The 115,343-nt window shown below is 58.4% G+C and carries 97 protein-coding genes (2 of these 97 running past the window's edge); 38 read left to right on the plus strand and 59 right to left on the minus strand.

The features are described 5' to 3' along the window. Positions 1-1,127 carry the 3' end of a DNA topoisomerase 3 gene (locus ACOBR2_RS12820; protein WP_420236504.1) on the plus strand. Its footprint begins 1,504 nt before the window's first position, so the window shows 1,127 of its 2,631 coding nt (coding positions 1,505-2,631); its start codon lies off the left edge, out of view; its stop codon occupies positions 1,125-1,127. A gap of 268 nt (positions 1,128-1,395) precedes the next feature. Here the strand turns inward: ACOBR2_RS12820 and ACOBR2_RS12825 are convergent, their stop codons facing one another. Next, entirely contained in the window at positions 1,396-2,643 is a 1,248-nt protein-coding gene (locus ACOBR2_RS12825) for a tetratricopeptide repeat protein (RefSeq protein ID WP_420236505.1), read from the minus strand. A 206-nt stretch (positions 2,644-2,849) separates the two neighbouring features. Here ACOBR2_RS12825 and pyrF point away from each other — a divergent pair, with 206 nt between their 5' ends. Then, the gene (gene pyrF, locus ACOBR2_RS12830; RefSeq protein WP_420236506.1) at positions 2,850-3,644 is read left to right on the plus strand and encodes an orotidine-5'-phosphate decarboxylase; all 795 of its coding nucleotides are present in this window, start codon (positions 2,850-2,852) and stop codon (positions 3,642-3,644) included. A 122-nt stretch (positions 3,645-3,766) separates the two neighbouring features. Here the strand turns inward: pyrF and ACOBR2_RS12835 are convergent, their stop codons facing one another. Together ACOBR2_RS12835 and ACOBR2_RS12840 are read right to left on the minus strand one after the other, a co-directional pair. After that, the gene (locus tag ACOBR2_RS12835) at positions 3,767-3,946 is read right to left on the minus strand and encodes a hypothetical protein (RefSeq protein WP_420236507.1); all 180 of its coding nucleotides are present in this window, start codon (positions 3,944-3,946) and stop codon (positions 3,767-3,769) included. A 219-nt stretch (positions 3,947-4,165) separates the two neighbouring features. Further along, positions 4,166-5,152 carry a phosphoesterase gene (locus tag ACOBR2_RS12840; RefSeq protein WP_420236508.1) on the minus strand — a complete coding sequence of 329 codons (987 nt, stop codon included), beginning with the start codon at positions 5,150-5,152 and terminating at the stop codon, positions 4,166-4,168. A 219-nt stretch (positions 5,153-5,371) separates the two neighbouring features. On the opposite strand from ACOBR2_RS12840, the gene ACOBR2_RS12845 reads away from it, so the two are divergent. The 8 genes from ACOBR2_RS12845 to ACOBR2_RS12880 all read left to right on the plus strand — a co-directional run bounded on the left by ACOBR2_RS12845 (position 5,372) and on the right by ACOBR2_RS12880 (position 14,218). Further along, positions 5,372-5,620, plus strand: coding sequence for a CopG family ribbon-helix-helix protein (locus tag ACOBR2_RS12845; protein WP_420236509.1), 249 nt, complete (start codon positions 5,372-5,374; stop codon positions 5,618-5,620). After that, positions 5,617-5,901, plus strand: coding sequence for a type II toxin-antitoxin system RelE/ParE family toxin (locus tag ACOBR2_RS12850; protein ID WP_420236510.1), 285 nt, complete (start codon positions 5,617-5,619; stop codon positions 5,899-5,901). The genes ACOBR2_RS12845 and ACOBR2_RS12850 overlap by 4 nt, the downstream gene beginning before the upstream one ends. A 108-nt stretch (positions 5,902-6,009) precedes the next feature. Further along, positions 6,010-7,248 (plus strand): CPBP family intramembrane glutamic endopeptidase, encoded by a 1,239-nt coding sequence (locus ACOBR2_RS12855; protein ID WP_420236511.1) that lies wholly within the window; start codon positions 6,010-6,012, stop codon positions 7,246-7,248. 74 nt (positions 7,249-7,322) lie between these two features. Next, positions 7,323-7,841 (plus strand): YybH family protein, encoded by a 519-nt coding sequence (locus tag ACOBR2_RS12860; RefSeq protein ID WP_420236512.1) that lies wholly within the window; start codon positions 7,323-7,325, stop codon positions 7,839-7,841. Between the two features lie 167 nt (positions 7,842-8,008). Then, on the plus strand, positions 8,009-9,637 hold the full coding sequence (locus ACOBR2_RS12865) for an ATP-binding protein (RefSeq protein ID WP_420236513.1): 1,629 nt from the start codon (positions 8,009-8,011) through the stop codon (positions 9,635-9,637). A 98-nt stretch (positions 9,638-9,735) separates the two neighbouring features. After that, complete coding sequence (locus ACOBR2_RS12870; RefSeq protein WP_420236514.1) at positions 9,736-11,547, plus strand: carboxypeptidase-like regulatory domain-containing protein; 1,812 nt, start codon at positions 9,736-9,738, stop codon at positions 11,545-11,547. A 323-nt stretch (positions 11,548-11,870) separates the two neighbouring features. After that, positions 11,871-13,472, plus strand: a complete 1,602-nt coding sequence (locus tag ACOBR2_RS12875; RefSeq protein WP_420236515.1) for a carboxypeptidase regulatory-like domain-containing protein — start codon at positions 11,871-11,873, stop codon at positions 13,470-13,472. 134 nt (positions 13,473-13,606) lie between these two features. Beyond that, positions 13,607-14,218, plus strand: coding sequence for a hypothetical protein (locus tag ACOBR2_RS12880; RefSeq protein ID WP_420236516.1), 612 nt, complete (start codon positions 13,607-13,609; stop codon positions 14,216-14,218). 91 nt (positions 14,219-14,309) lie between these two features. Here ACOBR2_RS12880 and acs read toward each other — a convergent pair whose 3' ends face one another. Beyond that, a complete protein-coding gene (acs, locus tag ACOBR2_RS12885) occupies positions 14,310-16,292 on the minus strand; it encodes an acetate--CoA ligase (protein ID WP_420236517.1) in 1,983 nt (660 codons plus the stop codon). A 398-nt stretch (positions 16,293-16,690) separates the two neighbouring features. Here acs and ACOBR2_RS12890 point away from each other — a divergent pair, with 398 nt between their 5' ends. Both ACOBR2_RS12890 and ACOBR2_RS12895 read left to right on the plus strand, forming a co-directional pair. Further along, the gene (locus tag ACOBR2_RS12890; RefSeq protein ID WP_420236518.1) at positions 16,691-17,743 is read left to right on the plus strand and encodes a glycoside hydrolase family 88 protein; all 1,053 of its coding nucleotides are present in this window, start codon (positions 16,691-16,693) and stop codon (positions 17,741-17,743) included. A gap of 104 nt (positions 17,744-17,847) precedes the next feature. Next, positions 17,848-18,066, plus strand: coding sequence for a hypothetical protein (locus ACOBR2_RS12895; protein WP_420236519.1), 219 nt, complete (start codon positions 17,848-17,850; stop codon positions 18,064-18,066). Between the two features lie 221 nt (positions 18,067-18,287). On the opposite strand, the gene atpC is transcribed toward ACOBR2_RS12895, so the two are convergent. From atpC to ACOBR2_RS12935, 8 genes are all read right to left on the minus strand, one after another. After that, positions 18,288-18,707 carry an ATP synthase F1 subunit epsilon gene (gene atpC, locus ACOBR2_RS12900; protein WP_420236520.1) on the minus strand — a complete coding sequence of 140 codons (420 nt, stop codon included), beginning with the start codon at positions 18,705-18,707 and terminating at the stop codon, positions 18,288-18,290. Positions 18,708-18,798: 91 nt separating this feature from the next. Further along, the gene (gene atpD, locus ACOBR2_RS12905; RefSeq protein ID WP_420236521.1) at positions 18,799-20,241 is read right to left on the minus strand and encodes a F0F1 ATP synthase subunit beta; all 1,443 of its coding nucleotides are present in this window, start codon (positions 20,239-20,241) and stop codon (positions 18,799-18,801) included. A 133-nt stretch (positions 20,242-20,374) separates the two neighbouring features. Beyond that, a complete protein-coding gene (locus ACOBR2_RS12910; RefSeq protein ID WP_420236522.1) occupies positions 20,375-21,445 on the minus strand; it encodes a F0F1 ATP synthase subunit gamma in 1,071 nt (356 codons plus the stop codon). A gap of 87 nt (positions 21,446-21,532) precedes the next feature. Beyond that, positions 21,533-23,065, minus strand: a complete 1,533-nt coding sequence (gene atpA / locus ACOBR2_RS12915) for a F0F1 ATP synthase subunit alpha (RefSeq protein WP_420236523.1) — start codon at positions 23,063-23,065, stop codon at positions 21,533-21,535. A 140-nt stretch (positions 23,066-23,205) separates the two neighbouring features. Continuing rightward, a complete protein-coding gene (gene atpH, locus ACOBR2_RS12920; RefSeq protein WP_420236524.1) occupies positions 23,206-23,745 on the minus strand; it encodes an ATP synthase F1 subunit delta in 540 nt (179 codons plus the stop codon). Beyond that, positions 23,745-24,437, minus strand: coding sequence for an ATPase (locus ACOBR2_RS12925; protein WP_420236525.1), 693 nt, complete (start codon positions 24,435-24,437; stop codon positions 23,745-23,747). The genes atpH and ACOBR2_RS12925 overlap by 1 nt, the downstream gene beginning before the upstream one ends. Before the next feature lie 8 nt (positions 24,438-24,445). Then, entirely contained in the window at positions 24,446-24,901 is a 456-nt protein-coding gene (locus ACOBR2_RS12930; protein WP_420236526.1) for an ATP synthase F0 subunit B, read from the minus strand. A gap of 436 nt (positions 24,902-25,337) precedes the next feature. Next, complete coding sequence (locus ACOBR2_RS12935) at positions 25,338-26,288, minus strand: alpha/beta hydrolase (RefSeq protein WP_420236527.1); 951 nt, start codon at positions 26,286-26,288, stop codon at positions 25,338-25,340. Between the two features lie 306 nt (positions 26,289-26,594). Between ACOBR2_RS12935 and ACOBR2_RS12940 the strand changes: the two genes are divergently transcribed. Further along, positions 26,595-26,960, plus strand: coding sequence for a CZB domain-containing protein (locus ACOBR2_RS12940; protein ID WP_420236528.1), 366 nt, complete (start codon positions 26,595-26,597; stop codon positions 26,958-26,960). 59 nt (positions 26,961-27,019) lie between these two features. Here the strand turns inward: ACOBR2_RS12940 and bshC are convergent, their stop codons facing one another. Together bshC and ACOBR2_RS12950 are read right to left on the minus strand one after the other, a co-directional pair. After that, on the minus strand, positions 27,020-28,642 hold the full coding sequence (gene bshC / locus ACOBR2_RS12945; RefSeq protein WP_420236529.1) for a bacillithiol biosynthesis cysteine-adding enzyme BshC: 1,623 nt from the start codon (positions 28,640-28,642) through the stop codon (positions 27,020-27,022). Positions 28,643-28,892: 250 nt separating this feature from the next. Next, positions 28,893-31,550 carry a glycosyl hydrolase 2 galactose-binding domain-containing protein gene (locus tag ACOBR2_RS12950; protein WP_420236530.1) on the minus strand — a complete coding sequence of 886 codons (2,658 nt, stop codon included), beginning with the start codon at positions 31,548-31,550 and terminating at the stop codon, positions 28,893-28,895. A gap of 301 nt (positions 31,551-31,851) precedes the next feature. On the opposite strand from ACOBR2_RS12950, the gene malQ reads away from it, so the two are divergent. Together malQ and ACOBR2_RS12960 are read left to right on the plus strand one after the other, a co-directional pair. Beyond that, positions 31,852-33,375: a 4-alpha-glucanotransferase gene (gene malQ, locus ACOBR2_RS12955; RefSeq protein WP_420236531.1), complete on the plus strand. Its 1,524-nt coding sequence runs from the start codon at positions 31,852-31,854 to the stop codon at positions 33,373-33,375. 94 nt (positions 33,376-33,469) lie between these two features. Beyond that, a complete protein-coding gene (locus ACOBR2_RS12960; RefSeq protein ID WP_420236532.1) occupies positions 33,470-34,108 on the plus strand; it encodes an NUDIX domain-containing protein in 639 nt (212 codons plus the stop codon). 7 nt (positions 34,109-34,115) lie between these two features. Here ACOBR2_RS12960 and ACOBR2_RS12965 read toward each other — a convergent pair whose 3' ends face one another. The 3 genes from ACOBR2_RS12965 to ACOBR2_RS12975 all read right to left on the minus strand — a co-directional run bounded on the left by ACOBR2_RS12965 (position 34,116) and on the right by ACOBR2_RS12975 (position 36,105). Beyond that, a complete protein-coding gene (locus ACOBR2_RS12965) occupies positions 34,116-34,565 on the minus strand; it encodes a hypothetical protein (protein WP_420236533.1) in 450 nt (149 codons plus the stop codon). Between the two features lie 169 nt (positions 34,566-34,734). After that, positions 34,735-34,935: a hypothetical protein gene (locus ACOBR2_RS12970; protein WP_420236534.1), complete on the minus strand. Its 201-nt coding sequence runs from the start codon at positions 34,933-34,935 to the stop codon at positions 34,735-34,737. Between the two features lie 45 nt (positions 34,936-34,980). After that, positions 34,981-36,105, minus strand: a complete 1,125-nt coding sequence (locus ACOBR2_RS12975; RefSeq protein ID WP_420236535.1) for a citrate synthase — start codon at positions 36,103-36,105, stop codon at positions 34,981-34,983. Between the two features lie 619 nt (positions 36,106-36,724). Here ACOBR2_RS12975 and ACOBR2_RS12980 point away from each other — a divergent pair. After that, positions 36,725-37,543, plus strand: a complete 819-nt coding sequence (locus ACOBR2_RS12980; RefSeq protein WP_420236536.1) for a hypothetical protein — start codon at positions 36,725-36,727, stop codon at positions 37,541-37,543. A gap of 82 nt (positions 37,544-37,625) precedes the next feature. Here ACOBR2_RS12980 and ACOBR2_RS12985 read toward each other — a convergent pair whose 3' ends face one another. The 6 genes from ACOBR2_RS12985 to ACOBR2_RS13010 form a co-directional block, all read right to left on the minus strand. Continuing rightward, positions 37,626-38,249: a hypothetical protein gene (locus ACOBR2_RS12985; protein WP_420236537.1), complete on the minus strand. Its 624-nt coding sequence runs from the start codon at positions 38,247-38,249 to the stop codon at positions 37,626-37,628. A 306-nt stretch (positions 38,250-38,555) separates the two neighbouring features. Next, complete coding sequence (locus ACOBR2_RS12990; protein WP_420236538.1) at positions 38,556-38,786, minus strand: cold shock domain-containing protein; 231 nt, start codon at positions 38,784-38,786, stop codon at positions 38,556-38,558. A 411-nt stretch (positions 38,787-39,197) separates the two neighbouring features. Then, positions 39,198-39,911: an NUDIX hydrolase gene (locus ACOBR2_RS12995; RefSeq protein WP_420236539.1), complete on the minus strand. Its 714-nt coding sequence runs from the start codon at positions 39,909-39,911 to the stop codon at positions 39,198-39,200. A 219-nt stretch (positions 39,912-40,130) separates the two neighbouring features. Further along, complete coding sequence (locus ACOBR2_RS13000; RefSeq protein WP_420236540.1) at positions 40,131-42,104, minus strand: peptidylprolyl isomerase; 1,974 nt, start codon at positions 42,102-42,104, stop codon at positions 40,131-40,133. 232 nt (positions 42,105-42,336) lie between these two features. Next, positions 42,337-43,587, minus strand: a complete 1,251-nt coding sequence (locus ACOBR2_RS13005; protein ID WP_420236541.1) for a BON domain-containing protein — start codon at positions 43,585-43,587, stop codon at positions 42,337-42,339. Between the two features lie 213 nt (positions 43,588-43,800). Next, on the minus strand, positions 43,801-44,643 hold the full coding sequence (locus tag ACOBR2_RS13010; RefSeq protein WP_420236542.1) for a rhomboid family intramembrane serine protease: 843 nt from the start codon (positions 44,641-44,643) through the stop codon (positions 43,801-43,803). Positions 44,644-44,879: 236 nt separating this feature from the next. Between ACOBR2_RS13010 and purH the strand changes: the two genes are divergently transcribed. The 4 genes from purH (at position 44,880) to ACOBR2_RS13030 (ending at position 52,610) form a co-directional block, all read left to right on the plus strand. Then, positions 44,880-46,466 carry a bifunctional phosphoribosylaminoimidazolecarboxamide formyltransferase/IMP cyclohydrolase gene (purH, locus tag ACOBR2_RS13015; protein ID WP_420236543.1) on the plus strand — a complete coding sequence of 529 codons (1,587 nt, stop codon included), beginning with the start codon at positions 44,880-44,882 and terminating at the stop codon, positions 46,464-46,466. A 392-nt stretch (positions 46,467-46,858) separates the two neighbouring features. Next, on the plus strand, positions 46,859-49,090 hold the full coding sequence (locus tag ACOBR2_RS13020) for an FUSC family protein (protein ID WP_420236544.1): 2,232 nt from the start codon (positions 46,859-46,861) through the stop codon (positions 49,088-49,090). A 187-nt stretch (positions 49,091-49,277) separates the two neighbouring features. Next, positions 49,278-51,341, plus strand: a complete 2,064-nt coding sequence (locus ACOBR2_RS13025) for a tetratricopeptide repeat protein (RefSeq protein WP_420236545.1) — start codon at positions 49,278-49,280, stop codon at positions 51,339-51,341. 117 nt (positions 51,342-51,458) lie between these two features. Further along, complete coding sequence (locus ACOBR2_RS13030) at positions 51,459-52,610, plus strand: deoxyguanosinetriphosphate triphosphohydrolase family protein (protein WP_420236546.1); 1,152 nt, start codon at positions 51,459-51,461, stop codon at positions 52,608-52,610. A 234-nt stretch (positions 52,611-52,844) separates the two neighbouring features. Here the strand turns inward: ACOBR2_RS13030 and ACOBR2_RS13035 are convergent, their stop codons facing one another. The 12 genes from ACOBR2_RS13035 to ACOBR2_RS13090 form a co-directional block, all read right to left on the minus strand. Next, positions 52,845-53,255 (minus strand): PIN domain-containing protein, encoded by a 411-nt coding sequence (locus ACOBR2_RS13035; RefSeq protein ID WP_420236547.1) that lies wholly within the window; start codon positions 53,253-53,255, stop codon positions 52,845-52,847. Between the two features lie 3 nt (positions 53,256-53,258). Continuing rightward, complete coding sequence (locus tag ACOBR2_RS13040) at positions 53,259-53,522, minus strand: AbrB/MazE/SpoVT family DNA-binding domain-containing protein (protein WP_420236548.1); 264 nt, start codon at positions 53,520-53,522, stop codon at positions 53,259-53,261. Positions 53,523-53,650: 128 nt separating this feature from the next. Then, the gene (locus ACOBR2_RS13045; RefSeq protein WP_420236549.1) at positions 53,651-54,673 is read right to left on the minus strand and encodes an Asd/ArgC dimerization domain-containing protein; all 1,023 of its coding nucleotides are present in this window, start codon (positions 54,671-54,673) and stop codon (positions 53,651-53,653) included. Between the two features lie 108 nt (positions 54,674-54,781). Beyond that, a complete protein-coding gene (locus ACOBR2_RS13050) occupies positions 54,782-55,696 on the minus strand; it encodes a CDP-alcohol phosphatidyltransferase family protein (RefSeq protein WP_420236550.1) in 915 nt (304 codons plus the stop codon). Then, positions 55,693-56,322: a phosphatidylserine decarboxylase family protein gene (locus ACOBR2_RS13055; protein WP_420236551.1), complete on the minus strand. Its 630-nt coding sequence runs from the start codon at positions 56,320-56,322 to the stop codon at positions 55,693-55,695. Before ACOBR2_RS13055 ends, ACOBR2_RS13050 begins: the two co-directional genes overlap by 4 nt. A 231-nt stretch (positions 56,323-56,553) precedes the next feature. After that, the gene (locus ACOBR2_RS13060; protein WP_420236552.1) at positions 56,554-56,763 is read right to left on the minus strand and encodes a hypothetical protein; all 210 of its coding nucleotides are present in this window, start codon (positions 56,761-56,763) and stop codon (positions 56,554-56,556) included. A gap of 142 nt (positions 56,764-56,905) precedes the next feature. Then, entirely contained in the window at positions 56,906-57,442 is a 537-nt protein-coding gene (locus tag ACOBR2_RS13065; RefSeq protein WP_420236553.1) for a GNAT family N-acetyltransferase, read from the minus strand. After that, positions 57,417-58,097: a tRNA (adenosine(37)-N6)-threonylcarbamoyltransferase complex dimerization subunit type 1 TsaB gene (gene tsaB, locus ACOBR2_RS13070; RefSeq protein ID WP_420236554.1), complete on the minus strand. Its 681-nt coding sequence runs from the start codon at positions 58,095-58,097 to the stop codon at positions 57,417-57,419. The genes ACOBR2_RS13065 and tsaB overlap by 26 nt, the downstream gene beginning before the upstream one ends. Before the next feature lie 51 nt (positions 58,098-58,148). After that, positions 58,149-58,517 carry a DUF2442 domain-containing protein gene (locus ACOBR2_RS13075; RefSeq protein WP_420236555.1) on the minus strand — a complete coding sequence of 123 codons (369 nt, stop codon included), beginning with the start codon at positions 58,515-58,517 and terminating at the stop codon, positions 58,149-58,151. Continuing rightward, a complete protein-coding gene (locus ACOBR2_RS13080) occupies positions 58,510-58,770 on the minus strand; it encodes a hypothetical protein (protein WP_420236556.1) in 261 nt (86 codons plus the stop codon). The genes ACOBR2_RS13075 and ACOBR2_RS13080 overlap by 8 nt, the downstream gene beginning before the upstream one ends. Before the next feature lie 42 nt (positions 58,771-58,812). Then, the gene (locus ACOBR2_RS13085; protein WP_420236557.1) at positions 58,813-59,961 is read right to left on the minus strand and encodes a trans-sulfuration enzyme family protein; all 1,149 of its coding nucleotides are present in this window, start codon (positions 59,959-59,961) and stop codon (positions 58,813-58,815) included. 149 nt (positions 59,962-60,110) lie between these two features. Next, positions 60,111-61,748 (minus strand): alpha-isopropylmalate synthase regulatory domain-containing protein, encoded by a 1,638-nt coding sequence (locus tag ACOBR2_RS13090; protein ID WP_420236558.1) that lies wholly within the window; start codon positions 61,746-61,748, stop codon positions 60,111-60,113. A 460-nt stretch (positions 61,749-62,208) separates the two neighbouring features. On the opposite strand from ACOBR2_RS13090, the gene ACOBR2_RS13095 reads away from it, so the two are divergent. The 4 genes from ACOBR2_RS13095 (at position 62,209) to ACOBR2_RS13110 (ending at position 69,817) form a co-directional block, all read left to right on the plus strand. Beyond that, a complete protein-coding gene (locus ACOBR2_RS13095) occupies positions 62,209-63,399 on the plus strand; it encodes a TIGR03435 family protein (protein ID WP_420236559.1) in 1,191 nt (396 codons plus the stop codon). Between the two features lie 289 nt (positions 63,400-63,688). Beyond that, the gene (locus tag ACOBR2_RS13100; RefSeq protein ID WP_420236560.1) at positions 63,689-64,582 is read left to right on the plus strand and encodes a TIGR03435 family protein; all 894 of its coding nucleotides are present in this window, start codon (positions 63,689-63,691) and stop codon (positions 64,580-64,582) included. Positions 64,583-64,649: 67 nt separating this feature from the next. Next, positions 64,650-67,661, plus strand: a complete 3,012-nt coding sequence (locus ACOBR2_RS13105; protein ID WP_420236561.1) for a carboxypeptidase regulatory-like domain-containing protein — start codon at positions 64,650-64,652, stop codon at positions 67,659-67,661. A gap of 2 nt (positions 67,662-67,663) precedes the next feature. After that, a complete protein-coding gene (locus ACOBR2_RS13110) occupies positions 67,664-69,817 on the plus strand; it encodes a VWA domain-containing protein (protein WP_420236562.1) in 2,154 nt (717 codons plus the stop codon). Between the two features lie 6 nt (positions 69,818-69,823). On the opposite strand, the gene ACOBR2_RS13115 is transcribed toward ACOBR2_RS13110, so the two are convergent. From ACOBR2_RS13115 to ACOBR2_RS13145, 7 genes are all read right to left on the minus strand, one after another. Next, positions 69,824-71,206, minus strand: coding sequence for a sensor histidine kinase (locus ACOBR2_RS13115; protein WP_420236563.1), 1,383 nt, complete (start codon positions 71,204-71,206; stop codon positions 69,824-69,826). Beyond that, positions 71,196-72,602 carry a sigma-54-dependent transcriptional regulator gene (locus ACOBR2_RS13120; protein WP_420236564.1) on the minus strand — a complete coding sequence of 469 codons (1,407 nt, stop codon included), beginning with the start codon at positions 72,600-72,602 and terminating at the stop codon, positions 71,196-71,198. The genes ACOBR2_RS13115 and ACOBR2_RS13120 overlap by 11 nt, the downstream gene beginning before the upstream one ends. Beyond that, on the minus strand, positions 72,556-74,505 hold the full coding sequence (locus tag ACOBR2_RS13125; protein WP_420236565.1) for a TolC family protein: 1,950 nt from the start codon (positions 74,503-74,505) through the stop codon (positions 72,556-72,558). The genes ACOBR2_RS13120 and ACOBR2_RS13125 overlap by 47 nt, the downstream gene beginning before the upstream one ends. Further along, the gene (locus ACOBR2_RS13130; RefSeq protein WP_420236566.1) at positions 74,502-75,206 is read right to left on the minus strand and encodes an ABC transporter ATP-binding protein; all 705 of its coding nucleotides are present in this window, start codon (positions 75,204-75,206) and stop codon (positions 74,502-74,504) included. The genes ACOBR2_RS13125 and ACOBR2_RS13130 overlap by 4 nt, the downstream gene beginning before the upstream one ends. A gap of 6 nt (positions 75,207-75,212) precedes the next feature. Beyond that, positions 75,213-77,645, minus strand: a complete 2,433-nt coding sequence (locus ACOBR2_RS13135) for an ABC transporter permease (RefSeq protein ID WP_420236567.1) — start codon at positions 77,643-77,645, stop codon at positions 75,213-75,215. Beyond that, a complete protein-coding gene (locus ACOBR2_RS13140) occupies positions 77,646-78,368 on the minus strand; it encodes an ABC transporter ATP-binding protein (protein ID WP_420236568.1) in 723 nt (240 codons plus the stop codon). A 63-nt stretch (positions 78,369-78,431) separates the two neighbouring features. Further along, positions 78,432-79,700, minus strand: coding sequence for an efflux RND transporter periplasmic adaptor subunit (locus tag ACOBR2_RS13145; RefSeq protein ID WP_420236569.1), 1,269 nt, complete (start codon positions 79,698-79,700; stop codon positions 78,432-78,434). Positions 79,701-79,900: 200 nt separating this feature from the next. Between ACOBR2_RS13145 and nikR the strand changes: the two genes are divergently transcribed. Next, entirely contained in the window at positions 79,901-80,359 is a 459-nt protein-coding gene (nikR, locus tag ACOBR2_RS13150) for a nickel-responsive transcriptional regulator NikR (protein WP_420236570.1), read from the plus strand. Between the two features lie 214 nt (positions 80,360-80,573). Here the strand turns inward: nikR and ACOBR2_RS13155 are convergent, their stop codons facing one another. Together ACOBR2_RS13155 and ACOBR2_RS13160 are read right to left on the minus strand one after the other, a co-directional pair. Beyond that, positions 80,574-81,632, minus strand: a complete 1,059-nt coding sequence (locus ACOBR2_RS13155) for a HoxN/HupN/NixA family nickel/cobalt transporter (protein ID WP_420236571.1) — start codon at positions 81,630-81,632, stop codon at positions 80,574-80,576. After that, positions 81,607-81,801 (minus strand): hypothetical protein, encoded by a 195-nt coding sequence (locus ACOBR2_RS13160; RefSeq protein ID WP_420236572.1) that lies wholly within the window; start codon positions 81,799-81,801, stop codon positions 81,607-81,609. The genes ACOBR2_RS13155 and ACOBR2_RS13160 overlap by 26 nt, the downstream gene beginning before the upstream one ends. Before the next feature lie 209 nt (positions 81,802-82,010). Here ACOBR2_RS13160 and ACOBR2_RS13165 point away from each other — a divergent pair, with 209 nt between their 5' ends. Beyond that, positions 82,011-82,559: a glutathione peroxidase gene (locus tag ACOBR2_RS13165; RefSeq protein WP_420236573.1), complete on the plus strand. Its 549-nt coding sequence runs from the start codon at positions 82,011-82,013 to the stop codon at positions 82,557-82,559. Positions 82,560-82,862: 303 nt separating this feature from the next. On the opposite strand, the gene ACOBR2_RS13170 is transcribed toward ACOBR2_RS13165, so the two are convergent. From ACOBR2_RS13170 to ACOBR2_RS13185, 4 genes are all read right to left on the minus strand, one after another. After that, positions 82,863-84,572, minus strand: coding sequence for a bifunctional transaldolase/phosoglucose isomerase (locus ACOBR2_RS13170; RefSeq protein WP_420236574.1), 1,710 nt, complete (start codon positions 84,570-84,572; stop codon positions 82,863-82,865). 198 nt (positions 84,573-84,770) lie between these two features. Continuing rightward, complete coding sequence (locus ACOBR2_RS13175) at positions 84,771-85,358, minus strand: outer membrane beta-barrel protein (RefSeq protein ID WP_420236575.1); 588 nt, start codon at positions 85,356-85,358, stop codon at positions 84,771-84,773. A 148-nt stretch (positions 85,359-85,506) separates the two neighbouring features. Next, on the minus strand, positions 85,507-86,115 hold the full coding sequence (locus ACOBR2_RS13180; protein ID WP_420236576.1) for an HD domain-containing protein: 609 nt from the start codon (positions 86,113-86,115) through the stop codon (positions 85,507-85,509). 11 nt (positions 86,116-86,126) lie between these two features. Next, the gene (locus ACOBR2_RS13185; RefSeq protein WP_420236577.1) at positions 86,127-87,113 is read right to left on the minus strand and encodes a type I phosphomannose isomerase catalytic subunit; all 987 of its coding nucleotides are present in this window, start codon (positions 87,111-87,113) and stop codon (positions 86,127-86,129) included. 226 nt (positions 87,114-87,339) lie between these two features. Between ACOBR2_RS13185 and ACOBR2_RS13190 the strand changes: the two genes are divergently transcribed. Further along, positions 87,340-87,927: a DUF421 domain-containing protein gene (locus tag ACOBR2_RS13190; RefSeq protein WP_420236578.1), complete on the plus strand. Its 588-nt coding sequence runs from the start codon at positions 87,340-87,342 to the stop codon at positions 87,925-87,927. A gap of 68 nt (positions 87,928-87,995) precedes the next feature. Here ACOBR2_RS13190 and ACOBR2_RS13195 read toward each other — a convergent pair whose 3' ends face one another. Both ACOBR2_RS13195 and ACOBR2_RS13200 read right to left on the minus strand, forming a co-directional pair. Further along, the gene (locus ACOBR2_RS13195) at positions 87,996-91,427 is read right to left on the minus strand and encodes a DUF4450 domain-containing protein (protein WP_420236579.1); all 3,432 of its coding nucleotides are present in this window, start codon (positions 91,425-91,427) and stop codon (positions 87,996-87,998) included. A gap of 124 nt (positions 91,428-91,551) precedes the next feature. Continuing rightward, positions 91,552-92,580, minus strand: a complete 1,029-nt coding sequence (locus tag ACOBR2_RS13200) for a LacI family DNA-binding transcriptional regulator (RefSeq protein WP_420236580.1) — start codon at positions 92,578-92,580, stop codon at positions 91,552-91,554. 415 nt (positions 92,581-92,995) lie between these two features. On the opposite strand from ACOBR2_RS13200, the gene ACOBR2_RS13205 reads away from it, so the two are divergent. Together ACOBR2_RS13205 and ACOBR2_RS13210 are read left to right on the plus strand one after the other, a co-directional pair. Then, a complete protein-coding gene (locus tag ACOBR2_RS13205; RefSeq protein WP_420236255.1) occupies positions 92,996-94,165 on the plus strand; it encodes an IS4 family transposase in 1,170 nt (389 codons plus the stop codon). A 469-nt stretch (positions 94,166-94,634) separates the two neighbouring features. Further along, positions 94,635-94,982 carry a hypothetical protein gene (locus ACOBR2_RS13210; protein ID WP_420236581.1) on the plus strand — a complete coding sequence of 116 codons (348 nt, stop codon included), beginning with the start codon at positions 94,635-94,637 and terminating at the stop codon, positions 94,980-94,982. A gap of 346 nt (positions 94,983-95,328) precedes the next feature. Here ACOBR2_RS13210 and ACOBR2_RS13215 read toward each other — a convergent pair whose 3' ends face one another. Further along, on the minus strand, positions 95,329-96,633 hold the full coding sequence (locus tag ACOBR2_RS13215; RefSeq protein WP_420236582.1) for an alkaline phosphatase family protein: 1,305 nt from the start codon (positions 96,631-96,633) through the stop codon (positions 95,329-95,331). A gap of 158 nt (positions 96,634-96,791) precedes the next feature. Further along, on the minus strand, positions 96,792-100,220 hold the full coding sequence (locus ACOBR2_RS13220) for a carboxypeptidase regulatory-like domain-containing protein (RefSeq protein ID WP_420236583.1): 3,429 nt from the start codon (positions 100,218-100,220) through the stop codon (positions 96,792-96,794). 284 nt (positions 100,221-100,504) lie between these two features. Between ACOBR2_RS13220 and ACOBR2_RS13225 the strand changes: the two genes are divergently transcribed. Both ACOBR2_RS13225 and ACOBR2_RS13230 read left to right on the plus strand, forming a co-directional pair. Further along, positions 100,505-102,046 (plus strand): hypothetical protein, encoded by a 1,542-nt coding sequence (locus tag ACOBR2_RS13225; RefSeq protein ID WP_420236584.1) that lies wholly within the window; start codon positions 100,505-100,507, stop codon positions 102,044-102,046. A 202-nt stretch (positions 102,047-102,248) separates the two neighbouring features. Next, positions 102,249-102,554: a hypothetical protein gene (locus ACOBR2_RS13230; RefSeq protein WP_420236585.1), complete on the plus strand. Its 306-nt coding sequence runs from the start codon at positions 102,249-102,251 to the stop codon at positions 102,552-102,554. Position 102,555: 1 nt separating this feature from the next. Here the strand turns inward: ACOBR2_RS13230 and ACOBR2_RS13235 are convergent, their stop codons facing one another. Beyond that, positions 102,556-102,975, minus strand: a complete 420-nt coding sequence (locus ACOBR2_RS13235) for a tautomerase family protein (RefSeq protein ID WP_420236586.1) — start codon at positions 102,973-102,975, stop codon at positions 102,556-102,558. A 3-nt stretch (positions 102,976-102,978) separates the two neighbouring features. Beyond that, complete coding sequence (locus ACOBR2_RS13240; RefSeq protein WP_420236587.1) at positions 102,979-103,983, minus strand: LLM class flavin-dependent oxidoreductase; 1,005 nt, start codon at positions 103,981-103,983, stop codon at positions 102,979-102,981. A 243-nt stretch (positions 103,984-104,226) separates the two neighbouring features. Here ACOBR2_RS13240 and ACOBR2_RS13245 point away from each other — a divergent pair, with 243 nt between their 5' ends. After that, a complete protein-coding gene (locus ACOBR2_RS13245; protein WP_420236588.1) occupies positions 104,227-104,631 on the plus strand; it encodes a flavin reductase in 405 nt (134 codons plus the stop codon). Positions 104,632-104,816: 185 nt separating this feature from the next. On the opposite strand, the gene ACOBR2_RS13250 is transcribed toward ACOBR2_RS13245, so the two are convergent. Then, on the minus strand, positions 104,817-105,569 hold the full coding sequence (locus ACOBR2_RS13250) for an SDR family oxidoreductase (RefSeq protein ID WP_420236589.1): 753 nt from the start codon (positions 105,567-105,569) through the stop codon (positions 104,817-104,819). A 173-nt stretch (positions 105,570-105,742) separates the two neighbouring features. Here ACOBR2_RS13250 and ACOBR2_RS13255 point away from each other — a divergent pair, with 173 nt between their 5' ends. Continuing rightward, entirely contained in the window at positions 105,743-106,078 is a 336-nt protein-coding gene (locus tag ACOBR2_RS13255; RefSeq protein ID WP_420236590.1) for an ArsR/SmtB family transcription factor, read from the plus strand. Positions 106,079-106,323: 245 nt separating this feature from the next. Here the strand turns inward: ACOBR2_RS13255 and ACOBR2_RS13260 are convergent, their stop codons facing one another. Both ACOBR2_RS13260 and ACOBR2_RS13265 read right to left on the minus strand, forming a co-directional pair. Continuing rightward, entirely contained in the window at positions 106,324-107,247 is a 924-nt protein-coding gene (locus ACOBR2_RS13260) for an alpha/beta hydrolase (protein ID WP_420236591.1), read from the minus strand. A gap of 898 nt (positions 107,248-108,145) precedes the next feature. Next, a complete protein-coding gene (locus tag ACOBR2_RS13265; RefSeq protein ID WP_420236592.1) occupies positions 108,146-109,432 on the minus strand; it encodes a glycoside hydrolase family 28 protein in 1,287 nt (428 codons plus the stop codon). Between the two features lie 522 nt (positions 109,433-109,954). Here ACOBR2_RS13265 and ACOBR2_RS13270 point away from each other — a divergent pair. From ACOBR2_RS13270 to ACOBR2_RS13285, 4 genes are all read left to right on the plus strand, one after another. Continuing rightward, positions 109,955-110,089, plus strand: coding sequence for a hypothetical protein (locus ACOBR2_RS13270; protein WP_420236593.1), 135 nt, complete (start codon positions 109,955-109,957; stop codon positions 110,087-110,089). Positions 110,090-110,102: 13 nt separating this feature from the next. Then, complete coding sequence (locus ACOBR2_RS13275) at positions 110,103-110,858, plus strand: hypothetical protein (protein ID WP_420236594.1); 756 nt, start codon at positions 110,103-110,105, stop codon at positions 110,856-110,858. Between the two features lie 505 nt (positions 110,859-111,363). Then, positions 111,364-111,810, plus strand: coding sequence for a hypothetical protein (locus tag ACOBR2_RS13280; protein ID WP_420236595.1), 447 nt, complete (start codon positions 111,364-111,366; stop codon positions 111,808-111,810). 91 nt (positions 111,811-111,901) lie between these two features. Continuing rightward, on the plus strand, positions 111,902-112,111 hold the full coding sequence (locus tag ACOBR2_RS13285; RefSeq protein ID WP_420236596.1) for a helix-turn-helix domain-containing protein: 210 nt from the start codon (positions 111,902-111,904) through the stop codon (positions 112,109-112,111). 148 nt (positions 112,112-112,259) lie between these two features. On the opposite strand, the gene ACOBR2_RS13290 is transcribed toward ACOBR2_RS13285, so the two are convergent. Beyond that, positions 112,260-113,657 (minus strand): IS1182 family transposase, encoded by a 1,398-nt coding sequence (locus ACOBR2_RS13290; protein WP_420236173.1) that lies wholly within the window; start codon positions 113,655-113,657, stop codon positions 112,260-112,262. A gap of 142 nt (positions 113,658-113,799) precedes the next feature. Here ACOBR2_RS13290 and ACOBR2_RS13295 point away from each other — a divergent pair, with 142 nt between their 5' ends. Further along, complete coding sequence (locus tag ACOBR2_RS13295; protein ID WP_420236597.1) at positions 113,800-114,321, plus strand: hypothetical protein; 522 nt, start codon at positions 113,800-113,802, stop codon at positions 114,319-114,321. 77 nt (positions 114,322-114,398) lie between these two features. Here ACOBR2_RS13295 and ACOBR2_RS13300 read toward each other — a convergent pair whose 3' ends face one another. Further along, positions 114,399-115,343 carry the 3' portion of a carbohydrate kinase family protein gene (locus ACOBR2_RS13300; RefSeq protein ID WP_420236598.1) on the minus strand. The gene runs 3 nt beyond the window's last position, so the window shows 945 of its 948 coding nt (coding positions 4-948); its start codon lies off the right edge, out of view; the stop codon is at positions 114,399-114,401.

The following is a 115,343-nucleotide window of genomic DNA, read 5'->3' on the forward strand; positions in this document are numbered from 1 at the left end:
GCGTAGCCCACATTGAAGCTAAAAAGAAGAAGACCAAGCCTCCCAAGCGCTTTACCGAAGGCACGCTGCTCACCGCCATGCAGACCGCCGGACAGATGCTCGATGAGAAGGAACTCTCCGACGCCATGAAGGAGACTGGCCTGGGCACACCCGCCACCCGCGCCGGCATCATCGAAACCCTGTTGAAGCGTGCCTACATTGTGCGCGGCGGCAAAACGCTGGAAGCCACCGATAAGGGCATTCACCTCATTGAGGTAGTGCATCCCGAGGCCAGAACCCCGGCCATGACCGGCCAGTGGGAGTCCTACCTGAAGAAGATCCACCACGGCGAGGCCCAACTGAAGCCCTTCCTCGAAGGCATCAACAGCTACGTCAGCGAAGTGGTGGGCAAAGTCAGCCAGATGCCGCGCAAAGCCTGGACGCCGCGCCCCGACGCACCGGGCAGCGAAGCCCGCAAGCAGGACTCTGGAGCCGATGCCCAAGCGACGCGCAAAAGCCCGCGCACAGCCGGGCAAGCGGACGAAAAAAAAACCGAAAGAAAGCCCGCCAAAGGTGCGCTGCTTCTCCAGCTTCTGCAAGAGCGTTTTGGCCATGAAAAATTCCGCACCGGGCAAAAGTCCGTGGCCCTGGCCGCGGCCTCCGGCAAGGATGCTCTCTGGGCACAGACCGATGGCGCTGGCAAAACCATCTGCTGGCAGCTGGCCGGCTTGGCACTGGCCACTTCCACGCTGGTCTTCAGCGACAATGCAGCTTGGCTCGATGAGCAGGTAGCCCTGCTGCGGCAGAAAGGCGCTACCGCAGACAGCATTCACGCCGAACGCGACCGCGACGCCCTGCGTGCGGCCTGCGTGGAGTACCTGAACGGACGGCTGCAGTTTCTGCTGGTGGCTCCGGAACGGCTCTCGGTGGCCGGCTTCCCGCAGATGCTAGCCAAGCGCAAACCCGCGCTGGTAGCCGTGGAAGAGGCGCATCGCGTGCTCGCCAGCCATCGCGAACACAGCGCGGAATATGACCTGCTCTGCGATCAGGTGACAACCCTGCGTCCCGCCTCCGTGCTGGCCCTCACCTACAAGGTGACCGACGGCCAGCAGAAGGAAATTGCCACGCGGCTAGGTTTGCAGCTGTAGGCAAAAAACAGCTCTCAGCTTTCAGATCTCAGCTGGGTTTCCCAGGTCCCGCTTTTGGGACCTGGGAAACCACGAACCCAGGACAGGAATCTACAACCTGAACACCGGACAGCGCAGCAGCAGGAACAAGCTATAGCATTTTCGGAATTACTATAGACCGGAAGTAGGATGCTAAGTGCCTTTTTCCTCAAGAAAAAGGCACCTTGCAAGCCCCTTAAAAAGTCTACGTGCATTCCGAAAATGCTCTAATAGCTGAAAGCTGCTTTTACTAATTCCCCTTGTAGGGCGAGCGCAGCCGTTTGCGGGCCGTATCGCCACGGCTGGTATTGGGGCCTGCATCCACCGACATCTGGTAGTCGCGCACGGCCAACTGCCGTTCGCCGTTCAGGTCGCGGCACTCACCCGCCGCCAGCAGCGAACGGATCTTCAACTCGCTCCCCACGCCCGGCATCAAAGCCGTGTGCTCATAAGCCTCGGCAGCCTCCCGATAGTGGCGCTGACCACGCAAAGCCTCCGCCATACCGAAATACGCCAGCTCCATGCGGGTTTCGCCAAAGAATCCCGGCTTGCTGTCGGCGGCGACAATCTCTCTGTACGCCTCCACACCGGCCATGCCCTCGCCCGCGTCCTTGCGCAGGTTAGCCTCTTCCAGCCAGAACAGGAAGTTGTGCGGGTACTGGCGCTTCATGCCGCGCACATACTCGATGGCCTCGCGGTAATGCGCTTCCCGGCGCAAAAAAAGCGCAATTGCGGTCCGCGCCTCCACACTCACAATCGGCGAACGGGCACCCGCGTCATTCAGCATGGCCAACCCCGTTGACTTGCTGCCGGTAATTCCGGCAAAACCAATCACGATCTTGAAGGGCAGCGGCAAAGCGCCCACCACGTACTGATAAACGCCGGTAATCAGCTCCGCGTCGGCGCAATTGGGCTCCAGTTGCAGGGCACGCTGGGCGTCTTCACGAGCCTTGTTGGCCAGCTTGAAGCCCGCTCCAAAGGCCCGCTCCACCATCGCCACATAGGTGCAGCGCAGTGCCCGCGTCCAGGCGCGCGCAAAGTAGGCGTCCGCATCGTTCGGGTTCTTCTGGATGCGCCAATCAGCCTCGCGCACGGCCTCGTCGCTGAGCGCAAAAATCCGGTCGCGCACCTTGGGGTCTTCGTCCGTAGCATGGCGGCCGGTCAAAAATCCGTCATTCGAATAGAAAGTCGTATCCAGCAGATCCTTGCGAAAGATCTCCTGAAAAACCAGCGCGTTCAGCAGCAGCGCACTGGCCTGCGGATCGCCAGAATGCATCTGGTGGAAGCGCTCCAAGCGTTCGACCGCGCCGCTGTAATCCAGCATGTAGTAGTGCTGATAGGCCTCACGCACCAGCGGATCGTTGTTCAGCGGGTTGGTATGCACGGGCCCTGTGTTGCGCGCCGGAGCCGACCAGGCCAGCGCCGCCATACAACCGCTCACTATCCACAAAATCACCCAACGACGCCAGCCCATCACCTGCATGCAGCCAAAATGCAATCTTCAACCTCCCATGGGCCGCCTCGCCCATGCATTTTCAACATCTTGTACTTACAACTTGCCCTTTCAGCTTATCTGATCCAGCTTTGGCATTTTGTGATTCTCCCGGTAATTCCCCGTTACATTCCCGGAACCTCTTTCTTTTGTCACAGCCGCCCGTGACAGAACCGCTTGGGCCGAAAGCCGGGCTCGGGTACCATGGATGTATGCCTATTCCCGACCGGCTGAATCCGATGTTTGCGGCCATGATGACCGCACCGGCTCCAGCCACATACGATCCTCTCGAAGAAGCACGCCGTCGGCTGATCGTCGCGCTCGATGTCCCCACCGCCAAGGCCGCCATTGACCTGGTCAATCAGCTGGAAACACACTGCCACTGGTTCAAGGTGGGCCTGGAACTGTTCGTAGCCGCCGGCCCCAGCGTTATCGAACCGATTGTGGCGCGCGGCCACTCGGTTTTTCTGGACCTGAAGCTGCACGACATTCCCAACACCGTGGCCGGAGCCGTGCGCTCTGCCGCCCAGATGGGTGCCAGCCTGCTCACCCTGCACGGCGCGGGCGGGCCAGCCATGCTTTCGGCGGCCAAACAAGCACTGGAAGGCATTGACAATCCGCCCCAACTGCTGGCCGTTACCGTGCTCACCAGCATGGACCAGAGCCAACTGAAGGCCATCGGCGTCAACCGCACGCCCGCCGAACAGGTGGAGCTGCTCGCCAAGATGGGCATTCAGGCCGGACTCAACGGCTTTGTCTGCTCACCTGAGGAAGTAGCCCGGCTGCGCAAGCTGACCGGCCCTGAAGGCGTACTGGTGATTCCCGGCATTCGTCCGGCAGGTGCGGCCGTCGGCGACCAGAAACGGATCGCCACACCCGCCCAAGCCCTGCGCCTGGGTGCAAGCCACTTGGTAGTGGGCCGCCCCATCACCCAGGCAGCTGACCCGGTAGAAGCCGCCGAGGCCATCCTCAAGGAAATGGCCGAAGAGCTCACGCCAACCGAGTAGTTTTCGACAAAAAAACATCAAAAATCGCGTCAAAACGTGTCAAAAACGTGTCAAAAATGAATCAAAAGCGCAAAAAATCCCGGCCAAAGCCGGGATTTTTTGTTTGAACTTGCCGCGAAAAACTAGAGCTTTTCGTAGAAGTCGCAGGCCGAGCAGGAAATATAAACGCCGCCCGGTACGTTGCGCTCACGATCCTTGACGCGCTTGACGATACGGGTAGGCTTGCCACACCTGGGGCAGTCAGTGGACTTCGTGGTGTCCATTACCTTTGCACGGTTTGCAATCTTTGCAATCTTTGCCATTTGTCGGAGTTTCTCCTCTTGAAATTGTCTCTGCACACACAAAACAAATCGTTTGCGGCTTCAACGGCGCGGTCGCAGGCCGCCTGCTTCCGCTGGAAGACAAGGCAAAAAAGCGCTGAACTCGCTTCTACCAGTCTACATGAACTTCGATTCCAGATCGAAGGACAGAAGAGAAAAGGCCGGGAGATTTCCCGGCCTTTCCGTACAGCTTGAGGTTGTTTAAAGCAATGGCTTTTCGCGCAATCCAGCCACAATTTTGACCGCTGCCTTGCGGGCCTCGTCTTCGCGGTCGGGCGGAAAGCTGATAGCTCCCACACGGGCGTGCCCGCCACCGCCGTAGCTCTCGCAGATCTCCGCCAAATTGATCATCCGCTCCGGGTCCACCGTGGTCCACGGGTTGGAACCCACGGCCACTTTAGTGCGGAAGCTCGATTTCGACAGGCCGATCGAGTAGATCGCCTTCGGGAACAAGTAGTACGGAATGAACTTGTTAAAGCCTTCGAGCGGATGGTCCGTAATGTCGAAGAAGATGGTGCCGTCGCGCTCCTCAGCCCGGCTGCGGATCAGCTCGATGGCCTTCTGATGGCGTTCCATGAGCGGCGGCAACAGCGGCGCAACAAAGTCCTGCTCCAAAATTTCGGCCAGCGGCATGGAGGTCAGCAGCGGAATCAGGCGCGGAATAAACGCTGGATCCTGCGTGGATTCAATGATCAGCGTCAGCTTCATGGCCGGGGCCGGCATCTCCACGGCCACATCGGCATTCTCGTACTTGGCGCCATCCACAATGTTGGCCCAGTAGATCATGTCGTCAATAGGCTCGGTATTGAAGCCGAACTGGGTTCTGCCAATGTGGGCCAGAAAAGCCGTGCAGGAAGTGTACTTTGGATCGAAGAACTTGCGCTTCGAAACCACCGGATCCTGCTGGCCGGCCAGAAAGTGCTGGCGGTCAGCATCGTCCAGAAAGGCCGACTGATGATGATCGAACCACCAGGTGATACGCGGCGAGGCCGAGTACTTGAAATCGACGATGGCATTCTCATCGCCAAGGAACTCACTCTCGTCGAACAGGGCCCCGGCCCGATGCACCAGACCGTGATAGTCGTAGCCCTCGGCCGTACCGATGCATTCCCGGTGAAAGCGCGTAAACAACGAGGCCGAACAGGCCCCATCAAAGCATTTGTCGTGATAAAAGACGCGAAGCCGCAAACTTACCCCTTACCGAAAAACAATTGGTTCTTGAAAAGAGCCGGAACTGTTAAGCATCAAGGGAAAGGGGAAATCTGTCAAGGGGGAGAAGCAGGTTCTAGGTTTTAGGTTCTAGGTTTTAGGTTTTAGAGGCTAGGAGCTAGAGGCTGGGATCTGGAGGCTGATGGCTGCATTTCACACTCCTGTATTACGATGTAATATGCCATAATACGTCGTATTATGGCAGAACCCCGCACCATCAGCTTTCGCATCGATGCCAACAAGGTGGAAGCCCTCGACAAGCTGGCTCAGGCCATGGATCGCGACCGCAGCTACCTGCTGAACCGCGCCGTGGAAGGCTATCTGGCAGAACAGCAGCGCTTTGCCGCCATGGTCGAGGAAGGAATCGACGACCTGAAGGCTGGTCGATTCATCCCACATGAGGAAGTTGGCGCACTGCTCGCAGGCTGGGAAAAGGCTGGTCAGTGAAGGTCCTCTGGTCAGCGTCGGCCATCCGGCACTTACATCAGGTGGTGGAATACATCGCAGACGATACTCCTCGAGGAGCGCATGCCCTCCGACGCAAAATTTTCGACACTGTTGAACGCGTTGGCACCATGCCCTTCTCTGGCCGTGAAGGGCGAGTTACCGAAACACGGGAAGCAGTGGTTCCCGGAACCGCCAACATTGTCGTTTACCGCGTCCAGGAGCAGCAGGTAGAAGTCATTGGCATCTGGCACGCTGCCCGCGAATGGCCAGGGACCTTCTGACTCCGGCTACAAAATCTGTACGGAACCCGGGTAAATATCTTTTCGTAGAAACAGTGCAGACCTTTACAATCTCAATCGCCCCCCTTGAGAAGATCGCCAGGAGACAGAATGCAGTCTGAAGAGCAATCCGCGCTTTTAGCCGGGAATTCCGCCGCGCCCTCCCTCACGCCTGAGCCCGAGTCCCCAGCATCCCCTGAATCTTTTGCTGCAGGCCAACAGCTGGAAGAGAGCCCTGCCGCTCTACCTCCTCAGCCCGCACCGCTTTCCACGCCGGTTGAGCCGGGCAAAATCGAAAAGCTGGCCGCTGCAGTGTTCGTGGGCGAAGACGGCCTGCGCAGCGGCTGGTCGATTCTGTTGTTCACCGTGTTGATGGGCATTGTCTCCGGCGTACTGGGCGCGTTTTTTGTCGGTCTGCACCTGCTGAATCTCAAACAGCCCCCCGGACTGCGCTCCATGTTCTTTGGGGAGTTACTCCAGGTGCTGGGCATTGCGGCAGCGGCGGCGGCCGTGGCCCTGATCGAGCGCCGCAAGGGTAATTTACTGGCCTACAACCTGATCGGCCCCCGGCGCACGAAGCGCTTTTTCGCCGGCCTGGGCTGGGGGTTTGTGGCACTCTCCGTGCTGGTGGGCGCGCTCAAGGCCGGCGGCTGGATCGCACTGACTGGCTCCGGACTGGCTGCGCCGCAAATTCTGCAGTACGCCGCGCTCTGGGGCCTGACCTTCCTGCTGGTGGGCTGTGTGGAAGAAGGGATGGTGCGGTGCTTTCTGCTCTCCACACTCACTCGCGGCCTCAACCTCTGGTGGGCACTGGGCCTGCAAGCAGCAATGTGCGCTTTTCTGGCCTTTTGCGTGAAGGGCGGCAGCGTCTGGGGCGTGTACGCCATCGCTCTGCTTGGCCTTGCGCCTTGCATCTGGCTGCACCTAAAAAAAGCTGAGTCGGCTGGCTTCTGGCAGGCGGCATGGGTCACCAGCACCCTCTTCGGACTGATGCACACCGGCAATGGCGGCGAGAACTGGATTGGAATCTTTCAGGCGGCCGCCGTCGGCTTTATTTTTTGCGTCAGTGTTCGCCTCACCGGTTCGGCCTGGTGGGCCATCGGCTTCCACGCCGCATGGGATTGGACGGAAACCTTCTTCTACGGAACAGCCGACAGCGGCATACCGGCGCATGGCTCCTTTCTGGTGGCCAAACCCTTTGGCAACGCATTCTGGAGCGGCGGCGCCGACGGCCCTGAGGGCAGCCCGCTCTGCATGATCCCGATTCTGCTGGCGTTGGTGGTTCTGGTGGCGTTCGACAGAGGACAGAGAGCAGAGTTCAGAGAACTGAAAGCTGCTTCTCCGTTGTAGGATGGGGCTCGGAAGATTTTTTCGTTTTCGGAGGAAGCGTGGCGGCAAAAGCAAGAATTGTTTTTCTGGTCCTGATGATTTTGGCAACTGTGGGCTCCTGCAGGACGCAGGCACAACTAGCTCTGCCAAGTGCGCAAGCCGCCGAGGCCGCACCGAACCCTCTGGCCGACACCACGGTCAATCCCGGCAAGATGCTGCTCTTCGATCTGGAAGCGCGCTTTGCCAGAGACGTGCGTGCGAAGGGCGGCGCGGGCTTTGCTGAATGGTTTGCCGACGACGGCGTGGCGCTCGGCAACGGTGCGGCTCCGCTGATCGGCAAAGTGGCCATTGCCAAGTCCGCCAACTGGTCGCCCCAGGTCTATCTGCTCACCTGGACGCCCACCGAGGCGCTCATGGGGCCCTCCGGCGACATGGGCTACACCTGGGGCCACTTTGAGGGCCACAGCAAGGACGCAAGCGGCAACGACGTCACCACCAGCGGTCGCTACATCACCATGTGGCGGCGGCAAAAGGACGGCGCCTGGAAAGTGGTAATGGACGCCGGAGCCAATGAACCTCCCGGTGCCGGCGACTGCTGCAAGCTGCCGAACTAGAGCATCCAACGCCCCTCGATCCGTCGAGGGGCGTTTTGCATTGCAGCCCGACGGAAACGCGTCTACAACTTTTAGTCCATGCCCTGCTGCAAAAGCAGGATGGAACTGCCCCCGCCCACCAGAGTCAAATTCTATGCAAAAGAGACTGCAAACGGACGAGTGCAGCCATGCGCACCAGGCAAAGCCCACAATACGAAGCAACACCGGCTGCGGATCAGCACCAGGACGCTGGCTTCCCCGGCAGCGGCCCCGATCCTGCTCTGGACGAGCTGACGGAGCTGGTGGCGGTGCTTTGCAACGCTGATTCTGTGTACATCAGCCGGGCGGAGGCAGACCTTCTTTTGTTCCAGTCACACTTCGGCTTTCGTGGTGCCAGCCAGCCGCTCACCGCCTCGGCCTGCCAATGGGTGATCGAGAGCGGAGAGCCGCTGCTGATTGCAGACGCCGCACGGAATCCGCATTTTTCTCCCACGGGAATTCCACTCCCCGGCGCATCTGCCTGCCGCTCCTACGTAGGCGTGCCACTGCTCTCCGACGACCGCAAGACCATCGGCACGCTGGCCATGCTCAACACAACGCCAGATCAGTTCCGCCCCGACCACCTGCCTCTGCTGGAGATCATGGCCCATCAGGTGGAGACGCGCTTTGAACTTTACCGCAGCCTCCACAGTCAGGAGCAGGCACTGCGGGCACACCTGCGCACCGAGCGCGCGCTGGCCATCGAACGCTGCTTTGTTTCAGCCACGCTCGATTCGATTCCCGCGCTGGTGGCCGTGCTGGATACCGCCGGCCGTCTGGTACGCATGAACGAGGCCTGCGCCCAACTGACTGGCCTGGAAAGAAACTCCACCGTTGGACGGCTGTTCGTGGAAGAGATTCTTGACGCCGAGGACCGTGCCAGGGTTACGGAAAAACTGCGCGAAGCAGCCTGCGGACAAGACTCCGATCCTCAGGAAACATCATGGCGCACCATGAATGGATCCGACCAAAAATGCCGCGTGCGCTGGACGCTGCGTCCGCTCTCCGGCCCCGACGGTGAGGTGCAGTACCTGATTCTTAGTGGGCAGGATGTGAGCGAACGCATTCACATGGAGCAAATGAAGGACGAGTTCATCTCAACCATAAGCCACGAGCTGAAAACTCCGCTGGCCTCCCTGCGCGGCTCACTCGGACTGATCCAGTCGGGCCAGCTCGACAAGCGGCCGGAAAAACAGACGCAGATGATCGAGCTAGCCATTGCCAACTGCGATCGGCTGACCCGGCTGGTCAATGACATTCTGGACTTTGACAAAGTGGACCATGGCAGGCTGCAGTTGCATCGGGAGGCCGTGGATGCCGCTAACCTGCTGCGCCGCGCCGCTGACGTGGCCCATCCAACCGCCACCCGCGCCGGCATCCACATTCGCGTGGACGCAAACGAAGCCATGGTCTTTGCCGACCAGGAACGCATCCTGCGGGTGCTCAACGAGCTGATCGCCAACGCGCTGAAGTTTTCAGCGGCTGAAACAACTCTCCGTATGATCGTCCGCACCCATGCAAAACCGGCTCCGGACACGGAACCCGGCGAGGTGCTCTTCGTAGTGGCCGATCAGGGCCGCGGCATTGCACCGGAAAACCTGGAGCGCATCTTTGAGCGCTTCCAGCAGGGCGATGCAAGCGACGCACGCAGCCTGGGCGGCACCGGCATTGGACTGGCTCTGTGCCGCGCCATTATCGAGCAGCACGGCGGCCACATCTGGGCCGAAAGCGAGCCCGGCAAGGGCAGCAGGCTGCTGTTCACCCTGCCCGAAGCATAGACCCGCCATTGATCCGGAAAATCTAGACCCGTTCTGTTCGAGCGGTCCCGCATCTTTTGCGCTGAAGCACAGCCAGCGGCGAAAATAGTCTGCATAGAATGAAAACCTCGACACAGTTCGACGTTCTGCTTCCCTGGCGCGGCATTGCATGGACCGGACTTACCGCCCTGCTGCTGCTGTGTGCTGCGGTCGGCGCATGCGCGCAGGAAGAAGAATCGCAGCAGCAGACCCCGGACGCTGCTGAGGGTATACCGCAACCAGAGGCCGCCGCGCCCCAGCCAGCCGCAGCTCCTGCGCCGTCTGCCGACACCAAGCGGCTGACGGTGCGTGGCATGGTGCGCAGCCTGAGCAGCGGGCAAGGCGTGGCGCGCGCGCTGGTGCGCATTGAGGGTGATGCCACTACTGGCGCACTCACCGACGGCGATGGCCGCTTCGAGATTCCTGGCGTACCTGCCGGGCCGCAGATCTTCACCGTGCTCAAACCCGGCTTTCTGGATCTGCCCTTCGGCGGTGCAAACGCAAGCGGACAGGAAGGCTCTGCCAGCCACAATGTGCAGGTGGCCGCCGGAATGCCGGAGCTGGTCTTCAGCCTTGCGCCCACGGCCGCCCTGCACGGCTCCGTACGCGGCGATGATGGCGAGCCTCTGGCCGGAATCCGCGTCACGCTGGTGCAGCGCATCGTACAAGCTGGACGAACCGTGTGGCGCGTGCACGGCAGCAGCGTAAAAACCCACGCCGATGGCTCCTTCCGCTTTGGCAGCCTCACGGCGGGCGACTACAGCCTGTTCACCGATCCTCAGTTGGAAAAAGAACGCGTGGACGAGGCCGATGCAAACAGCAGTGGCCAGAAACCAACGGCGCAGATGGGCTACCCGGCCATCTACGCTCCCGGCACGCGCACACCCGACGGCACAACCCACATCACGCTAGCCGCGGGCGAGGATCAGGAAACCACACTGGTTGTGCCCCGCGAACTCTTTCAACCGGTGGAAGTAGCCGTCCTGTCCGGCAACGCAGCCGACAGCTTTGCCGCCAACGTGCTCGACCCGGAGCGGCATCCACTGCCCTACTTCGCCAAGTACTCCCCGCAAACCCACACGGTGCAGACGTTGCTGCCGGACGGATCCTACATTCTGCTCATCTACTCGAAGCAGACCAACGAAAGCAAGCAAAACAAGGGTCGTGGAGGGGTGGCGCTGGGAGAAGTGGAAGTGAGGGTAGCGGCCAAGCCACCGGCTGTGCTCACTCTGAAGCCTCTGCCCCAACAGATGCCGCCGGTGGAAGTCGGCCTTCAGCATGGCGCAACGCTGCCGCTGGGGGGCGTGGGCGGCAATCTGCTGATGCTGGCCAGCCCCGCCACGGGATGGATCGACGATGAGCAGATGAATGCCTTCGCCCAGGGCAACTACAGCGGCCCGCTGGCCACCAGCGACACACCGCCCGGCCTTTACTGGATGCACACCAGCATTGGCGCGCGCGGGGTCTGCGAATCCTCGTTAACCGCAGGCGGCGTCAGCATGGCAAGCGAGCCACTACATGTGCAGCCGGGCAGCAGCACTCCAACACTGAACCTGACCTTGCGCGACGACTGCGCCCGCCTGACCTTGCAGCTGCCCGGACTGCCCGCCACCACACAGGGTGGCGAAGAACCCTGGTACACGGCCTACATTGTGCCCGACTTCGCCTTCAGCGCTGACCTGCTGCCGGTGACGCTACGCCCCTCGAACGACGGCGCGGCCACCCTTGACCGCCTCACTCCGGGCAGCTATCGGGTCTACGTCTTTCCCGGGCCCTACCCGCTGGAATACCACAACCCCGATGCTCTGGCAGCACTCTCCGTCAAGCCGCAGTTCATCACCCTCGGCCCTGGCGAGGAACAACAGCTTGTGGTGGAGGTGCCGGAGCCATGAAGACAGAGGACAGAGAACTGAGGACAGAGGACAGAGAGCAGAGGAGTGAGAGCGCGGAGGCTTCACAGGTTGCAGAAAAGCTCTTTCTGGAGGGGTCTTGTAACAGGGCCCAACTTCAGTCGGGCCGCAATGCTACGCAAAAAAAGAGGGCTTTAACCACTGCTTTCGATGCGCCGCTCCGAAAAACTTCCAGGGCTGAAGCCCTCGCTCATTGTGCGGATTTTTTGCAGGGGTTGAAACCCCAGCCTCCCTCCGCTACGAATTTTTCCGCAGCCTGTAAAGCACCTGCGCATCTCTCTGTGCACGACATCAAGATGGGGCACGTGAAAACGGCTTTCACTCTGCTCTGGATGCTGTTTTTGGCCGCACTGCCCTTCGCACAGGCACAACGTCCCACCTACAAATCGCCCAACTTCACTATCGGCGGAACGGTGGTGAATGCGCTCAATGGCGACCCGGTGCGGGCGGCGCACTGCACACTCACGCTGCAGGCCAACGGTAGCCAGATTGCCACCACCGAGAGCGACGAGAACGGCCACTTCGCGTTTTCCGTAGCCACGGCGGCCAAGTACCAGTTGCGGGCCAGCCACGCTGGTTACACTGCCTCCTTTTACGAGCAGCATGGCGACTTCAGCTCCGCCATCGTTGCCGGCCCTGAGCAGCACAGTGAGGATCTGACCTTCCGCCTGCCCCCCATGGCCATGCTGCGCGGCACCATCACCGGCGAGGGCGGCGATGCGGTGGAAGACGCGATCGTGCTGCTCTACCGCGTCAATACCGACCGCCTGAGCCCGGAGCGGCTGCAACACACCGCAACTGCCACCACCGACGACTTGGGCAGCTACACATTCGATGATCTGGAGCCGGGCGAGTACCGCGTGGCCGTCAAGGCCCAGCCATGGTACGCCATGCACCAACCCACTCCGCGCCCCGGCTTCAATGCGGCGCTCGACGTGGCCTACCCGGTCACGTACTACGACGCCACCAACAACGAACCCGACGCCCAGCCCATCCGGCTTGAACCAGGCAGCCGCGAACAAGCCAACGTCGCGCTGCACGCCGTTCCCGCGCTGCGTCTTTCGGTGGAAAATAGCCAGGGCAGCCACGCCACACTCACGCAAACCATCTTTGGCCACCCCGCCCCCACGCCCTATCCCGGCCGCACCAACGACGAAACTGCGGACGAGACGGGTTTTTACGGCATTGCCTCTGGCCACTACCAGTTGACGACCAGCGATCCTGAGCGGCTGATCGAGTTGGACGCCACCACCAGCGGTCCGGTGGACCCGCAGAACGGCGTGCCTGCCGCCAGCGTCAGCGGCAAGGTGGAAACCGCTCCCGGCGTGGCGCTCAGCGACTTGGCCCTGCTGACGATGGAACCGGCCCAGAACGGCAGCGGCAACCATCCACTCTCCGTCGTGGTGCAGGACGGCGCATTCAGCCTGGACAATGTGCCTGCCGGAGTGTGGAGCGTGCATTTGCGCAACGGCTACGGCTACGAGGTGCCTCTGACCGGCCTCACCCAGACCGGAACCCCTCGCCCCGGTCTGCAGTTCGTCCTGCGGGGCAGCAACGTCGATCTGCTGGTGCGGGCCAAACCGTCCAGCCTCAAGCTTGCAGGCTTCGTCCGCCGGGGCACGCAGGGCGTTCCCGGCGCAATGGTGCTGCTTGTGCCCGCTGGCCTGAAGGGCTTTCCCGGGCTTGCCCGGCGCGATCAGTCCGACTCCGACGGCAGCTTTGAGTTGCAGGGCGTACTACCCGGCAGCTATACGGTGATCGCGCTCGAAAATGCCTGGAATCTGGATTGGACCGACGCCGAGACGATTCGCCGCTTTCTTCCGGCCGGTACAAGCGTCACACTGACAGACAGTCAACGCGATACCGTGCGGCTCACCAGCCCGGTTCAGCCGCAAACCAAGGAATAACTCCTTTTCCTGCCTGCAGGACTTCTTCGAAGTAGGGGGAAAAGGATAGTCTATTGATTGGAAGTTTCCGCCGACTGCTCCAGACCCGCAGTCTGGCGGCGGCAAGCATGCCTTCACCGGGCATGGAGGAGAGATTGAAGTTGAAGAGCAAGTTTCTGCTTTTGCTTGTGGCCGCAGTTCCGGCCGCACTTATGCCCCTGACCGCGGCCGGTCAGGTCGCCCCGGAACACCATCGGACCACTGAGCGGGGCGCAATCACCTACAAGTACCAGGCATTTGCCGGATTGGGCTATACCGGTCTGAATCAGGTTGGTCAGTCGCGCCACGGCTTGTATGGCGGCACACTTGCCGTCACCCGCGATGTGACCCGCCACTTTGGCGTCACGGCCAACGGAGACTACTACAAGCCCAGCCTGAGCAGCGGCAACCCGGGCAATCCCTCGGTACTCTCGGTAACCGTCGGCCCTGAGGTCAAAATGGCGCTCTTCGGCAACATGGAAGGCTTTGCCCACATTCTGCTCGGCGTGGAACACACGGGCGGTGAAAACATGACTCCGACGGCCTCGTTCTCGTCTGGCTTTGGCGCCGGCGTGATCTACAACCTGAGCCCGCACTGGGCGACGCGCCTGAGCGGCGACCGCCAGTCGGACTCCTTCTCCTTCCGCAATAATTCCACGGAACTGGGCAACTCACCGCATACCCACTACAACGCCCGCATGGCGGTGGGTGTGGTTTACCGCTTCTAGCTCCATACTGTAAAGCACAAAGGCCGAGTGAAATTTCACCCGGCCTTTGTGCTTGTATCCTGCTTGGCGCAACGGCTGCGGAAGATCGCACTCACCCCTCTTCGGCTTCCCGCAGTTTGGCAATCACGGTAAAGTCTTCGAGGGTGGTGGTATCGCCCTTGATTTCGCCATGCGTAGCCAGCTCCCGCAGCAGGCGGCGCATGATCTTGCCGGAACGCGTCTTGGGCAGCGCCTCGGTAAAGCGAATGTCGTCGGGCCGGGCCAGAGAGCCAATCTCCTTGGAGACCCACTTCTTCAGCTCGCCTTTCAGCTCCTCGGTGGGTGGGTAACCCGCTTCCAGCGTGACAAAAGCGGAAATCGCCTGCCCCTTCAGGTCGTCGGGGCGACCGACCACGGCAGCCTCCGCCACCTTGGGATGCGCCACCAGCGCCGACTCCACCTCCATGGTGCCCAACCGGTGGCCGCTCACGTTGATCACGTCGTCCACCCGGCCCATCAGCCAGAAGTAGCCATCGGCGTCCTGCCGCGCGCCGTCGCCGGTAAAGTAGCAGCCCGGAACATCGCTCCAATAAGTCCTCTCGTACCGCTCAGGATCGCCATAAACAGTACGAGCCATTGAAGGCCAGGGATGGCGCACCACCAGCAGGCCGCCACTGCCGGCTGGAACCGGCTCGCCCTCTTTGGTGACCACCTGCGGCTCAATGCCGAAGAAGGGCCGCGTGGCCGAACCCGGCTTAGTGGCCACCGCCCCGGGCACCGGAGCAATCAGAATTGCGCCCGTCTCGGTCTGCCACCATGTATCAACGATCGGACAGCGGTTGTGCCCAATCTTCTCGCGATACCACATCCACGCTTCCGGGTTGATTGGCTCGCCCACCGTTCCCAGCAAACGCAATGTGGCCAGAGAGTGCTTCACCACATGCTCGTCGCCCCACTTGATAAAGGCGCGGATGGCAGTGGGCGCAGTGTAGAAGATGCTCACTTTGTGGTCGTCAATGATCTTCCAGAAGCGCGAAAAATCCGGCCAGTTGGGTGCGCCCTCATACATCAGCACCGTGGCACCGTTTTGCAGCGGGCCGTAAACCACGTACGAGTGGCCGGTCACCCAGCCAATATCGGCCGTACACCAGTAGACATCCTCCTCATGCAGATCGAAGATGTACTTGCTGGTCAGGTAGGTCTGCACGGCATAGCCGCCGGTGGTGTGCACCAGTCCCTTGGGCTTGCCGGTGGTGCCGCTGGTGTACAGAATGTAGAGCGGATCCTCGCTATCCATGGGTTCAGCCGGGCAGACGGGCGCGGCCTTGGCCACCAGATCATGCCACCAGTGGTCGCGCCCCTCCACCATGTTCACGGGCGTTCCACTACGCCGGAAAACCACTACATGCTTGACCGTCGGGCAGGCAGGCAGCGCCTCATCCACCGTGCGCTTGAGCGGAATCTCGCCTCCGCGCCGGTAGCTTGTGTCCTGGGTCAGGATGGCCACGCAGCCAGCGTCCACCACGCGGTCAGCGATGGCATTCGCGGCAAATCCGCCAAAGATCACCGAGTGAATTGCCCCGATGCGCGCGCAGGCCAGCAGCGCAATAGCCAGTTCCGGCGTCATGCCCATGTAAATGGCCACGCGGTCGCCTTTTTGAATGCCCAGTTCCTTGAGCGCGCTGGCAAAGCGCTGCACTTCGGCGTGCAGCTCGGCATAGGTCAGCCGACGCACCTCGCCCGGCTCACCCTCCCAGATCAGCGCCGTCTTCTGGGCCCGCCCGTTGAGCGCATGGCGGTCCACGCAGTTGTAGCTGAGGTTGATTTTGCCGCCCACAAACCACTTTGCCCAGGGCTGGTTCCATTCGAGCACCTTGGTCCACGGCTCGAACCAGTGCAGCTCGGTGGCGATCCCGGCCCAGAACTTCTCAGGATCGGCAATCGATGCGCGGTAGAGCGTCTCGTACTCCTCAAGGCTATGGATGTAGGCCTTTTGGCTGAACTCGGCGGGAGGGACAAAAACACGATTTTCGCGAAGGGTGGAATCAATATCCTGTGTGGCTGCGGGGACGGGCGGAACGTGCGGGGAAGACATGCGTGCTCCTTTACGGAAGAAGTCTTCACATCAGAGCGAGGCGGCGGGTAGACCAGCAACGGCGGAGAGGCTCAACAACCGGTCCAGAGAATTTCGCCCTTTGCGAGACACTGTAGCCGGGCACATGCACATTCGGCAAGTGTTTCCGGACAGGATCGCATGCGATGGCTTCCCTTTCCGGTCAACAGTGGCTTCCGTCACATAGGATGCGGCGGGCAGTCGGCTGGATTTGATCTTGCACAGGTTCGAAAGAAACCTTCGCAACAGAAAACGTTCCATCGCGGGCACAAAACCGCCTGCAAGGCGGGGCCCTTGGACCGTCAAGATCGTCTAACACACTGGTGACACAGGTGGTACTCTACCACTGAGATATTTCCGGGCCATTCATGAGGAGTGCGATGAGTATGTTTGCGCGCAGCTGTGCGCTGATCTTTCTTTCTTCTGGTTTGATGGCCCTGGCCCAGACGCCGACCTCCGCCGACGTTCAACCGGCCAATCTTGCGCCGGCCATCAACTCCAAGGTCATTCACAACGTGATGCGCTACGTGGCGGATCGCGAAGTGTTGCGGCTCGCCCCCGACCGCTCGCTGGACTTCGGCATGCTGGCCGCCAGCCTGGTGGCCACCTCGCATGCGGTGGGCGACAGCCGTTACGCGCGCCCCGTAGAGGCTGCGCTCGACCAGTTCCAGTGGCGGCTGGAGCACACCACCGACCCAACCCACGATTACGCAATCGCCCAGGCCATTCTGCTGGATACGCACGATGAACAGGATCTGGCCGCACTGCGTCGCCGTCTGGACCTGGACATTGAAGAGGCCGCCCAAAGCGGCGAACCCGCCTTCCCTGACGCTCTGCGCCTCTACCTGATGGGCAGCGCGGCGGCCGAGATGAGCGCCGTCAATTCCGACCCCTCCTACGCCGCCTTCGAGCAGCGCCAGTGGATCAAAACCCAGCGCCTGCTCTACGATCCTGCGGCACATCTGTATGCGCTCGACCAAAACCGGGAAAAAACCGCCCTCAGCGACGGTCTGGCCATGGCCGCGCTGGCCCGCATCATCAGCGCCCTGCCCGGCGACGATCCGATCCGCCCCGGCTACGTGCAGATGCAGCGCGACATGACGCAGACCATCGTCTCGCTACAGGGCCCCGACGGCCTTTGGCACACGCGCATGGCCGATAAAACCAGTCCCTCCGACGCCACCGGTTCCGCGCTGATCCTTTTCGCTCTGGCCTCGGCCATCAACCATCGCCACATTGACGCCATTACCTATCTGCCGGTCTGTGAGCGGGCCTGGCGGGCACTGGTGGCAGAAATCCGCACGGATGGCCGCATCGGCCCAGCCCAGCCCGTCCGCGGCACGCAAAGTGGTGACAGCAATAGCTTTGCCCAGGGCGCATTCCTGCTGGCAGCCAGCGAAGTGGACCAGATTGCACAGCACAAACACTGGTAAACAGCAGTTCCAGAATGGACCCACTGGCGTGTTTTTTCCGCGTGGAAGCAGATCACATTTGGACCTCCTGGCGATAATTCAGGCAAGCACCTGGAGGTTCAACTATGGTTTCAGCTATTCAGTCCAACACGGCAGCCGCACAGGTTCCCAATTCTACTCCTGCCAAACACACACAGAAACCCGGCTCGTCTAGCTCCACTCCCACCCCAGCCCATACCTCCACCCCCACCCCAGCCCCCGTTCACCTCAAGTCCGATACGGTCTCCATCAGCCCGCAGGGCCGCCAACAGGCAGAAGTTGCCATGGATCAGGACGGCGAATAAACCCCGAGCAAAGCCAGCGTCTTTGTCTCGAAGTTTGAGTGCATTTTCGGAATACATGTGGACTTTTCAAGCTGTTCAGAATGCATTTTTTGATGAAACAAGCACGAAAAAGCATTCTTCCTCTCTTCCGCAATTCCTGGAAAATGCGTCAACGCAAAAAAACAAAATCCCTGCTCTTCTGAGCAGGGATTTGTTTTTGCGTTCTGGCCTGGATTGGTAAATTACTGTTTAGAGGAAGCGATTTTTGATTCTGCCTCGGCAATCACGCGCAGAGCATCGTCGTACGCATCCACGCTTTCGCCGGCTTCCTTCCACATCTTCAAGCCCTCGTCGAGCTGCTGTTCAGCCTGCCCCAGGTTGATCTCCCCGGGCTTCTGGGCATTGTTTGCCAGAATGGTCACCCGATCCGGAAGCACCTCGGCAAAGCCCCAGCTGACGTTGAAGCGCGCCGGACCATCCTGCGATGCTCCATGCACAATCACGTCGCCCGCGCCCAGCTCAGCCACCAGCGGAGCATGACCGTAAAGAACCTCGAAGTAGCCGGTCTTCGACGGCAGCTCCACGGCCTCGGCCGTCTGCTCAAAGAGCGTACGCTCGGGCGTTACCAAACGCACACGGATCTGATTCGTTTCGTCTGCCATATTCAACCTTCAATCACGAGCTTCCAGCTTCCAGCCACTAGCCTCCAGCCATTCTTGCTGGAAGCTAGCAGCTAGGAGCTAGCAGCTGTTCTTAGGCATTCGCCTTGAGCTGCTCGGCCTTGGCCAGCACATCCTCGATGCCGCCCTGCATGTAGAAGGCCTGCTCCGGAATGTCGTCGTACTTGCCGGCGATCAGTTCCTTGAAGCTGCGCACCGTATCGGCAATCTTGACGTACTTGCCAGCAATGCCGGTGAACTGCTCGGCCACATGGAAGGGCTGCGAAAGGAACTTCTGCACCTTGCGGGCGCGCGCCACGGTCAGCTTGTCTTCTTCCGACAGTTCGTCGATACCGAGAATGGCGATGATGTCCTGCAGATCCTTGTAGCGTTGCAGAATGCGCTTCACGCCCTGGGCCACTTCGTAATGCTCGTCACCGACGATGCGGGCGGAGAGAATACGCGAGGTGGAGGCCAGAGGATCGACGGCCGGATAGATGCCCAGCTCAGAGAGCGGACGGCTAAGCACGGTGGTCGCATCCAGGTGAGCAAAGGTGGTGGCCGGCGCGGGATCGGTCAAATCGTCGGCGGGCACATAGACGGCCTGCACCGAAGTGACGGACCCCTTGCTGGTCGAAGTGATGCGCTCCTGCAGTTCGCCCATTTCCGTGGCCAAGTTGGGCTGGTAACCCACGGCGGAAGGCATACGGCCGAGCAGCGTGGAAACCTCGGAACCGGCCTGCGTGAAGCGGAAGATGTTGTCGACGAACAACAGCGTGTCGGCGCCTTCTTCATCGCGGAAGTGCTCAGCGACCGTCAGACCGGTCAGAGCAACGCGCAGACGGGCTCCAGGAGGCTCGGTCATCTGGCCATAGACCAGTGCGCACTTGGACTCCTCGAACTTGCCCGGCTTAATGACGCCCGACTCGCTCATTTCCAGCCAAAGATCGTTGCCCTCGCGGGTACGTTCACCCACACCGGCAAAAACCGAGTAGCCGCCGTGGTTCTTGGCCACGTTGTTGATGAGTTCCATGATGACGACGGTCTTGCCGACGCCAGCACCACCGAAGAGGCCAATCTTGCCACCCTTCAAGAAGGGCTGGATCAGATCGATGACCTTGATGCCGGTCTCGAACATCTCCTCGTGGGTCGACTGCTCATCGAAGAGCGGCGCGGGGCGATGAATGGGCATGCGCTTGGTTTCGCCGATGGGACCAAGCAGATCGACCGGCTCACCAACGACGTTGATCACGCGCCCCAGAGTCTGCTTGCCCACCGGAACGCTGATCTGACCGCCAAGGTCGATGGCCTTCATGCCACGGACCATGCCGTCGGTGGCCTGCATGGCAACCGTACGGACGCGGCCTTCGCCGAGGTGCTGCTGCACTTCGAGAATGACCGAAATGGGCTCGGGCGTAACAAAGCCCTCGCTGGTGACGCGCAGCGCCTGATAGATGGGCGGCATCGTCGCTTCTTCAAACTGCACGTCTACGGCCGGGCCGGAGACCTGAATTACTTTGCCGATGTTCTCTGCCATTGTTAAAAGCTCCTAGCTTCTAGCTGCTAGCTTCTAGCTCGATTCATCGCTGCCTCTGTCTCCTGGTACTTTTCCGGCCGATTGCCCGGCGTAAAAAGCTAGAGGCTAGAAGCTAGTAGCTAGAAGCTGTTTTTTAAAGTGCGGCTGCGCCCGAAACGATTTCGATGATCTCCTTGGTGATGGCCGCCTGACGCACGCGATTCATGTGCAGCGTGAGCGAGTCGATCATATCCGAGGCGTTGTTGGTTGCCGAATCCATCGCCGTCATGCGGGCCGCGTGTTCTGCGGCTACCGATTCCGTCATGGCGTGGTACAGCACGGAAAAGACAAACTGCGGCAACAGACCGGCGAACAACTCCTCGGCCGGCTGCTCGTAGATGTAATCCACGTTCGTAGTGCCAAACTTCTTGGCTTCCTCGTCGGCTTCAGCCGAGTCGGCAGCTTCCAGTTCAATGCCTGCCGTCATAGCAGCCTCGGCAACGCGTTCGCGCTCCTCGGCAGTCTGCTCGGTGGCACTGGTGATCTGCTGGCTTTTGAAGTCGATCAACGGCAGCAGGCGTTCCACCACCAGGCGCTGCGAGATCACCGACTTGAATTCGTTGTAGACGACGTAGACCGCATCGATTTCTTCCGCCACATAACGGGAGACGATGCTCTCGGCCAGCTTGTGTACGCGCTCGGCCTCCAGCTTGAGCAACATGCCGGGGTGGTCGCCCACAACCTCGACCTGCTCCTTACGCTGACGAACTTGCTTCACAACACCGAATTCATCGGTCTGCTCGGCATATTCGGCAATCGCATAGCGACGACGCATCAGGTCGCGCGCCTTGCGGCCCACCGCCTCCACGTCGATCTGCTTGTCGGGGTTGCCACCGATGAACTGGAAGGCCGTCTTCAGGATGTTCGCGTTGAATGCACCGGCAAAACCCTTGTCGCCGCTGACTACAACCAGAAGGACACGCTTTTCGGGCCGGGTGAGGAAGAGCGGATGGCGCAGATTGCCGGTCTGCTCGTCGAACAGTTCCACGCGGCCGGTAAGCGACGTGAGCACGCTGGCAATCATCTTGGCGTAGGGCCGCGCCGAAAGCGCGCGTTCCTGCGCACGGCGCAGCTTGGCCGCCGAAACCATCTTCATGGCCTTGGTGATCTGCCGCGTGTTTTTGACGCTACGGATGCGGCGTCGTAAATCGAGTACGTTAGCCATTCAGCTGCTAGCTCCTAGCTTCTAGCTTTTTTGCGTGCTCCCAGCCGCCAGCCAGAAGCTGGAGGCCAGGAGCTAAAAGCTAAGTGGTTACTTAGTAACCGCTTCTTTTTCCGCCTTGAAGTTGGCCGAGTATTCCTTGAGAGCCGCGTGCAGCTTGCCACGCACCTCATCATCGAGCTGCTTCTTGGTGGTCAGTTCTTCCACCAGCGCGGTCTGTGCGGTGGTGAAGAACTTCAGCAAGCCTTCTTCGTAGGCCTTGATCTCGGTGATCTTCAGATCATCCAGATAGCCCTGCGTGCCGGCGAACAAAACCACAGTCTGCTGCTGCCAGGTGAGCGGATGGAACTGCGGCTGCTTGAGCAGTTCGGTCAGGCGCTGGCCACGATTCAGCTGCTTCTGGGTCAGCGGATCCAGATCGGAGCCGAACTGCGCAAAGGCAGCCAGTTCACGATACTGCGCCAAATCCAGCTTCAGCGTGGAACCAACCTGCTTGACGGCCTTGATGGCTGCCGAGAAGCCCACACGCGAAACCGAAAGACCTACGTTCACGGCCGGACGTACGCCGGAGTTGAACAGATCCGTTTCCAGGAAGATCTGACCGTCGGTGATCGAAATAACGTTGGTCGGAATGTAGGCCGAAACGTCACCCGCCTGGGTTTCAATCACAGGCAGAGCCGTCAGCGAACCACCGCCCTTTTCCTTGCTCATCTTCGAGCTGCGCTCAAGCAAACGCGAGTGCAAATAGAAGACGTCGCCAGGATAGGCTTCGCGACCCGGCGGACGGCGCAGGAGCAGCGAAATTTCGCGGTAGGCCGTGGCGTGCTTGGAAAGATCGTCGTACATCACCAGAGCATGCTTGCCGTTGTCGCGGAAGTACTCGCCGATGGCCGTGGCCGCATAGGGGGCCAGGTACAGCATGGGAGCCGGTTCCGAGGCCGAGGCGGCCACGATGATGGTATGACCCATGGCGCCGGCTTCGGTCAGCGTCTGCACAACCTGGGCAATCGACGAACGCTTCTGGCCGATGGCGCAATAGATGCAGATCAGATCGTTCTTGGCGCTGTTGATGATCGTATCCAGCAGAACGGCGGTCTTGCCGGTCTGACGGTCGCCGATGATCAGCTCACGCTGACCGCGGCCAATCGGAATCATGGAGTCGATGGCCTTGAGACCGGTAGCCATCGGCTCACGCACCGGCTGACGATCGATGATGCCGGGAGCCAGGCGCTCAACGGGCAGCGTCTGGGTGGTGGCGATAGGTCCCTTACCGTCGATCGGAATACCGAGCGCGTTCACCACGCGGCCGATCATGGCGTCGCCCACCGGCACACTCAGAATCTTGCCTGTACGCTTGACCTCGTCGCCTTCCTTGATCTCGGTGTAATCACCAAGAATGACAGCGCCGACCTGATCTTCTTCGAGCGACATGGCCAGACCGGCCACACCGTGCGGGAAGCTGAGCAGCTCGCCGGCCATGACCTTGTCGAGGCCATGCAGGCGGGCAATGCCGTCACCCAGCGAGGTAATGGTCCCGACCTCGTCGACCTGGACCTTCGAGTCGTAATTCGCGATCTGATCGCGAAGGAGTTGCGTAATCTCGTCTGCCTTGATCTGAGCCATTTGCCAGTCCTTTGTTAGCTCTAAGCTGTCAGCTTTTAGCTGTCAGCCGTGACTGCGTTCTTGTTCCATATTCCAACCCATGCTTCAGGCTCCAAACTTCCGGAGCGCCACGGCACGAGCTAAAAGCTGATAGCTGAAAGCTAAGAGCCCACAAGCGCATCCTTCAACCGCTCCAGACGACCGCGTAGCGAACCATCGTAAACAGTTGAACCAATGCGCACCACCGCTCCGCCCAGCACCGAAGCATCTTCGCGGAAGCTTGCGTCCACCTTGGACCCGGCCAGCTTGGCCACTTCAGCCGTCAGCTTGGCCCGCTCCACTTCATTCAGCAGACGAGCCGTCACGATCTCCGCCTGGCGGATACCGGACTGCTCCTGCTGCAGCTTGCGATAGGCCGCTGCCACTTCTTCCACGCCACTGATGCGGTTGTGCGTAATCAGCACCGCGATCAGGTTACGCAGCTCCTTGATGAGGCCCAGTTTCTGGTTCAGCTTATCCAGCACGGCCACTTTTTCAAGCGCTGCAATCGAGGGATTCACAAAGAAGGTCTGCAGCTCGCTGCTTCCCTTCCATGTGGCGAGAAAATCGTCCAGCTGTGCGTCGATGGCTGTCGTATCCAGCTTGGCGGAGCGAACCACATCGGCAAAGGCGGCGGCGTAACGGCTGACAAAGGCTGCCATTAGTTCTTTCCTCCCTCAACCGCGCCAGAGATGAACTCGGCGATCAGCGCGCTGTCAATCTCAGCCGAAGGCTTGATCTGGGCAGCGGCCTTTTCGATGGCCAACTCGGCGGCAAAGTTGCGCAGCGTGCGGGTAGCCTGCGCGGTTGCCACATTCAGCTCCTGCTCGGTCGAGGCTACGATGCGAAGCTTTTCCTCTTCGATGGAAGCCTTGATGCGCTGCTCGTCGGTCTTGCTCTCTTCTTCGATCTGAATGCGGAATTTGGCAATCTCGGCATCCAGACCCGCCAGCTTGGCCTCCACAGCGCTCAAACGCTGGTTAGCCTCGTCGGTTGCCGTGCGAGCGTCGGCCAAACTCTTCGAGAGCGTCAGACTGCGCTGGCGCATGATCTTGGGCACCGCCTTGGAGAGCGGAATGCCAACGCCAAAGACCAGAATGCCGAAGTTCAGAAACAGGAAAACATTGGCCGTGGTCTCGGGCGACCAGCCAGTGGTCTTGGAAGCCCACTTGACGATCGGTCCGTTGACCAGGAAACCGTGCTCCTGCTCTTCCTGACTTGGTTTGGCCTGCTCGGTGGACTTGTCTCCAGCGGCCTGCGCAAAGACGCGGCAACTGCCCGCCGTCAGTGCAAGGGCAGCCACAGCCACCAGCGCGAAAGCGGGAATGCGAAAAGTGAAACGTTTGTGCGACATGAAGTCTCTCAACGTGCGCCCCCGGTTGCGGGCAGAACTGCCCGGACGACCTGGGCAGCCAGATCGGCAGCCGAAGCCTCAATAGCCTGACGGGCAACGGTCGCCTCGCTGGCGATCTCGACCTTGGCCTTGACCAGCTTCTCGGTAGCGGCCTTGCGGGCGGCGTCCAGCGCAACATCGCGCTCCGACGACCACTGCTTGACCCTCTGCTCACGAACTTTGAATGCCTCGGCGCGGGCCAGCCGCAGCTTTTCGGCATATTCCGAGGTGCGGGCCTCAGCCCGGGCAATTGCCTTCTGCGCCTCTTCCATTGCGCCTTCGGTCAGCTCATGGCGCTTCTTGAGCGTAGCCGTCAGAGGTGTATGCACCAGGAACTGATACGCCAAAACCAGAACGATGAACAGGATCATCGTTGGTATGGCACCCAGCAGTAGAGCCTCGATTTGTTGGATGATCAAAGACATTTTTCTTCCGGATCACTTCTGCTTACAGAAGTTGTTTTCTTCTGATCAAAAATGAAGTTGCTACCGTGGAACATCTTTTTTGTAACAGGCTCAACCGGTCAAGTCAACGGAACCAGAACCAATGAACACATGTACTGTGACTGCTGTCACTCAAATTGGAAAGCATTAAAAAAATAGTGCTTGCATACGAAGCAAACAGGCCTAAACTCGTTTTATCACCTAGACCCGATCCAGGGTCCAGCGGGCAGACGGCTTCGGGAATACATTCCACTCCCCTCCCAGTCTGCCCGCCTTCTATTTTTTGGGGGACTAGGGGATAGGGACCAGGACTTAGGTGCCGACGCTGGTTTCCTTACCTATACCAGGACCTGTGCTCACCTTGAATATCCCTGCCTTGCTCACTGGCCCTTCCCTAATCCCTGCTCTTTCGTCTCCCTTACTTCCCCCCAACCGCTCCCTTGTCCACCGTCAGCAGCCCTTGCCCGCGCAGCCAGTTCTCCAGCAGATTGGGCCACTGGTCCAGAGCCGCATCGCCTTTGCCCAGCCCGGAACCGTGTCCGCCATTCGCAAAGATGTGCATTTCCGCCGAAACGCCGTTTTTTAACAATGCGCTGTAAAAACGCACCGCCTGCTCCACCGGAACCGTCTGGTCCGCAGTGGTGTGATACAGGAAGGTGGGCGGAGTGTTCTTGGTTACAAACAGATCCGGCGAATAGGCCGCATGCAGGGCAGGGCACTGGTCCATCAGCTTGAAGATCTTGCAGTAGTTCAGCGCGGTCGGGTTCAGATCAAGCGCGCCCAGCCAGGCATAGCCCAGAATCATGAAGTCCGGACGGCTGGAAACGTGCTCGACCGGATCGGCCGCATCCGCCTTGCCGTCCACGAACTCGGTTCCTGCCAGCGCCGCCAGATGCCCACCTGCCGAAAAGCCCACAATGCCGATGCGGTTCGGGTTCAGGTGGTACTCTGCCGCATGGGCCCGCACCAGTTGCACAGCACGGCGGGCGTCGTAGAGTGGCACGGGCAGCACGTAGCCATCGCTGGTAAGCCGGTAGCTAAGCACAAAGGCCCGTACGCCACGCGAGGCAAACCAGTCGGCCACCTCACGGCCCTCCAGATCGCCTGCCAGGTGCACATATGCCCCACCGGGCAGCACGATCACCGCCGATCCATTCTCCGTGCCATGGCGCGGATTCAGAATGGACAGAGTCGGAACGTCCTTGCATTCCTTACCTTTGGCTTCTGGCGCATCGCCCGGCCACAGCCGGATGGTCTGGATATTCAGAAAGCTGTTGTCGGTGCCCGTAGTGGCACAGTTGGAAGGAGCCTGTCCAAAAGCAACAGAGGCCAGCAGGCCGGCCACAAGAACTGCAAAGATTCGCTTCATCCATTTCCCCTTGTTGAACTTCGGGAAAATTGTAGAACAGAGGACAGAGAGCAGAGAACTATGGACAAAGGGCAGTGATCCCAGGGAAGCAAGCGAGACAACCCTATGCAAGCAGACGAATAGTTTAGAAATGCGTACATATGCTTTCCCGTTCCTCGGGAGCAATTCATTTCGGATTTTCCAAGCCAAAGTTTCCTTATGCGCCACGTTCTTTTCTTTGCCGTCTCCTTCATACTCACATCGAAATACCGCAATTTACACCCTGTTTTGCGGAATTGTGAACCAGACCGAGCGGAGGATTGGACCGTGGATCTTAACAGCGCCATCCAGAAACACGCCGAATGGAAGTTCAAGTTCAGAAGCGCACTGCATGACCATCAAACGATGGACTCAACGGCAATCTCCAAAGACAGCAACTGTGAGTTGGGAAAATGGCTGCACTGCGAAGCCGCCACGCTCTTTGGAAAGTACTCTTCCCATGCACGCTGCCTGAGTGCCCACGCGATCTTTCATGTCGAAGCCGGCAAAGTCGCCGTTCATGTTGCGGAAGGAAACCAGGAAAAAGTAGAGCAGATGATTGCCAACGGATCGCCGTTCTCCGAAGCCTCGAAAAAAGTTTCCATAGCCATTATTATGGAGCTGAAAGGCGAAATTGGCTCAAAGGCAAAATAGCGCAAAACGCACGTTTGCCCTTCTACCAAGCTGGATTCTTCCCCCTGCAGGCGCTGGCCTTATAGCCACAACACTCTGTGCGCCGGGGCGGCACCGGCGGCCAACTGACAAATCGTCTCATTCAGCTCAAAGCCATAGCGGGCATAGCTGCTGGCCGCGCCGTGCACACGCTCCTGCAACGTACCCTCCGGAAAGAGCGCGATCATAAGCTGCCGGGCGTGGCGGCCAAGCGCTTCTTCGCGCTGCAACTGGAAGTTGGCGGCCAAGCGGCGCAGACGGCCCATCTGGTAGCGCATTTTGCTGGCGGCGCGCTCGCCAGAGTGGCTCAACCCTTCGTCGAGGGAGTGCATCCAGCCAAGCAGCGGCTCCAGCTCAGCCTCCAGCGCCTGCCCTGCCGCCGCCAGATGTCCCCTGCCCTCTGCGGGCAAGGCTACCGTGGCAAACTGCTGCTGCAGGCTGTCGGCGGTCTGGTGGTAGAGGTCAGCAGGCTTAAGCCCGTGCTGCGTGAGCAGTTTGGCCACTGCCGGTTCAACCAGTGCTCCGGTAAAACGCCCGGCAGGCTGGCTTTGCCAACCCAGAATCCGCTCGTAGAGAACGGCCGACTGCGCAAAGTAAGCCACTTCCGCTGGTCCACCCACGATCATCGAGGTGTTAAAAAGGTAATCCTGGAAGATGGGCCGCAGCAGAGCCGAGGGCGAGATGCGCTCGGGCTCAGCGGCCAGAACCGCCAGCAAATCCTCGGTCGAATGGTAGGCCTTGCCCGCCAGCCACAGGCCCTTGGGCTCGGCAGCGGTGGGCGCAACACGCTTGAGGGCCTGCCGCACGCCCGTTTTCGCATCGATCAGGAAAAGCAGGCTGGATTGCTGCCCGACGGCCACCTGCGCATGATAGCCCGCGGCTGCCAGCGCACGATTGCGCTCAAGCAATGCCTCGTGGAACTCATCGGCCCGCTCAATTCCGGCAGAGAGCACAGGAGCGCCCAGGCGGTGGAAGTCGCGACCTGCAGCATCGACAATCAGCAGTCCCTGCGCGGCAAAGGCGCGTGCATAAAAATCGGCAAAAGCCTCGGGAAAGCTGCGCCCAGGTTTATAAGCTTCCGACAGCGCATCCATGGCCTCGCTGTCGCCCAGCAGATTCCAGGCCTCGTCAAGCAGCGCTCCAATCGATTCGTCGATGCGCACCGCGCCCACCGGCCTGCCCGCAACCAGCGGCGTGTTGGGCCGGTACTTCAGCTTGACCAGCTCGCGCCCGGCGGGCAGCAACACGTGGTCAATCTCGTCAAAGTCATGATCCTCGCTGGCGATCCAGAAAACGCCCACATGGGGACTGCCATTTGCCGTGGCCGTACGTGCCCGCGCCACCGCCGTGGCCGCCTTGAAGGGAACCATCAGCTGGCCGCCGAAGAGGCCCGCCTGCTGGCCCGTGAGCACCGTACCTGCCCCTTGTGCAAGCGCCGCCAGAGCTGCCGCCGCATCAGGCCGCGAATTCTGCGCGGCAAGCAGCCGCACCAACTCGGCCCGGTGCGCCGGAACCGCCTTCGTCTGCTGCCACGCTGCGCCACGGGGCGCGGCGGAATAAAACGCATGCGCCTGATCGACGCCCGAGCAGTAGTCCAGGAAGAACCGGCTGAAGCCGGGAACGACAGAAAGCGGAGAGGTCTCGATGTGGGACAAGGGATTCACTTTCGTAGGGAAAATTCGCCCGGCTTGCGGCTCAACTTGTGAACAGGGCCCGGTCTTCAGAATACGACCTTGCGGGCCGGAATGCGACACACCCGTCCCCGAGCCACACACTTCCCTTTCAAGATGCGCGAAGCAGCGGCTTCGATGCAGGATCCGTCTTACAGATTCCACAATCCGCGTTTTCGTCCTCCCGGCAAACGCCCCCCACGCTCCCGGCGCAAGGGGTTCTTTGCATTGGCTTTCCTGCAATTTATGGACGTAGGTCCCGGGTCTGAAAGGGTAGGCCCGTGGGCGGCTGCAGCGTGGGGTCGGCCTCCTGATTGGGCGCGACGAAAACACCTTCCAACTCAGCCGCCGCTACCGTCGTATTCCAGCCGTCGAAGACCAGAAGCGCCTCTTCCCCATTGAAGTCGCTCACTGCCGCTTCAATCGTCAACGTGCGCTCTTCCCCGGGAGCCAGCGTCACGTAGTTGGCGCTGTAGAAGACCGGCAGCACGCGTTCACCCGAGGCGCTGCGCAGTTGCAGGTGGGTCATCAAGGCCACATGGCTGCTGGGGTTGGCCAGCGTCACGGTAATCGTGCGCCGTCCTCCCGCATCCTTCGCTGCAGCTTTCACCTCTAGCGGCACGCGCTCCATGGTTTCGAGCGCGGTCAGATCGTCGGGTTTGTCCGCCGTTCCCTGCCAGTAGAAGTTGCGTGAAAGCTCCTTGCCCACCGCATCCTGCAGCATGAGTTCCACAAAATGCACCGGCGAAACCGAGGTCGGCAACTGAAGCGGCGCAAGGTTCGTGACCGCACTGGCCGGGGCCGCAACCTTTTCCTCGTTCTCATAGACCAGCGCCCCATTCAGGTTGTAAACCCGAATGCGCGCCGTGGCGTCTTCCAGCGCTTCTGGCTGATTGTTGACGACCTGCACCAGCCCGTCGGCCTCGTTCAGCTGAATGTGCCGCATCTCGCCCGCGCTCTGCACGGCAAACAGGCTGGCATTCGGTTCCAGATCGTAGTGGTAGAGCTGCCAGGTAAAGCTGGGCTGCGCCGGGTTGCTCATCCAAGTAATGACGGCTGTGTCGGGGTGGAAGAGTCCGGAGTTGCGGCCCTCGTACATGGCGCGATAGGCCTCAAAGTTCATCATCTGCGCCTTGCGCACGAAGTCAGCCAGGTTAGCCACCTTGCCGTAGCGCGTGGCCAGTTCCTGCGGGTAGCTGTCGCCATGCTGCGCACCCCGGGCAAAGTCGTGCTCCGCCCAATCGTCGTTGATGGTGTTCCAGTCTTTCTCCGGCATCATGCCGTGAATCGACTCCAGCGTGGGCACCGACATGGAGCCCGTCTCGGTCTTGAAAAAGTCGTCGGTCACGGTGTAATACTTGCGCGGCTCGCGCCAGTTGTAGGGGCCATGCGAGCGCACACCTGGGCCATCGGTCGAACTGGGCTGATAGCGCCGCACCGGCTCAACCTCGGCCATCAACTTGCGCAACGCGGCATCGATCTGCGGCGGAGGAAAGCCCTCATTGCGCGCGCACCACAGCAGGATCGACGGATGGTTGCGATAGCGCAGAATCTTCGCCCGCACGTTGGCCACGTAAGTCTTCAGATCGGTCGGATTCGGCCCATCGCTGGGGTTCGGCTGAAAGAACTCATCCCAGACCAGAATGCCGTACTTGTCACAGAGCGAGTAGAACTCCTCGCTGGTGCTCTGCCCCACCCAGTTGCGGATCAGGTTCAGGTTGGCAAGCTTGTGCATGCGGATCTGCGCGTCCATGCGCACCGGGTCCAGACGCTTCATCGCCTCATCCATGCCCCAGTTGCCGCCACGAATGAAGACCGGCACACCGTTCACCGAGATCGTCAGCGTATCCGCACCCGGCAGGCTGTACTCGATTTTGCGCACCCCAAAGCTCACCTGCTGCGCATCGGACTCCACCGCGCCGTTCCGGAAGCTCAGATGAAGCTGGTAGAGGTTCGCCGCGCCGTAGCCATTCGGCCACCACAAGCGCGGATGCTCCATATGCAGGACAGGCGTGTCTTTGACGGTAAAGCGCACCCGTTTGCGGCTGTGCGCGGCCAACTCGACCGTCCGTGCAAAGCGGATATTTTCGATGGAGCCCGCCAGCACGCCCCGCACCGGCTGAGCGCTCACATTCTCGACCGTGGCCTCCACCGTCAGGTCGCTGGAATCGGTGCGCGGCAGCGGCAGGTCGGTGGTCACCAGAGGGTTCTTCACCCGCACCGGGCCCGTCGCCGAGAGAAAAACCTTCTGCCAGATGCCCGTATCGCGATCGCGGATGGCGGGAATCCAGTCCCAGCCGATGGTAGCCAGAAACGTGGGCCCATCGGTGGCCGTCACGCCACCATTCAACCCCATGCCGCTTTTGAGCGTGTGCTCATGGGGCACACCGGGCGTGGGCTCGGGCGCAACCAGCACAGTCACCACGGCCTTCTGCCCAGGCGTTGCATGGGCCGTTACGTCAAAAACGCCGCGACGAAACGCCCCCTGCATTGCGCCCACTTCGGCCCCATTCACCCACACCCGGGCCGCATAGTTGACGCCCTCAAAGTTCAGCCACACCCTCCGCCCCTTGTAGCTGGCCGGCACCTCCACCACAGCCCGGTACCACCACGCCGTGTGGCCAAGACTCTCGGGAATATGCTCGGGGCGGTTGTTTTCGCCGTAGAGGGGCTCGGGATAGACGTGGTTGTTGACGAGGGTGGTCAGCACGGTGCCCGGCACAGTCGCCGCGTACCAGCCACTGGCGTCAAAACCAGCCGCAGAAATCGCCGCGCCACTCTGAGCAACCTTGGCGGAATCCTGCAACCGCCAGCCAGAATCGATCGTCTGCGGCAAAGGCAGAGCTTGCATAGCACAAGCCATAGTGGAGGACGTTGCGGCGGCGATCGCTACCAAAATCACACCAAAAACTCCAAAACTCTGACGGCGCAAAGAGCTTCTCCCTTTCGATTCCTCTTCCGCCAGTCTTCCGGCGGTTCAGGGTCTGTTCACAGCAAGCGAGAGGATAAAGCACGGGAGGGCACGAGAGGATACTACAACCCTATTTTGATGTACCTCATCAAGTTACCGGTCCAACGTGAGCCCCGGCACAGCCCTGTGTTCAAAGGACCATCCTTCCCGCCGATTGGCAATTTGGGAACCTTCCCCACGACTGCTCCGTACCAGCCGCCCATTCCCATGCAGTTCCGTTGATAATGTGCACATGAACTTCCAGCGTTCTTCCGGCGTTTTGCTGCATATTACCAGCCTGCCCTCGACGGGCGGCATTGGCGACCTCGGTCCGGCGGCCCATGAATTTGTGGCATTTCTGGCGGCCGCAGGTCAACACATCTGGCAGGTTTTGCCGCTCTCGCCCACCGGCTACGGCAATTCGCCCTACGCGGCCTCGTCGGCCTTTGCCGGTAATCCGCTGCTGCTTAGTCTGGAAACCCTGGAGCATTGGGGCTGGTCGGTTGTGGGCATGGAAGTTCACCGTCTGGAACCCACCGACAAAGTCGACTTTGACGCAGTGGAGCGCACCAAGCTGCCCGCGCTCTATGCGGCGGCGGACTTCTTTTTGACCCACGCACCCCAGGAAGGCCGCTTCAACGCCCAGTGGGAAGCCTATCAGGCCTTCTGCCAGGCGGAGGCCGCATGGCTTGACGACTACGCGCTCTACGCCGTGCTGCGCCGCGTGCAGAACACCGGCGCATGGACCGCGTGGCCCGAGCCACTCAAGCGCCGTGAGCCCCAGGCGCTGGCCGCGGCCCGCCATGAACACTGCCGTGAGCTGGAACGCGAAAAAGCCCTTCAGTTCGCCTTCTCGCTGCAGTGGAATGCCTTGCGTGAGGCTGCCGCCCAGCACTCCATCCGCATCCTCGGCGACGTGGCCATCTTCGTCAACATGGATTCGGCCGACGTCTGGACCCATCCCGAACTCTTTGAACTGGACGAGAATCTGGAACAAATCCGGGTTGCTGGCGTTCCGCCCGACTACTTTTCGCCGACCGGCCAGCGCTGGGGCAATCCGCTCTACCGCTGGGATATGCTGGCTGAGGACGGCTACCAATGGTGGGTTGAGCGCATGCGCCGCGCCCACGCCCTCTATGACATTGTGCGGCTCGACCACTTCCGCGGCTTCGAGGCTTACTGGGCGATTCCCGTTGAAGAAGCAACCGCCGTCAAAGGCGAGTGGATCAAGGGCCCCGGCGCAGATCTCTTCCATGCACTTGAGGCTGCGCTCGGCCCGCTGCCGCTGGTGGCTGAAGATCTGGGCCTGATCACCCCCGAAGTGGATGCGCTGCGCACGGGCCTCGGCTTGCCCGGTATGCGGGTGCTGCAGTTCGGCTTTAGCGACAAGGGAGCACACATCCACCTGCCGCCGCGCCATACGCCCGACACCGTCGCCTACACCGGAACCCATGACAACGACACCACGCAGGGCTGGTGGAGGCAAACCAGTCTGGCCGAACATGACTCCGTCGAAGATCTGGTGGGCGCGGTCAGTGGCAGGCCGGTCTGGGCGCTCATCCGTGTGGTCAGCGCCAGCGTAGCGCAACTGGCCATCTTCCCCGCACAGGATCTGCTCGAACTCGGCTCGGAGGCCCGCATGAACACCCCGGCCGTGCCCTCGGGCAACTGGAGTTGGCGGGCTCACGCCGGCCAGTGGGGTGCGGAACTGGCCGCGCAGCTTCGTTCGCTAGCCGCCGTCACTGACCGCGACAATGACCCTCTGCCGCTGAAATAGCGGCTTGGTCTGCTGCAGATCTGTTGACTGAAATTTAAAATCGGTGCGTACAGGATTTCATCCTGCGTTCTTGCATAAAGAACATACTTGAGTGTTGGGCAGGAGTTCTGCCGCAGGCCCAACACGGCTTGGCGTGAACCTTTTGCGCAAGCGGGAACGGAGCACCGTGTTGATTGAAGAAAAACAGCAGGCCACCATCGCTACCCTGAGCAGCCGCGAGGTCTATCGCAACCACTGGATGCGCGTCCACGAAGACCAGATCCTGCGCTCCAATGGCAAGCCCGGCATCTACGGCGTGGTTGAGAAGGACGAGAGCGCCATCATCCTGCCCATCGATGGCGACCGCATCTGGCTGGTGGAGCAGTACCGCTACGCCATCAAGCAGCGCGCGCTTGAGCTTCCCCAGGGCGGCTGGGAGATGGAAATCTCTGACCCGGAAGAGCTGGCCCGTGGCGAATTAAAAGAAGAACTTGGCCTGCAGGCAGAGACGATGACCTACCTGGGCGCGCTCTGGATCGCCTACGGCTTTTGCCGACAGAAGCAGCATGTATTTCTGGCCACGCAACTGAGCGAAACCGCCAAGGATCCCGACCCAGAGGAGCATGACCTGGAAGTGTGCTCGATGAGCATCGCCGAGTTTGAAGACAAGATCCTGGACGGCACCATCATGGACCAATGCACCGTCTCGGCCTGGGGCCTGTACCTGCTCTGGAAGCGGCGGCAGGAGCAGTAAGCAGAAATCAATGAAACTCTGGCCGGGCAATATAACAAAGACTCTTGAATGCGCGTGCTTCAAAAAGAGATTTGGCACCCGCATCCAGCAACACGTTTTTGCTCTGGCGCGAAACTCGCCGATAGGCCTTCATCATCTCGGGGACGGTGGGTTGATTGCCCGGCCGTTCAAAAGCATTATTCAACTCGCGCAACACACCTTCCACCCGGCCATCGTGAATGTGCGGATCGGTTCCATTCAGATCGTTCAGCGACTTTTCGAGCCTGTGTGCCTCGGATTCAAAGACAAAAATGCTGTGCTTGTGAGGATGAAACTTGTGCCACATTACCGCAAGTCCCAACTCGAAGGGCATATTGAAACGCGGAGTAACGAACGGTGGGTGGCGGTCCAGCTCAACCCGCGAAAGATCGTGGATGGAATAACGACAACGGACAATCTCTTCAAGAATCTTGTCCAAACGCCGTACGCCACCAGAAATCTGAATGGTCAGCCTCGGCACTAGGCCAAGTTGGACAAGACCTACGATATAGGCCAGATAAAGCCTTTGAAATTTCAGATCGTATGGGATATTGAGAAAGACTGCTTCCTGCTGTATCTCAAAAGAAGCTGTTTTCAGCCCTCGCGCATCAGGCAGCAGTGGTCCTGCCGGTGCGGCGGCGGTATTCGACCGTGCTGGAGCTTTTGCGGGCATTCTTGCTAGCCCGTTCATTCTCACTGCCCTTGACGATCAACGCAAGTGATTTCTGACGCTTCTTGCTCAAACCAAGCATCTTCCCAAACTCTTCAAGAGTGGGCATGGGCGTCGTGATGCGAACGGTGCGGACCATTGTGCTCACAGTTTACCGCAACCTACATGGATTCCTGCGCGATTTTTATCCCCGCTGCTCAATTGGAATGTAGGGCGCGGGATAGGCCGGGCCGACGTACTCGGCACGTGGGCGGATCAGGCGATTGTCGTCCAACTGCTCAATGACGTGCGCCGCCCAGCCGGCAATGCGACTGACGGCAAAGATCGGCGTATAGATGTCGATATCGATGCCCAGCGTGGCGTAGGTGGAGGCGGAGTAGAAGTCGACGTTGGCGTTCAGCTTCTTGTCGGCGTTGATGTAGAGCTCAATGGCGCGCGACATTTCGTACCATTTGGGCTCGCCTGCATCGTAGCCGAGCTGCTTGCTCATCTCGCGCAGGTGAGTGGCACGCGGATCTTCCGTCTTGTAGACGCGATGGCCAAAGCCGGAGATCTTCTGCTTGGCGGCCAGCATGTTCTTCACGTACTCCACGGGATCAATGCCCGCCTTGTCGATCATCAGCAGCAGACGCATCACGCCCTCGTTGGCGCCGCCGTGCAGCGGCCCCTTGAGCGCGCCAATGGCCCCTGTAATCGCCGAGTGCACGTCGCTGAGCGTGGCGGCAATCACGCGGGCGGCAAAGGTGGAAGCATTCAGTTCGTGGTCGGCATGCAGCACCAGCGCCATGTCCATCGTCTTGACCGCGGTCTCGCTGGGCTTTTCGCCGGTCAGCATCCACAGAAAGTTGGCCGCATGGGAGAGCGAACGGTCGGGCTGCACCAGATCCAGCCCTTTGCGCAGGCGATCGTAAATGGCCACGATCATGGCAATCTGGGCCGTCAGGTTGAAGCTTTTGCGCACGTTAGCATCGTGCGTATTATCTTTTTCGTCGGCGTCGTACAGGCTGAGGGCGCTGACGGCCGTACGCAGCACTTCCATGGGCGTGGCTTCCCGCGGGAAGTTGGCAATCATGCCAATGATGCGCTGATCAAGCCGCCGCGACAGGGCCAGATGGGTGGAAAATTCACGCAGTGCCAGCTCGTTCGGCAGATAACCGTTCCAGAGCAGAAAGGTGGTCTCTTCAAAGGTCGAGACCTCGGCCAGATCGTGAATATCGATTCCGCGATACGACAGGACTCCAGCTTCACCGTCAATCCAACAGATGCCGGAGTTTGCAGCGACGATGCCTTCCAAGCCTTTTCCAGCCATATCGTACGATTCCCCTTTTGTCCTGGTTCTCGAGTAGATTCCTGATGCATGTGCCGACCCGCGCAGGTGCCGACATGGAGTCCATAGATGCTCCCCGCGCACGCTCTGCCGTTGTAGAAACAGCCTGGAACGCCGGGAGCCGGGAGTAGAGCAAAATCCGGGAAGGTAGCCCAGAAAATTCCTTCAAGGTTGCCATTCCCTGTGGTCACGGCAACTGTGTATCTGTGATTTCAGGGTACAGCATCCCGACTTCTGCTCCAGGGCGAACGGCCCAATGAAAATCGAATCGTTAGAAATCTTTATAACGGAAGGGTTCCCCTCTTGTCACGAACGGAAAACAAAACCTGCGCCCCAGAAGCCGTGAAATACCAAAATCAGAGCCCTTCAGGGAAAAACAGGTCGGCAAGGCATGGCGATCTTCGATATTCTGGTCTTTCCTCACCGGGAAGGTGGCCCGGCTTGTTGCAGCTTCCGTCCAGCTTAGGAGGCGGTGGCCACACAATCCGGTAGAGGAAGTGCGACCGCGGGGTAGCCCCCCGCACAGGACGCCGGTGCAATCGCTGGTGTCCCCCACTCCCAGAGCGGCAGAGCAGAAGACGCCGGGAGAAGAAAGGCAAAAATGAGCGAGTTCGATCAAAAACCCAGTACACATTCCGGTGCATTGCTTGGCGGCCTTGGCGTGGCGCTTGTCGCCGCCCTCGGCGGACTGTTCTGGAGCTATTCTCTGAGCAGCAAGCTTTCCACCCAGCAGGTTGAGTTGGCCGACGCCAAGCAGGCCAACGTCAAGCAGGCGGCCGAATTGCGCGAAACCGACGCTCGTTTGCGCGTGGCCATGGACGAATTGGGCAAGTCACTGGGCCTGTCGCAACAGCAAATGGATGCACGCGCCGACCAGATTGTACGCCGCGAAGAAGCCTCGGAAGCCAACACCCAGAAGCTTGAAGTTGCGCAGAAGCAGACCGCTCAGCAGGTTAACAGCGTCAGCAGCGAAGTTTCCAACGTCAAGACGGATGTGGGCGGCGTTAAAACCGACCTGACCAAGACCAAGAGCGACTTGGCCAGCACCATCGCCCAGCTGACATCGATGAAGGGCGACATGAGCGACCATGCCAGCCTGATTGCCCGCAACCATGACGAGTTGGAACTCCTCAAGCACAAGGGCGACCGCAATTACTACGAGTTCACCCTGGTCAAGGGTCAGAAAAAGGCCATTGGCACCATCAGCCTGGAGCTGAAGAAGACCGACCAGAAGAAGAGCAAGTTCACCCTTGAGGTGTACGCCGACGATAAGAAGTATGACAAGAAGGACCGCAACGTGAATGAACCGCTGCAGTTCTACAGTGGCAAAACACCGGGGCTCTACGAGATCGTGATCAACAACATCGACTCGAAGAATCAGGTGACCGGCTACTTGGCCACCCCCAAGAACGCCCAGTAAGTCCGCGGCAAAGCCCAAGGGCCGGAAGTGGCCACGCACCCTGCGTGGCGGCTTCCGGCTCTGTTGTTTTTTACCGATCTTTCTACTGCACCTGCTCGGGAAGATGCGGCGTCAGCACCAGCCTTGGCTGGTATTGCAACATCACGCTGAAGCTCAGATCCTTGTGCGCATCCCACTGCTGCCGGTTCATCAGGAAGGCTGAAACAAAGCTACCCTCCACAGTCTGCCCCGGCTGCAGTGTGGTTTCGTTGGTAGGCAAGGCCGTGCCATGGGGCACCGGCATCTGCGGATACACCTGAAAGAGATGCTCGTATTCGAGCGGCGAGGCGGCATAGCAGGAGTGCACGCCGTCGGGCATGGTAACGTCCGCCAACACACTCAGCAACATCAGGGGATGGGCGCTCTGGTTACGCAGCCTTATCCGCGCAAAAACCATCACCTGGTCGTAACTCTGCTTGGGCACTGGATCGCCGTTGGCGTCCATCCCAGAGGTTTCGGTATGCTGCGGATGCACCCAGACGTCCAGCACCTCGCCGGTGGCCACAGGCGGCTTCTGCCCGAAGAAGAGGTATGCGGCAATGGCGATGGAAACCAGCACCGCCGCGAGGATGGCCGCGATCAAAACGTGGCTCGTGCCCTTGGTCAGCTCTTCGCCCCGCGCGGCATCGTCTGCCGCCTCGACCGATTCCTGATGAAGCAAGCTCATGCGCACCCCGGAAAAGTATCCCCCAGGCAAGCTGCGCCCGCAGGGCATCTATCCCGGCATTATGCGCTAGCAAAGAGACATTGCGGAACGATTATTTCCTACGGAAAGAGTACGAAAAGGATGGCGCAGAAAGAAGCGGTTCAGAATCGGCCTTGCCGGGCAACATGGCTGAACCAGCTGCCCAAGCAGGATGGAATCTTCTCTGCGCAGTGTTGGCACAGAGAAGATGTGACCGGCAAAGGCTGCATGTGCGCAGCTTTCCTCACCGCACAAGCGGTGAAGAATCAACGCCAGTATGGGTACGATTCAGACCAGTTGTTGCGGCGTAGGGCGGAAGCGAATCACCGCATCGGCCTGAGGTCCTTTTTGACCTTCAATAATGTCAAACTCGACCTCATCGCCTTCCTTGAGGGTTTTGTACCCATCCAGCTGAATCGCGGAATAATGCACGAAAACATCGGGCCCATCTTCGCGTCCGATGAATCCGTACCCCTTGGCGTTGTTAAACCACTTGACCTTCCCTTTGTATTGAGCCACGGGCTCTTGCCTTCCTTTTCCGTGCGATCTATCGGCGCAGGAGGGGAATTCCGCACCGATACCAGATAGGACGCTCGACCGGCGGAAAAGGTTTTTTATTTTCAACGGAGGGAAGCAGGAGGCATCTTCCGGACGAAAGTCGACTGCTTCAACCTTCTTCCAGAAACAATGGATTGAGCAAGATAGTCAGGCAGAAGCCGTTTTATTGTGTTTGAAATATTTTTACTGACCCAGTATCCCGAGTCCAACGCTCGTGGAGGCAGAGGCAAAAAGCAACCGCAGATCCTTCGACTCCCTGCGGTCGCTCAGGAGGACAGGCTGGAGTTTGCGAAAGCTTCTGTCCTATCAGGGAAAAAGCCTTCCCGCCTCCGCCGCACCGAGCGATGCGGCGGAAGAGGAAGATGGAATGATTTACGACTTCAGTTTGCGCGCATAGAGCATCACGCTGGTCAGCGTCTTGCCGTCCAGGATCATGCCCTTTTCGATCATCTTCAGCACGTCCTTCAGATGCACCAGACGCAGCTCAATCTTCTCGTCCTCTTCCGGATGCGCTTCGCCGGCGATCAGACCTTCGGCCAGATAGACCTTCATCGACTCGCCCAGAAAGCCCGGGCTGGCGTAGTACTCCACGAGCGGCTTCCATTTTCTGGCGGCATAGCCAGTCTCTTCGGAGAGCTCACGCTTGGCACCGTCGAGCGGCTCCTCGCCGGCGTCCAGCTTGCCCGCCGGCAGTTCCCACAGGAACTGGTTGGCGGCATGCCGGTACTGGCGCTCCATCACGATGTAGGGGTTCTTCTTGCTGCGGCTTGCATCCACGGCCAGAATCACCACGCTGCCGTTGTGGCGAATCACGTCGCGCTCGCCCTCAACGCCTCCCGGTTCCACCAGCTTGTCGTGCATCACGCGGAAGAGCGGCCCCTGGTAGACACACTCCGAACTGATCAGCTGTGCCTTCTCCGCCACGGCGGGCACGGCAGCCTTCTTGGTCTTGGTGGCCTTGGCCGTCTTGGCCCTGGGCTTGGCCACCGGCTTCTTCACACGCTTTTTTACGCTCTTTTTTCCGGCATTCTTGTCGGCCTTCACGACCGCCTTTTTGGCGGACTTAATTTTTTCAGCTTTAGGCATTGTTTCCTCACTTTTCCGCATCCGACCGCAAGGCCGGATTGAGCACAGACGCATCGGCCAGCGCAAACACGTTCCAAAACGAGTATACGCAGGCCCCTGTGAAAGATGCGACAAGAGACTCAGAGAGAACAACAATCATGCCTGGCAGGCCTTGCCTGAGCCAACGCAAAGGGCCCGCGACCGGTTGGTCGCGGGCCCTCAAAAAAGCGCTGAAAGAGCTTACATGCCCTGTTCCGGAGCGCCCTTCTTTTCTGCGTTGATACGGATGCGGTTGTGCTTCTTGTAGTCGGCAAGGACGCCGCTCATGAAGGTGCTGAAGGCATCGTTGCGGCGCTGGTCAAGCAGCTGCTCACGGGTCTGATCGAAGTTCTTGGCGATCTCGTCCGCGCTGGGCTCCTGCTTGTCCACGATCTTGGCCACCACGCCGGTGCGCTGGGCGTTGATCGGACCGCTGATGTTGCCCACGTTCATGGAGAGCAACTGGGGGGCAACCTGTGCTACCTGACCTAGGTCAGGAACCTGGCCGGTGGGGCTGACCAGATCGCTCTGCTTGACGGTTGCGCCCACTTCCTTGGCAGCCTTGGCAAGGTCGTTGTAGTTGTGCGCCTTGGTGGCCAGCTCGGTGGTCTTCTGGGCCAGCAGGCCGGGCAGCTGGTCATCGCGGTAGTCGTCGGCAATATGCGACTTCCAGTCGGCAAAGGACGGAGCATGGGCACCGGCAATTGCGGAAACCTGGAAGATGGCGTAGCCTTCGCCGGTGGCAGCGTACTGCGCCGGGTCGCTCTGCTTCGAGTCAAATGCCTTGCTGATCAGCGCCGTGCTGTCGGGCAGGGCAGCAATCACGCCCTGCTTGGTAACGGGCTGGCTGGTGGCCAGTTCCAGATGATGCGCGGCGGCGGTCTTGGCCAAGCCGTTCTTCACGGCCTCGGCGGCCAGAGCCTTGGCAAAGTTCTCCTGCGAGGCAGCCGACTTCTGGCGGATCAGGGTGGCCTGAATGGTGGGCAGAACCTCACTCAGCTGCTGGGCGTGCGCGGTCTGGCGCTCTTCCACCTGCACAACGTGATAGCCGAACTGCGTCTTGATGACGGCTACGTCGCCAACCTTGTTGCCGAAGATGGCCTTATCGAACTCAGGAACCATGCGGCCCTTGGGCGAGAAGCCCAGTTCGCCGCCCGAATCCTTGCTGCCCGGGTCATCGGAGTTCTTCTTGGCCAGATCGGTCCAGTTGCCGCCGGACTGCAACTGCTTCTGGATGCCTTCGGCCTTGGCCTTGGCGGCAGCGTCGGTCTTGGGGTCGGCGTTGGGAGCCACCTTGACGAGGATGTGGCGGGCACGAGCCTGATCCTGCACCTGGTACTCAGCCTGATGGGCCTGATAGTACTGCTGGACCTCCTGCTGGCTGGGCTGCTGCACGCCACCCGGAACCTGGTCCGGTGTGAACGAGAAGTAGCTGATCAGACGCTGCTCGGGCACAGCCGAAGCGTAGCGCTGAAGATTCTTCTTGAAGAAACCCTGCAGGTCGCTGTCGCTCGGATTGATGCTCTTGCGCAGGTCGTCGGAAGAAAGCACCGCGTAGTCGAACTTGATCTTCAGGTTCTGCTTGCGATAGGTATCGCGCACTTCCTGGTCGCCGACGCTTACGCCAGCCGTCACCAGTGCCTGCAGACGGTGAATGATGATGTCCTTCTTGATGCCGTCCTCAAAGTCCTTCACGCTCATGTTCAGCCGTTCGCTGATCAGACGGGCGTAGACTTCCTGGCCGATGAAGTTGCCGTTCGGAAACAGCACCTGACCGGTGGGGCCGGTGTGCAGATAGTTGCGCACGTCGGCATCGGTGGCTGTAACGCCGAGCTTGTCGGCCTCATCAAGCAGCACCTGCTGCTGGACGAGCTGCTGGCCCACCTGCTGCTCAACAAACTGCAGGATCATCGGGTTATCGGCATAGGCGGGATTGCGCTGCATCAGCTGGCGGCGAGCTTCCTGCTCGACGCGCTGCTGACTGATCGTGTCGCCCGAGGCAAAGAAGCGGTTGTACCAGTGCGGAAGGATCGTAGCGAACGTACCGGGCGCGGTGGCACCGCCTCCGGCCAGGCCGGGGATCAGGTACACCACCATGGAGATCGAGGCCGCGCCAATAATGACGACCAGCAGGGCCTTGGTCAGGCGATTGTCAGTTTGCAGGAAACGGATCATGGATGGACTTGAACCTTTAACTCTCTCAGGTTGCGCGGGCGGGGCAGAGCTGAGCGGCCAGGAGCCTTTTCGGGCTTGCCGCACAAGCGCAGTTCTCGCTCGATGCGATTCTCAGCAATTATAGACGAGAGATGTCCCCTCGGGCGCATCCCTACTCTCCTGTTTCAGGTGGAAAAAAGAAGAAGCGGCCCGGAAACCGGGCCGCCCCTAGAAATGCATAGGATTTATGGCTCTAACGCCAGGTGTAGTAGCCACCTTCAACCACATAAGGGTGATAGTAGTAGACCGGCGCACCGTAGGGCGGCGGATAGGGACGGCCATAAAGCACCGGTCCGCCCGGATACATTCCCTGGGCCAGCCGCGAGGCTTCCTGCGCGCTGACCGGATTGACCGTGACTGGAGCCAGCAGATGGAAGTCCACCCGCGCCTCAGCCGGAACCCAGACGCCGGGGCCCATGGTGGCTGCGCCCGCAGCCGTGCCCGCGCCAGCACCAACGCCCGCGCCAATGGCCGCACCAGCACCACCGCCTGCCGCGCCACCAATAATGGCACCCAGCAATGCACCGCCAAAGGCGCTGCCGACGGTATGACCGGCCTTATTTGGCCCCTTCACCTTGAACTCATCCGACTGCAGTGGATAGCTTTGCCCGCCCAGCTCAAGAGCCGTCAGACGAATGGAAAGCGTGGGGGTTCCGGCCAGTTGGCCACGTCCCACCTTGCTGACCTCGGTGATCACGCCATGCACCGTGGCTCCACGGGGAATGGCGAGAAAACCAGCGGAATTCTGGTCCGTCAGAACAGTGAATTCGACCGGCTGGCCTTCCTTGGCATGCTTGCTGTCCAGCGTTTCATTCACGCGCAGGGCCAGCAGCGTGCCCTGAGGGACGGTCAGCGGCGTGGTTGCCACGCGATAGACCGGAGCCGGAGGCTGCACATAAGCGTAACCGGCCGGCGGAGGCGGCTGCTGCGGGTATTGCGACTGCGGATAAGGCTGCTGTTGGGCATACTGTGGCTGCTGAGCAGGATACTCCGGCTGCTGGGCGGCACTGCCCTGGTCCGCATACTGCTGCTGCGGCTGAGCATTCTGCCCATTGGACTGATCCTGCTGCGTCTCTGCCTGGCTGTCTCCCGCCGCCTGCATGGGCTGGGTCAGGTTCTGGTCGGCGGCGGCCTGCTGTGGATCGCCCACCTTCAGATTGTTCTGCACCTTGCTGACGCCATTGATCTTGGCCACAATCTGTTCGGCCAGTTTGCGGGAGCTATCGCTGGCCACGGTTCCGCTCAGCGTCACCTCGCCCTGAATGGTGGCAGCCGTAATCAGGTCATTCTTCAGCACATCGGCAGCATCAAGGGCGTGCACCACGTCCATCTCGATCTGCCCGTCGGAGCGCTGGTTCGACGCTGCATCCTGAGCCATGGCCACGGCCACGCTGAACACAACCACCGCACCCCAGGCCAGAATCCGGGAAAAATTCCTTTTCATAGCCCCATTCCTCATCTTCATACTCACCTCTGCCACATCGGCATACATCGGGTTGGATGCCGTTTCCGCCTTCCAGGAAGCCGGAAATCTTACTCCACCGCAGCACACTCGCTTAGACGAGTCTGCAACTATGCCGTTACGAGGGAAAACCCGGAACACGAAAAAAAGTTCCGGGATGCCCTCGAACGGAAAGAAAGGAAGAACGGCAGAAGTTTAGAACTGTGCCAGATAAAAACCAAAGAGGGTCTCGAAAATCACCATCATGCCGATGGCGATGCGCCGCCGCAGCAGGAACTGCGGACGCGGAGCACCGATGCGCGGCACCAGTGGCATGGCAAAAAGCAGCCCGCAGGCAAATCCGCCCATGTGAGCCATGTTGTCAATGCGTACCACCGAGCCCGGAATCATGGTACCCAGACCGATGGCCAAATTGATGGCGGCAAAGGTAATGACCGAGCGACGCAAGCCCTTCAGCTCGCTCTGCGGGATGGGCAACAGCGGCGACTTAAGCAGGATGATCAGCACTCCGGCTAGACCGAAGACCGCGCCCGACGCGCCCGCGCCCACCGGCCCGAAGAGGCCCACAAAGCCCGGCTGCGGACGGTCAAACCACTGATTGACGAAGGTGGAAAGCAGATTGCCCGCCGCGCCCGAAAGGATGTAGGCTGCCACCACCCCCCACGAACCCAGCAGCGGCTCAGCCAGCATGCCCAGATTCCACAGGCACCACATGTTGGTGGCCAGATGCAAAATGCCCACGTGCACAAACATGGCGGTCACAATCCGCCACCATTCGCCGTAAAACAGCACCGCACCGGCGTTATTCGCGCCCCAGTGCAGCAGATCCTCCGGCGAAGGGTTCCACAGGCCCACGTGCCCGGCCAGCATGGCCAGAAAAACCAAGCAGTTGACGGCTACCAGCACGTGCGTGGCTGGAGCCACGGTCCAGTTGGAGCGCTGCCTGCGCTCCGGCTGCGGCGGAGGCGGTGTGTACGGCTCCGGCGAGCCCTCGGGTGGCAAAATTTCGGGATAAAGTTCAGGGGAAGCACTGCCCATGTCATCAATGTACTGCATTTGCGGCAGGGAGATGCGGTGAGTTGCGACACGCTTCCTCTGTCGTTCCCCAACCATCCGGCCTGCCCTCGGGCGGATGCAAAGCTTTTCCCAAGGTTGTACTCTTGTTGTAGAACGCTGTTTGCGCGTTCGCCCGCTCCCATCTACCACTTCCGCCGCCCGGCCCGGCAAACCGGCATGATCCGGCGCGGCGTTCACCCTCGAAACAGGAGAGTTAAGTGAGCACTTCCGCTACTGCACTCAAACCCATCCGGCGCGCCCTGCTGAGCGTGACCGACAAGTCCGGACTGGTGGAATTTGCCCAGGCGCTGGCCAGCTTCGGCGTAGAGCTGATTTCGACCGGCGGCACCGCCAAGGCACTGCGTGCGGCCGGCCTCACGGTCAAGGACATCAGCGAGCTGACCGGCTTCCCGGAGATGATGGACGGCCGCGTCAAGACGCTGCATCCCAAGGTTCATGGCGGATTGCTCTACATCCGTGGCAACGCCGAGCACGAAGCGGCCGTCCGCGAACACCAGATTCAGCCCATCGACATGGTGGTGGTCAACCTGTACGCCTTTGAGAAGACGGCTGCCCAGCCGGGCGTCGCCTTTGGCCACCTGATCGAGAACATCGACATCGGCGGCCCTTCGATGGTGCGCTCGGCAGCCAAGAACTATGAAGACGTGGCCATTGTGACCCGCGTGGCCGACTACCCGACGCTGGTGGAAGAGCTGAAGGCCAATGGCGGCTCACTCAGCCGCGCCACCCGCTGGACGCTCGCCAAGCAGGCCTTTGCCACCACGGCAGCCTACGATTCCGCCATTGCCAGCACGCTTGAAAGCATTGCCGACGCGCCGCTACCAGCCGAATCCGCCAACCCTGACGCCGCGGCCCTGCCCCAGACCCTGCGGGTGAACTATCCACTGGCCCAGGCCATGCGTTACGGCGAGAACCCCCACCAGCGCGCCGCGCTTTACAGCGACGGTTCAGGACTGGGCGTGGCCGGCGCAAGCCAACTTCAGGGCAAGGAACTCAGCTACAACAACCTCGTCGATCTGGACGCCTGCTGGGAAGCCGTGCAGGAGTTTGATGAAACCGCCGTGGTAATTGTGAAGCACACCAACCCTTGCGGCGCGGCCACCGGCGGCACGGTGCTGGAGGCCTATCAAAAGGCCCTGGCGGCCGACCCCATTTCGGCCTTTGGCGGCATTATTGGCGTCAACCGGATGGTGGACGTTGAGGCTGCCGAAGAGATTTCCAAGCTTTTTGTCGAAGCCATCGCGGCTCCCGGCTTCACCGAGGAAGCCAAGGCCCGCTTTGCCGCCAAGAAGAACCTGCGTCTGGTGATCGTAAAGAATGCCGAGCCCAAGCCCATCATCAAGCACGTCTCCGGCGGTCTGCTGGTGCAGGACGCCGATGCCGGTCGCGTGATTGCCGGTGAGCTGAAGGTTGTGACCGAGCGTCAGCCGAGCGCGGAAGAGCTGCGTGGCCTGCTCTTTGCCTGGAAGCTCTGCAAGCATGTGAAGTCCAACGCCATTGTGTATGCCCGCGAAGGTCAGCTGATCAGCGCCGGAGCCGGACAGACCAGCCGCGTGGATGCCGCCAAATTCGGCGCGCAGAAGGCCGTGCTCCCACTGGCAGGCTGCGCGGTTGCTTCCGACGCCTTCTTCCCCTTCCCCGATGGACTGGAGGAAGTGGTGAAGGCCGGCGCGACGGCCATCATTCAGCCCGGTGGTTCGGTCCGCGACCCCGAAGTGATTGCCACAGCCAACAAGCTGGGCGTAGCCATGGTCTTTACCGGCATGCGCCACTTCCGCCACTAAACTGCAGGTAATCTCGTTACGGAGGGAGGCGGGGGTTTTAACCCCCGCAAAAAATCTGCAAAATGAGCGAGGTTTTCAGCCCCGGAGGTTTTCAGAAGTTCGCAGCCAAAGTAGGCAGGGCAAGAAAAAGCCCGCGCCTAAAGGCGATATTCGCGGCATCTATACTTCAGGGGCCTGAAGGCCCCTGCTCCCTCCGCAAATACACATCCCCTCTGGAGCGAGTTTTCCCGCAGCCTGTTTAGCCGTGACCTTTCAACATAGATTCAAACCTGAGTGTGTCAGTAATCTGACCGCTTCCATCCGGGAGCGGCGTTTTTCCTGTTCGGGATACGCTCCGCAGAAGCAGCTTTGTCTTCAGCTGCTTCCACGCTCGAAGATGCTTTAATAGACCCATGCCCAGCCGCAGCATTTCAGTCCCATTCAACGAACGATTCCGCGCCCTGCTCGGCCAGATGGACTGGTACCGCGGCCTGCGCGCGGCCATTGCGCTCTGCGCCCCGATGCTGCTTGGCTACGCACTGGGCAATGCCAGTCTGGGCTGGGCGGGACTGGGCGGATTTGAAGCCATTATCAGCGACGCGGGAGGGCCTTATCGCCACAGGCTTGCGGCTCTAGCCACGGTGGCGCTGGGCGGAGCGCTGGGGCTAACCCTGGGCACACTGGTCGGCGGCAGCCTGCTGTGGGCTCTGCCCGTGGTGGTGCTCTTCTGCTTTACCTGGAGCTACCTTGCCGTACTCGGCCAGCCCTTCAACTCAGCGGGCAGTCTGGTGCAGGTCATCTTTATCTGCGGCATCGGCGCGCCTTCCGGCGACCTGCATGAGGCCGTAACCCGCGGACTGCTGCTGATGGCCGGCAGCGCCTGGGCAGCCGTGCTCTCGCTGCTGCTGTGGCCGCTGGACAGCTACCGCCCGGCACGCACGGCCGTCAGCAGTTGCTACACCGAGCTGGCCTCCTTTCTTGCTTCGGTCAAGGAGTTGGCCGGACGCAACCAGCAAAATCGCGCCTTGTGGCACCGTCTGGCCCGCCATCATCAGTACCGTCTGCGCCGCGTTCTTGAGCAGGGCTGGCAGGCTCTGGCCGCCGTACGCGCCCGCCGTCAGGCTGAAACCCAACAGGGCCAGCAACTGGTGGTGCTGCTGGAGCACGCCGATATTCTTCTGGCCCGCACCATCGCCATTGCCGAACACATGGAGTCGCAACGCGGCGGCCACTGCACCGCCCTCTGCCACCAGCACAATCTGGAAGGGCTGGAAGATCTGCGTTCGGTCGAACTCTGGATCGCCTCGCTGCTGCTGCACCGTCAGAAACTTACAACGGCCCACGCCCGCGCCCAGCGCAGCCGCATGCGCCGTCTGCCGGCCTACATTGAGTCCCACCTGTGCGCCAGCAATCGGGCGGCGCGCTTTCTGCTCCAGCAGATTACCGAAGCAGCCTCGGTGCTGGACTCCTCGGTGGACTGCGCGGCGCAGCTGCGGATGGGCGGCTCAATCGATCAATCGCCCGCGCTGCCCCACAACGCCTCCACCAGCCACTTTGCCCATGTGCATGCGCGGCTGGCCATGCTCAGCGCCCGCTGGTCCCTGCGCCGTGTGGCCGAGCAGCTGGCCGCCAACTTCAAGCCCAGTTCCCTGCTGCTGCGCCATGCCGCCCGCGTGGCTCTGGTTTGCGGGCTCGATGAGGCATTGATCCAATTGCTGCACATCGACCACGGCTACTGGCTGTTGCTCACCTCGCTGATCGTCCTGCAGCCGCATGTTTCCGGCACGCTGCGCCGTGGGCTGGAGCGCATTGCGGGCACCGTGGCCGGCGGCGTCTTGGCGGCCGTGCTGGCCTTTCTGCTGCACTCCCAGCTCACCACGGCCATCGTGTTGTTTCCGCTGGCTCTGCTGGCGCTGGCCATTCTGCCGGTCAATTACACGGCCTTTTCCTTCTTTTTGACGCCTACGTTCGTGCTCGCCTGGCTGCCGTTTTCCGGCGACTGGCAGCTGGCGCTCATCCGCACCGGCAACACCATTGGCGGCGCTCTGATCTCGGTTCTGGCTATGCTGTTCATCTTTCCCAGCTACGAACGGGAACGCGCCCCCCAACACATACAGACGAGTTTGGCCGCCGACCGCTGCTACCTGGAACAACTGGCCGAGAACTGGCGGACCGGGCACGGCTCACGCCTGCTGGCCAACGCCCGCCGCGCCGCCGGTCTGGCCCACAACGACACGGAAGAGTCCATGGACCGCCTGCTAGCTGAAAACTGGCCCCGCAAGACAGCTTTTGGTCAGTTCGTGCCAGCCTTTGTCACCTATCTGCGCCGTCTGGCGCAAACCACCACTACCCTGGCCGCGCTGGAAGGCGACCTGGAGTGGAAGCAGTCCCGTTCTGTGCAAGCGCGGCTGAAGCTGGCCTGCTCCAGGCTGATCTGGCTAGAGCAGCAGACCGGCCAAAGTGCGGCACTGTGCTGCTGGCCCGAGCCCGGTCCCGATGAGCTAACTGCTGATCTGGCCAACTTTGCCGAGGCTCCTCCCGGCGAGCGCCTGCTGGAGCGCATCGAGCGGCAGGTAACCATTCTCTTCCGCCAGCTGCGCGCCCTGCGTGATCATGGATGGCTGCCCGGGCATCCTGGGGCCTGATTCGGCGCTTCTGCCCGGGAAATCGCGCTGAAATTCCTCTTTCCTCTGCTTTTCTGCGACAAATGGCGGGTAAAATCGTCTGTACAGATATGAGCGTTCGTGCTTGGCGCTGCCTCAACGACTGTTCCGCACTCTGCGACCAGCTTTTTGAGGGCCGCCGCTGAGCCTGAACCCGCTATCCCCCTGGATGATGACCTTGACCAATCGACTGACGTTCTACTGGCTTACGACCGCACTGGCGGCCGCCGTTCCGGTTGTGGCACAGGCTCCGGCCACGCCCGCACCCGATCACTCTGCCTCGTACTACCATGCGGGTCTGGCCAGCTCTTATGCCGACGATGCGGTCAACGAGCGCCGCCCCGACCTGATGAACAAGGCCATCGAAGAGTACAAGCTGGCCCTGAACGCCGACCCCGGTTCAACGTCCCTGGCCAACTCTTTGGCCGATCTGTACTTCACCATGGATCATGTACGGGAAGCCGAGACGACCGAACGTACAGTGCTGAAGAACTCCCCCGACAACCTGGACGCGCACAAGCTGCTGGGACGCATCTATCTGCGCCAGCTCGGTGAAGCCCAGGGCCAGCATGAAGTGGAAGGCAATGTGCTGGAAAAAGCCATCGCCGAGTACGAAAAGCTGGACCTACTTGAGCCCAAGAGCATTGACGACCGCATGATTCTTGGCCAGCTCTACACCGTCAAGCATGATGGCAAGAAGGCGGAAGCCAGCTTTGAGGCCGCCCGCGCTATTGAGCCCGAATCGGAAGAAGTGGTGCTCAACCTCGCCCGCCTCTATGTTGAGAGCAACGATCTGGACCACGCCATCCGGCTGATCGAGAGCGTGCCCGCTGCCGACCGCACCGCCAAAATGGAATTTGCCCTGGGCGCGGCCTACGACCAGCAAAAGAAGACTAACGACGCAATTGCGGCCTACCACCGCGCCTCCGAGCTTGAGCCCGACGACCTGCACACCATTGATTCGCTGGCCCAGGCCCTGCTCAACGACAATCAGCTCGACGAAGCACTCAAGCAGTATCAGATTCTGTCGGAAGCTGACCCGGAGAACGCCTCCACGCTGGTGCGCATCAGCGAGATCGAACGCCGCCAGGGCAAGTTCGCCATGGCACTCGAGACCATCCACAAAGCCCGTAAGATCGACCCATCCTCGCTGGAGGCCGGTTACAACGAAGGCCTGCTGCTGGACGTGCTTGGCAAACTGGACGAAGCCAGCGAAACCTACACCGCCATGGTCGACCTGACCAGCCACGCCAACGGCGCATACACCGACGAGGAAAAGAACAACCGCAGCATCTTCCTCGAACGGCTGGCCGCAGTTGATCTGGAGCAGAACAAGAACGATGAAGCGCTGGCCACCTATCAGAAGATGATCGAGCTGGGCGGCGACAATGCCGTACACGGCTATCAGGGCCAGGTGGACGCCTATCGCAACGCCAAGCAGTACGACAAGGCCATTGAGGTTTCTCGCAAGGCCGTCGATGCCAACCCCAAAAACCGCGAGCTGAAGCTGATGCTGGCCGGCGAACTGGCGGACCAGAACCGGGCCCCCGAAGGCATTACCATCGCCAGGAGTCTGATCGGCAACACGCCGGAAGACCGCATCGTCTGGATCACGCTGGGCCAGATGTACACACGCACCCACCAGTGGAAGGAAGCCGAAGAGGCATTCAGCAAGGCCGATCCGCTGAGCACCAAGAAGGAAGACCGCAGCTATCTGCTCTTCCTGCGCGGTTCACTGGCCGAGCGCCAAAAACGCTACGAACCGGCCGAGCAGTTCTTCCGTCAGGTGCTGGAGATCGACCCGGAAAGCTCCATGACGCTCAACTACTACGGCTACATGCTGGCCGACAAGACCCCTCGCCTGCCGGAAGCCCTCAAGCTGATCCGCAAGGCCGTCGAGATTGACCCGATGAGCGGTGCTTATCTGGATTCGCTCGGCTGGTGCTACTTCAAGATGGGCGACTACGAACTGGCCGAGGCCAACCTAAACAAGGCCATCAGCCGCGACCAGACCGACCCCACCGTACACGACCACATGGGCGACCTCTACGAAAAAACCGGCCGCATCCGTCTGGCTGCCGCACAGTGGGAGATCGCGCTCAAGCAGTTCGCCGTCACCTCACCCGGCGACTACGAACCAAACGACGTGACCAAGGTGCAGAAGAAGCTGGAGAGCGCCCACACCAAGCTGGCCAAGCAGGACAGCGCCCTCGGCACGGACAAGGTAGAGTAGCTCACCCCGCCGCAAAGACGAGAGCCAACCCCATGGGGTTGGCTCTCGTCTTTGCGGGGCGCACCGCCAACTCCGCCCGCCATGCTATAACCATCGATAAGCAGATAAAGGAGCCCTATGCAGGAGCAGATCACGAAGCTGGCGGCGGAGATTGCCGTCAGCGCCGAGCCCACCTCCGAGCTGGCGCGACGCACGCACCCCGAGCCCACCCACGCCTACCGCTCGCCGTTTTCGCGCGATGCGGCGCGGATTCTGCATGCCCGCGCCTTCCGCCGTCTGGCCGGAAAAACACAGGTCTTTACGCGGCTGCCCGGCGACTGGCCCGCTGACCACTTCCGCAGCCGCCTGACGCACACGCTGGAAGTGGCCCAGATTGCCCGCACGCTGGCCCGCGCCCTTGGCCTCAACAGCGACCTAACCGAAGCACTGGCCCTCTCCCACGACATTGGCCATCCGCCCTTCGGCCACGCCGGCGAAAAGGCTCTCGACAAAGCTCTGCGCGCCCACGGCCTGCACTTCGACCACAATCTGCACGCCCTGCGCATCGTTACCTGGTTTGAGGAGCGCTACCCGGCCTTTCGCGGCTTAAATCTAACGCTCGGCCTGCGGGAAGGCATCGTCAAGCATTCGCACGACTACACGGCCGCCGCGCATCCTGAGCTGGGCGAATACCTGCTCGACCAGTTCCCGCCGCTCGAAGCCCAGTTGATCGATCTGGCCGACGAAATCGCCTACCTGACCGCCGATCTGGACGATGGTCTCACTTCCGGCATTCTGCAGATCAATGAGGTGCGCTCGGCCTGCCCGCTCTTTGCCGAATATTTCGATCAGGCATGCAAGGACTACCCGGAAGCAGCAGAAAAACTTGCCATCAGCGATGCCTTGCGCCACCTGCTGGACCTGCTGGCCACGGACCTGATGATGGAAACCCGCCGCCGCGTGCTTGATGCGGGGATTATCGATCTAAAGGGCGTACGCCGTGCGCCCCAGAGGCTGGCCGCTCTGAGCAGCCAAATGGAAGCAGTGCGTGCCGAAACCAAGAAATTCCTCTACGCGCGGCTCTACGGCTCTGACAACATGGAGGCCGACCACGCCATGGCCGCGCAGATTGTGGAAGAACTCTTCCAGGTGCTGATCAACAACCCAAAACTGCTGCCCGAGGACCATCAGACGCAGATCCCCGCCGAGGGCCTGGCCCGCACCGTGGCCGACTACATTGCAGGCATGACCGACGCCTTCATCTACGAACTCTGGGCCCGCTGCCGCTAACCACCACCTGCGGTGGTGTATAGCATTTTCGGAATTGCTGTAGACCGAAAGCAGGATGCAAGGTGCCTTTTTCCTCTAGAAAAAGGCACCTTGCAAGCCCCCTAAAAAGTCTACGTGTATTCCGAAAATGCTCTAACTGCTTCGCTTGGCTGGGCAATGCGTGTGCTCCCTTGGGGAGGAAAGCCAATACAGCTTCTCTCTGCACCATGAGCTGATAGCTGACGGCTGCTTTGCTCACTTAGTCGGCAGGAATTCGATCCGCGCGAGCAACGCTACGGCCTTGAAACCGTAATCGGCGGTGAGCAGCGTGGCTTCGGGCAGGCGTTGCGCCAGCTCCAGCGCAAAGGCGTCGGCATAGCTCAAGCCATGATCCACCTTCAGCTCGGCGGCGCGCTGGGCGGCATCTCCGTTGACGGATTCGATGCGGACCTCGCTCGGCAGCAAATGAGAAACAATGCGCTGCTGTTCTGCCGCGCCCTGACGCTTGCGCAGATTGCCAACCACCTCACCCCACTGAATGGCTGAAATGCTGACAGCTGCCTGCCCCAACACGCAGGCCTTCAAAACCTCTCTTACACGCGCTGCTCCGGGCTCATTGTCCAGAAAACGAATCAGTGCCGAGGCATCCAGAACGTACGTTGCCATGGCTTACCAACCATCTTCCCTGAGTTGGCGTTCATTCTCCAGGCGGCGCTCTTCCAGCAGCATTTCACAGCCCCCACCGCCGGTAATGCCGCACAACTGATCAATCAGTCGCAACTTGGCCTCCACCGACTGGGGATTCAGCACAATCTGTCCGCCTTCAACCTTCATGGCCACGCGGGTTCCGGGATGAATTCCCAGCTTTTCGCGAATCGCGGCAGGAATCACCAACTGTCCCTTGCTGCTCACAGTGGAATAAATCTCTTCCATGGCCAGATTGTACCCCAAGTAAGACAACAGTCAAGAAGTAAGACAAAATATAAAAGTAAGACTCAACCTAAAAGTAAGACGCTCCCGGAAGAATCTTCCGGGAGCGTCGGAGGGGAACGAAAAAACTTCTACTGCACAGGTCCTGCCGGACGCAGGCGGCGCAGGTCCAGGGCGCAGTCTACGGCATTCTGGGCGGCAAGGCGCAGATTGTCGGCCGCGGCCCACAGCCACACACGCGTGCTCAGGTTGGGATTGCGACCCTCGCGCTCGGGATGGAGGCGCACCAGAACGTCATTTTGGCCCGTAACTGCCAGATTCGAAGGCGAATCTGTGTCTTCCAGCACCAAGTCCAGATGCTCACCATTCAACAACTCTTCAATGGCCGAAATCTCCACAGGCTGCTCAAACTCCACGCAAATGGAGAAGGTGTAGCCATGGAAGACCGGGGCCTGCACCAACTGCAGAATCGGGGCTGGAGCACGGTGGCCGAGTAGCGCAGCGGTATGGCGACGGATGCGGCTCTCGACCGTGCTAAGGCTGATGCGGGCGGCCTCGCCCAGACCGGTCAACAGGTTGAAGGCAGCCTGCGCGTCGAAGGTTTCACGCGGCAGTCCCTGAAAGCTGAGCAGATTCACGGTCTGCTGATGCAACTCGTCCATGGCGGCGCGGCCATTTTCGCTAGCCGGTTGCAGCACCGTGGCGGCAGCCAGACGGAGCGGAGTAGCCTGCTGCAGACGCTCCAGCAACAAGGCCAGAACCAGTGCGGCGGGATGGGCCGGAACCACGGCGGGCGTGAACAGATCGGCGGCAACCTCTTCACCGGTCCAGGGAGCGCGCACCAGAACGCCGGGCTCCTGATCGAGCGCGCCGGAAAGATCCAGCACCGTGGAACCGGAACGCAGCGCCTGCTTCCAGTATTTGCGGGTCAGTTCCTCGGCACCGCAGAAGAAGGTAAAGTCCACCTTGTCAAAGGAGTCCTCTTCCACTGCCTGCACCACCGAGATCTCGTCGCCCACCTGCTCCAACTGGCCACGCTGATCTTCTTCATCAAACAACAACAGCCGGGCTGCCGCTAAAGGCGACTCCTCCAGCGCATCTTTTACTTCCTGCCCGAGCAGGGATGAGGCACCAACAATCGCAATCTTGTACACAATAACCCTCAATAGGATGAAAAATTTCAAGCAGCCGGGGCGGAAGCGCAGCAAGGTTGCTTGTTGCATGGCCACCGCCGCCGGCTGCAGGCCGGTCAGTCGCGGCTACTATTCGTGAATCACCGGCGTATGCTCGACGGTTGCGGTGGAATCGGCTAGTTTTTCTGCATCCTGGCGTCGGCGGCGCGACCAGGAGTAGGCCGCACGCGCCCAGATGCCGGAGAACATGTACAACAGCGAAATGATAAACAGCGCGCCGCGCGAGTAGTAGCCCACCAGAATCACCACGATCAAGACGATCAGCAGTACCTGAAAGGGCTGGCGGCTGGAGAAGTTCAGCTCCTTGCCCGACCAGAAGCGCCAGGTGCTGACCATCAGGAAACCAGCCATGCCGACCGTCACCAGCCAGATTGGAGCAATCCACTGGTAGGTGACAGGATAGCCCCAGCACAGATGCACGGTAGAAGCCAGCAGGCCAGCTGCGGCAGGAATCGGCATGCCCACAAAGTACTTGCGGCCCGGACGACCGGGATTGCGGGGCTTGGGATCCTTGCTGATATTAAAGCGCGCCAAACGCGAAACGCCTGCCACCAGATACAGGAAGCAGATGAAGGCTCCGGCGTGCATCAGGTTCAGGCGCAACTGCGCGTTCATATCTGTGGGCAGAAAATGGAAGCCCCAGATCAAGGCCAGCAGACTGGGCGCAACACCAAAGGTGATGGCGTCGGCCAGCGAATCCAGTTCGCGGCCAAACTCGCTGACCGTGTTGGTCATGCGGGCGATGCGGCCATCAAGTGCGTCAAAAGGAATGGCGAACAGGATGGCCATGGCCGCCCAGTCCAGATGAACGGCCGCCGAACTGGCGTCGCCAATGGCCTTGATGGTTTCAATAATTGAGTAATATCCGGCACCAATGCTGCAAGCCGTAAACAACGACGGCAACACGTACATACCGCGGTGAATACGCTCCCGATGCGCGGCCCTTGCCTCGCTCAGAGCGCGGCCTGCTCCATTCAGATTCACTTTGTCTCTCCGCCTGGCAGGAGTGCCAACACCGTCACCGCACCCTTGACCTTGTCGCCAACCTTGACCTGCACGGCGGCCTCGGAGGGCAGAATCACATCCGCGCGCGAACCGAACTTGATGAGCGCCACACGCTGTCCGCGCTCCACACGGTCGCCTTCCTTCAGGTGGAAGACAATGCGGCGAGCCAGCAGACCGGCAATCAGCTTGAAGGTCACCTGCATGCCATCGCCGGCAATCGTCACGATGGTCTGCTCGTTCTCTTCGGCCGAGGCCGGATTCATGGCGTTCAGATACTTGCCTTTTTTGTACTGCACACGGCTAAGCACGCCGGCAATCGGGGCGCGGTTCACGTGCACATTGAAGACGCTCAGAAAGATACTGATGCGCTGGCGTTCCCCCTCGGCAGTCTGGATGCGCACGGTTTCAGTCACCGTGCCGTCCGCCGGCGAGACGATCAGGCCCGCTGCAGTGGGAGCAGTGCGCTCTGGGTCGCGGAAGAACCACAGGAAAAAGGCAGCCAGAAGCACAGGCAGAATCGCCCAAGCCCAGCAGCCGGTCAGCAGAGCGGCCACAACCGCCACTGCCAGGAAGCCGACACCGTAATAGTAACCGTCACGAACCATTGTCCTAACGATTATACGGTTCCTGCCTGCATCTGAAGCACACCAATTGATGCAGACAAAATTCCGTCCTTGAAGAGACCTTCCCTGCGGGCCGCAACTTCCCGCAGCGGAACCAGCAGCAGGACTGCTGGTCCCCGTTGCGGCATCAGAAATCCAGGAAAACCTTCGTGGAAGCGCCTGAAGAGAAACCAGCATCCTGGTCGCTTTTGCGCAGGCCACTCAGGTTCCGCTTTAAACCATTACCTCGGCGCGGCGTTCCAGGTCGCTAATCAGATCCTTGGTATGCAGCTTCAACTTCTTCAGACGTACTTCTTCAATCTGCTCTTCCGCGTTCAGATAGGGCTTCAGAAGAAGCTCCTCCAGCCGCCGAGCGTAGAGGTGGTGTTCGGTGTACAGGCGATCGATCTCTGCGCTCAGCGTGGAATCCTTGATTTCGTCCATCAAGCACCTCCTGTGTTCATGGAACATTAACGTATAGCTCGATTCGCGGTCGGCGGGCAAGCGCGAAAAAGAGCCAAAGTACTCTAAAGCTGAAAAAATATTTGCCCACCACAAGCATGCGTGATGAAAATCACAGAAAGATTCAGCTTTGGGAAAGGGATGGCTTCGGAAGGGTCAGCAAAAGCAGCAGCGCATCCTCCACAGGATCAACGTAATAGCGTGGACGGCGACCGCACGCCGTCCACCCCGTAGCCTGATAGAAAGCAATGGCTTGCAGATTTCCCGCGCGGACCTCCAGACGGAGTTCCAGAACGTCAAATTGTCCAATTTTGCAGCATAATTCTGCCAGCAGAATCCGTCCTACGCCGCGGCGCTGCGCGCCCCTGGCTACGGCAATGCTCTCCAGTTCAGCCTCGGGGGCCAGAAGGCTCGCCACCACGAAGCCGAGAAGCTCACCGCCGGCCTCGGCCACCAGCGCCACACGCTGAACTGCAGCGGCGGGGTTGAGCGCGTCCTGATAGGCCGCACGCGGCCAGTGCGGGGCTTCCTGGAGTGCGGCGGCTAGAGCCAGAACGGCCTCCAGATCGGCAGCTTGCATAGGACGGAGCGTTACCGGATTGGAGGGGATCGGATTGGAGGGGCTGGTCATGCGATTACGCGGAGCCGAAGATCTCGGCATCGGAGCGACGCAGATAGTGGCCATCAAGCAGAGCTACGTCGGCAAACTCCGCGCGGAGCACCTTGGGCAGCGCTACGCGAAGCGCGTCAGTTGCGGTCGGCGGAGCCACACGTACCAGTTCGGCGTTGGGCCACTCGGCGGAGAGCAACTGCGCCGCGCTTTCGTCGCAGATGGCAATGCGCTCAGGAACCACGCGAGCGGCCAGTTCTTCGGCTCCGGCCAGCAGTTCCTCCGCTTCGCCGCCTTTCTGGCAGATCCGCAGAAAAACTTCGCTGCGATGCGCATCGAGCGCCGCCGAAAGCGCACCAGCCTTGGCGGCCAGCACCTCCAGCCGCGTGACCGTAGCCAAAGGCTTCCGCAGCCCTTCGCTCAGCCCCATGGCCGTGCTGAGGCCAATACGTACACCAGTAAAGCTGCCCGGCCCACAGACCGCAACGCATGCGCCCAGAGCAGCAGGCGTTGCGCCAACCTTCTGCAGCAAGTTTTCTATTCCCGCAATCAGGGTCGTGGTGAAACTGCGCCCTTCAAGCTCGGTTTCTCCGAGCAGCTCAAGGATTTCTCCGTTAAGCCGCGCCAGAGCCACCGAGCCGGTCGGGCCGCAGGTGTCGATTGCCAGCAGTAGTAGCGTAGATTTCTTCACGATTTCTTCAGACATTTGAAAGACTTTTCTTTCCAGGGAGCGATACAGAACGGGCAAAAATCTATTTCAAGCGGACAGCCGCTTCGTCCCCTCAGGGATTCGGAGCTTTTCCATCCATCCGGCCGAACCATAAATCCCAGCCAGCAGGCCATCCAGTTCGTGCGCCACATCAAGGTCGGGCCAGTACAAACCCGTACCAGAGCCCAGAATCTCTATCCGGCCCACACTCTCCGGCGCAGCCTGCGCAAGTCCCTGCAATAAGCGGCGCGGAATGCTGTGGCTCACCCCATTGTCCAGTTTGATTTGAATGCGATCCGTCCGGGCAAGATACGCAGCCTGTCGCACGCGCCGTTCATACTTCTGGCAAGCGATGGCCTGCCGCAGCGCAGCATCAATCTCTTCGTCGGTGGTCACAACCCTTGCAGTTTCAGGCATGAGCTTCTTCCCAAAGTTTGATCAGAACTTCAGCATTTTCGGCTGCCACACGAAGCACATACTGCACATCGGCACGTTTAGCCGAGGGCGGGCATATTGCCTTGGCACGCCAACTCAATGCCGCCTCCCAGACAGGCTCCCCGCGGAGTTCGATGATCACTTCGATCTCCGCATAGAAACCATGCAGGTGGCAGGGCTCGTGGTCCTCAGGGTATGCGATGAAGCGAACGCCTTCGAACCGGAGCGAGCCCACGCCCCAAGCATACTCCCGATCCACTTGGACCGGGAGCTGGATTTATACCGCCGCCAGAGCCTGTTCGAGGTCGTCGATCAGGTCTTCCTTGTCTTCAATGCCCACCGAAAGCCGGATGCGGCCTTCGTTAATGCCCATGTGGGCGCGGGTTTCAGCGCTCACCGAAGCATGTGTGGTGGTGGCCGAGTGCGAAGCCAGCGATTCAACGCCGCCTAGCGATTCGGCATTCAGGAAGATCTTCAACGCGGCCAGGAAGCGGGCAGCCTCTTCACGATTCTTCAGCTCAAAGCTCATCATGGAGCCAAAGCCCTTCTGCTGACGGCAGGCCAGATCGTACTGCGGATGCGTCTTCAGACCAGGGTAGGCGAGCTTGGAAACCTTGGGATGCGTGAGCAGGTATTCAGCGATGGCGCGCCCATTCTCTTCGTGCTGACGCACGCGCAAGGGCAGCGTCTTGATGCCACGTAGCACCAGGAAGCACTCAAAGGGAGACATGACAGCACCGGCCGCCTTCTGTACCAGCAGGAAGCGCTCCTTGTGCTCAGGCTTGGAGCCGATGAGCACGCCCCCCAGGCCGTCGGAGTGGCCGTTCAGGTACTTGGTGGTGGAGTGCATCACAATGTCAGCACCCAGCGCCAGCGGGCTCTGCAGCACGGGCGACAGGAAGGTGTTGTCCACGCTGACTTCAGCACCATGGGCGTGCGCGATCTTCACCACGGCGGCAATGTCGGTGAGCACCATCAGCGGATTGCTGGGCGTCTCAATGTGGATGTGCTTGGTATTCGGCTTGAAGGCTGCTTCCACGGCCGCCAGATTGCTGGTGTCCACGTACTCAATCTCAATGCCGTAGCCGGAAACGATCTGATCGAGCAGGCGCACGGTGCCCGCATACACATCCTTCGAGCAGAGCAGATGATCGCCAGCCTTGAGCATGGCAAAGAGCGCGGAAAGCGCGGCCATGCCAGTGGTAAAGGCGTGGGCACTCACGCCGCCTTCGAGCGCGGCCAAAGCCGTCTCCAGGCGGTCGCGGGTCGGATTGCCGGCGCGTGAGTAATCCCAGCCGCGGTCAGTGCCGATGCCGGTCAGCTCAAAGGTCGAACTCAGGTAAACAGGCACGTTCACGGCGCCCGTCAGCGGATCCGGGTGCTGCCCGGCGTGGATGGCAAGGGTCGAGTACTTGTACGAGGACATTGTTGGTTTACCGATCTCCTCTTATTAGCTTATCGCGGCCAAACGAGACACGCCCAGCGCGGTCCGGACCATGAAAAAACTTTATCGACGCTTGGGAAGTGCGGACAGGCGATGGACCACGATGATTTCCGCAGTCCATTCTGCAAAAATCAACGTTCCTTGCTGATCAGAAACCAGTACTGGAAGCCGTCGAGGATGGCGTTCATAGCGGCCTGATTCAGATCGCCACTGACGCCGGCCGTCACCCACGGCTGGTGGCCATCGGCCTGGAAGCTGACCGTGACCCGCACATGCGCGGCTGTATCCTGCGCCGAAACGTCGATGGCCTTCACGGTGAAGGTTCCCAGACGCATGCGCGCCACCTCGGGGTACCACTTCACCAGTTCCTGACGCAGAGCGCGGGTGAGCGCGTCCACCGGACCCGTGCCCTCAGCGCGCGTGGTCACCACGGCGTTGCCATCAATGGACAGCAACACCGAAGCCTGCACGTAGCGGTCGCCGGTCTCATCGGACTCGTCGAGCACGCGCCAGCTCTTTACTGCAAAGCGATCTTCGAGCGTGCCGAGCACACGCATAGCCGCCAGGCGAAAGGAAACCTCACTGGAGGTAAAGGCTCCGCCCTCGATCATCGCGTGGTTCTGGTCGATCAGCGTCTGCGCCTGGGCGCTGCTGAGCGCCACACCCAACTGCTCGCTGAGCATGACCACATTGGCCCGGCCCGACTGCGCATTCACGCCAATTACCGGCACTGCGCCCACGGCCGCCGGATCGCACCACAGATACGCACCGGGGTTCTTGCGCTCACTGGATCCGTGCATGCCAGCCCATGTGCCAAAGGCTCCGGGGCCGACGATGGGCGTGCCGTGCAGCGGCTCCAGACCAAAGGCCGCATACGCGGACTGCGCCAGCGCAGTGAGTCCGGCAAGCGAAGCCGCCGACACAAACTGCGCCTCATTGCGCAACTGCATGCCGCCCACCACCGTGGTCAGATTCACATTGCCACAGCGCTCGCCGGTGCCCAGCAGCGTGCCCTGCACCTGCGCCACTCCGGCCAGCACGGCCGCGCGCGTGTTGGCCACGCCCAGACCGCGATCCGTATGGCCATGAAAACCAAACTTCGCCTCTGGATGCGCAATGGTCAATTGCGAAAAAAGTTGCGTCACCTCTTCCGGACTGGCTCCTCCATTGGTATCGCACACTACGACGCGGCTGGCGTACTGATCCACGCAACAGTCCACAATGCGATGGAAGTACTCCTGCGTGCGCTGACGGAAGCTCTCTTCACAGAGCGTGCCATTCTCCCGTCGCCCGCAGGCCGCGTCCATGGCGTGCTCCAAGTCAACGATCACCTCCAGACCATGATCCCGCAGGCAGGCAATGGTCTCGGTGGTCATGCGCAGATTTTCGTCGACAGTGGTTTCAAGCGAACGCTCAATATCCAGCAGGCGCGACTTGACGACGATAACGGCTACCGGAATGCGCTTGCAATGCTCAAGCATAAAGCGCACATCGGGCCACTCATCCACGCGCGTCCCACGGCCCCGCGTGCGACCAAACAACGCCAGCTTCATTGCGCCGGTGTCCGCACTGGCCAGTGCGGTAGCCAGATCGCCCACAAACTGGTGGGCACCGGCAAAACCGATCTCTGCATAGCTGACACCAAAGGCGGCCATGCGCTTGAGCAAAAGCACCGCGTTCGGTACTGAGATTTCAAGGTTGGGCTGCTGCATCCCGTCGCGCAGACTGGTGTCAAACAACTCCACAGTTCTTAAAGCACTTTCAGTCATCGTCTTCCGCCGTCGATTTTTTCGCTGCAAAACGCGCTTCCGCAGATTGATCGGAAATCCGTTGCAGACTTGAAGAATGCGGCGTTCTGCCCTGATGGCTGATGCGCCGGAATACATCGGAGGCCTGGCCTCGGATGCAGTGCAGTGCGTGACCTGAGCCGGCTGCCCACTGCTTACATACTGCAAAAACCTTTGATGATCATCATATCTTGAGCGCTTCCCGTTGCCTACCAGCAACCGGCCGGAGACGAAAAGAGAAGCTCCGGTAGAAAATTGAGAAAATCGTTGGCAGGCAGGAAATTAGGGCGAAAACGAGCTTGAAGGCGTAGGATGGAACAAATTTTCAACTCTTAGCGTAATTCAACCTGTATCGTTCAACCTGTCTTTACGGTCACTGATTCCTTGCAACATGCCCGGACCATGCCACAGCAGTTCCGGGCGTCCAGAAAGGACGCTGCACATGACCCTCTGTTCTCGCCTGCGCCAGTTACTGGCCTCGGCTGTTCTTGTTCCTCTCCTTTGGATGGGCCTGCCTAGCGCGCGCATCGCCCGCGCACAAGCTGCCCCCGACCTGCATGCCATTGCCGACGCCTGGCAGGGCACGCTGCACATCGCCCAGGCCAACAAGGACCTGCGCGTCGTGGTAAAAATAGAAAAAGCCGCCGACGGTATGTTGAAAACCACCTTCTACGCTATCGATCAGGGAGGAAACTCGCTGACGGCCTCAAAAACCACCTTCGTGGACGGCACACTGCACATCGAACTACCCATGATCGATGGCAGCTACGAGGGCAAGATGGCGGGCGACGGCAAGTCAATCAACGGCACATGGAAACAGGGCGACAACTCGCTGCCGCTGCTATTAGAGCGCGCCACGCAGGCCACGGCATGGACCATTCCTGAACCACCCAAAAAGCTGCCGCAGATGGACCCCAAGCTCGATCCTGGCTTTGAAGTGGCCACCATCAAGCCCAGCGCACCAGACAAGCCGGGCAAGGCCTTTCTGGTGCGAGGCGGAAAAGTTTCCACCTTCAACACCACGGTCAGCGACCTCATCGCCTTCGCCTACGGCGTGCATACCAAGCAGATCACCGGCGGCCCGGCCTGGCTGGAGAGTAGCAAGTTCGACATTGATGGCAAGCCCGACCAACCCGGCACACCCAGCACCAAACAGTTGCAATCCATGTTCCGCAAGCTGCTGGCCGAGCGCTTTCAGTTGAAGTTCCACGAAGATCAGCGCGAGCTTTCGGCGTATGTGATCACCGTGGGCAAAAACGGCCAGAAGATGACCAAGAGCGAGGGTGACGCCAACTCGCTGCCCGCCCTGTTCTTTACCAAACTCGGCCGTCTGACCGTGACCAACGCCGACCTGCAGGACTTTGCCGAACTGATGCAGTCCGCCGTGCTGGATCGCCCGGTGGTCGATCACACCGGACTGGAAGGTCGCTGGAACTTCCTGCTCACATGGACGCCCGACGATTCGCAATTCGCCAGCATGGGCGTGAAAGTGCCCCCGCCCAGCGATGCAGCCGATGCGCCTCCGCCTCTGTTTACCGCCATTCAGGAGCAGATTGGCCTGAAGCTCGACGCCGCCAAAACGCAGGTCAAGGTGCTGGCTATCGACAAGCTGGAAAAGCCATCGGATAACTAATTCCTAACTCTTTCATCGCTTACAAAATCTGGTTCCCAGGTCTCGATTCTGATATCTGGGAACTACAATTTCAGCGATCAAAGACCTTATGTCCGCAGCGTTGTATCTGCGCGTTCTTCGAGCGTTTATCGCAAATTTTCGTCTGTTTGAGAAAGGGCGGTTGACTACGGCGGAGCGGCCGCGTCCAACCGGCAATCCCTCCCGGCATTTATATACTCGGTCTTATTTTCCTGTTTCACCTGATCGAGTGTGGTTGAAGATCTGGCCTGAAGCGAAAAAGGAAGAACGGATGATTCTGAAACTTCCCTCTACTGCATATGCCTGCACACTCTGCCTGTCCGCGGCCCTGTTCATGCTGGGGACTTCGTCGTGGCTTTCAGCGCAGCAACCGCAGGTTCCCGCGCCTGCCAGCAACATCACGCAAACCGCTGTCTTCGATGTGGCTGCTATACACAAGATGAAGGATACTGATCCTCGCCACACTGACATCGACATCAGTTCCGACGACAACGGCAATCTGAAGGCTTCAGGCGTAACTATGCGCCTTCTGCTAACAATGGCCTGGAATATAGACGAATCGCGCATTCATGGCGGACCTGACTGGATCGCTTCCGACCGTTTTGTACTTGAAGCCAAGCCGGACGAAGCGCTGGGAGCACAGCTTGCCAAGCTCGACCGTAACGGGCGGAAGCAGGCCCGCCAGCACATGCTGCAAGCCTTGCTTATTGAGCGTCTGAACCTCAAGAGCCACTGGACCACCGAGCAGATGCCCGTATTGGCGCTTGAAGTAGGCAAAAACGGCCCCAAGCTGCATCCATCACCAGAGCCAAAGCCTGCGGAAGACGGCCAACCAGCCAAGGACGGCTCCAGCATGAACACCCGAAACACTACACTCACTGCCGAGCGCGTCACTATGGATAGATTGGCCACGTTTCTTGCGCAAAACATGCATATGCTTGTCCAGAACCAAACCGGTCTGAAGGGCGTATACGACTTTACGCTGGAGTGGACACCGGACGAAGAACTGACCGCAAACAATGCAAGCTATACCAAAAACGCTGCGGACGAAAAACCATCTATGCCTACAGCCGTGGAAGAACAACTGGGGCTGAAACTGAGCGCACGCAAAGGCCCCGTGGACGTGCTGGTGATTGACTCCATCGACAAGCCGTCGGAGAACTGATTCCCGCTACACCCAGATTACGATGCAGACAAAATACACACTTCGCTCTCTTCTCGTTGCTGTTCTGTTGGCCGCGTCCACATTGCCTGCGGCGCTGGCCGTTGAAGTACATGGGCAGGTGTTTTATCGCGGCAAGCCCGTGCCCGGCGCACAGGTTACGTTGAAGCAGGACGGCACAACGCTGAGCACACTCACCGATCAGCAGGGACTCTACGAGTTTCCCGATCTGGCCGAGGGCACTTGGAAGGTGCGCATCGAGATGCACGGCTTCAAGCCGCTCAATGCTGAGTTAAAGGCCGCTACCGATGCGCCGCAAGGTCACTTTGACTTGGCCATGCTGCCACTGAATGAGGCTCTGGTAGGCTCACAAACCGCCGAGCAGGCGCAGCAGGCTCCGCAGATGGTTGCGCTCGCCCTACCCGCCAAGGAAAAGAAGAAAACAGATGAAGCCGCACCGCAGGCTCCAGTTTCTGAAGTTGCCGATAAAGCCGCGGACGGCTATCTGGTAAACGGCAGTCAGAACAATGCAGCCACGTCCATCTACTCGCTGGCACCGGCCTTCGGCAATCGACGTGCCGGATCAAAGAGCCTGTACAACGGCAGCGTGGGCATCATCGAAGGCAACTCCGCATTCAATGCACGCCCCTATTCACTAACCGGCCTGAACACGCCCAAAGATAATTACAACCAGACCACACTCGTGGCCTCTGTTGGTGGGCCGCTGCGCTTTCCGCACATCGCGCATAACTTCGGCAACTTCTACGTTGGCTATCAATGGGGCCGCAGCGACACGGCCAGCACACTTACGGGACGCGTGCCCACACTGGATGAGCGCTTGGGCGACCTGAGCAGCATTGTCGATTCCTCTGGCAATCCGGTCAAAATCTACAATCCATCCACCGGGATTTTGTACACCGGCACTATTCCCATCAGCACACAAGCCGCGGCGTTGCTCAAGCTCTACCCCGCGCCCAATCTGACCGGCAACTCCAGCTACAACTATCAGACAGCCGTGCTCTCCACCACGCACACCGATGCGCTGGAGTCGCGTTTGAATCGCTCCCTTGGCAGTCGCGATCATCTGTACGGGGGCTTCGGCTTCAAGAGCACACGCAGCGAAAGCACCAGCCTCTTCGACTTTACCGACACCACGGACGCGCTCGGCGTGGATACCAACGCCAACTGGCAGCACCGCTACCGCCATCAGCTCTTCGTCACGCTTGGCTATCACTTCACACGCATGCGCACGGAAGTCCGGCCGGAGTTTGACGGGCGCGAAAACATTTCTTTCCTTGCCGGCATCACTGGCAATAATCAGGACCCAAGCAACTGGGGTCCGCCCACGCTTGCCTTTTCCAGCGGCTTCAACAGCCTGAGCGATGCAGAGAGCGCCTTCAACCGCAACCGCACTGGCGTAACTTCGGTGAGCGCATCAAGTATGCATCGTCGCCACACCTTCAATTTTGGTGGCGACTTCCGCCGTCAGGAGTTCAACGAATATAGCCAGCAGAATCCGCGCGGAAGCTTCACCTTCACCGGCACAGCAACTGCAGGCGGCAACTCCTCCGCCGGTTCCGACCTCGCCGACTTTCTCCTCGGCGTTCCCGATACCAGCGCCATTGCCTACGGCAACGCCGACAAGTATTTCCGTCAGTCGGTCTACGACCTCTTCTTCACCGACGACTGGCGTATTCGTCCCGATCTGACGATCAACGCCGGTCTGCGCTGGGATTATGGCGCGCCTATCACCGAGCTCAAAAATCGCTTGGTGAATCTGGACGTGGCCTCCGACTTCAGCACGGCGACTGCGGTGCTGGCCAGCAGCCCCAAGGGATCCACCACTGGCGCAAGCTACCCTAACTCGCTTGTGCGCCCCGACAAGCGCGGCATTGAACCGCGCATTGGCCTCTCATGGCGTCCCATACCCGCATCAACACTGGTGATTCGTTCTGGCTACGGCATTTACTACGACTCCTCGGTTTATCTTGGTGCAGCGGAATCGATGGGCCAGCAGGCTCCACTTTCCACCAGCGAGAGCGTAACCAACTCATCTTCGTGCGCCCTGACACTGGCCAGCGGATTCCCCACCACCTGCAGTACCGCAGCCACTGACACCTTCGCACTCGATCCGCACCTGCACGTTGGCTACGCGCAGAACTGGAACCTGAGCGCGCAACGCGATCTGCCCTGGGCGCTGGTAATTTCAGCCAGCTATATGGGCACCAAGGGCACGCACGGCATGCAGGAGATTCTTCCCAATAGCTATCCGCTCAATGCGACCAACCCCTGCTCGTCGTGCACTTCCGGCTACGTCTACCGCACCTCGGGTGGTAATTCTTCACGCAACGCAGGCCAGCTGCAACTGCGCCGTCGCCTGCGCTCGGGCTTTACGGCAAGCGTGGATTACACCTTTGCCAAGGCCATCGACGACGATGCGCAACTGGGCGCAGCCGGCTACCAGAGTGCGAGCGTCACCTCCAGCAGTTCGTCGCTGGCCATCGCACAGAACTGGCGCAATCCACGCGCCGAACGCAGCCTTTCTAGCTTTGATCAGCGCCAGCTTGTAAACGTGCAGGCGCAATACACCAGCGGCATGGGCATGGGTGGACGCACACTGATGAGCAGTTGGAGCGGACGCGTTCTGAAGGAATGGACCCTGACCGGCAATCTAAAAGTAGGCAGCGGACTACCGGAGACGCCCATCTATGAGGCCACGGTTCCCGGCACAGCCTTCAGTGGCAGTCTGCGGCCTAACCTGACCGGCGCTTCGCTTTACCGCGCAGCCAGCGGCTATCATCTGAACTCTGCAGCCTACTCCGCGCCCACCACGGGCACATGGGGCACGGCAGGCAGAAACTCCATCACCGGGCCGGATCAGTTCTCGCTCAACGGTGCAATGTCCCGTACCTTTCGCGTACACGGCACCTGGAATCTGGACGTGCGCGCCGACGCTACCAATCTACTAAATCATGTAACTTATACCACGTGGAATGCTGAGGCCAACAGCACCACCTTCGGCCTTCCCTCCAGCGCCAGCGCAATGCGCAGCCTGCAGATCACGGGAAGGATGAGGTTCTAAGCATGCGCACAGCTCTCTCCATCTCTCTAGCATTTCTGTTCAGTGCCGCGCCAGCTTTCTTTGCGCAACAGGTGGGCAGCAACGTACGCACGAATGATATAACCGTGCCCACACTCAGCATGAACACGCAACTGGTGATTGAAACCGTTGAAGTGAAGGACAAGAAAGGCAACTTCGTTGGCGGGCTCACGGCCAAAGATTTCAACATCACCGAGGACGGTACGCCGCAAACCGTCAAGATTTTCGAGCTACAGCATCTGAGCACAACGGCCACGCCCATCCCTCCGCTCGGCAAAGACGAAGAGGACATCACGATCTATAACAAGCTCACGCGCACACAACTTGCGCCTGAGCCGAAGGAAAACAGCCACTACAAGGATCATCGCCTGCTGGCGCTCTACTTCGATATGACCACCATGATGCCGCAGGATCAGGCGCGCGCGCTCGGCGCGGCCATGAAGTTTGTACGCACCCAGATGACGGCAGCCGATCTGGTGTCAATCATGCGCTTCAATGGCGGAGCAATCGATATTCTGCAGGACTTCACCGCTGACCGCAATCGCCTGCTCAGCATTTTGGAAACAATGGAGGTTGGCGAAGGTCAGGGCAACAACAACTCCATCGACGATGCGTCAAGCGCCGATACCGGCGCAGCCTTCGGTCAGGACGACAGCGAGTTCAACATCTTCAATACTGACCGACAGCTCTCCGCCCTGCAAACCGCCGCGCACATGCTGGCACAAATGAGCGAGAAAAAGTCGCTGATCTACTTTGCCAGCGGCCTGCGCCTGAACGGCGTGGATAACATCGCGCAGTTACACGCCACTGTCGATGAAGCGATCCGCGCCGGCGTCTCCTTTTGGCCAGTGGATACGCGCGGTTTGGTGGCCAGCGCCCCGCTGGGCGATGCCTCACAAGGCAATGCAGGCAACGCCAACATGTACAACGGCGCGGGCATGCAGGCTACCAGTGATCGCTTCCAGCAATCGCAGGACACGCTCTTCTCGCTTGCCGGAGACACCGGCGGCAAGGCGCTGCTTGATAACAACGATCTGACCCGCGGCATTGTGCAAGCGCAGCAGGCCATCAGCGATTACTACATTGTGGGCTACTACACCACAAACACCGCGCAGAATGGGCGCTTCCGCAAGGTAAAGATTGCCGTCAACACGCCGACGGAGACATCGCTCAACTACCGGCAGGGGTATTACGCGGGCAAGGAGTTTGGCAAGTTCAACGTTGCGGACAAGGAACGTCAACTGGAAGACGCGCTCATGCTGGGCGACCCGATCACGGACCTGACCATCTCAATGGAGATCGACTACTTCCAGCTCAATCGCGCGGAATATTATGTTCCCTTTGTGGTTAAAATTCCTGGTCGCGAGTTGGCGCTAGCCAAGCGCTTTGGCGCTGAACACACGCTCATCGACTTCGTCTGTGAGATCAAAGACGAAGTGAGCGGCTCCACTGTCTCCAATGTACGCGACTTCGTCAACATCAAACTGAACGATGCAACCGCCGCCGAGCTTGCACATCGCCCCATCGAATACGACTCTGGATTCACGCTGCTGCCTGGCCGCTACTCGATCAAATTCCTTGCACGGGATGACGAAACCGGCCGCATTGGCACCTATCAGACCAGCTTTGTCATTCCTAACTTGAACAAGGAGGTCGAGCGCGTTCCACTCAGTTCCGTGGTGATTGGCGGCGAGCGCAAGGAGCTGAAGGATGTGCTCTACGATGCGCTCAAGGCCAAGGACCGTGCCAAGGATGAGGCGGCCAATCCGCTGGTCTTCGATGGCAAAAAGCTGATTCCCAGCGTTACGCGCGTCTTTCACAAGGGAAGGCCGATCTACGTATTTGCGCAAACCTACACGAGAGCAGTAGCTAGCAAGGCAACCACAGAAAGTACAACACCCACGACGCCACCGATGCTTGCTTATCTCACGCTCTCACAAGAGGGAAAGAAGCAGCTTGAAACCGTGCCCGTGGCGGCCACGCCTACAACGGGAAATCGCCTGGGAATGATTCCCTTCCATCTGACGTTGAATGCCGATGCGCTTGAACCGGGCGAGTATCAGTGCCAATTCACCGTGCTTGACCCAGCCAATGGACGAGCATCGTTCCAGGTATTACCCATCGAACTGGTTCCATAGAAAAGTTTATCCCTGCCGCTGTTCTTCTTTTGCAAGGCACAGCGGCAGACGCACGGAGGCACACACGCCCAGCCCCTCCACACGATTTTTCAGTTGAATCTCGCCCCCATGCGTGCGGGCAATCTGCTGTGCCAAAGCAAGGCCCACGCCGCTTCCGGTAGGCTTTGTCGTATAGAATGGAACGAATAAATTATCCGCATTGGCAATGCCGGGGCCCTGATCCTCGATCGATACAGTTACATCTTGCGCCGAGCATTTCCATCGCATGCTCACACTCGCCGTCCCGTTTTCTTCAGAAGCATCAACGGCATTGGCCAGCAGATTGATGAAGAGCTGCTCCAGTTGATCCGGATCAGCATTCACTACGGCAGCGCATCCCTGTTCCAGCTTCACGACCAGACGCTGCTCAAGTACTGCAACCCGCTCCAGCAGCGCAGGCAGTTCAATTGGCCGCAACTGCGGCGGAGGCAACTGCGCAAGCTGGCGATAGGACTGCACAAAACGATGCAGAGAGTCGGCTCGACTTTCCACCACACCCAATCCACGATAAAAATCACGCGTGACAGACTCTTCTGCACTGAGTACATCAAGGCGCATACGCAAGCTGCCGGCAATGGATTTAATGGGGGCAAGCGAATTGGAAATCTCATGGCCAAGCACACGGATCAGACGCTTCCACGCCGTGCGCTCCTCTTCCTGCAGTGGCAGACTTACGTCGATGAGCAACAGCAGCGTGTGCGGAGCGCCCTCCTGCCGGAAGGTGGCTTTGCGCAATAGCCAGCGCGTGACACCATTCACTGCAACGCCGCGCACGGCCTGTGTATGCAGGCTTTGGTCGGGTGCTTGCAGCAGTTGGCTCAATCCGACATCCTCGGCGCTGCGCCCAAAGCATCGATCCTGCGAGAGCCCCAATAACCGCAATCCTGCATGATTGACCAATTGCAAGCGATTCTCGCGATCGAAGGCAAACAACGGCGTGTGCATCACTTCAAGAATGCGGGCAAGCAGAGCGGTTGCTTCCAGCGAACGCACACGCTGCCGCTGCAACAGGTCCGCCAGTGCGTTCACCTCAAGAGCCAGTTCGCCGAGCGCATCCTGCACGCCTGCACCCCGCGCACGAAATGAAAAATCGCCCTCACGCATGGACGCCACCACATTGGCCAGCGTCTGCAGTGGACGAATCAATGAGTCCGTTAGCGCCAGCGAGACAAACAGCAGATAAAGACCAAGGCAGAGAAAGAGCAGCACCGCCGTGGGCCAGCTCACTCGGCGCAGATACAGCTCAACTGCGCCTATCGACAAAGCAGGCAGAGCCAACAGGGCGCAGTTCATGTAGACGCGGCGCACAGCCGAAGTTTTGCGGCGATGCGTGTAACGATCAGATCCCATATTTTTCAATGCGACGATAGAGCGCCGCGCGGCTTAGGCCAAGCACCGAGGCCGCCTGCGAGATATTGCCATCAAAACGCCGCAGCACCTTGCGAATCAACTGCGACTGCATCTCGTCGATGCTCATGCTGTCGAGCGATGTGGCGTTGGAGCGGGTGCTTTGGCCCACCGAAAGATTGGCCGGCTCAATGAGCTCTCCACGGCAGAGCAGCAACGCACGCTCGACTGTATGCTCCAGTTCACGCACATTTCCTGGCCATCCATATTGCAACATCAACTCCATTGCGCCCGGCGTATATCCTGTCACCTGCTTGCGATAACGCTCCCGATTGCGATGCAGAAAATGCGCCGCCAGCAAGGGAATATCCTCCCGCCGATCGCGCAACGCGGGCAGGTGAATCTCCACCGTATTCAGGCGATAGAGCAGATCTTCGCGAAAATTTCCCGCCACGGCTTCGGCGTGCAGGTCAGCATTCGTCGCAGAGAGCAGACGCACATCCACGCGCCGCGTTTGCGAAGATCCAACCCGCTCCAGCTCGCCGGTTTCGAGTACACGCAGTAGCTTGGCCTGCTGACGGATGGGCACGTTGGCGATTTCATCCAGGAACAGCGTTCCACCGTTGGCCAATTCAAAGCGGCCCACGCGATCGGTGCGCGCATCGGTGAAGGCACCCTTCACATGGCCAAAGATCTCGCTCTCAAAAGTTCCTTCCGGCAGTCCACCCGCATTCACGGCCACCAGCGAACGGCGCGAGCGCTGCGAGGCCATATGCAGAAGCTTGGCCACAACCTCCTTGCCAGTACCATGCTCACCGGTAATGAGCACGTTCGCATCCGATGGACCCACCTGCGCAATCAGCTCCAGTACCGGCCGCATGGCCGCGGCTGATGCGATGAAATCCGGTTTCCCTTCGCCGCTTAGCAGGCGATTTTCAAGTTCTAGTTGGGAAGCGCGGCGTAGAGCCTTTCTAAGCTCGGCATGCACGCGAATCAGCGAAAGTAACCGCTCGTTCTCCCACGGCTTCTGAATGAAATCCCGCGCGCCCCGCTTGATCGCCTCGACGGCAAGGCCGATATTGCCCCAGGCCGTCATCACGATCACCGGCAGCCGCGCATCGAACTCCTGAATGCGCCCAAGCAGGTCAAGGCCTTCCTGGCCCGAGGTTGTGTCGCGCGTATAGTTCAAGTCGATCAACAATACGTCATAATCGCTCTGGCCGAGCGCTTCCATGACCTGCTGCGGTGAGCGCACACAATCTACCGCTACGCCCTGCGGGCCAAGCAACAACTCGACGGCCTCCAGAATCGAAGGCTGATCGTCGGCAGCCAAAACGCGGATTGATTCCTGATTAGCGGGAATGGTCGTCCTCCACGGCGCCAGCTTTGGCGGCGGCAATTGAAATTCCGTAGTCTTCTAGCACCGATCCGGTGGCGCGCTTGAGTTCAATGCGCGCTTTTTCGTAGGCGGTTTCGGCCGTTACCAGTGCCGACGCAGCCAGCGCCAGATCATGCTCGGCGGCCAGCGTCTGCTGGTTCGATCCCGCACCAAGCTGCTGCTCCTGCTGCATGATTGAAAAACTCTTCTGCGCCAGATCGCGGGCCTTACGCGCCGCCTCAACCCGACTGGCCCCCTGCTCGACCGCATAGTGCGCATTGCGCACCTCAATGCGGATCGTCTTTTTCAACTCCTCCTGATAGACCTGCGCCTGCCGGTACTCCAGTTCAGTACGATACTGGTCGGCCTTGGCCACACGATTGCGCAGAGGAACACTCAAGGATAATCCAACCCTGTACTCCGGCGCAGTGTTATTCAACGCCGACTGCAATGTTCCGCTATAGTTCGCAGGCAAGGTTGTAGGCGTTGAAGGATCGTAGTATTTTGAATTTACCGTACCGCCCGCGCCAGTGCCAACATATACGCCATACAGGTCAAGCGTTGGCAGCAACGCATTGCGCGCCGACTTACGGCTGAGTGCACGATTTTCCAGATCCAGTAAAGACTCCTGCAATTCGGTACGGCCTCTGAGCGCCGCTGCAATCATTTCCTGTACCGGAAGGTCCAAAGGTGCAATCTGGCTGGCGATGTGATCCGTCGGCACCACCGGCATCTCTTCCAAAACAGAATCATCGAGTGAACGCGTGATGGCGTTCTTCATATAAAGTTCCTGCAACTCAAGATTCGTTCGGGCCACAGTCAAATCCTGCTGGTGATTGGCCAGTTCCCCTTCGGCCTTCATCACGTCCATCTCCGGAATCGCCTGCAAATCAAGCTGATGGCGGGCAGTCTTCAAAGAATCATCGGCAAAGGCCACCGAACGCTCGCTCAACTGCTCATTACCGTAGGCACTCACCAGATCCCAATAGAGATTGCAGATCTGCGTGACGGTGGCAATCAGCTGAGCGCGAAAGGCAATATCGGAGATCTTCTGGTTGGTCTTGGCAATGCGCAGAAAGCGCAGATTCGGCCCCAGTCCAAAGCCTGCCAGCAACGCTTGCTGCGCCACAATTTCCACGGAAGAGGAATACGACGGACTGAAGTAATCGTAGATACCATTACTGGTTTCGCGACTGTTACTCCAGCTCACCTCGATGTTACTGCCGGTGGCAAAGGCCTGGCTGTAACTAAAGTTGGCCTCCGAGGTATTGTACTTATAAATCGAAACGCCTTCCACCTGAAAGTTGGTCAACTGTTCGGCGGTGTGATCGGTATACACCTTGGCCGTGATCTGCGGATCGTAGCCACTCACGGTGGTTCCTGTGCCCAACGTGGACGAGACCAAGCCCGAAGCACCCGCGCCCGCGCCACCTGCACCGCTTGACGTGCCGCCCGCGCCGCTGCCTGTACCAGACCCACTGCCACCGCCACCCGGTGTACCGCTCACCACACCGGTATTTACGCCGCGCACCGAGCCACCTGCCGCCGTGCGCAACACATCCATCTGCGCGATAGGCAGGTTGTAGCGGGCAATCACCAGATCCAGATTGTTTTCAAGCGCCAGATCGATGGCATCGTGCAAGGAAAGATAGATTTTCCCTTCGCGCACTAATCCACCCAACCGCGGCGCATTGCTCAGGTCAGGATCGGCAACCGTCTTGCCACGATACGCGCTGAATGGATTCAACGAGCGCCGCTGCAGCTGATCGAAGGGAATGCCACGCTGCACCGCAAGCTGCGTCGAAGGCGCTGGAGGCTGCGCAACCGGCTCAGCAGCCAGAGCCATGTTGGCCTGCAACAGAAGAATTGCTCCGGCTGATTGCACCGCCTGCCACGTACGCTTTGAAAGCAGAGAGAAATTCACTTGGACACAACCTCCGTAAGCCTGGATGCAATCTGTTCATCGCGCGTCATCCATCCATCGCGCAACTCCACGATACGCTGGCCGTAGTGCGCGTTTTCTTCCGAGTGTGTAACTTGCACAATGGTGGTTCCCTGATGATTCAACTCGCGAAAAAGCTCCATGATCTCGCGCGCCTGCGTGGAGTGCAGATTGCCGGTCGGCTCATCGGCCAACAAGAGCGCGGGCGCATGCACAACGGCGCGCGCAATACCGACCAGTTGCTGCTGGCCTCCCGAAAGCTGGCTTGGATACAGATCCTTTTTGGCAACGATCTGAAAGCGGTCAAGAATGTCGGCCACCATCGCTTGCCGCTCTTTCGTAGGAAGATTTTTGTAAGTCAGGGGCAGTTCGATATTCTCAGCCACCGTCAGATCGTCCAGCAGGTGATAGCTCTGGAAGACCATGCCGATACGCCGCCTCGCCAGATCGGCACGCTGCTTGCGATTGAGCTTGTGTGCGGCTTCGCCTTCAAACCAGAACTCGCCCAGCCAACCATCATCGAGCAACGCAAGAACATTGAGCAACGAAGATTTTCCCGCGCCCGACGGTCCCATGATGGTGATGAATTCGCCCGCTTCGATCTTCATTCCTATCTGCCGCAGCACCCATGTTTCCGTGTGCCCTGCCTTGTAACTGCGTTCAATTTTCTTCAGTTCGATCATCTTCATTTACTCCGATCGCAATGCCTGCATGGGTTCAATGGCCGCTGCGCGCAGGCCGGGAATCAGTGCTACTAGCAGGCCTGAAAGCACCACCGACAAGGCTGAGGCAAGAATGAATCCATAGTCCTTTTGCGGATCGACATGAATCACCACGCCGATCAGCTTACGCACCACCCAGGTAAGTGCCAGACCTTGTGCCGCGCCCAGCGTCAGCATCCACGCCACCCGCGTGAGCACCATGCGCAAGACACGCTCACGGGCCGCGCCCAGCGCCATGCGAATGCCAATCTCGCGCGTCTCCTGATCGACTTCGTGGCTGATCAAGCCATAAATTCCCACCAGCGCCAGCACCAGTGCGAGTGAAGCGAAGATGGCAAAGAGCAGACTTTCCATGCGCTCCATCACCAGCGTCTTGTCTAGGACTTCGCTCATCGTGGTGGGAGTTTTAAATGGCACCGTCGGATCCACTTCATGCAGCGCCTCACGCACGGAAGGAATGATTGCATTCGGATCGCCCTGGTAGCGAATCACCAGACTCATGCCGTTCAGAGTGTCAGCGCGTTCCTTTACTGGCACCGAATCAATCAGCCAATTCACTTCAGCCAAAGGTTCTGCGTAAATATCCTGCCGCACATTCGAGGTCACACCCACAATCCGCGGCCATTCCGCGGGTTTATCGCTACTGTCTAGATGCTGCGCGACTGGATCAAGCCCATTAGGAATGAACTTACGCACGAAAGCCTCATTCACAACAACCGGGAGAGCCGTGTTTTCCGGGCCGTCGAGCGTTGCAGAGAGACTACGGCCACGATGCAACGCAATACCAAAAACATCGTAGTAACCGGCTGTAACGGTGCGAATTTCCGCTAATCGTTCCTGACCGCGCGGATAGGGAGGCTGCCCAGCAATGTGTTCCTCTGAATTATTGCCCCACGACTCGATGGGAAGAAGGCTGATAGCACCCACAGCCTGCACACCTGGAATCTGGTGAATGCGGCTGGCAAGCGGCGTATAAAAACCGGCCAGCGCATCACGGCCAGCGTAGCGAGTGGGCGTCAGGTTGATGGGCATGCTCATGATGTGCGCAGAATCGAAGCCCAGATCCGCATGACGATAATGCGAAACCATGCGAATCAGCAGGCTGGAAACAATCAGCAGTACCAACGTGAGCGAGACCTGTACAATCACAAAGCCGGCACGAATCCGGTGCTGGCCGCGGCTCGATCCTGCCGCGCCACCGGCCTTCAGCACGCGATTCGGATCCGCGCCCGACATACGCAACGCCGGGTAGAGCGAGGCCAGCAGACTGGCGGCAACCGAAGTGGCAATAGTCACGCAAAACACCGTCCAGTTCATCTGAATCTCTGCTCCGCGCGCCAGTGCCGAGATCAGGAAGATGCGCAGACCATGCAGCAACGCCTCAGCCAAAACAACGCTGGCAAGCACGCCCAAGAGCGAGAGCAGCAGCGATTCGGTCAGCACCTGACGCACTAATCTCATGCGACCCGCGCCAATGGCCACGCGCATAGCCATCTCGCGCTCGCGACGAACTCCACGCGCCAACAGCAACCCAGCCACGTTCACGCAGCCGATGGCCAGCACCACAAGCACCGCGCCCAGCAGCGTCCACAGCGGACCTTTGCTTTGACCAAGAATCGCCTCAGCCAACGGCTGCGGTTTCGCCTTGCGCCCCTCGTCAGAATCCGGATAGGCCTTGCCGAGATTCGCAAACACCTGCGTCAAGTCAGCCTGCGCCTGCTCCATGGTGACGCCATCGCGCAGGCGCGCTACTGTGCGTAGCCAGTGACTGCCACGGTTATTCATCCAGCTCTTATCGATTAGGCGCGGCGTGAAGATTGCATTTTCCATGCCGAGTGGAAAACGAAAGCCGGCAGGCATGACGCCAATCACTGTATACGCAATGCCATCCAACTTGATCTGACGGCCCAATACGTTTCGGTCAGCCCCAAAGTAGCGTTGCCAGGTTTCGTAAGCAAGCACGGCAACCTGATTTTTGCCGTCTGCTTCTTCGCCCGGAAGATACGTACGACCAAGTATGGGATGCACACCGAATACATTGAAGAGATTATCGGTCGAGTGCACCATCTTGATCTGCACCGGACCACTCTGCGGCGTCTCCAGCGTCATCTTGAAATAATCGGAGTATGCGGCAAAGGCAGAAAACGTTTTGACCTGCGTTCGCTCATCGCGATAGCTCGGCCACGAAGCAGGCTGCGTATAACCACTGCGGCTATAACTTTGTATCGCAACAATTCTCTCCGGATGATCAAACGACAGTGGACGTAGAATCACGGTGTCAATCACGCAGAAGACCGCTGTTGAAAGACCAACACTCAGCGCCAGCGTAAGAATCACCGTGAGCGAAAATCCTGGCGACTTGCGCAGTTGCCGCCAGGCGTATTGCAGATCCTTCAGCATTTAGGCCTCCACTTCTGCTTCCAGCTTTTCGAGTTCCTTTTCGCTTACCACCTTGCCGTCGAACAGATGTACTTCACGACCGGCATGGCGGGCAAAGCGCGGATCGTGCGTGACCATGCAGATGGTTGCGCCCTCGCGGTGCAGATCGTTGAGCAACTGCATCACGGCCTCACCGTTTTTCGAATCCAGATTGCCGGTAGGCTCGTCGGCCAACAGGATCGAGGGCGTACCGGCCAGTGCGCGGGCTACGGCAACACGCTGCTGCTGACCACCGGAGAGTTGCGCGGGATAGTGCCGCATGCGGTGCGCCATGTTCACGCGCTCCAGTGCTTCCTTCACGCGCTTCTTGCGCTCGGCCGCTGGCATGCCGGCGCGATAAGTCAGCGGCAGCTCCACATTCTCTTCCACATTCAGATCGCCAATCAGATTGAAGCTCTGGAAGATGAAACCGATCTCCTGATTGCGAATGCGCGAACGCTCGGCAAAGCTCAGATTCTCGACTGGCCGCCCGTTGAGTAGATAGCTTCCACCCGAAGGCGTATCCAGCAGGCCCATGATGGACAGCAGCGTGGACTTGCCGCAACCAGACGGTCCGCTCATGGCCAGGTACTCACCACGATTGATCGTCAGATGAATGCCGGAGAGCGCATGCGTCTCCACTTCATCGGTGTAGAAAACCTTGGTCAAGTCAGCAATCTCGATCAGCGTCTCTTTCGTTTCCATCCCTGTCTCCTCTTTTCCTGTTTAACTATTCCATTTCAGTCGTCAGCACCTAGCACCTAGCACCTACTCAAGCTTGATGCGGTCATACTTATCCCAGCGCGACATGTCGGAAAGAATCACCTGATCGCCTTCTTTCAGGCCGTCCAGCACTTGAATCTCATTGACCGAAGCGCGGCCCACCTTGACGCTGACGTGGGCTGCGCCCTTGCCGTCGGCGTCCATTTTAAAGAGGCTCAGCGTGGAATCTTCATTGCCGAGCGCAGGCCGTCCCACGTAGAGCACATCCGTCAACCGCTCCAGATCGATGGTTCCATCCACACTCAGTTGCGGAACCGCGCCCGCCGGCAAAGCGCCATCAAGCGCCACATCCACCGTGCGCGTGCCATTCACAACCGAAGGATCGATGCGCGTAACGTGGCCCTGAATGGTGCCATTGTGCGTGTCGATAGTGGCGGGCTGGCCCAGCTGAATCTCGCGCGCCTGCGTCTCGGCAATCTGCAGCGCGGCCTTCAGCTTGTCGCGCTGAATCACCTCGGCCACCGAGGTTCCAGCCGTCACGTGCTGGCCCACCTGCACAGGCGTGGCCAACGGAGCCAGCGTACCGCTGATGGAAGAACGCACTTCGAGCGCAGCCTTCTGCTTGGCATACAGATCCACCAGCGCCCGGGCCTGATCAATGCGCGTTTGCGCGCTGGCCAGTTGCACAAAAATAGCCTTCTGATTCACGTCGAGCTGCTGCTGGCTGATCTGGTGCTGGGTGGTGAGCTGGTCGGCCTTGTTTTTGGAGTTCTTGTAGGCCAAGCCCGAGATCACGCCCAGATCATAGAGCGCCTTGTCGGTCTGCGCCTGTAATTGATCCTGCGTGTAATCGCTGTGCACCTGCGCGGCCGCAGCTTTTTTGTCCATCAGCGAGCTGTTGAGCTGGGCTTCCAGGCTCTTGTAATCAGCCTCGGCCGCCTTCAGCGCCAGCCGGGCATTCAGCACCTGCTGGTCCAGCGCGGGATCGGCCAGCTCCATCAGCACCGTGTAGGGCGTAACCAGCGCACCGGGCAGCACGCAGATTTTCACCACGGTTGCCTCGGTCTCGGCCGGAATCAGTTCGATGGAGTCTTCCCGCGGCACCAGCGAGCCGGTGGACGAGCGCACCTGGCGCAACATGGGGCCGCGCTTGACCGTGTCGGGCCAGAGCGTCGAACGCTCCACCGGGGGAGCAGCCGGCTTCAACCGGGCCACTACGACGAGCAGCAGAACTACAACTGCTCCCACAATGCCAGCCGTAACAATCAGCCGGCGCATCTTTTTCTTCTTCAGGTCAGGGCGTGCAATATCCATGGCACCCTACAAAGAGCACTCGCCCTGCCAAAGTTTTTCTTTTTCTTCTTCTTTATTTTCTATAGTTTACAAATACAGAAAAAACCTTACCGCAGTCAGATCTGACCGGTTTTGAGTTTCTGTGTTCGGAATCGGACACTTTCAGTCAAACTCTGCACGGAATTCCCTATCCTGAGTAGAATGAACACAGAGGCCGCGCCATGACCGAACTAAGCCGCACCGGAATCTCGCTCGAGCAGGATTTGCTGGCTGGATTCGACAAACTGATCGCCCGCCGGGGCTACAAGAATCGCTCCGAGGCAGTACGCGATCTGATCCGCGAGGCGCTGCTCAACGATGTGGTAGACAGCAACAAGCCGGTCGTCGGCACGCTTACGCTGGTCTACGACCACCATGTGCCGAACCTCTCGCAGAAGCTCACCGAGATGCAGCACCAGAGCCACGCCACGGTTCTGGCGGCCACGCACGTCCATCTGGATCATCACTACTGCCTTGAGGTCATCATCATGAAGGGCCGCAGCCGCGAGATTCAGCAGATGGCCGACAAAATGCTCTCCATGCGCGGTGTAGAACTGGGCAAACTGGTGCTCACCGACTCCGGTACGTCGCTCAAGAAGTCGCAGGACCATGGGCACGGCCACGAGCATCCGCACGAATAGCAGAAGGCAGCTTCCAGCCTCTAGCTTCCAGCTCATTTTGCTCATCGCAGCAGCTGAGACTTTTCGCATCGCGCCGTTGCTCTAGCTTCTAGCTAATTCGACACTAAAATTTTGCGATCCAATCCGGGTGCCCTACCCTCGTCGCGTCTTTGTTTTTGCGGCTAGGGTGGGATAGCACGAAGCATTTCTTTTGTGCCGGATCTGTATGGCTAGGTTAATCGCCCGCCGAAGCTTCCACTTCCAGATCGTCCAGCTTGCTCCATTTATAAAAGGCAATCGAGAGCAGCCAGCTGGCCGCGAACAACCCTACGATAAAGTAGCCGAGCAGGCCGAAGTTTTCGTTCAGCCGCCGGACCGCGTCCCAGAAGAATCCGCCTAGGCTGAACTGATCGGCCAGCAAACCTAGAGCTTCCACGCCGCCCACCACCAGAGCCACGGCCACGGAAACGGTGGTGATGGTCAGGTTGTAGTAGAGCTTGCGAATGGGCTTGACGAAGGCCCAGCCATAGGCGCCCAGCATCAGAATATTGTCGGTGGTATCAATCAGCGACATGCCCGCCGCAAAGAGCGCCGGAAAGACCATGATCGACCAGATCGACAGCCCCTTCGAAGCCTCAGCCGCTGAAATGCCCAGCAGGCCAATCTCCGTGGCTGTGTCAAAACCAAGGCCAAAGAGCACGCCCAGCGGATACATATGCCAGCTGCGGCGGATCATGGCAAACATCGGCCGAAAGAGCCGGGCCAGCAGGCCGCGCCCGGAGAGCAGCAGGTCCAGATCCTCTTCCACATACGGCTCACCGGCACGCACCCGCACAAAGACCTTCCAGATGGAGCGCAGGATGGCCAGATTTGCGAGGGCGATGGCGAAGAGAAAGCCGGAAGAGACCAACGTGCCCACGACTCCGCCAATGGCGCGCAATGTGCCTGTGCGCTGCTCCAGCACGGCAGCCGCCAGGGCAATGGCCGCAGAGCCAATCACGACGATGGTGGAGTGGCCGAGCGAGAACAGAAAGCCCACCGCGACCGGGCGCTTACCCTCGTGCATCAGCTTGCGGGTAACGTTGTCGATGGCTGCAATATGATCGGCGTCGACCGCATGGCGCAGGCCAAAGCTGTAGGCCAAAAAGGCCGTGCCCAGCAACAGCGGAAAATGTCGGAAGGCCACAAACGCCCACAGCCACGCAGCCACATTGAAGACCAGCAACAGAGCATACATGCCCGCCACCTTGCGCTTCACATGGGTTGCGTCATCGCTGAAAAGGCTGCGCAGCATCTTCTCTGGATTCTTCCTCCGACAAAATAATCATACCATTTTGAAAATCGTATGACGATGAAAAGCCGCACCCCATCCGGGGGTGGCATGGATTTTCTGCTGCGGAGGCTTTGCGGCCTCTCCAATCGCCCATTTCTGCATATGGGACAAGATTGGTCTGATTTTGCATCGAACCCGCTCCCGCCTACATCGTATGAACAGCAGGATTCCGGCCAGCCCGGCGGCATGCCAAGAACGCAGCTTCTCATCGCGAGGCTTGCGCTACGGACCTGGCCCGAGTAGCCTTCCTGCGTAGTCTTCGGCGCTCTTTTGCGAGCGGCCAATTTACGAACCAAAGCTTGCGCCCTGTGTGGCGCCATTGATAAAGGAGAACTGAGAATGGCTTCGATTTACGATATTCCCGTCAAGAAGATTACTGGCGAAGACGCCACCCTGGCCGAGTACAAGGGCAAGGTTGTTCTGGTAGTCAACGTGGCCAGCAAGTGTGGCCTGACCTCGCAGTACGAAGGCCTGGAAAAGCTCTACGAGCAGCTCGGCAGCAAGGGTCTGGTGGTTGCCGGCTTCCCGGCCAACGACTTCAAGGAGCAGGAGCCGGGCAGCGACGCCGACATTCACACCTTCTGCACCGCCAACTTTGGCGTCAAGTTCCCCATGTACTCGAAGATTGCCGTCACCGGCCCCGAGAAGCATGAGCTTTACAAGACCCTGATCGCTGCTCAACCCAAGGCCACCAGCGTGAACGAGCCTAGCTGGCGCGAAAAACTGAAGGGCTACGGCATTGAGGGCAACCCCGAGCCTGAGCTGTTGTGGAACTTTGAAAAGTTCATCGTCAGCAAGAGTGGCGCGGTTGTGGCCCGTTTCGCCCCCGACACCACGGCCGATGCTCCGGCTCTGGTTGCGGCCCTCGAAGCCGAACTGGCCAAGTAGGTCTGAGATCAGGGTGCAGAGAACAGTTGTCTTGCCTCAGCAGCTGTATTGACTGAACCTTGATTGAATGACTTTGTAGAAAAAACCACCGTGTTCAGCGCAGAAAGAGCAACCACTCTTTCCGCGCTGAACACGGTGGTTTTTTACGTGATTGCAATGCACTGTTGCCTCGTGCGCAGTACGTACGCATTATGACGTACGCATTCTGTAGTTCGTCGTCTTCTGCATACGCCGCGTTTACAAAACAAGAAGAGCCGGACAGGATGCTCTCCTGACCGGCTCTTCTTGTGGAGCAAGGATGGCTTACTTCAGCGCTTCAGCAAAGGCAGCGTTCAGCGTGGCCAGGCCTGTGGCAATGTCGCCCGTCAGATGCACCCGCAGAGCGCGACGGCCACGGGCTTCCAACACGGCCAGATCGCCAGCAGCCTGCGCATCGATGACGATGCCAAAGCTGTACTTCTGGCCGGGAATCGCCAGGTCGGCAGCATGCGTTGCAGTAACCTGCACAAAAACGCCCTGGTTGGGGCCGCCCTTATAGTCCTGCCCGGTGGAGTGCAAGAAGCGCGGACCAAAGCCGAGGCAAGTGGCCACCTTCTTCGCATCGCGCACCTTGTGGCGGAAGGTCTGGATGGCGGCCTCGTACTCGGCGAACATGGGCAGGTAGGCAAGCGCGGCAAAGTAGTCGCCTGCCTTGATCTGGTCCACATGCGCCTTCACAATGCCCGCCAGCGTCGGCGCAGACGCGGCAGCCTGCAGCGTAGCGGCATAAGCCTCGGTAGCATACAGCTGAATGCCTGCATCCGTCAGGAAGGACGTGCTGGCAGGCAGCTTGCCGGTCTGCTCGTAGGCCGTGGTCAGGGCCCGCGTTTCGATCTTGGCCGACTCCACGTCAGGCTGGTTGAAGGGATTGATGCCCATCACCGCGCCCGCCACGGCCGTCGCCACTTCCCAGGTAAAGAACTGGCCGAAGATTTCGTACTTGTCATTCAGATCGATGCGCACCACGGGATGGCCGGCGGCTTCGAGCGCTGCCACCTTCGCATCCTGACTCGCGTCCTTCGTGCCCTTCAGGCGCACATACACAAACAGGCGATCCGAACCATAGACCGAGGGAGCAGCAATCGCTTCGCGGTCCACCGGAGTAATGCCCTTGCCCAGCTTGCCCGTCGACTCGGCAATCAGCTGCTCCAGCCATGCACCCAGGTCAAAGATCTCCGGCGAAGTGAAGACGGTCAGCTTGTCGCGGCCAGCGTTGGCGGCCAGGCCCATCAACAAGCCAAGCTTGGCGGCAGAATTCTCCGCGACCGGCAGCTTGGCAGCCTCCACGGCTTTGCCTGCCTCCGCCAAAACCTGCTTGATGCTCAGGCCAGCGGCAACGGCAAAGGTCATGCCAAAGTTCGAGAGCGCTGAAAAACGGCCGCCGATCTTCGGATCGCCGAAGAAGATGTGGCGGAAGTTGTCAGCGCGGGCCACCTGCTCCATCTTCGAGCCGGGATCAGTGATGGCGATAAAGTGCGCACCAACCTTGTCGGCACCCACGGCCTTCTTCATTTCTTCAAAAAAGTACTGCTTGAGCACGTTGGGCTCAAGCGTGGAGCCTGACTTGCTGGCCACAATCACCAGCGTAGAGGCCAGATCCACCTTGTCGCGCACGGCCTTTACCTGCACCGGATCGGTGGAATCGACGATGTGCAGTTCCGGGAAGCCCTGCTGACGGCCAAAGGTGAGCGCCAGAACCTCGGGACACAGGCTGGATCCGCCCATACCGAGCAGCACCAGATGCTTGAAGCCAGAGTTCTGTACGTCCGCAGCCAGTGCCTCAAAGGCAGGAAGACTTTCCTGCTGGCGCTCAACGATGTTGGTCCAGCCCAGCCAGTTCTCTTCACCATCGCGGGTCCAAAGCGAGGCATCCCGCTGCCAGAAGCGGTCGAGTTTGCTATTGGCTTGCCAGTCAGCAGCCGCCTGATCGAAGGCGCCGCGCAGTTCGGAAGGGAGAACAAATTGGATGCTCATATCGTTAGTCATTTTCGCCTGAATACATGGGCTACGCAAATGATAAGGCGCACAATCGAACAAAAAATGTCAATGAAAGACTGGATGCTGCCATTTTCAACAGAAATTGAACCACTGTCCGACGGATTATCCGTGCTCCAAAAGCGAAATAAATCTTCACAAAACGGACTGCTACAGGGAAACAGCCCACGCGCCCTGCTACTTGAACACAACAATATGCTTGAAGCTGTATTCGACGCCCAAAGTAAAGCCATTCGGGTTCAAATCATGCACGCCGAAGATGTGACGCCAGAATTGATACTCATAATCGGCACGCACCCACACTTGCTTGCTGGCCCGCACCTCCAGGCCGCCGCCCGGCGCCAACACATCGCGCGTGTCATGGCTATACCCGTTCGGATAGGGAGGGAAATCAATGCTTCCGATGCCAGCCAGACACTTTGCGTAAGGATGAACATTCCGGTAATGTTCCCAACTGTAGCGTGCACCGCCAAGATACGTATTCTGCTCCATCAGGGAAAATCCCTGCGGCAAGCCCCAGTGAATGCTTCGGCCCTGCAACTCAAGCGACAATCCATGCGGAACCAGACGATGGCCTGCCAGATCCCAATCGCCCCACAACGTGACGCCTGTCATTCTGCGGCCTGCGCCAAAATCCAGATTGAAGTTGGAAACACCACCACCCACCATCAGCGGCAGGCTGCCTTCATGCGCCGAGGGAGCGGACTGCCCCCTCAAAGATACTGCTGTCAGCAGACACACCAGAAGAACCCATAATCTATACATAATGCGGAACTCCTTTATACCGTAGTGCGAACCACCCGGAAAGAACTTCCCTGCCAGCTTATTTTTATCGATCGATTACCGCATGTTATTTATTGGCGAAACTTTATAGCCTTGGTGACCACTCTGTCAGGCGGCTCTCTTTGTGCACTTAATCAAGCAGGTTTCCTGCCTCTGCCTCCGCTGCCAAAAGAAAAGCACGGAGAATTTCGATTCTGGAAGCAGCCAAGTTTCTACTCTGGTTTAGGCGCAACCGCGACGGCAGTTCATTCACCGCCTTCTGCAAAATTTGCACCACTTGCGTGAATCGATCGAAGCGCGTATCGCGCCCCACCTTGGCCAGCGCACGCATGATCCCGATGGCACCCAATTGCTCCAGAATATCGGCGTCGTGCAGCAGAACCGCCGCCATCTCCTGCGGCTCGTCCCATGCCTGATGGGTACGAATCGCTTCCGCCACAGACTCCAGTTTTTCCTCTGGAAATCCCCAGTCCGCAAGCAACTGGCGGCTGCGCTCGATTGTATACGGAAGATGGTCCCACCCCTTGAGCTGCTCGGGATTCAGCGGCCTGTGTCCGAGGAAAACGCCCAGATCGTGCAGCCAGCAGGCGGCAAACAGGACATCGTCGTCATAGGAAAGACCCGCGCCCAATTGGCTGGCAAGCGCGTACAGGCGCGGCTGATGACCATACTTGTCTACCGGGCTGGCTTCCGCCCGAATGTACGCCTGCACTTGCTCACGCCAGCCGGATTTGCTCAAATCTAACTCCCTTATTGCACGGGCCACTTGGGGGTAATGCGGATCAGATCCAGTCCGCCCAGATTTTCCACCACATACTCCGGCGAGGAAGCCGGCACGGCCACAATCGCACGTGCTGGAAGATCGACAGTTTCTAATCCCTGCCCCATGATGCGTGCCGCGCCAGCAGTTGCAAAGAGGTACGACAACCCACGCTTGCGGCAGGAAAGTTGCGCGCCAGTGATGGCGCTCTCCACCGGAACCCGCTCCACACGAAAGTAGGCTTCGTCGATCAGCAACGTACGGTCTTCCAGCGGCTGCGCCGGAACCTTGCCAGCCCGCGTCAGCAACTTGGTGGCTTCGAGTGACTTCTCCACATGCAGTTCGCGGGGCCGACCGTAGTCAAACATGCGATAGGTCAGGTCGCAGTTCTGCTGCGTCTCCAGAATGATGGCACCGGGCCAGATGGCGTGCACCGTACCGGCATCCACAAAGATCATGTCGTTCTTTTTCACGCCTACGGCATTCAAGCTCTTTTCGAGCGTGCCGTCCAGGATCTGCTGCCGCACTTCGTCAAGCGTTACGCCCTGCCTAAGCCCCACGGCCAGCTTTGCTCCGGGCTCAGCCGCCAACGCAAACCAGCACTCGGTCTTGCCGCGCACCGCACCATACTTCTGCGCCATTTTGTCGTCAGGATGCACCTGTACGCTCAGCTTGTCGGCCGCAAACAGCATCTTGACGAGCAGCGGCGATGCAGCTTCCGGCGCAGCCTTGCCGAGCAGCGCCACAGCATGCTCGCTGAACAACGCATCCAGCCGCTTGCCCTTGTGCGCACCGGTAGCCACCAGACACATGTCGCCCGTCAGCCACGCCTCACCCAGCAGGGATTTTTCATCCTCGGCCACCCGGTCAAACCAGGGCCGCAGATCGCGAAAGCCCCACGGACGCACATCAAAATGAGGCTCAATACGGAAAGGCGTTATAAACTGCGCGGCAGACAATGAATCCGTAACCGACATAATGATCCCCTCAACACTTCATCTATACCGTTTGAACGAAGGATGAACAGCAGATACGGAGCAAATCCATAATTTGCCGCTCATTCCGGCTCTGGTTCCAACTCTAGCAGACCTGCGCCTCTTCTGGCAGTCCAGGAAGGGTTGTTCGTCGTTGCGGCACTCCGTTGAAACACGCAAGAAAGTGCGTCTCTGCCCATGGCGCACAAAGATCAGTTATCTTCATCCTATGCCGCACTCCATTATTTTTGACCATATGTTCCAGTTGCCGCTTCCCATCCTGGAGAAGTTGGCCCGGCCCGTCATCGTCTATCTCGCGCTCGTCTTTCTGCTGCGCATCTTTGGCAAGCGTGAGCTGGCGCAGTTGAACCCGTTTGACCTGGTAGTGCTGCTCTCGCTCTCCAACACCGTGCAGAACGCCATCATCGGTGACGATAACTCCGTAACCGGTGGACTGATTGGTGCCGTGGGCCTGCTGGGCATCAACTGGCTTCTGGTGCGTCTGCTCTTCCGCTCGCGCCGCTTTACGCGCGTGCTCGAAGGCCGCCGCACCCAGCTCATCCACAACGGCCAGTTGGACCGCAACGCCATGGAGCGCGAAGCCCTCACCCGCGAAGAGCTGATCGACGTCATTCACCGCAACGGCCTCGAACACATTGAGCAGGTACGCCGCTGCGAACTTGAGCCCAACGGCACATTCTACGTGGAAGCCATGGAACCAAGCCTCAGCGACAAGCGCCACGCCGAGCTGATCGAAATGATTGCCACACTCCGCAGCGAAGTGGCCGCGCTCAAGACGCAAACCCCGCAGCCATAGCGATTGCCTTCTCACCCATTCGCAGATCAGCTGTAGTGCTCAAGCAGCATTGCATACTTCCCCGTTGCTTAGGGTTTGCCCGGGGAAGTTCGCGTCAGTGTAGCCGCCAGCAGTGCTAGCACGATTCCATACAATGTTGCTTCAATGCGCATGGAAAGCAGTGCGCGCGCCGGGTCAAGCGGCAGCGAAAGAACCGTAGCAGAGCCGCCGTCAATCATACCGCCCTCTTTCTTGAATGCAGTACTGCCGGGCTGTCGGACGCTCCCTGTTTTTAGATCAATGCGCGTGGGCAAGGGCGCTCGATTCACAAACAGGAAGTCGTCTATCAGGTAGTCCTGCTCAATGGGCCACCACGTCTCCGGATTGCGCAGCGAGAGCACGGACGAGCCGCCATCGGCATAGGTCACCGTGACCCTGCCATGCTCCATACGGCTGGCCTGGGGATAGGTCGTGCCTGTCATCAGCAGATGCAAGGCCGCAGCGTGCCCCTGCAACGGCAGTTCGAAGCTGCGCTCGTCCTGCTGCCACCAGGAAAGAAAGCGGCAGTTCGGCTGCACAGGATCCGCAGGCGTGGCAAAGGGAATACCCATGGGCGTTTGCAGTTGACCATGAGCCATGCGAAGGCCCAGGTCGTCGATCTTCGGCTGCAGATTGAACGCAGCCCATCCGCCATAACCCTGCTCGGGAAGTGAGAGCGAGCAATAAGGCGAGCGCGGATGCGCGTAGGAGCGATTAAAAATGTCGGGAATCTTGCGGTTCAAGTGAGCGGCAAGATCAATCGTTTCTGCTGGGCCGTTTTCGTACGCAAAGAGGACGGGCGCAACCGTCTGGCGGGCATGAAAGCGAATGGGCTGCCACCATTGACATGCGCCGCGCTTGATCTGTGCGAAAACCACATGATTTCCCGGCACAGAAATCAGACCGTCGCGTAAAGCCTGCTGCGGATCGTCGATCGCCACGGTGTCGGCAGGCAGCTGTAGCTTGTCTCCGCACGCGTAGTTGCAGAACTCAGGCAAGGCGAATGCTTCTTCTTTGCCCCACTCCAATTCAATCTTCCACTCACTGGCAGGCGCGCATTGCAGTGTGATCTGCGGATGCCCGACAGCATCTTTCTCAAATACTGCGTGCCCTTGTACGCCGTTGACGAGCACGTGCGGCAACTGCGTGGAATGCGCGCGCACGCTCAGGATGAGCTTGACACTTTTTTTGAAACGCGTGCGAACCCGATAGCTCTCTTCCCCGTTCTCAATGCTCCACTGGAAGCTCAGATCGGGATGCTCAATCGATGCATGGCGCCACTCTGCGGGGAACCCCGGAGCTATGCGCAGCTCATTCACACGCAGATCGGGATGAATACCGAAGAGGCCTTCAATGAGGGCGCGACTGCTTGTGCCAATGGCGTCGCCAAAGTCGCGTTGCGCCTCCAGACGATGCACATCGAGCGCGGAAGTCATGTGGAAGTTTCCTGGCGTAAGGCCCATGAACATGCTATCCAGCAGGCATCCCTTGAAGATGCGATAGGCCTGCTCGTTGTGGCCCGCCTGCCAGAGCGCCAGGGCAAAGTGCATGTTCTCGGCTAGCAGCAGCAGGTTCAACGACCACACGTAGGGCAGCCAATCCGAGCAGGAGAGCATATACCAATCGCCCTCGGGAACACCTTGCCCGTGGACAGGTACGTGCTCCAGCGCTTGCAGCCTCTCCTCAAGCATCTGCCAAGCCTGCTTGCGCGTCACCGCCTCGGAGTCGATGGTGTGATACACAGTCCACAGCGCAGGCGAACGATAGACAGACTGCGGGCCCAGCAGATCCTTGGCCTCGCCCATGCAGCCTTGTTCCGGCAGCCAGAGCAGGCGCTGCATCGCCTCATAGATACTATTGCTCTCATCCTCATATGCAGAGGAATTCTTTCCCAACTGCCGCGCCAGATCTGCAGCCCATCGGTGCGCAATGTAGTTGTAAGCACTTGAGTGCGTCACGCCTGCACCGTTGTATTGTAAATTGTCGCTGGCCCAGATGCAGGCATAGGCCTCATACAGCGGAAGCTCGCCCTGCGGGGTGGAAAACGTTCTGCGAAACAGCCTTTGCTCCCACGCAAGATGACGTTCAAGCGCCGGCCACGCCTCGGCCGCGAAGCTCGTATCCCCAGTCCACTTCATATGCCGGAGCAGTGCATCGAAGAAGACCAGATTCATGTCGTAGTGGTTATGCGAAAGATCTCCGTTGCTGTGCAGAAGATTTTCACTACGCGCAAGGTGGGAGCCTGCATCGGGCGTGCCGACTGCAGGATTCGCACTTGTTACCGGCGAGGTATTCTGCCGGTTGATCCAGTGGCGCGCATGCATTTGAAAGCGCTCATGAGCGCCGAGCGCGTCCAGCAGATAAGGCCCGCGCCAACCTGCCAGTGCATTGCGCCACGCCACCGCACCATGCATCACGCATCCCTGCTGCTCATCCCACAATGCATTGGCGGCAATGTTCAGCGCCGCAGGAAGACAATCGATGTGTGGATCGGGAGTATGAATCGCAACAGTGGAGGCAATCGCATCCAGCTCAGCAATACGCGCCGCAAAACACTTCTGCAACGGCGCACGAGCGTCTGCGTGGGGCTCTTCCGCGTTCTTCGACTGTTGTTCAAGGCCAAAGAGAAGAGGCGTATTGGCAGCTAGCACCACGGAACCAATCAGCACTGGCAGATCAGGCTTGCTCTCGACAGCTCCGAGCAGTTGAGGCCACGACGATGCCCATTGATTTGCATCCGCAAGTGCCAGCGTGGCCGCTGCAGGAAACTCGCAAAAAATCTCCGCCGCCGGACTCGAGACGCGCACGCTGTTCTGGGCGAACGTGTACATATTGTTCCGGCACTCCATTGGTTGCACCTTGAAAAACTCGCCGACAGGCTTGTTTTCACAACCAATATCGCCACCACGCTTGCCCTTGCGCCCGCTAACGCCGCCAAAAGCCCACACCAGCTCAAGGTCCTTCGCATCCCCTTCAGCAAAAGCGCGCACCCACAGGCCGGAGCCGCTGGCTGCCGTGCAAGCCTCCAGATGAAGAACGACGTTGCCGATTAAGCGATCACTGACCTGATATCGCATGCGCCCGGCAACATAGATTGCCGTCACGCTTTCGGCATCCGCCAGACCAACCACAGCACTTTTGCGCCGCAGAGCGAATTTCAAATTGCCGCCATGCCCGGGCAGGTAGAGCGAGAACTCGGGAAGGTCTCCCGCATCCACGCGGAAAGCATTATTCGGGCCATAAAGGGGACGATTAAAAAACTCTTTTCCCTGCTGAATAACGAATGCGCCGTTGCGCGGCTCGTAGCGCATGGGACGCGCCGTTGCGCCCCGCAGGAGCGGCACGATGCTGCCATTCTGCACTTCGGGCGAGTCGGCGGCGGAGCGCGGCGTCACAACCTGCGCAAAGGCCGGTATGCGGGACAAGAAGAGCGCGGTGTCAAAAGCTACTGCAGACCCGAGAAATGCGCGACGTGAAATCATGAGCGTCTCTTTCCTGCAAAACGGGAGCTAGAGCATTTCTGGGAATGCCTGGAGCATTGCGCCATCCTGCCGTTCCACGTCCAATCAAAAATGGATCAGGCGTAAACCTTCTCACCCGGGGATCTTACTTGCCAGACAGAGCTTTGCGCTGCGAGGAAGCACGCACCAGAATCTGCGGCGTAAGAATCACGGAACGCGTGTGCGCGCTGTTCTTCGTATCGATCAGATCCAGCAGAATTTCCGCAGTCTTTTCGCCAATCGACTTACTGTTCTGGTCAATGCTGGAAAGCGGTACGCGCAGCGATTCGTCATAATAAAGATTACCGCACCCGATCACCGCAATCTCTTCTGGAATGCTCAGTCCGGCTGCGGAAATCACATTCATGGCATCAATCGCCAGGGAGTCGTTGTAGCAGAAGAGAGCATCGGGCCGCTGGGGCAAGCGAAGCAACTGCTTCATCGCCTCAGCGCCTTCCGAAAGGTGATCGGTATCGGTCTTGGCACAGGCAATCACGAGCGATTCATCGTATTCCATACCATGGCGCTCAAGCGCTTTGCGGTAGCCCTCGTAGCGGCGAATGCCCGTAATGCTGTTCTTGCCCTTCAGATGCGCAATCCGCCGGCAACCCTGCTCAATCAGGTGTTCGGTGGCCATTCGGCCAATTTCCACGTCGTCCATGCCGACAAAGTTGGCGGCAAGCCCGGGCAGCTCCTGATCGATCAACACATAAGGCATTCCGGCACGGTTGATCTGTTCAAAAATTCCCGTGGAAAGTCCGCTGGTGGCTACGGCCAGAGCATCCAGGCGGCGAGCTAACAGGTGGCGTATCTGACGCTCTTCGAGCTGCGGATCCTGCTCACTGGAGGAGAGGATGACCGAGTAGCCGGATCGGCCAACTACGGCCGAAAGTGAAGAGGCAATCTCGGCAAAAAAGGGGTGCATTAAGCCAGGAACCACCAGTCCGATCAGGTAACTGTGCCCGGTCACCAGGCTGCGTGCCAGCATGTTGGGTTGATAATCAAGCTCCTGAACCCGCTTCAGGATGCGTTCCCTGGTCTCTTTGGCTACATCCGGATGGTTGCGCAACGCCTTGGAGACAGTAATCACGGAGATGCCAAGATCCTTGGCGATGTCTTTCATGCGGACGTTCATGGATTCCATTCTATTGATTTCTCGGCTGAAAATGGAAAAGTCTAGCAAGGCGAAAATTAATCGTATGTGAATGAAATCAATACGATTCCGCCGAATCTTCTCTTTTTGTCTCACAGATATTATCGTTACCGTTCTCGGAAAGCACAAGGGATAAAATGCCTCTTTCCTACGCGACCCCAAATAATGTTTCCAGGTATGGGGCAAGAAATTTCCTCTTTGAAAAATAGCGCAGGAGAGAGACGCTGGTCACTCTCTTCCATAAATACTTATAAATAAACATTTTCACTGCTGTCCGGTTGACGACTAACTTGCTGCCTGCAACCGTCTGATGGGCCGAGGGTTGCGGACGTTTTGGGGTGGTGTCGATTTGAAAATGCCGCGATGCTGATTCCAGAGATGCTTTCTGGAGGCGGCTGTGAACGCTGGCAAGTTGCTGTTCGCGCAGTTGATGGACTTCCTTCCGTGGACTTCGTTTGCCCGCAGTGTGGCCCGTTATGGCGGCGACCGCCGGGTGCGCAACCTCAGTTGTACCGAGCAGTTCCGTGCTATGGCCTTTGCTCAGTTGACCTATCGCGAGAGCCTGCGTGACATCGAAGCCTGCCTGTGCGCACAGCCTGCCAAGCTGTATGCCATGGGATTCCGCTCTCCGGTGCGTCGTTCGACATTGGCTGAGGCCAACGAGAGCCGCGATTGGCGCATCTATGCTGAACTCGCGCAACGACTGATGGTCCAGGCCCGCAAGCTCTACGCCACGGAAGACCTCGGCATGGACCTTGATGCCGCTGCGTACGCCTTGGACTCTACAACCATCGATCTGTGCCTGACCTTGTTTCCGTGGGCGCATTTTCGCTCCACCAAGTCCGCCGTCAAGATGCATACCCTGCTCGATCTACGCGGCAACATACCCACATTTATCCGTGTCACCACGGGCGATCTGCACGACGTCAACATGCTCGACGAGATCATTCCTCAGGCTGGCGCTTACTATGTCATGGATCGTGGCTATCTCGACTACGCCCGGTTGTATCGCCTCCACTTGGCCGGAGCATTCTTTGTCACCCGCGCCAAGAACAACTTGGATGCCCGACGTATCTACTCCCAACAGGTGGACAAGCAGACCGGCATTTTGGCAGACCAGTCCATCGCCCTTAACGGGTATCACAGCCGCAAGGATTATCCTAGCCACCTGCGCCGCATTCGCTTTCATGATCCAGAGACCGGCAAGGATCTACTCTTCTTGACCAATCAGTTCACACTACCTGCCGTCACCATCTGCGCTCTCTACAAAAGCCGATGGCAAGTGGAACTGTTCTTCAAATGGATCAAGCAGCATCTGCGCATCAAGGTCTTCTTCGGCACCAGCGAAAACGCCGTCAAGACCCAAATATGGATAGCTGTCTCGGTCTACCTCCTGGTCGCCATCGTCAAGAAGAGACTCGAACTGTCCGGCTCACTCTACACTTTGCTGCAAGTGCTCTCGGTAACTCTGTTCGAGAAAATGCCCATCTCACAGGCACTTCAGCAGAAGGACTACACAAACTCACTAACTGCCGATCCCAACCAACTGATTCTGTTCGACTTTTAACCGGACAGCAGTGAAACATTTTATTAACACAGAACAGCGAACGCCTCGTTTCGCGCCTGGTCCACACAGCATGGATTTTATCTGCAAAAAATAATTTCCATATTCACATCAACACAATGGGGGTCTAAAAATGTCCTGTTTTCGTGCTGTAGTTATCGATATCGGTAACGTTAATATTACAAAAAAGGACTCTTTTTAGCACGTCGACGAAGTTTCAGGCTTTTCCCTCATTTTCCCCTTCTGAACGCAGAAGTCCTTCCGTTCTCCCCTTTTTCAGAATCAAAACTCATCCTCTCTATGCTCCCAAAATCCGGTAAAGCTTCAAATCGCCCCGTCGATAACGACGGCAGGGTTCAACCGCCTTCCCCCCGGTGAACTGCTGGGCGACATAGGTGGCACGAATCTGACGCTTGACTGGGCATCGGCTGACTACAAATTCAACGATCTGTCAGGGGTGCGTTTTGGCAAGGTGAAAACACCCGATGCGCTGTTCAACGAAGTGCAGGACATCGATCCCGCCTACCAATGGGCCCTTTCCGGAACATCCAGCAATCTGAAGGAGGGCGCGCATGTCACTCCGGTTCTTCTCAAGGGAGGTCCGGCGCATGAGGATTTTTTGCGCGCCTTCATCGGCAAGAGCGATACGGTCTTCCGCGCCTGCTGGCGCAGTCTGGTCTTTTCCGGACAGGCCAGCATGCCGCGCAATCTTGACTCGGATGCAGCTGTAGTGGAATACGTTGCGCACAATGCAGGTACCATCGGCTACATCAGCAAAACTTCACCCCATGAAGGAGTCAACGTGTTGCCTGTCAGGTGATCTGGCCTGTTCAAAGACGCAAAAATCAGCACCTGCGTCATGTTCTTCTGGCGATGCTCGGCGGAGACTCTCTGCTTTTGCTGATGCTGCTTTCGGCACGCGCCACACACCAACGCATATAGCAACATCCCTCTTCACTTTTCCGGCTGCGCACTGAACGGCCACCGGCCAACGGCCGGTGGCTTCGGCCATGCGGCCGATTACACAACGTTGAAGTCATCGTCTGGAGCGGGAGTTTTGTGCTCCTCCATCTTTGAGAGAAGAAATTTGACAACGATCCTGCATTCTCATTGCCTCCTCCCTGCTTGCATGGGATCGTCTCCGCCACGGGTGCAAATTCTAGAAATTACCGGAGGATTTTCTCAAGTGCGGGCTCCTGGGCCTCCGGTAATTGCAAGCCTAGAATCGCTGCGATGGTGGGCGCTACCTGCAAGTTCAGAATGGCGTTCAGATGCGTGCCGGGACGGATGGCTGCTCCGGAAGCTACGAAAAGAGCCTGCATCTCAGGCATCGTATTGAGCGCACCGTGCTGACCTTCAGGCTCGTGCAACAGATGTGCCACCGGGCCATCGGTATTCTCTCCGAAGGCGTACCCTGGCGCAGCGGTGAGATACAGTTGCGGAGCCTGGTCGGAGTCCGCTTCTGCCGGTAAGCCGATTGCACGCGCCTCGGCGTTTGTGTATACATGAGCAATTCCCGGCATTGCAGAGAAATAAGTTTTTAGCTGTGGAACAAGTTTTGCGCGCAGCGTTTCATCACGAATGAACATTTCTGCCGCGCCCCCCTCAGCAACTGCCCACACGCTGCCGACCCTATGACTGCCCTCGTTATGGAGTAGCCCTTGTTGTGCCAGAGCAGCATTGGGTTCGATGACCTGCGTAAAGGGGGCAAAGCCGTGATCGGAAACAATAAAGAAAGTTGTGCGATCGAGAATGCCCATCGCGCGCGCGGCATCGACCACGCGCTTGACGCATGCATCGGCATAGGCATAGGCCACATAGGCCGGATTGCTGTAGGGTGCGCTCCCGTGCTGGATGGTATCAGTATCAAGCAAATGCAGAAGCAGCAGGTTCGGCGTATGGTTGCGAAGTATGTCGATCGCGGCATCCGTCCAGATTTGGTCACGCCAAGCCGGATTGCTGTCCTCCGCAAAGGAGGCGATCTGTTCGCGGGTGACCTCTCCGCCGGCAGCAAGCTCCTGGGCGATAGCGCCATCCGGATCGGGGTTTTCTCCAAACTCCCAATCAACGCCCTTCGCGCCGTAGATGGCCACCCAGTCTACCTGCGCGGTCGTCAGTCCTTTTTCTTTTGCCGCCTCGTAGAGCGTACGCGCATGGACAAGCTCATCTTTGGCGACCCATGGTTTTATCTCAGGTTCGCTGCCGTCGGTGGGAAAGGTGATGAGCCCGTTGGCCATCACATGATGATGGCTTGCATCCACGCCTGTAATCAGCGTCGTATGATTGGGCCACGTAACGGTTGGATTGATGGGCCGCATGGCATCGGCTACGGCACCGGAGGCAGCGAGTGCACGCAGAGTTGGCATGGGAAGCTTTGGGTCCCTGAGTGCCTGGGCGGGCAGACCATCCAGGCTGATGACAATAACAATGGGCTTGGAACTCGCTGAACCGGAAGCTGCCCGCGCAACCATACTGAGGCAGAAAAGACCGCCTAAAAAAATGGATTTGAGTACAAGGCGAAATAGATTTTTCAAGGGATGAATTCTCTTTTCTGGAGCAATTTGAGAAGAAAAATGATGCCGGCGAGGCAGTTACTCCGTCGTCGGCATCCTAACTCAACCAACAATTTTCAGAACAACAGTTTAAGCGCGAATTGCAACTGGCGCGGATCGGCCGCGGTTGAAGTAATGGCGCCGAAATCCGTGTCGGTGACCGTGGTATCCGGAGAACTGAAATTTGCGTGATTCAAGATGTTGAATGCCTCGGCACGAAAATCCACCTTCACCTTCTCTGTGGGATGAAACTCCTTGAAGACAGATAAATCGGTATCGGTGTATCCCGGAGCACGCAGGTTATCGTAGTAAGCCGGTCCATTACCGAGGGAGAAGGACGATGGCTGACTAAAATCGTTTGTGTTGAAGTAGTTATTGAGACGGCTGGCAACGCGCCCGTGTAGCGTTGCATTCTGGCCGTTGGTATCGGCATAAAGGTTTTGAAAGTTGAAGCTGGAGAGATCGTTGTTGGCATTGATCTGCAGAGGATTGCCACCTTGCAGGGTCGTGATGCCATTCAATTGCCATCCGCCCATCAAAGCATCCTCCCACCGGGAAATATTGCCGCCGAAGATCTGCCCGCGTCCAAAAGGAAGCTGGTAGATATAGCTGGCGACAAAGCGCTGCCGGATGTCCTGATAGCTGATGGCATAATCTGCCATCGGGCGAAAGCTATCCTGATGGTCACTGTTATTGTCATAATTTCTGGACCATACATAGTTACCCTGCACCTGCAGTCCGTGTGCTATGCGCTTGCTGAAGCTTACCTGCAAGCCGTCATACTGCGAGTTCCCGCCAGAGTAGCGTAGCGGTTCCATACTGGTGTACTGCGGAAACTTCAGCAGCAATTGCGCGCGCGATATGGTCGATGTTGCGCCGAGTGTGGTGTTGGTTGCGAGAACTCCGTAGAAAGGATTGGAGACGGTATCGTTCAGCGCGGAACCGAGTGCGAGGTCCGCGGTCGGAAGTTGATCGAAGTCCAAGCCGCCCTCATAACTCTGCAGAAGTTGCCTTCCACGGTTGCCAACATAGGCGATATCGAAGGTGATCTGTCCTGGCAGGCTTTGCTGAACATCCAGGCCCCATTGGTACATGTAGGGGGTAGGTGAATTCTGGTAGACGCCTTCGATCTGACCTCCGGCACCGGTAGCGAGTCCGCCCGATGCTCCGGGAGCTGCCGAAAAGCCATTTGGGAAAGGGTTGTCGAGCGTATTGAGAGGTGTGATGCCGTCTACCGAACTATCCCATGTGTTCTGCACGCGGAAGCCATACGGCCCGACAGTTCCGGCAGCGGCCTGATTCGAAGCGCCATAGACGATTGCTGCACCGCCATGGACAACCGTCGTAGGATGCACGGCCCAGGAGAAGCCGACGCGAGGAGCAACGTTGTTGGCATCGATGTGGTATTGATAGCGGCTGCGGCCATCAACACCAGCAAAAACCAGACCGCCCGTCAGTCCGCTTATTTCGGTTGCGTAAGGCGAAGCGACCTTGGGGTCGAAATAGTTCATGCGGTTATAGCGTTCCGTACGCGGCAGGTCAATGTCATAACGAACGCCAAGATTCAGCGTGAGCTTTGGCGTGATGCGCCAGTCATCTTGCGCATAGCCAGCGTAGTAGAAGCTTTGCGTGGCAACGTTCTTGTAGTTCTGAATCATGTCACCAGAGCCCATGCCGACCAGCATTGAGGCTAGGCCATTGCCGGCATAGGAACTGGAGGTGTCCGGATCCGGTCCCTGCGTCCAGTCCGTGCTGAAGCTGAATGCGCCGGAGCTATCGTTGCTCTCGTGGTCATTGACGCGAATCATGCGGCTGTCAAAGCCGAACTTGAATGTATGCTCGCCATAGACCCATGTATAAGATCCGAGCAAGCTGTAAGTCATGAAGGCGTTGTGGCGGTTTCCCTCATTGCCCAGCGACTCAAAACCACTTGGCGCAAAATAAGGAAAGATGTCAACACCGCCGTATTGATTAATGCTGCTGGGCAAGCCAAGCGTGGATGCCTTAAAACCGAGGCTTGTGTTGTAGTACTCGTACAGCGTGCGGGCAAAGCCGAGGCGGAGGTCAACGATCTTGTTGGCGCTCGGAGTTGCCGTATAGCCCAGCGTAACGCCGCGAGAGAAGTCCTGCGCATCGATCAGCCCCTCGGCTACAGCATCCGCGGAGGGAAAGAGTGGATTGGGATTGCTGCCGTAATAGCGATTGGAATAGCGGCCGAAAACCTTTTGCTGCGGACTAAGCATGTGGTCAAGACGGAGATCCCACGCAAGCGTCTCTTTCACGGTGCTGCCGCTCTTGTAGTAGTTATTGGCATGCGTCACCGAATTACCAGTTACATTGGGTTCGGGATAATACTTGACAGCATTCTGCGCTACGGTGCTCAGGTACTTCGAAGGAATCTTGTTTACCGTACCATCGTCGCCCACGAATTGGTCGCGGATGTAACCCGATCCGGAAGAGTTTTCGCGGGTTGAAAAAGGGTTGTAAATCTTGATGAGCGTACCGTCCGAAGCGTAGGTCTGCGAGAAATCGCCCGCGCGCTCCAGATCCGTCGGGACGGTTGCCGTGAGCGACTGGAAGGAATTTTGAAAGAGCAATTCGGTAGAGATGAAGAAAAATGTTTTGTCTTTGTAGATGGGACCGCCCAGCGTGCCACCGTACTGGTTGCGATGGAATGCAGGCAGAGGTGATCCTTCCTGATTGGAGAAGTAATCATTGGCGTCCAGCGCATTGTTGCGGATGAACTCAAAGGCTGTGCCGTGGAACTGATTGGTGCCGCTCTTGTAGACGACGTTCAGCACACCGTCGAGCGTGCGGCCGAACTCAGCCTGATAGTCCTGGGCCAACATGCGGAACTCTCCGATGGCATCGACGGACGGAAAGATACCTACGCCTTGGTAGCCGTTGACGGTGGGGAAACCTGCTGGCGTACCATCGACGAGGATGTCTCCATACTCGTTGTCTCCTCCGTTGATTGAATATGAGACCGCATTATAATCGTTGCCGATGGAGCCAGAATAACCAGGGATTAATTCCAGCAGAGCATAGGATTCACGGGTATTGAGGGGAAGGTTGGCGATGGCGGCGCCATTGACCTCGCTGGTGGAAGCCGAGGAAGTTGTATCGAGTTCCGAAACGTCGGCACGTACCTCAACATTCTGCTGTACCTGTCCGATATTGAGAGTCACATCCTGGGTTCCATGCTGGTTCAGATCCAGATGAATGCCGGTTTGTTCGTAGCTCTGAAAGCCTGACGCTTCGATCTTGAGGGTATACATACCAGGCTTCAAGTTGATGAGTTCGTACTCGCCCCTGGCATTGGATATGCTCCGCGTATGGGCGTTCGTAGCAGTTTCCGTGGCAACTACCCAAGCGCCACTGATGCTTGCACCTGAGGCGTCGTGAACAGTTCCAGTCAAACTACCGCCCGTCGTCTGAGCAAAGCCAAGCGCCGAAGACAGTAGCAGAAAAAGAGAAAGAAAGACTCGAATTCTTCGAAATGGCATAGAGGATACCCCCTTAAGAAGTTGAAAGTTTGCCGTCTTCGTCTGACCCGTTCGGTCACCGTAATCGCAGCGCGATAGAGAATAGACGAATCCCGGCAAATCTGATGACGCTGCCTTTTGCTTACCCCACGGTCGCTTCGCTGCCGTGCGGATCCCCTCGTTGTGGGAACTGCCAAGACTGTAAGGCTTGATAAAGCGAAGGGCTCCGCTGTTTCACCGTAAAACCTGAAGATGAAAAACAAGTTGTTTGCTTCTAGGATGTTGCCGTATTTTCACGAGACGGTTTGCAACGGTTGCAAGAGACGTTGTTTACCCTGTGTTCATATGGATTCGCTACGAATGTAGATACTGTGTTTTTTCCTGGCTCAACAATGCACAATGCGCGGGAAAGCGATCTACAGGATCCGCGCTGGGAACTTGTGCAGCGCATCGTCAATTCGCCCACCTTCATCCGCTCCGAGCAACAGTCGAAGCTGCTTTCCTATGTCTGCCGCATGGCGATCTTCGAGCAGTTCGATCAGATCAACGAGCAGAGTATCGGTGTTGCCGTATTCGGCCGTTCTCCCGATTACGATTCGGCGGCCGACAGCATCGTGCGCTCACACGCCACGCGCCTACGTCAAAAATTAGAGCTATATTTTCGCGGTCTGGGTCAAAACGAGCCGCTGCGAATCGATATTCCACGCGGCGGTTATGTTCCGCGCTTCTATACAGCGGTCAGTGCCGCGGTTGCATCTCGGGAACAGGACATAGCGGGCGTAGTTCCAGAAAAAACAGCGCCGGCGAAAGATTTCACCGATTCTCAAGCTGGTTTGTCAGTAGAAACAGAAGACGCTGTCGAGGAAAACAGACACGGGTTCCATTTCTGGCTAACCAGGTCCGGAGTTGAGCAAAAGCCCGATCTGCGCAAAGTGGTCGTGCTTTCTGCGCTGGTTACGCTGCTCTTGGTTGCCCTTCTGGTTCTTGTAGTCTGGCATTTGCACCAGGATGCCGAACTGGCAGCAGGTTCGTCCGGTACCCGCCAAACCCTGATGGAACGTCGCTTCTGGAAAACACTGTTTCCTGCAAACAGTAAAACGATCCTTGTTCCTGGTGACGCCGGCCTGCTTCTTTTCGAAACCTATACCAATCACGAAGTATCCTTGCAGGACTACATTGATGGCACCTACCGTTCTTCCGAGTATCTTAAAAACCTGACCTCAGAGATTCCTTCCTGGTGGACCACTGATGTGGCACAGCGCCGCTATACCAGCATCTCAGATGCAGAAATAGCTGAAAGCCTGAGCCACTTACCCGAGTGGCAGGCAGCGCATGCCAGCACGGTTTTCGCGCAGGATTTAAAGCTTGAAGATGCGGAAAACTCCAATCTGATTCTACTTGGCTCGCGACAATCCAATCCGTGGATTGCTCTTGTAGAACCTCCACTCAACTTTGTTCTCGTCCCCGATGGTGCGCGCGGTTTTCAGTATCTGAATCGTGATCCTCTTCCCGGAGAAAGCAAGATTTACGGTTACCGGGCGGAATCCGGAGACTCTGGAGGGGACGATATTTATGCCGACATTGCCTATTTCCCGAATCCAGAAGGAAGGGGGATGGTACTGATCCTTTCCGGCATGTGGACGTCTGGCACACAGGCTGCGGGTAAGTTTGTGCTCGACAGTCCCAGGTTTACCGCATGGCTTCAGTCGATTGCGCGCCCAGACGGCACGATTCCACCTTTTGAAGCGCTGCTAGCTACCAAAGTTATTCAGGGAAATGCCACTGCCACCCGGATCGCGGTGAAGCGCGTGCGCGGAGAACAAGGATCAACGAGGATGCACGATTGATGCTGATCTGGCATTGAGCTTATGAAATCAGCGCCCGCTGGAAGTATCTGAAGACGAGCCATATTAAGCCAATAATTTAGAAAAATCCCAATCTCATCATGGAGCACTTAAGTTCGAGTCCTACCTGAGAGCCAAATTATCAGATAGCCACTGACCCCGTTCTATACCAACTGGGCCAATACATTCCGCTGGTATCGAAGACATGCAATCCGCGATCGACTATCTTCGCAATCCCGTTCATGCTGCCCAGTGGAATTTCGTAAACCTTGCACCGCAACTTGCCACAAGACCTTTGCTGATTCTTACCTCGGATGACGGCTTGTCCGCGCCCAACGATGCTCTTGTCGCGGCCGTCGGTAAGTCTGAGAAGCATACAGTAAAGGCAATTCACTTCCCGACGGACCATGCCTATTCCGACCACCGTATTGCACTGCAAGAGGCTGTTCTCGATTTCTTTGCCTCCAGAGAGGGTGTGGCGTTATCTGAAGATCGCGCGGAAAGCCTTTAATTCATCCTTCCGCGGGTAGCTTTACCCAACTGGGCGGATTCAAGACATATTGTGCCTCTCCTTTTCCGAAGGACCAATCAGTGATTGAGTTCTCTGTAAGCGCGATCATTACATCGTCCGGAGCAAAGCCCACAGCTTTCCGCAGCCGCTCCGCAATCCGTGCGTAGAGCGCTTGCTTTTGTTCGACTGCCCGTCCTTTGCTGAGAAAAATCTGCACCAGTACAAATCGTTCCGTTCGCCGCATTCCCATGTATTTGGGATCGATGAACAGCTCATTGGAATCATGCGCAGTGACGATGATGAAACGGTCGCCTTCAGGAATTCCGATCGTCTCACGCATCGCCTGGTAAACTTCGTTGGCGATTTGCGCACGTTGTGCTGGCGGTGTGGCTTGATAAACCTCAATACGAACCAGTGGCATCGCCTATCCTCCTTTTGTACCGGCAGCACTCGCCACGCGTCGATACGATTCAATTCTATCCGTATGCTCATAGGTATCGGTGACGACGATCAATTCATCCGCGCCAGTTTCTTGGACCAGCCTTTCCATTCCGGCCTTCACGGTTGCTTCCGATCCAACAATGGCCTCGCTCAATCGACTTTGCACGGCTTCGCGTTCACCGCTGCGCCAGAGTGTTTGCATGGAATCGACCGGCGGCAACAACTCTACGGGCTGGCCTCGAATGAGGCGCAAAAAACGCTGCTGCGGCGTTGTAAAAAGCCGCTGCGCAATCGCATCGGTCTCCGCTGCAATCACCACTACAGCTACCATCAAATGCGGCTTCCGCAGAACGTCACTGGGCTGAAAATGAGTATGGTAGAGTTCAGCGGCGGCATGGAGATACTGCGGTGCAAAGTGCGCAGCAAAGGCGAAGGAAAGCCCTAATTCAGCGGCTAACCGCGCACTGAATACGCTTGAACCCAGCAATGTAATTGGCACATGACTGCCCTGGCCCGGAATTGCCTTGACGACCTGTCCTGTTTTTTCCTCTCCCAGATAGCTTTGCAGTTCCTCTAGCAGCGCAGGAAAATCATCTCCATCCTGATGCGAGTCGCGCCGCAACGCATGCATCGTTTGAATATCTCCGCCCGGAGCGCGGCCCAATCCCAAATCGATTCGTCCTGGGTAGAGCGCCTCCAGCGTCCCAAACTCTTCAGCAACCACCAGTGGCGCATGATTGGGCAGCATAACTCCACCACTTCCCACGCGAATCGTCTGCGTTGCACCGGCAATATGCCCGATCAGCACGGGCGTGGCGGAGCAAGCCAGCCCGGCAATGGAATGATGTTCGGCCAGCCAATAGCGTCTGTAGTCCAACTGCTCAACCGTTTGCGCCAAATCTACCGATCGGGCAATCGCGCTGCCTGTCGACTCACCTGCTTGAAGGCCCACCAAATCCAGCACCGAAACCGAGAGTCCGCTCTTCATGATTTATTGGATGATCCGCAGAGAAACGGGATGCAAACCTCCCGCAAATAGCCTTCCAACGCTGGCTGGGCATAAACGACTCAGTTCTGCTTGAACAGGCGATACAAGGAAGCAGTATGATTCCTTTCAGGGTAAATATTATGTTCACAGCAATAATTCGTATGAAGAAGGAGAGATTGATTCCATGCCATTTTCGATTGCAGACAAAGCAGTGACCAAGGCTTTCCAAAATATTGGCAATGAGTGGGCGCTTTGTCTTCTGGAGACGAGGAGCACTTCAATACGATGACAATCCGTTGGGATAGTCTCGGGTTCATCTGGCAGCGGCCCGTCATCACCGTGCTGGTTCGCCCGCAACGTTATACCCACGAATTCATGGATGAGTTCGAGAACTTCTCTGTCAGCTTCTACGACAGAAAATACAGAAATGCGCTCAATATTCTGGGAACCCAATCCGGACGCGATACCAACAAAATAGCTCTGTCGGGATTGACCCCGGCCTTTGTCGATGGCGTTCCCACCTTCAAGGACGCTTATCTGACGGTGATTGCTCACAGAATCTACCGAGGCCAAATGGAGAGCACGGGGTTTCTCATCCCGGCAGTGGATGAGGAATTCTATCCGAAACAGGATTACCACCATCCTTGACTGTAAGCCTAAAGAGCTCACTGTCGAAGATTAGTAATGAGAGGTTGGCATGGCGATGCGCCCCCCGGATCGAGGCCGTCACCAATGGTCCCCGTTGGAAATGGCGTTATATGGGTACGGCTCATCTCGTTGAGTTCAAGCTGCCTCAGTGGAGCATCCACTAAGGCAGCTTGCACTGATTCTCCCTAGAATCGTTGAGACAGCCCTCCATCGGCGTAAAGATCGATTCCGGTGCAGTAGGAACTATCGTCGGAAGCTAAGAAGAAGGCGGCATTTGCCATCTCTTCAGCGGTTCCAAGACGCCCAAGAACCGGAAGGCCAGCCATCTGTTCGCGCCCTGCCGCAGCTTCCTCCGCCGTCTTGAACTGTCCGTCAATGATGGGGGTATCGATCGGTCCGGGACTCAAATTATTCACTCGGATCTTCCGTCCCTTCAAGTCCGCCGCAAACGTTCTCGCAAAGGACCGCACCGCCGCTTTGGTCGCGGTGTATACGCTGGTAGCCGGCATTCCCATGCCGGAGACGGACGAACCGACCAGCACGATTGAGCCTCCATCCTTCAGAAGCGTCAGTGACTTCTGAACCGTGAAGAAGAGCCCTCTGGTGTTGATATCGAACATGCGGTCATAGACCTCAGGAGTGACAACCTCGAGGGGCAGGTTCTCAACGATTCCGGCATTTGCAACAACAATGTCCAACCTCCCCTTCGCGTCCCGGACTGCTTCGTACAACCGATCCAGGTCTTCCACCTTGCTCACATCGCCCTGCACGGCGATGACGTTGTTTCCAAGCGCGGCCTTGGCTCGATCAAGCTCCGTCTGCCTACGGCCGGTGATAAAGACGAAGGCGCCCTCCGCCAGAAACCGCTTAGCGATCGCCAGGCCGATACCCGTTGCTGCTCCGGTTACCACCGCAACTTTCCCATTCAGTTTCGACATGTGTTCTTCCTCTGCTTCGATCGAAGCCGTTCTCTCCATGGAGAGGCCGCAATCTCCCCTCCAATCTTTCGGGTTGGCTCAACTATACGATATATATCGACATGTCGTAAAGAGTTGCCAAGACCTGACCCTCTACGAAGGGAGATCGCGCACACAAGGGAAGGGGGATTACCATGGATGAAGCATCGAAACAAAGCGAGAGTCTCTTGTCCACCAAAAAATCCGCATCTCCAACTCGTTTGCCCCCGAAGCAGTTCGAGCGCGTATCCCGCGCTCTCGCCGAGCCTCGCCGAACCTTAATCCTGAAGCAGATTTCTGAGGCTGGTGGTGAGATCAACTGTGGCGATCTTGCCGCCCTGCATGAGATCGGTCATCAAACAATGTCGCACCACACCAAAGAACTGGAAAATGCGGGGCTGATCGAAATTCGACGGGAGGGCCGATTCGGGTACATCTCTCTGAAGCGGGATGTTCTACGAGCTTTTCTGGATGAACTCTCGGAGATTTAGGGACGGGCGGCCTGCGTCCGCGATGTAGTGAACCTTCGTATCGTTCTGAACTAACCGGCTTTTCCGTAGGCACCGAGAAGTCTTAGTGCAAGTCGCCTTGTGTCGACCAATCTATAGTCAGCTGCAGCCTACAACCTAACTCACTTATCCAACATGTCCTACGAACCAATATTGAAATAAATCCCCTGAAACGCTCCAGGCTCTGCGAACATCTATGACTAGGAATACCCCAAGGAGCGGGGAGGTTATTTCTGCGACGGAAGCCAGTTATGGATCCGCATCCAATTCTCCAACATACTGGGCCACACCGAAAGCGCCGGATAGCTTCCACCAAGCGCTGTGCCATGTGGTCCCTGTTCAAAGATATGCAACTCGGCCGGAACACCTGCCCTGGTTAGCGCTTGAAAGAACACGACTGTCGACAGTACTGGCACTGACTGATCGGATTGAGTCGCATAAAGAAAATATGGCGGAGAATCTTTTCTCACCTGTTGGCTCGGTGACATCTCCCGCACCACGTCGTTCGATGGATTTTCTCCGAGCAATCCTTTCATGGCATTTGGTTTCGCCACTCCCTGCTCGAGTGTCAAACCTCCATAAGAGCTGATTGCAAAATCCGGACGATCACTGAAGCGATCTACGGGATCGGCTATGTCAGTCTTTCCGGTGTCGAACCGCGTTCCTAGAACTCCTACCAGATGGCCTCCCGCGGAAAATCCCCAGACGCCGATTCTCTCCGGCGATACACCATACTCCTGGGCGTGCGCGCGCACCCATCGCACCGCGCGCTCACCATCGAGGATCGGAGCTGGGTAGAGGTATCTTGGTCCAAGGCGATAGGTCAACACAAACGCGCTGATACCGTGAACATTAAGCCACTCGGCGATGCGCGTTCCTTCCTTGTCATAGGCAAGATGCGTATATCCGCCGCCAGGACATACGATCACTGCAGTGTGCAGACCATCTTTCAGCTTCGCATCGGGTGACGCACCAAAGAACTCCAAATGTGGCTTGTCTTCCTCCGTATTTCCAATCGCGCCGGGTGCTTGTCCTTCCCATAGCGGAATGATTTGACCGTGGGGAACATCGTCCGCAGGCTGATGAACCGCTGGAAGCTGCGCAAACAATGAAGAAGCAAGCAGACTTAAGCCAAGCCACGCTACTTTCATAGTCACCTTTCCTGAAATCCGGTTGGACTGCCGCAGCGGAATCGAGAATTCCGCTCCTGGAGCGCAGTATCCAGTCATAACGATAGTTGAATGCACTGACATTTCGCTACCAGTATTGGTAAACACCCGGGACAGCAGCAATATTCTATTCTCTAACTCTACATGAGATTCCGGTTAGCTAAGACTTTTGGTTACCTATGGGATCTCGGTGAGAGCCTTGGCGGAGATATCGTCAACTACAGGGTGTGCGTCTCCTCTCCTGAATATTTTGGCAAATCACAATGCACACATTTGTGGGCGAACATTCTGTAATCCGAGAAGAACGCAAACCGCCTCCGAATGAAGAACTTGTTACCGCAGCGCGGACGCCGAAAGGCTGAAAACCTCATGAATGCAACCGCGAAGAACGCGATCCAGTAAATTGCGAACGGCTGTAAAAACCTATCGCTATGGAAAAGCTGCATTGTGACTACATAGAATACGGCGCACGCTGGTATATAGCCGAAAAACCCGAAGAAGAGAAGCTTCTTACGCCCTCGATAATCATGTCACTGCGTCACATACTCGCTCATGTTGCTTTCAGTGTACCCGCTACAATTAGCAGAAAATCTCGTCTGTTGACGCTAACCAAAGCACTCATTGAGTATGGGTTCTACCGAATTATTGGGATTACTTCCCTGAAAAGCCCCTGGCGCGGCGAACCATACCAAAGGTAGGTCACGAGATTCCAGTGGCGATGCCGACTTACAGTAAGTGGACTAATCGGAGTGAGAAAACCTGTCGCCGCAGCGCAGCCTATGGTCATGCTGCGACCGCGACAAGGCTACAGCCGGGCTGCTTTCGCAGCCCAGCTCTGCCATTGCCTGCAATTTATGTGTAAGGCCAGTATTGGATGGGACTAGATGGAGTAGGGCTTTCCGTTGACGATGACGTTTTCGAGCTTGAGGTCCGTGACGCCGGAGGTGTTGAGCTTGTCGTTCTTGATGGTTACGTCGAAATCCTTCAACAGGACGTTGCTGATTTCGGTCTGACCGGGATTCGGTTTAATGGAGACAAAAGAAGCGAATGTACCCTTAATGCCCACCATCTTCAAGTTTCGAACGATGGATTTGGGCGGCTCCATCCCCTGAAGATCGAAATACTGCGACCACGGAGCGATTCTGAGAATTGCGCTCGACGGGCCTTCGGAGGTGATGTTCCGGAAGGTAATGTTCTCGTAATGCTGAGGTGTGTCGGGCCGCAGCTTGAGGGTTGCGATGCGGACGTCTCCGGTAATCTTGCAATCTTCCGCGAGAACGTCGCGAACAATGGTGGCCTCACTGCCGCAGGTCAGAACGCCGCCGCCGCGCTTGAAGGTGCAGTTGCGGATGCGGATCTGCTCCACGGCCGGGCTGTCCTTGTCCTCCATGGCGTGTGGCCCCTTGGAGCCTTTGCAAGCGATGCAATCGTCGGTGACGGAGAAGAAGCAGCCATCGATGGTGACGTCGCGGGAGCTGTCGATGTCGATGCCGTCGGAGCTGGGGGCCTGCCTGTAATCGTCGGGCACCTGGAACCGGACGTTATGCACAAGAACGCCGTCATTGTTGTAGAGATGGCAGTTCCAGAACTGCGAATCCTTAAAGGTGATGCCTTCGATTTTGACGTTCTTCGAGCCTTCGATGAGCGCAAGCCGGGCGCGAGGCATGGCGGTATTCGCAAACCCCTTGTCTGCGGCGCGATTCTTCCAGAAAAGCTCCCAGATGGGCATGCCAGCTCCGTCAAGAATGCCATCCCCTGTGAGCTGGAATCCGTCACAGTTCTTCGCATTGATGAAGGCGGGAGTGAAGTTCTCCATGAAGTGACCTTCAATCCGGGTGCGTTGCGCGGGAAAGTTCGAGAGATCAGCGGAACACTTGAGCACAGCGCCTTCGGTAAGGCGCAGGTTGACCTTCGGTTTGAAGAAGAGAGCGCCGGAGACGAAGATGCCTTTGGGGACAACAACGGTGCCGCCGCCCTTGGCAGCAAGCTGATCGATAGCACTCTGGATAGCCTTGGTGTTGACCGTGAAACCGTCGGCGACCGCGCCTGACTTGGAAATGAGCAGTTCGCGAGTGGGAGCGGCGAAAGCCTTTGCGGCAAGCGGCCAGAGAGGAGCCGAGAGGATGAGAGAGTTGAAACGGCGGCGCGAGTAGCGTTCGATAAACATCGGCAGATCCTTAGAACAGAGAAGCTGGGCCGAGAGATCTCCAGTCCATCTTATGATGATCTGCTGTCGAGAGGCTTGTTGTCCAACACAAGCGCGAGCATGGCGGAAAATTTGAAATCGTGGCGAGGACAGCATGAAAAACCTACAAGAACGCAAAAAAAATAGCCCCCGCATTTTTCCCTATACGGAGGAAATCCACGGAGACGCTTTTGAACCGTAAGCCTTTTATTTTCTATTGGATGCCCCCCAGGGAGTCGAACCCCGATATGCCGCTCCAGAGGCGGCAGCCTTATTTGTATATGCATAATCATTATACATATCAATCAATGATAACAAAAGAGTTAACTTTTATTGGTTACCTTGTACTATTGGTAAATTTTTGCTATCGTTTCACCTTAGATAATCGCAGTTCATACTTTATGTCCCCAGAAAGTCCCCAGACTGGAGGGTTAATGCACCGTGTTTTCTGCGCAATTTCGGTTTACGCTCTCCCAGAGCGCCTCTGCGCTCTGGAGAAAATTAATGCGTACTGTAAAGATCGCCGTTCTCGCCTGCCTGCTCGTAGCCACGCTGGTTTCCGTTTCGAGCCACGCCAAATCTGTCGCCAGCGGAAACCCCACGCCACTTTGCCCAGCCGCCAAATGCATTATCCGGTGACGACGGAGTCCACATGCCTCAACTAACAGATTTTTCATGGTTTCTTTGGGGCACAGTCGCCGTAGCTCAGGCCGTCGCATGTGCAACTGTTTACAAGCGGCGGCATGAGCCCATATGGGGGTCCCTTTTCATGTTTCTCGCGTGGAACTGCGCTCTTACTTCTCTTTTGATCCTTATCGCGCTTTTCCCATCATCGCCAGATCATCGCGCCTATCTGTATTTCTATACGTTCTGGCCAGGGGAGAGCATTTCTTCAGTGGTAATGATCTCTGTTATTACCGGTATTGCGCAGGAGCAGTTTGGATACACCCCTCTCATCAAGAAATGTATTTTTATCGGAACCCCTGCGGCCTGCATTGGATTTGCGGCAGCCGCATACCCAAACCTGAGTTTTAACTATTCGGTGCCTGCGATAAGCCAGTCCGTAATCCTCTCATCCCGAGCCATTTGCTTAGGGTGGATAGGCGTTTCACTGATTTACGCAATCGCATCCGAAATTTTAGGACTACGGTTCAGGACACACTGCCACTGGATCGCACTCGGCCTCTCTATTTCACTGACATCTGAACTAATTCACTCTTTTTTGATTAAAGCCCTCCCCATCGTATCCCTTGATGTATTTAAGTCTGCCACCTATTTGGTTTCTTTGGCGATTTGGACTCGGGCTGCTCTGACTCCACAATCGACGATTGCATCGCCATCCCTTGGCGATCTGCGCCGAATCAAATCGTCAACCGAGATTTTTCTAAAGGCATTTACGGGGAAATAACATGACACTGAATTGCGTCATTCCTTGCACATTCGTCATCATTGGCATAGCTTGGATCATCACAAGCCGTCGCCGCTCAGCGCGCGATCTGGCATTCTTGCTCCGTCAGGCACACACAGAACTGGCCGACGGCCTATTCCCACTCGTGATCCAGAAAAACTGCCGGTCTTTCAATGACCAGGAACTTGCGCACACGATAGGAGGCGCTGCCGGCACCCTCAGGATCGCCCAGTCCGCGAGCGCTATTGCTACTATTGTACGTGCCTACTCCCTACAATGTCCGGAGTGCGCTGACGACCTCAAAGAGGTTCAGATCGCGTCTATTGCTGTACGCGTGATTGCGCTCTTTGTATGGGTAGAACTCGCCTTAACACGGGCGATCCCACATTGGCCACAAATGATCTCGTGGGCATTCGCGAGACAGTATTGTCTCATGACGGCAACGCTAGAAACTGTAATGACTACCTATAATGTCATCATATAAGATGACATGGAAGGATTTACGATGAACGAAACGACCACTTTCCTTACAGGTCAACGGTCTCGGCTAATGTCGAGACTCGTTGACTTGGCAGCATCCTACATGGATGCCATAGTTGCCGCAGAGTTTAAAGTAAAGGCTCAGGCAATTCTCGACGAAATCACTACTGTAGAGGTTGCGCTCAGATCCATTCAAAATAATCCATCCTCGATGCGCTATGCCAAATTCAGCCGCCATATCGACGCAATCGTTCAATTTCTGAAGGATGTCGGAGCCCCGATGGCAGAACAATCCATCATTGATGCCGTAATCGACGGAGGATTTCTCTCTGGAAACGAAAAAAATCCCCTCTACCTCTCCAAATCTATCGGGATATTTTTACGCGGAACGGGAAAATCAACAAATACCTTAAAACAAATTGGGGATCTGATCGGCTTATACGACTGGCCAGACGAGCTCTTTAAAGCTTAACCTCTTAAAATAGCCAGTACACATAGCACTGTTTCCTCTCGCGTGATAAATAGATCACACCACATCCCCCCTAAAACTCCATGCTTTAGACATGGAGATCGCTGAAGAAGTCGGCAAAAAAATAAGGCACCTCCGCACATCCAAACATATTTATCAGGCAGACCTCGCGGTAGAAGCCGACATCTCTCGCGAACATTTGTCCCGGGTAGAGTCGGGACACGTGGACGCAAACCTTGGCACTCTATACCGTATTGCTAAAGCCCTAGGCGTAACCATGGAACAGCTATTCGAAGGGCTCTAGGAGTCTGTCGCTCATAGCGTTTGCGATTTTTGCAGGAGATGTCGGCCTGGCTGCGCAGTACTGGATTTGTCTGTTGCTGTCAGTTTTTCTCTACCGCACCGTATCTTTGAGGCGCGACTCTGATTCGGATTCTGATCTTTCGTTGTTTTTACGCGTTTTGCAGTGCCCATCCGGAGCGAAAGAGCTTCAACAGATTGCTGACCGCGCACACCAGCCTCCACTCTCCGCTCACATTCTGTTTGCCGCGCATGCTGAAGCGACGAAAACCGCGGCACTCCTTGATTTGTCCAAAGACCGGTTCCACGATCGCCTTGCGTCTTTTGTAGACTGCGCGTCCGGCCTCGGTCTTCAACTTATGTTGCATTTGTTCTCGTGCCGTTGCATCTGACGGGGCTTCACCACAGGCTATCTCCGTTGGATCACTATGTTTGTCGCGGCCTGTGGCGATGTATAAGTCGATTTCAGCTACCGTTGCGTCGGTCACATTTGCTTCGCTGAAGTAGCCGGTATCAGCGCTGACTTTCTCGGGCTTTTGGGCAAGATTCTTTTCGATCTGTGCCACCATCGGCAGTAATTGTTTTTTGTCGTTCGTCTCCTGCGTAACCGCGGCGGCCACGATTACCTGCGCGATGGAATCGACCGCGATCTGCGCATTATAAGCCTGTAAAAAGCTGCCTTTATTGGCGCCATCCGGCATGATGCGGCTCTCCGGATCCGTGAAGTTGCGCTGATCCTTGTCTGCGGGTTTTGCCTTGTCCGGATCAGGGGGATTCGACTTGCGACCACGTTTCTTTTTGCCCGCGCGACGATCTTCTTCCTCGTCAGCCTGTTTCTTTTCTGCTTCAGCAAGTTTCTGCTCAGCCTTCTCGCGGGCCTCGTCTTCGAGTGCCTGCTTCGCTTCGCGAATCTTCTGCAACCGGCTCTCGCGTCGCTGTAACTCGTCGGGAAGTTCTTCGCCGTTCCGATCCTTGCCGTACTGCGCGTCCTCGTCGGCATCCGCTTTTTCCGCAGCAGCCAACAGAGCGTTGATTTCCTGCTTCAGGCGCGCCTCGCTCTCGGTCATGCGCTGGTAGCTCATCGCCTTGTGCTTGCTGGCGTTCGCCCTGATCTTTGTTCCATCGATCGACACATGACCCAGCTTAACCAGACCGGCTTTTGCGCACAGCAACAAGGCCTGCGTGAACAGTTCGGACAGCGCAGCCAGATGCCGTTTGCGAAACTCGGCCAGCGTGGCGTGGTCCGGATGCTGGTCGCCGGAAAGATAGCGAAATGCCACGTCTTCCCAGGTATGCTTCTCAAGCCTGCGTGAGCTGTAAACGCCCGTGGCATAACCGTACAAAAGAAGGCGAACCATCATCTCCGGAGCATAAGCCGACTGGCCGCGACCATCCTTCTCGCGATACGAAGCATAGATCGATTCAAGATCCAATGCCGAAACCACATCCACGACAAAACGAGCCAAATGGCCGTCAGGTAGCCAGTCGTGAAGGCTGGGTGGAAACAGAAGCGTCTGGTTGACCGTGTCTGGAAGGAAGTTCTGGCCCATAACAAAATCGTAATCTGCTGGGCCTGGTCTGGACCAGGACCTCGGGCAATTCTATGGGCGACAGACTCCTAGAGCGTGCTCCACACTGACAGCCTCCGGTCCCGGGTGTTTTACTGAATACGAAAGTTTTTCCGGAGAATTCATGCCGAACGAAATTAAGGATGCAAGCCGTCGCGGATTTTTGGTGGGAGCACCGGCTGCGGCCGTTGCCGGTCTGGCTCTAGCCGATGCGCTGAACGCAGTACCCGCCCGGGCGGAAGATGCCGTCGCGCCCTATCAGCTTTTTACCGCCGAAACCATTGCTGCCGACCTCAAGGCCCTGACGGCCACGCCGGGCAATACCAACCTCTTCGTGAACAAGGGCGCGCTCTCCATGCTCACCGTGGAAGGTGCCAAAAGCGCCAAGGAATATGAGTGGCATGAGCTGCGCGACCATATCTTCCTGATCCTGGATGGAGAAACCACCTACGAGGTAGGCGGCACACCCAAGGGTGGCCACAAGATCCGCGAGCATGAATGGCTGGCTCCCGAGGTGGAAGGCACCAAGACGCTCACCCTCAAAAAAGGCGACCTGCTTTCGATCCCGCGTGGGGTCCTGCACAAGCGCACCACCAAGAGCAACGTCACCTTCCTGCTGATCACCTCGATCGATTCGGGCAAGTAAATCATCTTTTGCACAAGTCATAAAAAATGGCCGACCTCTGCGCAGAGGTCGGCCATTTTCGTGCGTATTTTGCACGTTTATTTGCTACTGGAAAGATCTTCCGTCAGCTCGTAGCGCTCCACCGTGCGCATCATCTCCTCGACCTCAGCGACGGGGCGAATGCCGCCGCGCGCGCCCTGCTCCATGCAGTTGCGGGCCGCAGCCGCGCAGGAAAAGTCCAGTGTGCGTTCAAGCGGCCACCGCTGCGAAAGTCCGTAGATGAAGCCTGCGTGGAAGATGTCGCCCGCGCCCGTTGTGTCCACGGTGGGCACACGATAGGTAGCGCGCTGGACGTAGTTTTCGCCGTCATAGGCGAGCACCCCGTCCTGGCCAAGCGTAGCCGCGGTCAGCTTGCAGCCATAGCGCAGATGCATGCGCCGCAGGGCCGTTTCCAGATCGCGTTCCTTCATCAGGCGGCAGGGAAAATCGCGGCTCACGATTAGGTAGTCCACTAGCGCAATCAGATCGTCGACGCCGGGGTAAAGCTCGTCCAGATCGGCTATGACGGGAATACCGGCTTCATAGGCCCAGGTGGCGGCCAGGGTAGCGGCTTCGGTGTCAAAACCATCCACATGCAGCGCCCGTGCATTCACAATCCACTCGCGTTTGAGTTCCTCAGGCCGCAGGCCCATGCGCTCATGGCGCTGGCAGAGCACGGTACGCTCACCACCAGCATCCACAATGATGATCGACTGGGGGCTGGGGCAATCGTCCACCAGGAGCAGGTGGTCTTCTACGCCCACGTGTGCAAAGGCGTCGCGATGAATCCGGGCAGCGTCGTCCGAGCCCAGTTTTCCAACGTAACGCGTGGTCAGGCCCCATGTCTGGCAGGCAACAACCGTCGAGGCCGTCTGGCCGCCGGGCATAACTCTTGCCGCACTGTATTCCATCTTGGAGCCACGCTCCGGAAATACGGGCAAGCTGATCAGCGTATCGGTGGCATTGAGGCCAACTCCAACCAGATCCACCACTGGAGATTCTGT

It is taken from the genome of Telmatobacter bradus (genome assembly GCF_048629425.1).
Taxonomy (GTDB): domain Bacteria; phylum Acidobacteriota; class Terriglobia; order Terriglobales; family Acidobacteriaceae; genus Telmatobacter; species Telmatobacter bradus.

Bases quoted from the DNA above. Each gene is read 5' to 3' on its own strand.
- atpA (WP_420236523.1), bottom strand. From the start codon at position 23,065: ATGGCTCAGATCAAGGCAGACGAGATTACGCAACTCCTTCGCGATCAG.
- ACOBR2_RS13255 (WP_420236590.1), top strand. From the start codon at position 105,743: ATGGATGAAGCATCGAAACAAAGCGAGAGTCTCTTGTCCACCAAAAAA.
- ACOBR2_RS13025 (WP_420236545.1), top strand. From the start codon at position 49,278: ATGATGACCTTGACCAATCGACTGACGTTCTACTGGCTTACGACCGCA.
- ACOBR2_RS13010 (WP_420236542.1), bottom strand. From the start codon at position 44,643: ATGGGCAGTGCTTCCCCTGAACTTTATCCCGAAATTTTGCCACCCGAG.
- atpH (WP_420236524.1), bottom strand. From the start codon at position 23,745: ATGGCAGCCTTTGTCAGCCGTTACGCCGCCGCCTTTGCCGATGTGGTT.
- ACOBR2_RS13220 (WP_420236583.1), bottom strand. From the start codon at position 100,220: ATGCCATTTCGAAGAATTCGAGTCTTTCTTTCTCTTTTTCTGCTACTG.
- ACOBR2_RS13195 (WP_420236579.1), bottom strand. From the start codon at position 91,427: ATGATTTCACGTCGCGCATTTCTCGGGTCTGCAGTAGCTTTTGACACC.
- ACOBR2_RS13040 (WP_420236548.1), bottom strand. From the start codon at position 53,522: ATGGAAGAGATTTATTCCACTGTGAGCAGCAAGGGACAGTTGGTGATT.
- ACOBR2_RS13055 (WP_420236551.1), bottom strand. From the start codon at position 56,322: ATGGTTCGTGACGGTTACTATTACGGTGTCGGCTTCCTGGCAGTGGCG.
- ACOBR2_RS13090 (WP_420236558.1), bottom strand. From the start codon at position 61,748: ATGACTGAAAGTGCTTTAAGAACTGTGGAGTTGTTTGACACCAGTCTG.
- ACOBR2_RS12860 (WP_420236512.1), top strand. From the start codon at position 7,323: ATGATTTTGGCAACTGTGGGCTCCTGCAGGACGCAGGCACAACTAGCT.
- ACOBR2_RS13065 (WP_420236553.1), bottom strand. From the start codon at position 57,442: ATGCCGAGATCTTCGGCTCCGCGTAATCGCATGACCAGCCCCTCCAAT.
- ACOBR2_RS13265 (WP_420236592.1), bottom strand. From the start codon at position 109,432: ATGTTTATCGAACGCTACTCGCGCCGCCGTTTCAACTCTCTCATCCTC.
- ACOBR2_RS13200 (WP_420236580.1), bottom strand. From the start codon at position 92,580: ATGAACGTCCGCATGAAAGACATCGCCAAGGATCTTGGCATCTCCGTG.
- ACOBR2_RS13165 (WP_420236573.1), top strand. From the start codon at position 82,011: ATGGCTTCGATTTACGATATTCCCGTCAAGAAGATTACTGGCGAAGAC.
- ACOBR2_RS12910 (WP_420236522.1), bottom strand. From the start codon at position 21,445: ATGGCTAACGTACTCGATTTACGACGCCGCATCCGTAGCGTCAAAAAC.
- nikR (WP_420236570.1), top strand. From the start codon at position 79,901: ATGACCGAACTAAGCCGCACCGGAATCTCGCTCGAGCAGGATTTGCTG.
- ACOBR2_RS12995 (WP_420236539.1), bottom strand. From the start codon at position 39,911: ATGCCTAAAGCTGAAAAAATTAAGTCCGCCAAAAAGGCGGTCGTGAAG.
- ACOBR2_RS13280 (WP_420236595.1), top strand. From the start codon at position 111,364: ATGAACGAAACGACCACTTTCCTTACAGGTCAACGGTCTCGGCTAATG.
- ACOBR2_RS13250 (WP_420236589.1), bottom strand. From the start codon at position 105,569: ATGTCGAAACTGAATGGGAAAGTTGCGGTGGTAACCGGAGCAGCAACG.
- ACOBR2_RS12935 (WP_420236527.1), bottom strand. From the start codon at position 26,288: ATGAAGCGAATCTTTGCAGTTCTTGTGGCCGGCCTGCTGGCCTCTGTT.
- ACOBR2_RS13140 (WP_420236568.1), bottom strand. From the start codon at position 78,368: ATGGAAACGAAAGAGACGCTGATCGAGATTGCTGACTTGACCAAGGTT.
- ACOBR2_RS13190 (WP_420236578.1), top strand. From the start codon at position 87,340: ATGCCGCACTCCATTATTTTTGACCATATGTTCCAGTTGCCGCTTCCC.
- tsaB (WP_420236554.1), bottom strand. From the start codon at position 58,097: ATGTCTGAAGAAATCGTGAAGAAATCTACGCTACTACTGCTGGCAATC.
- ACOBR2_RS12895 (WP_420236519.1), top strand. From the start codon at position 17,848: ATGGTTTCAGCTATTCAGTCCAACACGGCAGCCGCACAGGTTCCCAAT.
- ACOBR2_RS12975 (WP_420236535.1), bottom strand. From the start codon at position 36,105: ATGGCTGGAAAAGGCTTGGAAGGCATCGTCGCTGCAAACTCCGGCATC.
- acs (WP_420236517.1), bottom strand. From the start codon at position 16,292: ATGTCTTCCCCGCACGTTCCGCCCGTCCCCGCAGCCACACAGGATATT.
- ACOBR2_RS13145 (WP_420236569.1), bottom strand. From the start codon at position 79,700: ATGGATATTGCACGCCCTGACCTGAAGAAGAAAAAGATGCGCCGGCTG.
- ACOBR2_RS13130 (WP_420236566.1), bottom strand. From the start codon at position 75,206: ATGATCGAACTGAAGAAAATTGAACGCAGTTACAAGGCAGGGCACACG.
- ACOBR2_RS13060 (WP_420236552.1), bottom strand. From the start codon at position 56,763: ATGGACGAAATCAAGGATTCCACGCTGAGCGCAGAGATCGATCGCCTG.
- ACOBR2_RS12865 (WP_420236513.1), top strand. From the start codon at position 8,009: ATGCGCACCAGGCAAAGCCCACAATACGAAGCAACACCGGCTGCGGAT.
- ACOBR2_RS12870 (WP_420236514.1), top strand. From the start codon at position 9,736: ATGAAAACCTCGACACAGTTCGACGTTCTGCTTCCCTGGCGCGGCATT.
- ACOBR2_RS12970 (WP_420236534.1), bottom strand. From the start codon at position 34,935: ATGGTCCGCACCGTTCGCATCACGACGCCCATGCCCACTCTTGAAGAG.
- ACOBR2_RS13215 (WP_420236582.1), bottom strand. From the start codon at position 96,633: ATGGTTGCGCGGGCAGCTTCCGGTTCAGCGAGTTCCAAGCCCATTGTT.
- ACOBR2_RS13110 (WP_420236562.1), top strand. From the start codon at position 67,664: ATGCGCACAGCTCTCTCCATCTCTCTAGCATTTCTGTTCAGTGCCGCG.
- ACOBR2_RS13240 (WP_420236587.1), bottom strand. From the start codon at position 103,983: ATGAAGAGCGGACTCTCGGTTTCGGTGCTGGATTTGGTGGGCCTTCAA.
- ACOBR2_RS13155 (WP_420236571.1), bottom strand. From the start codon at position 81,632: ATGCTGCGCAGCCTTTTCAGCGATGACGCAACCCATGTGAAGCGCAAG.
- ACOBR2_RS13275 (WP_420236594.1), top strand. From the start codon at position 110,103: ATGCCTCAACTAACAGATTTTTCATGGTTTCTTTGGGGCACAGTCGCC.
- atpC (WP_420236520.1), bottom strand. From the start codon at position 18,707: ATGGCAGACGAAACGAATCAGATCCGTGTGCGTTTGGTAACGCCCGAG.
- atpD (WP_420236521.1), bottom strand. From the start codon at position 20,241: ATGGCAGAGAACATCGGCAAAGTAATTCAGGTCTCCGGCCCGGCCGTA.
- ACOBR2_RS12845 (WP_420236509.1), top strand. From the start codon at position 5,372: ATGGCAGAACCCCGCACCATCAGCTTTCGCATCGATGCCAACAAGGTG.
- ACOBR2_RS12925 (WP_420236525.1), bottom strand. From the start codon at position 24,437: ATGTCGCACAAACGTTTCACTTTTCGCATTCCCGCTTTCGCGCTGGTG.
- ACOBR2_RS13160 (WP_420236572.1), bottom strand. From the start codon at position 81,801: ATGCAAAATCAGACCAATCTTGTCCCATATGCAGAAATGGGCGATTGG.
- ACOBR2_RS12835 (WP_420236507.1), bottom strand. From the start codon at position 3,946: ATGGCAAAGATTGCAAAGATTGCAAACCGTGCAAAGGTAATGGACACC.
- ACOBR2_RS13295 (WP_420236597.1), top strand. From the start codon at position 113,800: ATGCCGAACGAAATTAAGGATGCAAGCCGTCGCGGATTTTTGGTGGGA.
- ACOBR2_RS13170 (WP_420236574.1), bottom strand. From the start codon at position 84,572: ATGAGCATCCAATTTGTTCTCCCTTCCGAACTGCGCGGCGCCTTCGAT.
- ACOBR2_RS13000 (WP_420236540.1), bottom strand. From the start codon at position 42,104: ATGATCCGTTTCCTGCAAACTGACAATCGCCTGACCAAGGCCCTGCTG.
- ACOBR2_RS13020 (WP_420236544.1), top strand. From the start codon at position 46,859: ATGCCCAGCCGCAGCATTTCAGTCCCATTCAACGAACGATTCCGCGCC.
- ACOBR2_RS13135 (WP_420236567.1), bottom strand. From the start codon at position 77,645: ATGCTGAAGGATCTGCAATACGCCTGGCGGCAACTGCGCAAGTCGCCA.
- ACOBR2_RS13075 (WP_420236555.1), bottom strand. From the start codon at position 58,517: ATGCCTGAAACTGCAAGGGTTGTGACCACCGACGAAGAGATTGATGCT.
- ACOBR2_RS13230 (WP_420236585.1), top strand. From the start codon at position 102,249: ATGCAATCCGCGATCGACTATCTTCGCAATCCCGTTCATGCTGCCCAG.
- ACOBR2_RS13260 (WP_420236591.1), bottom strand. From the start codon at position 107,247: ATGAAAGTAGCGTGGCTTGGCTTAAGTCTGCTTGCTTCTTCATTGTTT.
- ACOBR2_RS13185 (WP_420236577.1), bottom strand. From the start codon at position 87,113: ATGTCGGTTACGGATTCATTGTCTGCCGCGCAGTTTATAACGCCTTTC.
- ACOBR2_RS12855 (WP_420236511.1), top strand. From the start codon at position 6,010: ATGCAGTCTGAAGAGCAATCCGCGCTTTTAGCCGGGAATTCCGCCGCG.
- pyrF (WP_420236506.1), top strand. From the start codon at position 2,850: ATGCCTATTCCCGACCGGCTGAATCCGATGTTTGCGGCCATGATGACC.
- ACOBR2_RS13005 (WP_420236541.1), bottom strand. From the start codon at position 43,587: ATGAAAAGGAATTTTTCCCGGATTCTGGCCTGGGGTGCGGTGGTTGTG.
- ACOBR2_RS12930 (WP_420236526.1), bottom strand. From the start codon at position 24,901: ATGTCTTTGATCATCCAACAAATCGAGGCTCTACTGCTGGGTGCCATA.
- ACOBR2_RS13035 (WP_420236547.1), bottom strand. From the start codon at position 53,255: ATGGCAACGTACGTTCTGGATGCCTCGGCACTGATTCGTTTTCTGGAC.
- ACOBR2_RS13175 (WP_420236575.1), bottom strand. From the start codon at position 85,358: ATGTATAGATTATGGGTTCTTCTGGTGTGTCTGCTGACAGCAGTATCT.
- ACOBR2_RS13095 (WP_420236559.1), top strand. From the start codon at position 62,209: ATGACCCTCTGTTCTCGCCTGCGCCAGTTACTGGCCTCGGCTGTTCTT.
- ACOBR2_RS12890 (WP_420236518.1), top strand. From the start codon at position 16,691: ATGAGTATGTTTGCGCGCAGCTGTGCGCTGATCTTTCTTTCTTCTGGT.
- ACOBR2_RS13290 (WP_420236173.1), bottom strand. From the start codon at position 113,657: ATGGGCCAGAACTTCCTTCCAGACACGGTCAACCAGACGCTTCTGTTT.
- ACOBR2_RS13235 (WP_420236586.1), bottom strand. From the start codon at position 102,975: ATGCCACTGGTTCGTATTGAGGTTTATCAAGCCACACCGCCAGCACAA.
- ACOBR2_RS13285 (WP_420236596.1), top strand. From the start codon at position 111,902: ATGGAGATCGCTGAAGAAGTCGGCAAAAAAATAAGGCACCTCCGCACA.
- ACOBR2_RS13270 (WP_420236593.1), top strand. From the start codon at position 109,955: ATGCGTACTGTAAAGATCGCCGTTCTCGCCTGCCTGCTCGTAGCCACG.
- ACOBR2_RS12985 (WP_420236537.1), bottom strand. From the start codon at position 38,249: ATGAGCTTGCTTCATCAGGAATCGGTCGAGGCGGCAGACGATGCCGCG.
- ACOBR2_RS13030 (WP_420236546.1), top strand. From the start codon at position 51,459: ATGCAGGAGCAGATCACGAAGCTGGCGGCGGAGATTGCCGTCAGCGCC.
- ACOBR2_RS13115 (WP_420236563.1), bottom strand. From the start codon at position 71,206: ATGGGATCTGATCGTTACACGCATCGCCGCAAAACTTCGGCTGTGCGC.
- ACOBR2_RS13085 (WP_420236557.1), bottom strand. From the start codon at position 59,961: ATGTCCTCGTACAAGTACTCGACCCTTGCCATCCACGCCGGGCAGCAC.
- ACOBR2_RS12980 (WP_420236536.1), top strand. From the start codon at position 36,725: ATGAGCGAGTTCGATCAAAAACCCAGTACACATTCCGGTGCATTGCTT.
- malQ (WP_420236531.1), top strand. From the start codon at position 31,852: ATGAACTTCCAGCGTTCTTCCGGCGTTTTGCTGCATATTACCAGCCTG.
- ACOBR2_RS13100 (WP_420236560.1), top strand. From the start codon at position 63,689: ATGATTCTGAAACTTCCCTCTACTGCATATGCCTGCACACTCTGCCTG.